The sequence below is a fragment of the Paraburkholderia sp. GV068 genome (assembly GCF_003058125.1).
In the GTDB taxonomy this organism is placed as follows: Bacteria; Pseudomonadota; Gammaproteobacteria; order Burkholderiales; family Burkholderiaceae; genus Paraburkholderia; species Paraburkholderia graminis.
In genome coordinates, this window is the sequence record NZ_QBUB01000009.1 from 170886 (window position 1) to 286228 (window position 115343).

A 115343-nucleotide genomic window follows, 5' to 3' on the forward strand; every position below is an offset into this window, starting at 1 on the left:
GTCATCATACAAATTTTCGATGCGGGCGGCATCCTCGGATACCCTGGGTTTTTCAAGCGCAGGGTGCTTAAGTTGGCGAAACAGAAGGCTTAAGCTATCGTCACGCCTTTGCGCATCCGCATGTTGATCAAGCGTCGATCACGGTCGATCGAGGTCGATTCACTCGACGCCAGCGGTGCCCGAGCCCTTCGAACGCATTCTTCCAGGTCCATGAGCAAAGCCTTGCCGCCGTCCTCCGACGTTTCCGCCAGCGCCGAACCGGCCCCGGACAAACCGGGCGACTCCTACGTGCAGTCGTTCGCGCGCGGCCTCGCGGTGATTCGCGCGTTCGACGCGAAGCGCCCCGAACAGACGCTCACCGACGTCGCCGCCGCGACCGGCCTCACGCGCGCCGGCGCGCGCCGCATTCTGCTGACCTTGCAGACGCTCGGTTATGTCGAAGCCGAAGGGCGCCTGTTCCGTCTCACGCCGAAGATTCTGGACCTCGGCTTCGCGTATCTGACGTCGATGCCGTTCTGGAATCTCGCCGAGCCGGTGATGGAGGAATTGTCCGCGCAGGTTCACGAGAGCTGCTCGGCGGCCGTGCTCGACCGTACCGAGATCGTGTATGTGCTGCGCGTGCCGACGCACAAGATCATGACGATCAATCTGTCGATCGGCAGCCGCTTGCCGGCGTATTGCACGTCGATGGGCCGCGTGCTGCTGTCCGCGCTCGACGACGAAACGCTCGACGCAACGCTGAATTCGTCGCCGCTTTACGCGCACACGCCGCGCACGGTGACGGACAAGGAAGAACTGAAGAAGCTGATCGCGCAGGTGCGCCGCCAGGGCTGGGCCATCGTCGATCAGGAACTCGAAGGCGGTCTGATTTCGCTGTCCGCGCCGATCCGCAATCGGCAGGGACGCGTGATCGCCGCGATGAACATCAGCGGCAATGCGCAGCGCAATTCCGCGAAGCAGATGGTGAAGGCGTTTCTCGAGCCGCTGCAACACGCGGCGCAAAGCGTGTCGGAGATGGTGGCGCGGCGCGGGTGATGGCGCTGGCGCTTGTGCTTGCGCTTCTGCGTGAATAACGTTGAAGCACAAGCGCCGCTGCCTGCGTCCAGGCGTCTAGCGGCTCAGATACCGTTCCACAAGACGCGTCCAGAACGCGGCGCCCACCGGCAGATTGCGGTCGTTGAAGTCGTAGTGCGGGTTGTGCACCATGCAGCCGTCCTCGCCGACTCCGTTGCCGATACGCAAGAACGTGCCCGGCCGCTGTTGCAGCATGAACGCAAAGTCTTCGCTGCCCATGAGCATGTCCGTCTGCGCGACTACCTTGTCGTCGCCCACCAGTTCGCGCGCGACTTCGATTGCGAAATCTGTTTCGTGATCCGAATTAATCACGACCGGATAGCCTTCGATATATTCGACGATGGCCTTGCCGCCATAACTTGCGGCCTGCGTTTCGGCGAGTTCGGTAATGCGCTTTTTCAGCAGCGCGCGCACTTCGGCGCTGAACGAACGCACGCTCAGTTCCAGCTTCGCCGTGCTTGCGATCACGTTGTTCGCCGTGCCCGCATGCATGGAGCCGACCGTCACCACCGCCGGTTGCGACGGATCGACGTTGCGCGCGACGATCGTCTGCAACGCCATTACGATGCTCGCGGCGATCACGACCGGATCCACCGTCAGATGCGGACGCGCCGCATGACCGCCCACGCCTTCGATCGTGATGATCGCCTTGTCGCCGGCCGACATGAACGGCCCCTTGCGAAACAGCAGCACGCCCGGCTCCGCGCCCGGATGATTGTGCACACCGAACACGGCGTCGCACGGAAAGCGCTCGAACAGGCCGTCTTCGATCATTTTCTTCGCGCCGCTGTCGATGCCGCTTTCTTCGGCCGGCTGAAAGTACAGGTGCACCGTGCCCGAAAAATTGCGCGTGACCGCGAGGCGTTGGGCCGCGCCGAGCAGCATCGTGGTGTGACCGTCGTGGCCGCACGCGTGCATCTTGCCGTGCGTGCCGCTCGCATAAGGCAAACCGGTTTCCTCGACGATCGGCAACGCGTCCATGTCCGCGCGAATGCCGATGCTGCGTGTGCCCTCGCCCGCTTTCAACGTACCGACCACGCCGGTTTCACCGACACCGCGCGTCACCTGCCAGCCCCATTCTTCGAGTTTGCCGGCGACGAGCGCGCCCGTCTGCAATTCCTCGTAAGCCAGTTCGGGATGGCGATGGATGTGATGGCGAATATCACGCAGGCTTTCGGCGGCGGGAATCAGATCGGCTAGTTCGGTCAAACGCGCGGTTTCGCTCATTTTTCAAGGGACTCCGTGATGGGTGAAGCTGAATGAAGGCAGATGCAAAGGCGGCCGTAAGCGTGACGCACGCTCACGCGGCTCGATGTCCAGCACTATAGCCGGGCATGGCCCTTGAGGAAGGCGATCAATGCATGACCCGCGTCTTCGAGTTCGCCTGAGTTGTCGATCGACTCGCAGCGCACGCCGTCGGGCAAGCTGAAAGGCGCGTGACGTGCGAGCCGCGCGGCCACCTGTTCCGCGGATTCGCGCGCGCGTGCGCCGAGACGCGCTTCGAGAATATGCGGCGCCGCGTCCACATGCACGACTTCTGTCCGCGGATAGCGCGCGAGCGCATGATTCAGATACTGACGCGAACCGTTGACGACCACCGTGCAACCACGCGCGAGCCACGCATCGAGTTCGATGCCGATGCCATAGTGCAGCGAATGACTCGACCACTCGAGCGCGAAGAGACCGAGCAACGAACGCGCGGCGAACTCCTCGACACTGAGCGCGACATGTTCCTCGCCATTGCCGCTTGGCCGCGTAATGTAACGATGCGCGAAAAGAATCGGCTCGCCCGCGAGATGCTTGCGCGCAAAGCCCAGCAACGCGTCTTTACCCGCGCCGGACGGCCCCATCACATAGACCAGGCGACCTGTCATTGGCCCCTCACCTCATGGCTTTTAAACGGCACACTTTGCCATAAGACGGCGCGTTTCGGGACCTGTCCAGCGCGACGTATTTACGTGGACAGCGGCACGCGCTCGGGTTCGTCCGCTTCGAACCACGCGGGATTGCGCGCGGCGATGGGACCGAGCGACACGAGAATTTCGCGCAGATGACTGCGCATCGCGGCTTCGGCGGCGGCCGGATCGCGGGCGCGCAAGCCGGCCAGAATTTTCGCGTGCTGTTTGATTAGCAGATCGAGTGGCGACACGTCGGGCAGACTCAAGTAACGCACGCGGTCCATCTGCGCCTTGATGTCCTGGATGGTTTCCCACGCGGCCGTGCAATCTATTGCTTGGGCGATCGCGTAATGAAACGCCTCGTCGAGTGCGAGAAACGCGGCCGTGTCGTTCGATTTCGCCGCGAGCTTCTGGTCACGGATGTTGTCGGTAAGCGCCTGCAATTGCTCGTCGGTAATCGACACAGCCGCTTTGCGCACGACGGCTGCTTCGATCGCTTCGCGAATGAAGCGCCCTTCGCGCACCTGACGCGGCGAAATGCGCTTCACGAAAGTGCCGCGTTGCGGCAAGACCTGCAATACGCCCGCCTCGACCAGTTTGATGAACGCCTCGCGCACGGGCTGCCGCGACACCTGAAACATGTCGGAGACGTCCTTCTCCGAAAGCGGTGTGCCGGGCGCCATCTGTCCGATAAAAATGGCCTGCCGCAACGCCCGGAAAATCTGCTTGCCGATGGGTTCGTGCGAATCGAACGACACGTTCGCGGTCAGGTCGGGCAGCGCGACATGCTCGCCTTGCTGCGCACTCGCGCGACGCCGGGCGCGCGGCACGGCGAGCGTTGCATCGGCGGAAATCGAAGGCTTGCTGGCGGAGAAATTCCTGGTCGGCATTTTTGCAAACTACGGAGAGCATCGGGTGGGAAGCCTCAGCGATACGTCGCGAGGCTTCGCACCATACTACCATGCACGTTCGATGGTCAGCGTGCCTGCACGCGGCTCGCGAATCCATACGACCGAGCACACCGCGCCGAGCACCGCAATCCCGCCCGCCAGCACGAATGCGCTGCCGTATGCGCCATGCGTCGCCTGCACGATGAAGCCGGTAACCGCGGGTCCAATCACGCCGGCCAGATTCGCCAGCAGATGCACGAAGCCGCCGACGCCGCCGACATGTTCGCGCGGCACCGTGTCCTGAATCACGGCCCAATACACGGCGCCCGTTACATAGAGGAAGAAGATCGAGACCGACATCAACCCGACCGCGCTTTGCGTGCTGGCCACGCGGCCGGCCAGCGCGACGCACACCGCCGCCGCGCCGAGGCAGGTGCCGAGCACGATCTTGCGCGACAGGAGCGGCCTGCCCGTCAACCGCAGAATCAGGTCGGAGATGAAGCCGCCCGCTGCGAGCCCGATGCTGCCGAGTACCCACGGGATCACCGTGGCGATACTCATGTCATGCAAGCTCAGGTGATGCGCTTCCGTCAGATACGTCGGGAACCACGAGAGAAAGAAGAACAGCACGTAGTTATACGAGAAGAACGCGAAGGCCGTCGCGAGAATGATCGGCTTGCGCAGGAAGTGGCCAAGGCCGAGCTTCTCGCCATCGGCCGAATGGGTGATGGCATGTTCATCCGCCTGACCGGCCAGAATGATTTCCATCTCCGCTTGTGAGACACGCGCGTTCTGCTGCGGATGTTCAGTCGTGGTCGCGGCCCATGCGATCAGCCAAAGCAGCCCCAGCAGCATGATCGCGACGAAGGCCCAGCGCCAGCCGAACTGCACCGCCATGAAGCCCACCACCGGACCCGCAAGCGCGCCGCCAAGCGGCGTGCCGGAACTGATCACGCCGATCGCGCTCGCGACTTCCTTGCGCGGAAACCAGTTGTTGACCATCTTGCTGTTGGACGAGCTGAACGGGCCTTCGCCCATGCCGAACAGCACGCGCAAGACGATGAGCGAACCAATGCCCGTCGCAAGCGCCGTTGCTCCGCAAAACACCGACCATACGCCCATTGCCGTGCCGAACACGCGTTTTGCGCCGACCTTATCCGACAGCACGCCGCCCACGAAATTGAACAACGCGTAGCCGACGAAGAAGCTGCTGAACACCACGCCCATTTGCGCGTGCGAAAAGTTAAGGTCTTTCTGGATCAGCGGCGCGGCGATAGACAGCGCCGAGCGGTCCAGATAATTGATGACGCCTGCGAGAAACAGCAGCGCCACGACAAACCAGCGTTGACTTTTAATCATGCGATGTCTCCTTCGGTTCTCGCCTCTTGACGGGCGTTAATACCGCTTGTGAATGGGATGCGCGCGCCTCTCGGACGTGCGGCTTCAATCGAAATTCAGGTGGACCTTCATCGATTGCGAGCGGTCGAGCGCGACCTCGAACGCCTTGTTGGCGTCGTTCATCGCAAACGCGTGCGTCATGAGCGGGCGCAGGTCCAGCTTGCCGGAGGCGATTTCATCGGCGGCGGTCGCGTATTCGTCGGCGAAACGGAACGAGCCCTGATAGCGCAGCTCTTTCGACATGACGAGGTTGGCGGCAACAGGCGATTGACCCGCCGGCAAATTGCCGACCTGGATCACCGTGCCGCCCGCGCGCGCCGAGCGCAACGCAGTGTCGAGCCCCGCGGGGCTACCCGATGCTTCTATCACGACATCGAATGTGCCGCGTTGCGCGGACCATTGTTCGATCGTCGCGGTATCGGCGGCATTCACGGTCTGGTCCGCGCCGAGCTGTTCCGCGACGCTCAACGCGCGGCTCGACAGATCCACCGCAACGACCCGATGCGCGCCGGCACGCCGCGCGACAGATAGCAGAATGCAGCCGATCGGTCCGCAACCGATCAGCAGCACGCTCGCGCCGATGAGCGAGCCGGCCTGCTTCACCGCGTGCAACGCAACGGCGAGCGGCTCGGCCATCGACGCCTGCGCGAAATCGACGCCGTCCGCCACCGGGAAACATTGCCGCGCGGCCACGACAATGTATTGCCGGAACATGCCCTGCGTGTGCGGGAAGGTCGACGCGCTGCCCATGAAGCGCATGTTCAGACAATGATTAGGCATCCCTATCGTGCAGTACTTGCAGGTGCCGCAGGCGAGGCCGGGATTCACGGCGACGCGCTGACCCGGCGCGAGACGCGTTTCCGTACTCACGCCCGCGCCGAGCGAATCGATTTCGCCGGCCACTTCGTGTCCAAGCACAAAGGGCTCGCGCACCGCAAAATCGCCGCTTTTTCCCTTGAAGTAGTACGACAGATCCGAGCCGCAAATGCCGCCCGCGCGCACGCGCACTCGCACCTGACCGGGGCCGGGCTCCGGCGGTTCCATTTCGTCGATGCGGATCAGCTTGGGTTCGTGAAGGACGGCTGCAAACATGGTGGGCTCCGGTATTTCAATTCGAAAAGAACAATGCTCGGCGATAACGCGGCGTCACCAGTTCCATAGCGTGCCGTCCTCGAGACGCGCAACGGGCAGATAAGCCGGGTCGTACGGGAAACGCGCGGCAGCGGCTTCGTCGATGTCGACGCCGTGACCTGGCGCATCGCCGGGATGCATCATGCCTTTGTCGAAACGCCATGCATGCGGGAATACATCCAGCGCGTCTTGCGGAAAGCCCATGTATTCCTGCACGCCGAAATTCGGCACCCACAGGTCGAAATGCAACGCAGCGCCCATGCAGACCGGCGACAGATCCGACGGTCCGTGGCAGCCGGTGCGTACCTGATACAGCGAAGCAAAATCCGCAATCCGCCGAAGATGCGTGATGCCGCCCGCGTGAGTCAACGTCGCGCGGATATAGTCGATCAGTTGCTCCTCGATCAACTGCTTGCAGTCCCAGATGCTGTTGAACACTTCGCCGACTGCAATCGGCGTGACCGTATGCTCGCGTATCAGGCGGAAGCCGGTCTGGTTTTCGGCGGGCGTCGGGTCTTCCATCCAGAAGAGACGGTACGGTTCGACAGATTTGCCGAGGCGCGCGGCTTCGATAGGCGTCAGCCGATGGTGCACGTCGTGCAGCAGATGCGTGTCGAAACCGAACTTGTCGCGCACGGCTTCGAACAGCTTCGGCACGAAGTCGAGATATTTCTCCGACGACCAGCTTTGCTCTTCCACCGCGCCCTTCGTTGCGGGCTCGTACATGCCGCTGCCCTTCGACACGCCATAGACAGAGCGCATGTTCGGCACGCCGCATTGAATGCGGATGGCCTGATAGCCCGCTTCGATGTGTTCGGCGTACCGTTCGAGCGCTTCGGGAATGTCGCGGCCGGTGGCGTGTCCGTAGACCATCACGCCTTCGCGCGACGCGCCGCCGAGCAGTTTGTACAGGGGCATGCCGGTCACTTTTCCGAGTATGTCCCAGAGCGCCATGTCGACAGCGGCGATTGCCGTCATCGTGACAGGACCGCGGCGCCAGTACGCGCCTTTGTACAGATACTGCCAGGTGTCTTCGATACGGCCAGGATCGCGGCCGATCAGAAGCGGGCACACGTGGTCCTTCAGATACGAGGCAACGGCCAGTTCACGGCCATTGAGCGTCGCATCGCCGATACCGTGCACGCCTTCGTCGGTGACGATTTTCAGCGTGACGAAGTTGCGGCCGGGACATGTGACGATGACGTCGGCACGAACGATCTTCATGTTTTCTTCCTTGCAGAGACGAGGCTTGGGGCGACAACCGCAGCGGCAACGTGTTGCCGAAACCGCGTTTTTCGCAGTGCCCGAAGCGTTGGAACGATGCTACCATACAAGTATATTGAAGCGTCAAATCAGGGTTTTCCCGCTGATTCACTGCGATTCACCGTAATTCACAGCCCGTGACGCAACCCGTGACCTCGTCTGGATTTCAAACATGAGCACGCCAGCATCGTTGCCTCGACTCAATCGTCAAGCGTTGTCCGCCTTGCATGAACATGTGTTATCGCCGCAGGCCGCATGGCGCGAGCCCGGCATCGGCATCGTTCATCTCGGCATCGGCAATTTTCATCGCGCGCATCAGGCGCTTTATACGGAAGAAGCCATGCTCGCCGAAGGTGGCGACTGGGGCATTTGCGGCGTCACGCTGCAAGGCGACGTGGCCAAGCGCGATGCGCTGATGGAACAGCAAGGCTTATACAGCGTCGTTGAACGCGGCCCTGACGGCGCGAAGGTGACGGTCATGCGCGCACTGCGCGAGGTGCTCGCAATGCCGCACGATAGCGACGCGCTGTTTGCCCGCCTCGCCGATCCCGCAGTGCGGATCGTGTCGTTGACCGTCACGGAAAAAGGCTACTACCGCGATGCAAAAACAGGCGACGTCGCGCTCGACGATCCCGCCGTACAACACGATCTTTCGCATCCACACGCGCCGCGCACCGTGCCCGGCATTCTGGTCGCCGCACTGCGCGCACGCCGCGACGCTGCAATAAAGCCGTTCACCGTTCCCTCGTGCGACAACCTCGCGCACAACGGCGCCGCATTACGTCAGGTGGTGTGTTCGTTTGCAAGGCAGTCCGATACGGCACTCGCCGACTGGATTGCCGCGGAAGTGGCCTTCCCGTCGACAATGGTCGACCGTATCGTCCCTGCCACGACCGACGCGGAACACGCGAGCGCAGCCGCGGCGCTCGGATATTGCGACGCCGCGCCCGTGCCTTGCGAGCCTTTCCGGCAATGGGTTATCGAAGACTATTTTCCAGCGGGACGTCCCGCATGGCATGCGGTGGGCGCGCAACTCGTCGACGATGTCACGCCCTACGAACTGGCGAAGCTGCGCATGCTCAACGGCACGCATTCCACGCTTGCCTATCTGTCGATGCTCGGCGGCTTCGCCACGATCGACGAGGCCATCGCCGAGCCCACCGTGCGCAATCTCATTCACGCGATGATGACGCACGAAATCGCGCCGACGCTCGACATGCCCGCTTCGTTCGACGTAGCCGCCTATCGTGACGCACTGCTCGAACGCTATGCGAACCCCGCGCTCAAACACCGCTGCGCGCAGATCGCGATGGACGGTAGTCAAAAGATTCCGCCCCGCCTGCTCGGCACGATCGCGGCAAGAATCGCAGCGAATCAGCCGTTTGCGCGTCTTGCACTGGCGGTCGCGGCATGGATGACGTTCCTGCGCGGTCATGCGGATGACGGCTCGCGTTACGACATCAGCGATCCGCTTGCCGACAGATTGAAGACGCTCGCGGCATCGGCCAATGGCGAGCCGCAAGCGTTAATGGACGCGTTGCTATCGGTGCGCGAAATCTTCCCCGTGGAATTGGCCCAACAGCCCGCGTTCAGGGACGCGCTTCATCATGCGTTGCAGTTGCTGCAAACGCAGGGTGCACGCGCCGCGATAGCCGCATCGCAATAGCGCGCACAAAAAGCAAGGTGCGTATTACGCGGTCGGCTCCGCTTCGCGCCCTTCGGGTGGGCCGTCGCCTGCCGTTGCCTGCACGACTTCGATCGGCTCCGTCTGCTGACGCCGACGCGCTTCGAGTACGTCGTGATAGCGCAAATACGCGCACCGTCCCCCCGATTTCGCCGCATACATCGCCGCGTCCGCATTGAGCAGCAGTTCTTCGGCGGTGCCGCTGTCGTCGGGAAACTGGCTGATGCCGATGCTCGCGCCCACCGTCATGCCCTGGCCGTCCATCACGATTTCTTCGTTCAGCGTGGTCATGATGCGCGACGCGATGCCCGGCGCCGCCTCAGCCGAGCGGGGCCCTTCGATCAGCACAATGAATTCGTCGCCGCCCAGACGCGCGACGACATCGGCGGAATGCAGCACCTGTTTGAGCCGCAGCGCCACCGCCACGAGCACCTTGTCGCCGACCGCATGGCCGAACTGATCGTTGATCTGCTTGAAGCGGTCGAGGTCGACGAACAGCACGGCGAGTCCTTCGCGGCGGCGCGTCGCGTCCTGAATCGCGCGCTCGAGTTTCTCCATGAACAGCATGCGATTCGGCAAACCGGTCAGCACGTCGTGCGTGGCGAGATGCACGAGTTCGCGCTGCTTGACGTGCAGCGCATCCATTTGCGATCGGATTTCACGGCGCAAGCGGTCGAAGCAGCGCGCGAGTACGCCGATCTCGTCGGTGCGCTTGAGCGGCAACGTGCCCATTGCGTGTTCGGCGAACAGATGCGTCGCCGCATACGCGAGGATGTGCAGCGGCTTGGTGAGCGCGCGTGCGAACAGAATGGCGAGCAGCACGGCCAGTGCGCTGAAGACCAACACCATGCGGATGATGCTGCCGCCCAGCAGATGCGCGCCGGACAGCACGTCCTCGAGCGGCTTGCCGAGTCCGAGCACGATAAAGCGATTGCCCTCCGACGCGCCGAACGGTCTGCGCACGAAAGCGAGCACCTGTCCGTCTGCCTCGTGCGGACGCGCAAGACCGTTCGCGAGTACTTCGCTTTCCTTCTGTTCGAAGAGCGGCTTCGTCACGGCGAAGCTGTCCTGCATCAGCACGCGGCGACCGACATCGAAGCCGAACGTCTTGGCCGCATCGGGATGGACGAGAAAGTCGCCCCATTCGTTCGCGAGATAAACCTGATAATCGCTCGGCAAATCGCTTTGCAAACGCTTGAGCAGATTCGAGAGATTCACGTCGATCACCACGACGCCGACCACCGCGCCCTGCGCGTTCGCTACCGGCGTGCCGACCCGCAGCGTCGGTTTGCCCTGCGCCGCGTGCGCGCCGTATTCATGATTGACGGAAATCGGCGACGTATAGAGGCGTCCCGGCGAAAAGGCGAGCGGCTCGAACACATACGGAAACTGGCCTTTTTCCTGCAGACTGCCGCCTTGCACGCGTATCAGTCCGTCGGCGTCGCGGTCGAAACGAATGATTTCCAGCCCATGATTCGCGCGGCTGATCAGGCGGATCTGCAGATATTCGGCATGGTGAATCATGAAGCTCGAGTACACCTGCGCGAGCCGTTCGCGGGGCAAGCTCGAGCTTAAACCGTCGTCGGCCGCGACGACTTCCGCCGACGAAGGCAAGCTCGCGAGCACGAGCGCGTCGGCGCCGACGTCGTCGATGGAGGCGGAAAAGCGCTCGCCGAGCAACTCAGTCGACGTCAGCAAGCTGCGCCCCGCTTCCTTCACGAGCATCGTGCGGTTCGAGTGATACGCGTAATAGCCGGTCGCGCCCGAAGCCAGCACGCCGATGCACGCGAGCAGCACGGAGAGTTTGAACGTGAGGCCTGGGCGGATCATCAGAAGCGCTCCGAGCGATCGCCGGACGCGATTCGGGCCCACAGGTCCTCGCGCTTTTGAATGTTCTCGACCGGCCCGATCCACAGAATGCGGGCGTTGTCGCTATTCGCCGCGGGCGCGGTCAATGTATTCGCGAGCCCCTGCCGTTGCGTCAGCAGGCGGCTCACGTCCGGCTCGAGCATGTAATTGATCCAGGCGAGCGCGAGCTGCGGCTCGGCGGCCACGCGCGTCATGGACCAGCAATCGAGCCACGCGAGCACGCCTTCGTCGGGAATCACGTAACCGACGTCGGCCCCCGCGCGGCGCAGCAATTCCACTTGCTGCGTGCCGTAGTTGCCGAACATCAACGCGACGTTGTGCTGAACAAAGAATGCGGTGGCCTCTTCGGGCAACGTGTAATAGGTCAGTAAATTGCGGCGCAGTTCGACGAGCTTGTGAGCGATCGCGCGCATCTGCGTGTCGTTCAGATTGAACGGATCGCGATAACCCAATGCAAGCGCGGTAAACGAAAAGTTGTGCTGCGCGCTGTTGAAGTCGAGCACCTTGCCGCGGTATCGCGGGTTCCACAGTTCGCGCATCGAGCGCGGTGCAACCGGAATCTGCTTGCGGTCGTAAATGAGGCCCATCGACGAATAGGTAAACGGAATTCCGTAGACCTTGCCGTCTGAGACGATTCCTTCAATCGACGCGCGCGCCTGGAAACGCGGCAATTGTCGCGCGGTGTTGGGCAGGCTTTGCAGATCGAGCGGCGCGAGCAGATGGGCGCGCGAATAGCGCTGTATCTCCGCGGTGTTGGCGGCGAGCACGTCGAAAGGCGGCGCATTTTTCGCGTGCATTTGCGCCCACAACGCTTCGTCGGAATCGACGAGCGTCACTTCCACCTTTACGTCGTAGCGCAATTCGAAAGTCTTCACGACGTCGGCATCGGCGTAACCGGGCCACGCGAGCACATGCAGGACTTTCTTTGCGGCCTCGGCCGATGCACCCGACAGCATCCCGACGCACAGAAACACGCTCAGCGCGACGCGCAGCAAGACGCCGCAATAGCCGCGCGCAGCTAACCGCGCGCGTGGCAAAGCCGCTGAAATTCGCCGCTGGCCACGCCGCTCGTCATGGCGCTTTTCATCTGCCGTCGAAATCATGTGCATACAACACCGTTAAGCAGAAGGCAGTTCCGGCGAGCCTATGCCCGCGTAATCAATCGCGAATTAAACCAGGAGAACATTTCCTCAGACAGGACTGCTCTTTTGGCGCTACATGGCGAGCGAGAGGAGCAACGATGATAGCGCCAAGCAATATCTTTTTGGTTTCCTTACTGCGTAAATGCCGAGAAATAACTCACACTCGGCGGGACACGACGGGCAATCATCCCGTGATAACGGCATATGGCTGACTTTCTTTAATCCTGCGACGAATTAAATTGCCGTGCGATTGACAAATGTCAATTAACGATTCGCATTACCACCGCATTACAGCGACACTACGGCGGTACTACTTCGGCACTCCGCATTCGGCCGCAACGCGGAAATTCCGATGCGGCGTGCATCGTTTTATGATGCAGCGCGGTCCGGAGCGCTTTTATTTTCGGGGCATGCGCGATGCGCTATCCGGTGTTTCACTAACTACCCAATATTTTTGAACTGATAAGCTTGGCGCGCGCTGCTGGCCGCCCCGGCCGGCGGCTTCAACCCAGGCCCGGTCGTAAGTCGCGCCGGGTTTCCCGCGAGCGGCACAACCGCATGCGGGAGTATTTGAACTACACCGAGGAGTTAAACAGTGAAAAAACTGCTAGCGGCATTGACGGTTGCTCTGCTTGCCACCGTCTCGATCGGCGCACACGCTAAAGATTGGACCACCATCCGTTTCGGCGTCGATGCCAGCTATCCCCCGTTCGAGTCCAAGGGCTCCGACGGCAAGCTCGTCGGCTTCGACATCGACCTCGGCAATGAAATCTGCGCGCGCCTGAAGGCCAAGTGCGTGTGGGTCGAAAACGACTTCGACGGCATGATTCCGGCGCTGAAAGCGAAGAAGTTCGACGGCGTGCTGTCGTCGATGTCCATGACGCCGCAACGCGCCGAACAGGTGGCGTTCTCGTCGAAGCTGTTCAACACGCCGACGCGCCTCGTCGCGAAGAAGGGTTCGGGCATCCTGCCGACGGCTGAATCGCTGAAGGGCAAGACGGTCGGCGTCGAACAGGGCACGATCCAGGAAACCTACGCAAAGACGTACTGGGAAGCGAAGGGCACGAAGGTCGTGCCGTATCAGAACCAGGACCAGGTGTACGCCGACTTGCTGTCGGGCCGTCTCGACGCAGCGCTGCAAGATGCCGTGCAAGCTGAAATCGGCTTCCTGAAGACGCCGCGTGGCGCAGGCTTCGACTTCGTCGGCAAGAACCTCGACGATCCGAAGATTCTGGGCAACGGCGCGGGCATCGGCATGCGCAAGGAAGATACGGATCTGAAGGCGAAGGTCGACAAGGCGATTGCCGACATCATCAAGGACGGCACGTACAAGAAGCTCGAGAAGAAGTACTTCGACTTCGACGTGTACGGCAGCTAATACGCGGACTTCCGCGCCGAGGAGCCGCGCCGTGCGCGTTTAGCGGCGCACTCCACGGCTCCGTGAAAACGGGCTCCGCCACACGCGGAGCCCGTTGCGTTTTATGGCGGCAAAACACGCGCGTCGCCGTATCGGCTAAGATCGTGCGATCCGATGCCACCATGCTGGTGCGGCGCGCTTGCCGGATTTGCCGCCAGCAACTGGCTTCATGCAGGCTTCCCCCCTTGTAATCAACGAGATAGCGGTGCGCCGCACTTTCCCCCGCGAATTCGACAACCATGCAAACCCAATCCCATCCGCTGATTGCGCCGACGCTCGGCACCGCCCGCAACCTGACGAGTTTTCATTACGGTCCGAGCGGCGGACAGAAGATCTATATCCAGTCGTCCCTGCATGCCGACGAACTGCCGGGCATGCTCGTCTCCTGGGAATTGCGCCGCAAGCTCGCAGCGCTCGAAGCAGCCGGCAAGTTGCGCGGCGAAGTGGTAATCGTGCCGGTGGCCAATCCCATCGGTCTGAACCAGCACTTCCTCGGCCATCTCACGGGACGCTTCGAAACCAATACCGCGCAGAACTTCAACCGCAATTTCCACGATCTTTCGGCACTCGTGCTGCCGGTCATCGAAGGCCGCCTCAGCGATGACATCGACGCGAATCGCACCGCGATTCGCAGCGCGATGCGCGAGGCGCTCGACGCGCAACAGCCCGCAACCGAACTCGAATCGCAACGTCTCGCGCTGCAAAAGCTCTCTTACGACGCGGACGTGGTGCTCGATCTGCATTGCGACTGGGAAGCCGCGATGCATCTGTACACGAACCCGGACCTGTGGCCCGACGTCGAGCCGCTGGCGCGTTATCTCGGCGCGAAGGCGTCGCTGCTCGCGCTGAACTCGGTCGGCAATCCGTTCGACGAAATTCATAGCTTCTGCTGGTCCGATCTGCGCGGCCGTTTCGGCGAGCGCTTTCCGATTCCGAACGGCTCCATTTCGGTCACGATCGAATTGCGCGGCCAGCGCGAGGTGTCTTACGAGTACGCGGAGCACGACGCGCAGGCGATCATCGAATATCTGACCGCGCGCGGCGTGATCGCAGGCACGGCGGCCGCGCTGCCGCCGCTCGAATTCGCGGCCACGCCGCTCGCGGGTGCCGAGCCAATCGTGGCGCCGATCAGCGGCGTGCTGGTGTATCGCTGCGAGGTAGGCACATGGGTCGACGTGGGCCGTGAAATCGCGGACATCGTCGATCCGTTGACAGACCGCGTCGTCACGCTGAAGAGCGGCGTCGCCGGCGTTCTGTATGCGCGGCATTCGACGCGCTTTGCCACCGCTGGCCTCGAATTCGCGCGCATTGCCGGCGCGACAGCGTTTCGAAGCGGCTCGCTGTTGAGTAATTGATTCGCGCGAGCAAAGGTAAAGCGGAAGGCAAACAAAAAGGCGCCGTGAAGGCGCCTTCGCTCCTGGCTTTCCGCTAGAGAAATTTAGAACGCGGGAATGATCGCGCCTTTGAACTGCGTGTCGATGTACTTGCGCACTTCATCGGACTCATACGCCGCAACCAGTTTCTTCACCCAGGGCTGGTTGCGATCCTGCTCGCGCACGGCGATCAGATTGGCGTAAGGGCCTTTCAGATCTTCGATTGCGATGGCGTCTTTAGTCGGCTGCAGGCCGGCCTTCACGGCATAATCGGTATTGATCGATGCCGCGTCGAGATCGCCCAGTGCGCGCGGCAATTGCGCGGCGTCCAGTTCCACCACTTTGATCTTCTTCGGATTCTCGGCGACGTCGAGCGGCGTTGCATTCACGCCGTTCGTGCCGACGCCCGGCTTCAGTTTGATCACGCCATACTTTTGCAACAGCAGCAACGCGCGATTGCCGTTCGACGGATCGTTCTGAATCCCGACCTTCGCACCTTCCGGCAGATCCTTCAGCGATTTGAGCTTGTTCGAATAGAAGCCCATGGGCGACACATACGTCAGCCCCACGTTGACGATCTTATAGCCGCGCTGCTTGATCTGGCTGTCGAGAAACGGCTGATGCTGAAAACCATTGGCGTCGAGATCGCCGGCATCCAATGCGGCATTCGGCTGCACGTAGTCGTTGAATTCGATCACTTTCACATTCAGCCCCTCGCGCGCCGCTACTTTCGTGACCACCGTCCAGATTTGCGCGTCGGGGCCGCTCATCGTGCCGACCTTGAGTTGCTTGCCGTCGGCGTGCGCAAACGTTGCCGTGAACGAAAGAGCCGCGGCGCTCGCCACAGCAAGCAGATTTTTGATGACGATGCGGCGTTGCATGCAGTTCCCCATAAGCGGTTTGATTGGTAGGCGCGCATCGTCGCATGCGACGGCGGCGGCCTGAAACCAATCGTTTTTCACACGCTTATATCGGCGAACTGGAAAATGCTTATGCCCGCGACGCGTTCCGCCATGCGTCGCTTAATGCTCGACTCTGTCGACTGTGGCGTATGCGCGACAAATTCCAAAATCGATGCACCTGTCACATACCTTACTCAGCGTTCCCTTAAATTTCGGGCCATCGCACGACCTTACCCAAGAAGCAGGGCGTCGCGATCGCTCAATTTTTAATCGGAGAACGTTTTGAACAAAAAACTATTGACCGCCGCTACCCTCGCCGTTTTCGCCAGCGCAGCACACGCACAAAGCAGCGTCACGCTGTATGGCGTGATCGATGCCGGCATCAGCTATGTGAACAACTCGAAGACCGCCACCGGTCACGACAATCTCTTCAAGTACGACGACGGCGTTGCTCAAGGCAGCCGTTGGGGCCTGCGCGGCACCGAAGATCTGGGCAACGGCCTGAAGGCGATCTTCGTGCTCGAAAACGGCTTTAACAGCGGCAACGGCACGCTCGGCCAGGGCGGCGCGATGTTCGGCCGTCAGGCGTATGTCGGTCTGTCGCAGAACAATGTCGGCTCGCTGACGTTCGGTCGCCAGTACTCGTTCTCGACCGATTACCTCGGCGGCAATTACTCGACCGGCGGACAAACGGTTGCAGGCAACTACGCGTATCACATCAACGACGTGGACCAGCTTACGTCGAGCCGTATCAACAACGCGGTCAAGTTCAGCAGCGCGAATTTCGCGGGCCTGACGTTCGGCGCGATGTATGGCTTCTCGAACCAGGCGGGCGCATTCGCAGGCGCGCCGGCAACCGGCACGGCCGCAGCGCCGGTCGCGGGTTCGTCGCGTGCTTACAGCTTCGGCGTGAACTACGCGAACGGTCCGTTCGGCATCGGTGCGGCTTACACGGACATCCGTTATCCGGGCCAGTCGACGCCGTCGTTCTCGACGACGATCGCCAACGTCGCGACCGGCAACGTCCGCGATCTGCGCACGTTCGGCGTGGGCGGCCGTTATTCGATCGGCGCAGCCACGCTGTGGGCGTTGTACACGAACACGCGCTTCGAGCCGATTTCGGGCGGCACGACGACGTTCGCCGCGTATGAGGCAGGCGCGAAGTACGCGTTCACGCCGGCATTGACGGCAGGCGCGGGCTACACGTACATGCACCTGAGCAACGCGAATCGCGGTCACTGGAATCAGGTCGATCTGAGCGTCGACTACGCGCTGAGCAAGCGTACCGACGTGTATGCGCTCGGTATCTATCAGATCGCGGCGGGCCGCAACGGCACGCAGGATCTGCAAGCGCAGATTGGTTCGAGCACGAGCTACTTCAACACGTCGGGCACGGGCGCGGACAACCAGTTGGCGTTCCGCGTGGGCGTTCGCCACAAGTTCTAAAGCGATTTGTACCGTGCGATGAGTTGTTGCTTCGCCGGTGTGAATGTGAAGAAACGCCCCTGTTTTCAGGGGCGTTTCTGTTTGCGACGTGTTTTTCAGCGCACTGAGCGCAGCGTCACACAGCCGGCTCGCGTCTTGCCGAGCGCTGCGGCAACAACACGATACACGCGATGATAAACGCAAGCAGAATGCCGGAGGCGTATAAGCGGCTGATGTGCAATCCGCCTTCCGCAACCGGCTTGTCGAGCAGATCGCCGAGCGTCGCGCCGAGCGGACGCGTGAGGATGAACGCGGCCCAGAAGAGCGCCGTGTGCGATACGCGCGACCAGAAATACAAGGCGGCCACGACGAGCAAGCCCGCGCCGAAGATCATCGCGCCATATTCGTAGCCGACACCGAGACCGCCGCGATCCTCGCCCGCGACCCAGTCGCCGAGAGCCGTGCCGAGTGTCTGCGAGAACAGGATCGTGATCCAGTAGAACCATTCCGCTTTTGCAGTGACGATACTCTGCACGGAGACGGTTCCTTCCGAGCGATACCAGATTGCGAGGCTCGCGGCCAGCAATGCAACGACCAGCGCAACACCGCCTGGATAGCCGATGCCGAGCGACCTGTCCGCGAAATCGGCCATCGTGGTGCCAAGCGTCGTAGTCGCGATGATGGTCGCCCAATAAAGGAACGGACGAAAGTTGCGCGCCTTGATTTGCGCTGAAACGAGCGCGATAAAGAACACCAGAAAAATCGCCGAACCGATCAGGTAGCCGAGCTTCAGCGACATGGACACCCAGTCGCCACCCGTTTCGCCGAGCGTGGTCGCCGCGACCTTGATGATCCAGAAACCCAAGGTCACTTGCGGTACTTTGCTGACAGCCTCTTCGGTAAAGCTGGCGGCGTCGTCTTTCATAACTTGCTCCTTCCTGAGTAGCCTGAACGACCCGCCAATTTAACCTTCGGAGGTTAACGCTTGCTTAAGCGTCGAATAGTGCGTTGCATACATGCCGCATCGGCGCGCTTCAATAAAGCCCCGCGATCACCTTCTCCGGCATTTCCTTGTCGTATTGCGCGCCGTCGAAAGTACCGCCGCTCAAACGCCTATGCATATCTCCCGCGCTCGGCAAACTTGCGCGGTCCACCTGCTTTGCCGGGTCCCAAAGACTCGAGCGCACCAGCGCTTTCGAGCAATGAAAATACGCCGCCTCGACGTGCACGATAATCACTGTGCGCGGCAGTTTCCCGCGAACCTCGAAGCGCGCGAGCAAGTCGGGATCGACGGAAATCTCGGCGCGCCCGTTCACCCGCAACGTTTCGCCGACGCCCGGCACGAGAAACAGCAACGACACGCGCGGGTCGGCCACAATGTTTCTTAGGCTGTCGATGCGGTTATTGCCCGGCCTGTCCGGCAACGCCAATGTGCGCTCGTCGAGTATCTGAACGAATCCGGCGGCGTCGCCTTTCGGCGAGCAGTCCGCTCCGCCCTCACCGACAGAAGACAACACCGCGAACGGAGAAGCGCGCACGAACGCCTGATAGTCGCTATTCAGGCAATCAAGTTCTTTCCACAATGCGCGCTCGTGCGGCGCGCCGTAAATCTGTTCGAGCTGCTCGACGCTTTTAACGGTATGTGTCATGGCGGACGCTCTGCAAGAGAACAATCGGTAGAAATCGGAACATGCAGTATAGGCATTCGGCGCATGTCCGGTAAATCGCTTGCTGCTGTTCCGAGGTCGCGGGAATAAGAAAGCCAGTTCGCCGGTTTAACGATGCAGAGCGCGTCATATCGAACGCAAACCGCTTTCGGACGATCCGCTCGCACATCGAGGAGCAAGCCATGAAAGACCACCATGCACATCGCGCGACAGCCCGCGCGCTATTCGCCATTATTTCCGCCACTGCGCTGGTGGCCACGTCGACATGGGCACGCGCGCAGGCATCGCCCGACGCCGGCCATCCTCTCACGCGCGCCGAAGTCATGCATGAACTCGAAGAACTCGAGGCCGCCGGCTACACGCCGTCGCTCGGCGACGACAGTCAGTATCCATCCGACATTCAGGAAGCCGAAAGAAAAGTGGCCGCGATGCACGCGGCTCAAAAAAGCGCGCAGATGGATCAAGATCCGGCAATGCAAGCCATGCCGATGCAAAAGTAACCACTCACGCTCGACTCATACGCTACGGGAAATTCAACAACCGACGCCTCATTCCCCCAACTCGCGCGCGATGAAATCCACGAACGCGCGAATGCGGTTCGACATCTGATGCCGCTGCGAGTACACGGCGAAGATGTCGGCGTTCGGCGTGTCATAACCGGGCAGCACGACCACGAGCGAGCCATCGGCGAGGTACTGCTTGATGTCCCACTCCGCGCGCATCAGAATGCCGTGCCCCTCGAGCGCCCACTTCACCGCGATCTCGCCGTCGTTCGTGGTCAGCGTGCCCTTGATGCGGACGGCTTCCGTCTTCAGCGACGCGCCCTTGCCCGAACTCAACCGCCACACGCCATACGCTTCGTCGCCCTGACGAATGCCGATGCAGTTATGCCGCGTTAGATCATGCGGCGTCATCGGCATGCCGTGCGACGCGATATACGAGGGCGCCGCGCACAGCAGGCGCCGGTTCGCCGCGAGGCGCCGCGCGATCACGCGCGTATCGGGCGGCTCGCCAAAGCGGATGCAGACGTCGAACGTATCGTCGGTTAGCGGCGGCGGCGTGACCGACAACTGAAGCTGCACCGACACTTGCGGATACTTCGCGACAAAGTGCGAAATTGCGGGCGCGACATGGCTGCGGCCAAACCCAAGCGTCGCATTGACACGCAACAGTCCCTTCGGGCTCTTCTTCGCGGAACCGAGCAACTCGGCGAGCTCGTCAATTTCGTCGAGAATCCTGCGCGCATGCTGCAAGTACAGCTCGCCTTCGGGCGTGAGCATCATCCGGCGCGTGGTGCGGTTGACGAGCGCGACGCCCGCGCGGCTCTCCATCTGCGTGAGCCGCTTGCTGACGGCCGCCGCCGTCAATCCCAGCTCTCGCGCCGCCGCACTCAGGCTGCCCGACGCCGCGAGCGTCGAGAAAAAGCTCAGATCGGCCGGCTGAACGGTATCGCGCATCGCTTCCACTTGTGAATTGAAGTTAAAGATGCTTTGAGTTTAGCACCGGTTTTTTCGTGCAGATGTCGATAGAGTCACTGCAACCAACCCAATCAATCATTCGGAGACGCAGCATGAAGACCTATCGCATCGCGACCATTCCTGGCGACGGCATCGGCAAGGAGGTCGTACCGGCCGGCGCCGAGGTGCTCGAAGCGCTCGCCAGAACCACGCAGTCGTTTGCATTCGAGTTCGAAAATTTCGACTGGGGCGGCGACTATCACCGCAAGCATGGCGTGATGATGCCGGCGGACGGACTCGATGCGATCCGCGACAAGGACGCGATTCTGTTCGGTTCCGCAGGCGACCCGGACATTCCCGACCACGTCACGCTGTGGGGTCTGCGTCTGAAAATCTGCCAGGGCTTCGACCAGTACGCGAACGTTCGCCCCACGCGCATCCTGCCCGGCATCGACGCACCGTTAAAGCGCTGCAAGCCCGAGGACCTCAACTGGGTGATCGTGCGCGAAAACTCGGAAGGCGAATACTCCGGCGTGGGCGGCCGCGTTCATCAGGGTCATCCGATCGAAGCCGCGACGGACGTGTCGATCATGACCCGCGCCGGCGTTGAGCGCATCATGCGCTTCGCGTTCCGCCTCGCGCAGTCGCGTCCGCGCAAGCTGCTGACCGTCATCACGAAGAGCAACGCGCAACGTCACGCGATGGTGATGTGGGACGAAATCGCGCTGCAGGTCTCGAAGGAATTCCCCGATGTCACGTGGGACAAGGAACTGGTGGACGCGTCGACCGCGCGCATGATCAATCGCCCGGCGAGCCTCGACACGATTGTCGCGACGAACCTGCACGCCGACATTCTCAGCGACCTGGCCGCTGCGCTTGCCGGCAGCCTGGGCATTGCGCCGACCGGCAACATCGACCCCGAACGGCGCTTTCCGTCGATGTTCGAACCGATCCACGGTTCCGCGTTCGACATCATGGGCAAGGGTCTCGCGAATCCTGTCGGCACGTTCTGGTCGGTGGTGATGCTGCTCGAACATCTCGGCGAACTCGACGCGGCAAAGCGCGTGATGCAGGCCGTCGAAGCCGTGACCGCGGACAAGTCGCTGCACACGGGCGACCTCGGCGGCACGGCGACGACCGCGCAGGTGACGGCTGCGGTGTGCGCTTTCATCGAACGAGCCGCAAGGCCGGCGGCGAACGCGGCATAAGCCGTGTCAGCCACATAAACCCCCATCGCGCGACAGTTCGCGCCTCGCGACGCGCACCCACGGACAACAGCCGCATTCGACGGCTGCCGCGCGCCTCGCACCCTGCTGCCCTCGCAGCAGGGCACCGCTCAAGCCTCCAAAGGAGGAGACAATGACGACCGACCTCGAAAGCCGGGTGTCCCGCAAGCTGATGCTGCGGATCATCCCGTTCGTAATGCTGCTGTATTTCGTGAGTTTTCTCGACCGCGTCAACGTAGGCTTCGCCGCGCTGACGATGAACAAGGCCATTGGCCTGTCGCCGACCGCGTTCGGATTCGGCGGCGGCCTGTTCTTTATCGGCTATTTTCTGTTCGAAGTTCCGTCGAACCTGATTCTTCACAAGGTCGGCGCGCGCCGCTGGATTGCCCGCGTGATGGTCTCGTGGGGCATCGTCTCGCTGGCCTCCGCGTTCGTCGTCGGGCCGAACAGTTTCTATGCATTGCGCTTTCTGCTCGGCGTGGCGGAAGCGGGCTTCTTTCCCGGCATCATCCTGTATCTGAGCTTGTGGTTTCCGACCCGTCAGCGCGCCGTGGCCGCCGCGTGGTTCATGGCGGCCGCGCCGATTTCCACCGCGATCGGCTCGCCGATTTCCGGCGCGATCATGAAGCTGCCGCCGATCGCCGGTCTCGCCGACTGGCAAATGCTCTACATTCTCGAAGCGCTGCCCGCGGTCGTACTCGGCTTCTTCGTCCTGAAGTATCTGACCGACACACCGTCGAAAGCGCACTGGCTCGCGCCCGAAGAGCGCGAATGGCTGATCGCGAAACTGAAGACGGAAGCCGACGCGCGGCAGTCGCATGCGGGCCACACGGCCGGCGCGTTGAGCGCCCTGCGCGATCCGCGCGTTCTCGCACTGGCGCTGATTTACTTCGGCACGTCCGCGGGCTTGTACACGCTCGGCCTGTGGGCGCCGCTCATCATCAGGCAATACGGCTTCGGCTCGTTTGAGACGGGTCTGCTCGCGGGCATACCGAGCATCGTCGCGGTGATCGCGATGATTCTGTGGGCGAGGCATTCGGATCGCACCGAAGAACGCACGTGGCACGTCGTCATTCCGTGCGCGCTGGCCTGTCTCGGCTTCGTGTTCGCGGGCAACGCGGCGACCGCGCTGATGATCGTGCTGGCGCTCGTGGTCGTGAACGTCGGCATCAGCGCGGCCAAGGCGCCGTTGTGGGCCATGCCGAGCATGTTCCTGTCGGGCGCGGGCGCGGCCGCGGGCATCGCGATGATCAACTCCATCGGCAACCTCGGCGGCTTCGTCGGTCCATTCGCGATCGGCTGGCTCAAGAACGTGACGGGCGGCTATTCGGCGGGGCTGTATGTGGTCGGCGCGACGCTGGCCGTGTCGGCGGTCGTCACGCTGATGCTCAGCCGGCAATCCAGGCAGACGCCGGTCGCAGCGGGCGAGCGGCACGGTCACTGAAGCAACGCGCGTCGCGCATCATCTGGGAACAGGATTCTCCGTCGTGACATCCAACGCCGTATGCAACGCAACGTTGGCTAAACGGGAGAATCCGCATGAAACTGATCCGTCCACAATGGTTAGGCGCGCTCGCGCTCGTGAGTCTCGCTAGCTGGGCGCAAAGCGCCGGGCCGAGCGATCCGCAGATCGCGGCTATCGTCGTCACCGCGAACCAGGTCGATATCGACGCGGGCAAACTCGCCGAGTCGCGCTCGAAGTCGGGCGACGTCAAGGCGTTCGCGAAGCAGATGGTCACCGACCACAGCGCCGTCAATCAATCGGCGAGCGACCTCGTGCACAAACTCAACGTCACGCCCGAGGACAACGCGACGAGCCAAAGCCTCAAGCAAGGCGGCGATGCAAACCTCGCGGCGCTCAAGAAACTGAATGGCGCAGCATTCGACCGTGCGTATATCGATCATGAAGTGACCTACCATGAGAATGTTCTCGACGCGCTCGATAAGACGCTGATTCCGTCAGCGAAGAACGATGAGCTGAAGGCGCTGCTCGTGAAGGTTCGGCCGGCTTTCGTCGCGCATCTCGAACATGCGAAGCATGTGCAGGCGTCGCTGGAGAAAAGCAGTGGTTAAGCGGCGGCATGCGTCGGGCAAGAGCACGCGTGCGTGCGCCGCGCTGGTCTGTGCGATGCTCTTGGCCAGCTTGAGCGCATTACCGGCGAGCGCGGCGGCGCCGACAAGCCATGTCGTCACGATCGAGAACATGCAATTCAATCCGCCCACCTTGACGGTGAAGCGAGGGGACCGCATCGTATGGATCAACAAGGATCTCTTTCCTCATACGGTGACCGGCAACACGCATGCATTCGATTCGCGCAGCATTGCCGCCAACGCGTCATGGTCTTACGCGCCCGCGAAGGCCGGCAGTTATCGGTACGGCTGCACTTTTCATCCGACGATGCACGGCGCGCTAACCGTTCAATGAGAGCCCGCACGCGATGACCGAGACAGCGAAACTGCCGTCCATGTCCGCCGCCGACCACGCCGACAACGCCGACGACGATCATGCGATCGTCCGGCGCATCGTCGCGGGCGATCGTGCAGCGTTCGAGGTGCTGATGCGCCGCCATAACCGGCGCCTCTACCGGCTCGCGCGCGCGACGCTGCGTGACGACGCCGAAGCCGAAGACGCGCTTCAGGACGCGTATCTCCGCGCCTACCGTTCGCTCAGCCAGTTTCGCGGTGACGCGGCTTTGTCGACGTGGCTCTCGCGGCTCGTGCTCAACGAATGCTATGGCCGGCTGCGCCGCCATGCCCGCCGCGAGAACGTTGTGCCGATAGTCAGTTCCAACACCGCCGACATCGATATTGAAGCCATGCACCCGTCCGACTCCGAGCCGCCCGACAGCGCAGTAGCGCGCGCGGAAATGCGCGCGCTGATCGAGCGCAAGCTCGACGAATTGCCGGCATCGTTCCGCACGGTGTTCATTCTGCGATCGGTGGAAGAACTCAGTGTCGAGGAAACCGCGCAATGCCTGGAGATTGCCGAAGCCACCGTGCGTAGCCGGCATTTTCGCGCGAAGAGTCTGCTGCGCGAGTCGCTCGCGCGGGAGATCGACGTCGCCGGAAGCGAACTGTTCGGATTCGCCGGTGCGCGCTGCGACCGCATCGTCGCGAACGTGATGTCGCGAATCGGCAAACGCGACGGGACGGATCGAAGCGATTGAAGCCGTCAAAGCACTGCGCGCAACGACGACAACCAAGGCTACAACAGTCTGACATAACATCATGTCATGGCCGCTCCAACAATTGCGGCGTTGCTCCGGTCAAATTGGCTCACTATATTTCCATTCAAGCCTGTGCTGTTTGCCGCTTCGGCTCCGAGCCGCAGCGGCACATAGCGCCGACCTGGATGATGTCTTTTCGCTTCAACCGTATCGAGGAGAAGTCGTGATCAGCATGCCAAGGTTGCGCCCGTTTGCCATGACTCTGCTGTTGAGCGCCGTGAGCATGGCGCCCGCTCTCGCCGCGGGAAAAATCACTTTCGTGTCGCAAGGCGGCACGTATCAGGAGGCTCAGACCAAAGCCATCCTCGACCCGGCGGCGAAGGAGCTGGGCATCACCATCAACCAGGACAGCATTCCCGATGCGTGGCCGCAGATCAAGGCGCAGGCCGCGACCGGCAAGCCGATCTGGGACGTGGTGGACACGCCGACCTCGAACTGTCTGCGAGGCGGACGCGAAGGGCTGCTGGAAAAGCTAGACTTCGCGAAGCTTCCGAACGCCGCGGCGATGCCGGAAAAGTACCGCACGCCCTACTCGGTCGCGTACGAGTTCTATTCGACCGTGATCGGCTACAACAAGAAGACGCTGAAGAAGACGCCGCAAAGCTGGGCCGACTTCTGGAACGTGAAAGCCTTCCCCGGCACGCGTGCCTTGCGTAACGATCCGCAAACGGTATTGGAAGCCGCGCTGCTCGCCGACGGCGTGTCGCGCGACAAGCTCTATCCGCTCGACGTCGATCGCGCCTTCAAGAAGTTGCAGCAGATCAAGCCCGACATCACGGTGTGGTGGACCTCCGGTGGCCAGTCCGCGCAATTGCTGCATGACGGCGAAGTCGACATGACGATGATCTGGAACGGCCGCGCAAGCGCGGTGCGCAAGGACAACCCCGACGTCGATTTCACTTTCAACGACGGCATTCTGCAAAACACGCAGCTATGCGTGCTGAAGAACGCGCCGAATCTGAACGACGCTATGCGCTTTCTGAACACCGCGGTCTCGCCCGAGTTGCAAGCGAATCTGCCGCTTTACATCGACTACGGTCCGGGCAATCCGGCTGCGTTCAAGACCGGCAAGATCGCGGCGAAGCGCGCGAGCGAGTTGCCGAGCTCGCCCGAGAATGCCGCGAAGCAGGCATTGATGTCCGAAGACTGGTGGGCATCGGATGCTGGCATTCAGGCGAAAGCGCGCTGGCTCAAGTTCATGCAATAACGGGCGGCGTTCGCACTGCCATTCACGCGCCCGCGGGACCACGGTTCATCGCGGGCGTTCTGTTTTCTGGTTTGCGTTGTGCCGCGCGCAGGGCGATGCGGCGCGCGGTCTTCATCCATCCAACGTGATCGACTATCTGATTCTTGGCGGCGGATCGGCCGGCTGTGTACTCGCCGCGCGGCTCTCCGAAGATGCGAGCAACAACGTGTGTCTCGTCGAGGCAGGCCGCGACATCTCGCAGGCGACCATGCCCGCCGACATCCGCAGCCGCTATCCTGGCCGCGCTTATCTCGACACGGCGAACCTCTGGCGGCAACTGAAAGCGCGCATGAGCGCGCCCGCCGCGCTGCGCCGCTATGAACAGGCGCGGCTTCTCGGCGGCGGCTCCGCGATCAATGCGCTAATGGCCAATCGCGGCTCGCCCGCCGATTACGACGAATGGCAAACACTCGGCGCACAAGGCTGGAATTGGCAAGCGTGTCTGCCCTACTTCCGCAAGCTCGAAACCGATTGCGACTTCAACGGCCCGGACGATAGCGGCCTGCATGGCGCGCATGGCCCGCTGCGTATCCAGCGAACCGGACCGCAACGCATCTCGCCATTCGTAAAGGCCGTGCTCAATACGTTGAAGCACGACTATCCGCTGCACGCGGATCAAAATGGTCTGTGGCAAGACGGCACTTTCATCGGCTCGATTGCGGTGAGCGCCCAGGGCGAGCGCATTCCCACATCCGTTTGTTATCTCGACGACGCGGTGCGGGCGCGGCCCAACCTCACGATTCGCACGAACGAGATCGCTGAGCGCATTCTGTTCGACGCAAAGCGCGCAATCGGCGCGCGCGTGATCCGGCCCGACGGCACGCACGATGACTTGCGGGCGCGCTGCGTGATCGTCTGCTCAGGGGCGATCCACTCGCCCGCGCTGCTGCTGAGAAGCGGCATTGGCCCCGCGAATGAACTTGCCGCGCTCGGCATCGACGTGCTCGCGGATCGCCAGGGCGTAGGCCGCAATCTGATGGAGCATCCGTCTATCGCGGTGTCCGCGTTTCTGCCTCGCGCCGCGCGCACGCCGTTTCCCGACGAGCATCACGAGCAGGCCATCGTGCGCTTTTCGTCGGGCCTGGCTGGCACTGTGCCGGGCGACATGCACGGCGCGATACTGTCGCGCTCGGGCTGGCATTCGGTCGGCTATCGTCTCGGCACGATGTTCTTCTGGGTCAACAAATCGTATTCGCGCGGACGTCTCACACTCAAATCCGCTAGCGCATTGGATGAACCGAACGTCGATTTTGCAATGCTCTCCGACGCGCGCGATCTCGAACGGCTTAAGCTCGCGCTGCGCTTCGGCGCGCAGACACTCGCCGCACCGGCGATGGCCGCGCATCGCGGCACGGTGTTTCCGTCGAGCTATTCGCCGCGCGTCGCGGCCGTCGCGGTGCCTGGCGCATGGAACGGGCTGCAGCGCGGTGCGCTCGCCGCGCTGCTGGACATCGCGGGGCCGTTGCGGGCAGCACTGGTGCGCCGCGTCATCACGCAAGGCGCGACACTCGACGAACTGCTCGCCGACGATGCCGCGCTCACGCAGTTCGTCACACGTTCGGTGGGCGGTACGTGGCACCCGTCGGGCACCTGCCGCATGGGCGCCGCCGACGACCCGCTCGCGGTCACCGATGCGCGCGGCGCCGTGTATGGCGTCGAAGGGCTGCATGTGTGCGATGCGTCGTTGATGCCGTCGATTCCATGCGCGAATACGAATGTGCCGACCATCATGATCGCGGAGCGCATTGCGGATCTGCTGCGTGGGCGTTCGAGCGCGGCTTAATCGTGCCCTGATCGCAACCTACTCGCCGTACCCAACGATACCCTTCACTTCGAGAAACGCTTCGAGCCCCCACTCGCCGTATTCGCGTCCGTTGCCGGACTGCTTGTAGCCGCCGAACGGCGAGCCCGCGTCCCACGCCGGATAGTTCAGATACACGCTGCCCGCACGCAAGCGCAATGCAACGCGCCTCGCGCGCGCCTGATCCGCGGACTGAACATACGCGGCCAGTCCGAACGGTGTGTCGTTGGCAATGGCGATGGCGTCTTCTTCGTCGCGATACGGCATGATCGCGAGCACCGGGCCGAAGATTTCTTCGCGAGCGATCGTCATCGACGGAGCGACGTTTGCGAATACCGTGGGCCGCACGTAGTAGCCGCGCGTCAGACCGTCGGGACGTCCTGGCCCGCCCGCCGCGAGCAGCGCGCCTTCCTCGATGCCCATTTCGATCAGCCGTTGCACGCGTGCGTATTGCACGTCGCTAACGACCGGGCCCATCGTCGTTTCGTCGTCGTCAGCGGGACCGATGCGGTGCGCGGCCGCCGCGCGCTGTGCAATCGCGACCGCCTCGTCGTGCCGCGCTGCCGGCACCAGCATGCGTGTCGGCGCATTGCACGACTGCCCGCTGTTGCTGAAGCACGAGTTCACGCCCGACGTGACCGCGGCTTCCAGGTCCGCGTCGTCGAGAAGAATGTTGGCGGATTTCCCGCCCAGTTCCTGATGCACGCGCTTGACGGTCGGCGCGGCCAGCTTTGCGATTTCCACGCCCGCGCGCGTCGATCCGGTGAACGACACCATGTCGACATCCGGATGACTGCATAGCGCGGCGCCGACAGTCGGGCCGTCGCCGTTCAGCAGATTGAACACGCCTGGCGGCACGCCCGCCGCGTCGAGAATTTCAGCGAACAGCACGGCGTTCAGCGGAGACACCTCGCTCGGCTTAAGCACCATCGTGCAGCCGGCGGCAATCGCGGGCGCGACCTTGCAGACAATCTGATTGATCGGCCAGTTCCACGGCGTAATCAGCGCGACCACGCCGACGGGCTCATGATTGACGAGCGTCGTGCCCTTCTTGCGCTGCCACGCGAAGCTCTCGCAGGTACGCAGCAGTTCTTCCAGATGACGCTTGCCGAGCGCGGCCTGCCACGCATGCGAGAGCTTTTTCGGCGCGCCGATCTCACGCGAGATCACAGCGGCCATCTCGTCGTAGCGCGCCATGTAGGCGTCGAGTATGCGGCGGATCAGCGCGATGCGTTCGGCCGGCTGCGTCAGCGAGAACGACGCGAACGCGCGTCTCGCCGCGGCGACCGCGCGCTCGGCATCTTCCGCATTGCCCAGCGCGATCTCGGCGAACGCTTCTTCCGTGCAGGGATCGACCACGGCAAGGCGCGCGTTGCCGGACGGCGCAACCCATGCGCCGTCGATATAAAACTTCAGTGCATTCGACATCCGCTTCCCAGTCAGAGGAAATGAAAAGGCATCACGCGCGCGCGCCGGCCGAACGCCGGCTCACGACGACGATCATCACGAGACACAACGTCAACGCAGTGAGCATGGTGCTGATCGCGGCGATGGTCGGATCGATCTCGTCGCGCAGCGTGACGAACATGCGGCGCGTGAGCGTCTGATTCGCGCCGCCCGATATGAAGAGCGCGACGACGGTTTCATCGAGCGCCTGAATGAACACGAACACCGCGCCGGAAATCACGCTCGCCTTGATCTGCGGCAGCGTCACCGTGAGAAAGCTGCGCAGCCGATTCATGCCGAGACTGCGCGCGACCATTTCCTGCGTGCGGTCGAACGTGCGCAAATCCGCGCCGACGGAAATCAGCACGTACGGCAGCCCGAGCATCGTATCCGCGACGATCAGCCCGCCGAGCGTATTCACGTAACCCGCCTGCGTGAAGACGAAGAACACGCCCACCGCGACGATGATGATCGGCACCATCAGCGGCAACATCAGCAGCGTGCGCAGATAGCGCATCGACCAATGCGTGCCGTGCTGGATCGCGTAGGCCGCGGCAACGCCGAGCGGCGTCGCGACGAGCGCGGCGCAAACGGATGCCGTCAGCGTCACGCGAGCGGCGTCGATCCATGCGGGGTTGTCGAAGAACGCGTGATACCAGCGCAACGAATACGCGGGCGGCGGGAACGTCATGAAGCGCGTGTCGGAGAACGATAGCGGCACGACGATCAGCACCGGCAGCATCAGGAACACGAGGATCAGCACGACGAACGCGCCGAGCACCACTCTGCCTAACGGAATCCTGTTCATTTCGCGCCCAGGGTCTTTTCAAGTGGAATCACGCGGCTCGCGGCATAGAAGATCGCGAACACGCAAACCAGCAGAACGACGCTGACCGCGCTCGCCGCTCCCCAACTGTTGTAGATTTCCACGTTGCGGCTCACCACCATCGACACCATGATCGACTTGCCGCCGCCCATCAGTTCGGGCGTGATGTAAAAACCGAGGCACAGCACGAAGACGAGCGTGACGCCCGCGACGACACCGCTCATCGACAGCGGCAGAAACACGCGCCAGAAAACATGCAGCGGCGAGCCGCCGAGACTCGCGCCGGCCTGCGAGAGGTTCGCTGGAATCTTCTGCATGGCCGAATAAAGCGGCAGCACCATGAACGGCAACAGAATATGCACCATCGCGAGGATCGTGCCGAACTGGTTGTAGGCGAGTTGTATCGGCCGATCCACCAGGCCCATTTCGAGCAGCGCCTTGTTGATGAGCCCGGTGCGCTGCAACAGCACGAGCCATGCGTACGTGCGCACGAGCACGCTGGTCCAGAACGGCAATATGACCATGCCGAGTATCAGCGCGCTCCATCGCGGCGACACGGAGGCCGCGAAATATGCAACGGGATAACCGAGCAGAAGCGTCACACCCGTCACGATCGCGCTGAGCCTGAACGTAAGCAGGAACGTATCCAGATAGGTGCCGGTGAAGATGCGCCGATAGTTGACGAGCGTGAAGCCGCCGTCATGCCAGATGGACTGCCACGAGAGCCACGCGAGCGGCACCACCAGCAGCACAACGACGACCAAAAGCGCGGGCGCGAGCAACAGCAGCATCGCGCGGTCCTCGCGTTGCCGATGGCGCTCCGACGGGTCCATCGCGGTCGTCTGCATCAAGCTGGGTCCCTGAAAAATCCGTTTGGCTGTCGTCATCATGCACCCACGGCGTCAAGAAACTGATACCACGCAGCGACGACGCGAACGCCCGGCGCGCGCAGCGAATGAAACGGCACGGGCCGCAAGCCTTGCTGGCCTAGCAATGCGAGCTCAGGCGTTTCGCCGAGCGCGAGCGCCGCGGCATGCTGGCCGAGCAGGCTCGCCATCGCGACACCTGCTCCGTTATACCCGAGACAAAACGTCGTGACGTCGTCGCTTCGGCCAACATGCGGCAGCGAGTTGAAGGTCATGCCGACATAGCCCGACCATTGGTACTCGATCTGCACGTCCGCGAGATCGGGAAACAGCGCGACCATCGCGCGGCGCAGCGCGTCGAAACCGGTGGACTGCCCTTCCTTGCCGAACGCATCGCGTCCGCCGAACAGCATGCGGCCGTCCACCTTGCGAAACCACTTCATCATGCGGCGCGTTTCCGTATAGCTGCGGCGCTGCACCATCAGGCGCGCGTCGAGTTCCGCGGGCAGACGCTCCGTTGCGATCATCGCGCTGCGAAACGGCACGAGCTCGCGTTGATAGGCGGCGGTCGCAGCCGTGAGGTCGGAATAGGCATTCGTCGCGACGATCACCTGCTTCGCGCGCACCGTGCCGTGAGGCGTGCGCAGCACGGCGCCACCCGAGCCGCGCTCGGCACGCGTCATCTCGACGATCGGCGTTGCTTCGTAAATCGGCACGCCGCGCGCGGTCAGTCCGCGCGCGATACCGTACACATATTCGAGCGGCAGAATCGTGCCGGCGTCCGCGCTCAATACGCCGCCGACAAACTCCGCCGATCCCGTCTCGCGAGTTATTTCCGCGGCCGATTGCACGGTCATCGACGTATCGCCCAGTTGCGTGCGCACCCAGTCCGCTTCCGCGCGAATCGCTTCGAACGCTCGCTCGGTATGCGCGCAACGCAGGCTGCCCGTATGCTCGAAACGCGCGCGCTCGAGCCTGAATTCGTCGACGAACGATTCGACCACGCGCACGCCTTCATGCGCGAGCCGGTGCATGCGCTTGGCGGTATCGAGTCCATGCAGCTTGTCGATCTGCGGAAACGACAAGCGGAATTTCGACGACACCACGCCGCCATTGCGCCCACTCGCGCCCCAACCCACCGGGTTTGCATCGAACACCGCGCAGTCGACGCCGCGTTTTTGCAGCGCATACGCGGCGGCGAGGCCCGAGTAGCCCGCGCCGATCACGGCCACGTCGACGATGAGATCGCGAGCGAGCGGCGCGCCCGTGCTGACGGGCGCCTGCTTTTCGGCAGTGCGCGCCGCCATCGCGCGCCATAACGAATCGGGCTGCGGGCGTTGCGAGGAGTTGTGAATCGCGGGCGCGAGCATGACTTTAAGCGGCGCGTGCTTCGGCTTCGACCGCGTCGGCGAGCGCGCCGAGCGTCGCGAATTTGAAGGTCGGCGTCGTGACGGCTTCCGGAACCGGAGTCGCGCCGAAGCCCTTCATGCCCTGACGGCGCTCGATCCAGCAGGTCGCGTAACCGAGCTTCGTCGCGATGCCGATGTCGTGATACTGGCTCTGCGCGGTGTGCAGGATTTCATCGAACTTGAAGCCGAACGCGGCCTGACGTCCGCGGTTATAGGCGAAGAATTGCGGGTCCGGCTTCGCGACGCCGGTTTCGTCGCAGCACACGGTGTCGTCGAACGGATCGCCGAGGGTGTGCGCGTACGCCGACAACGCGACGCGGTCCGCGTTCGTCATCGCAACGAGCCGGTAGTGTTTGCGCAGGCGCTTCAACGCTTCCACCGAATCTTCGAACGCGGGCCATTCGAGCACGTCGCGCTGGAATGCGGCGGCGGATTGCGCGTCGTCGGGCAGGCCGAGTTCCTTCGCGAGATACAGATAGACGTTCGCCATCTCGTGACTGGAGCGCCCCGGATATTTCGCGCGTCCGCGCATATACGGCTCGAAGATCTGATCGTCGGTGAGGTCTTTCGCCGCCGCGCCGCCCAGGCGCCGCACGGACGCAAGCACGCCCTGTTCGAAGTTGATCAGCGTGCCGACGACATCGAACGTCAGGACCTTGAAATCGGTGAGCTTCATTGCATCATCCTTTGCGGGTTGTGAGGGTTGCGTGAATTGCGCAAGAGGTAAGCCTAGGCGGGCGGCGACAAGAATCAGGCGGGCACGACGATGGTGTCCTGCGGATCGAGCAGCACAGTCATAGGCTCGCCCGGCGATGGAATGCGGCGACGCGCGTCGTGATTGCCGGGTTGGCGCAAGCTGATCGAGGTGCCGTCGGCGAGCGCGGCGAACACGCGCAAACTCTCGCCCTGATACAGCACTTCGGTCACGCGGCACGACAGCCGGTTCGCGCCTTCGGCGGAACCGCCGTCGATCACGAGCTTTTCGGTTTGCACGGCAAGCAGCAGACGCTCGCCGCGCGGCAACGGATGGGCGGTGCGCAGCAGCGCGTCGCCGAGCCGCACGGCGTCGTCGCCGGCGCGGCTCACGTCGAGCAGCGTCGCCTCGCCGATGAAGCTCGCGACGAACGCATCGCAAGGCCGGTCGTACAGACGCTCCGGCGTATCGATCTGCACGAGCTTGCCGTTCTTCAGCACCGCGACGCGGTCGCTCATGGTGAGCGCCTCGCGCTGATCGTGCGTCACGTAGACGATCGTCGCGCCGAGCTTGCGGTGCAAACGCCGCAGCTCGATCTGCATCGTCTCGCGCAATTGCTTGTCGAGCGCGGACAGCGGTTCGTCCATCAGGATGAGTTGCGGCTCGAACACCATCGCTCTGGCGAGCGCGACGCGCTGACGCTGGCCGCCCGAAAGCTGGCTAATGTTGCGCGCCTCGAAGCCGCTCAGTTCGACCATCGCGAGTGCGTCGGCTACTTTTTTCGCCCAGCCCGCTTTCGGCTCGCGGCGCGCGCGCAGCGGGAATGCCACGTTCTCGCCGACCGTCATGTGCGGAAACAGCGCGTAGTTCTGGAACACGATGCCGATATTGCGTTTATGCGGCGGCGCAAATGTAATGTCATTCTCGCCGACCCAGACCGCGCCCGAACTCGGCTGAACAAAGCCGCCGAGGATGCCGAGCAGCGTCGTCTTGCCGGAGCCCGACGGCCCTAGCAGCGACACGAACTCGCCGGGCGCGATGTCGAGCGAAACGTCGTCCAGCGCGACCACCGGACCGTAGCGCTTGCCTGCCGACCGGATCGAGACTCCTGTTTTCGCTCGTGCGTCCATTGCGTTTTTTCTCGCTAAAGGGGCTGCGTTAGGGAAAATATAGGTGGCAAACTTTTTGGCGGCAATTCCCAAATTGTTGGATCGGGCATAACATGAAGTCATGCCGAATCTACGCAAAAAATTGCCGAGCGCGAATGCGCTGTTCGTCTTCGAAGCCGCCGCGCGCTGCGGCAACTTCACGCGCGCCGCGCAGGAACTCTATGTGAGCCAACCCGCCGTTAGCCGCATGCTCGCGCGCATGGAAGACCACATCGGAGTGCGCCTTTTCGAGCGCGTGCGCGGCGGCATCGAGTTGACGGAGAACGGGCGCATCCTGTATCGCAAGATCTCCGAAGGATTCAACGGCATAGAGAGCGCGATACGCGAAATCGAGGCGCGCGCCACGGGCGTGGAGTCGGTCACACTCTCGGTGTCGACCGGCTTTACGACGCATTGGCTGATGCCGCGCATGAGTCGCCTGAACCAGGCGTTTCCGTCGATTGATCTGAGGTTTCAGCTCATTTCGGGGCGCATCGGCGGGCCGCTGGTCGACGTCGATCTCGGCATGCGCTTTCTGCACGCCGACGAAATCGACGACAACAGCGTGCTCGTCATGCCCGAAACGCTGATGCCCGTATGCAACCCGCGCTACCAGGAAACCGCGCAAACGGAGGCTGGCCGCGAGCATGGCGATACGGTCATCGTGATGGACGACGAAGAGCGCGGCTGGCATCACCGCTTTGGCGCGTTCGAGCAGCATGGCCGGCGCGTCGCGGGCATGCTCAGCTTCAACGACTACGCGATCGTCGTGCAGGCCGCGCTGCTCGGCCAGGGCATCGCGCTTGGCTGGTTGAACGTGGTGTCGCACTGGCTATCGCAGCGCGCGCTGGTCCCCGCCGAGGAGCAGATCATCGTGACGAGTCGGCGCTGCTGCCTGGTGTCGCCGGCGAACCGGCCATTGCGGCCGATTGTTGCGGATGTGCGCGACTGGATCGTCGAGGAGATGCGTGCCGATTTGCGCACGTTGGAGAGTGCGTATCCGCAGTTGGGGTTGCGGGGGGCATTGAAGGAGTGCGGCGTGACTATCGGCTGAGGGCCACTCGCTCAAAGTCCCTGTTTCATCGTATTGAGCGTGGAGCCGAAAGACTGATGCGTGTTGACCGCATTGATGATATCCGCGAGGAACCACGGGAGAATCAATTGAGTGCCGGGATCGGTCACGCCGACGCTTAGTACGGGCGGCTTCGGTTTGGACTTAGACGCGTGCTGATCGGTGCGCGCGGTGGGCGTGGTGGAGGTTGCGGCAGTGGGTGGAACCTGTCGCGTGTCTCGTTCAGCGGACGGCGGCCATGTCGATGAACAGCCGGCCGCGAAGATCGCAGTGATAGCCACAGTAGCGCTGACGTAAAACCGCTTCATGATGTGAACTCCCGCTATATTGCTTCGACAGAAACGGCAGGCGCGAAGTTCGTCGGAAGGCGTTGCAGCGCTCTGGGCCGGCCCTTTTCCGAACCAAGCCAGCATCTCGCGCAAGCCCTGCGCACGCGAACTCTGGTACGCTGCGCCCTTTGCAACAGCTTGCATTCGACTCGATGGAAACTCCTTTCAACGATCGCGGCGTGTCGGTCACCCGCAATGCGCTTTCATCCGCCGGCCAGGTTTTCCCGCTGCGCGACATCGTCAGCGTGAAGGTCATCACCGTGCAGAAGAACAAGGTATTGCCCATTACGATTTCGGTCGTGGGGCTCGTCGGCGCGATTGTCGGCGGCGTGCTTCGCGCGCCGGTGGGAATCGTGTGCGGCGTGATGCTGGCGGTCGTCGGCTGGCTCACGTGGGCGACGCAGGATGTCACGCACCGTCTGATGGTGCAAACGGCCAATGGCGAACGCGAGGCGCTGTCGAGCGTCGATCGCGACTTCGTCGAGCGCGTCGGCGCGGCCGTGAACGAAGCCAAGGGCGCAGCCGCTTCGGCTTCCGCCACGCAGAAAGTTTGAGTAAGCCGATGTCAAGCTCGCGCTCGCGGGCTTGTTAAAGCGGCCGACGGCATAGGTAGATGTGCGCGTCGGCGTCACACTAAACGCAAATCGCCGCGGCATCGAGCCGCGCTTCCCTTCACACATCTTTGCAAGTGGTCGCCGGTGCCCGGTTAGAGTCGCCGCTCCTGTTATCGCGCGTTCACTTTCGCAGGCCTCGCGATGCGTCGCTCCCTGTGCGTAGCAGCCGCATGCATCGCCTTCGCAAGGGACCGCCTTTTTGCGAGCGTGTCTCATGTCCCTGCTTACTGTCACTGGTTATGCCGCGCGCCGGCATCTGCACTTGCATCTGCATCTTCGTCTGCATCGTCATTGGCGCCGTTTGACGGCCGCCGCGCTGTTTGCGACCGGCGCGCTCACCGCGCTCAGCGGCTGCTCGACCACTTTCCCGACGCCCACGCCGCCCGCTTCCAGCGTTTCGCTGATCAACGGCGGCAAGGACGGCGTGCTGATTCCGCTGCACGTCGAACGTGCCGATGAAGACCACGCGCGTCTCGGCCTGCCCGTTCAACTCGACGGCAAGCCGGTCTACGTCGCACTCGATACGGGCACGCAAGGCGTGCGTGTGCTGAAGTCGGTGCTGCCCGGTTCGGACTATCCGAGCGCCGCGCCGGCGAGCACACTGCTGCTCGCGAACGGCGCGCAAATTTCGGGCGCCACGGTGAAAGTGCCGATGAGCGTCGCGGGATCGAACGCGGTAAAGGTCGACGCACAGGCCGTGGACGCCGTCAGTTGCCAGGCCAACGCCAAACGCTGCGTCGCGATGGACGGCTACACCGGCGAGTTCGGCTGGGCCTTCTCCGGACTGTTCGGCGTGGGCGCCGCGCAACCGGACGACACCTGTTGCACGCAACCGCTGCGCGCGCTCGTCGGCCACATCGGCGAACGCTATGTGGTGCATGCCAGTTTCGCGAAACCGTACTTGCTGCTGAGCCCGTCGAGCGCGATCACGAAGGACTACACGATGGTGCCGATGACGGTATCGAAAGACGGCGCGTTGCAGTGGCCGCGAGGCTGCGTCAATGTCGGCGACAAGACGACGTTTTGCGCGCCGCTGGTGTTTGCCACGGCAACCACTGGCATGATCCGCGTCGAAACCGATACGGCGCCGAACTGGACCGGCGACGACAGCCCTGGCAAGGTGCTCATTCAAGGCAACTACAACGCGGCGATTGGTTCGGGCAAGTGGGTGCATCGCTACGACGACGCGCAAGTCACCATCGTCAAGGCGCAACCGGGGGCAAACCGCATCGTGATCGGTCTGATGGGTATGCAGAACATCGACGTGCTGTTCGATTTTCCGCACGCTCAGTTGGGGCTTTATGCGCGGGAGACGGTTGAGAAGTTGACGCCTTGAGGGTGGTGTTTTAGGCAAAAGAAAGGCCGTGCGTCGGTGGATGTGGTGGGTTGTTATTCACCGACGTAATGCCGTGCGCTCTTTCCATAGCGTCGTAAAAGTAGCGTCGTACTGGCCGCTCCGGCTACGTACTGATTCGCCATCCTTACTTCTAGGTATTGGGTGCGCTTGGTCATGAAAGACACCCCAACGTCGGATCGGTTTCCGACCTTTGGGGTGCAGTTCCTTTGCCCGAGCTCGGGTTACCCGGATAAACATACCTTCAAATATTTCGCCTCATTGGGCGGAATTTGTCGCAAGTCACGTTAAATGCCTTCGCGTCGTGCCGACGCGGCCTCTGTTTCGCCCATTTCCCCGTTTTCAGACCAGTCCTATATCGCGCTGCGCAAGTACCGCGCGAGCATGGTCAATCAGGGCCAAAACATCGCCCTGTCGTAGCCGGTAGCCGCACGGCCGGCGTCTTCGTTGGTTTCGGATGTATGGGAATGTCGAATCAGGAAGATCGCAAGGGGAACGACGTATGCATTCGCGACGATCGGTGCGCGCACGGAGCGCGGCGGATGCGTTACTAGTGGTTCGGAGGTTTGCATCGACGGCTTTCCGCTAGCGTGCGTTGGCGATGTCGTGACGTATAGCGATGGTAGTCAAGCGGTGATGGACGAGAGAGAGCCAACAACTAGGGCTTGAAGTAGCGCACCGAACAGGAGACAAGCATGTTTGATCGACTTGTAGCAGATGGAGACCGCACCACGACAGGCGGAGAAGTTATTGGCCGTAGTGACTTCTATAACGAACAAGGCAGGATGTACGCGCGCAAGGAAAACCATGCGACGTGCGGAAACTGCAAAGGCGGATGGCCAATCTACGGCACTGCAAGCAACTGGATGGATGACGGCTCCCCATATGTGAAGGACCTGGACCGCGTTCTATGCCCATGCGGTAGGAATTTTGTTCTTGCCGCAGGTTCGTCCAATGCGTTCTATTCCGACAGCAAAGGTGAGGCCCCGGCCGCGCCGACGCTAGCTCCAACGACTTCTATCTATGACCAGCAATACACACTCAGGAATAGCGCCGGTGAACCGTTCGAGAACGTGCCCTATCGCGTCCGTATTGGTTCCGAGGTCATAGCGAGTGGAGTAACGGACTCACGCGGAATGACGCAACGAATCGCCACCGAAGACGCGCGCCGGCTAACACTCGAAATTATCCTGAGCCTCTAACGCGACTTCCGGTCGGTATCCCCGCCCGATTGGGAGCATGCCATATCGGATCGTCGTTGATGGAGACCGCGTCATAGCGGCAACCACGAACCGTAACGGCCAAACGGATCACATAGAAACGCAGAAGATTTCGCCCCGCAATTTCAAGTGGAGAAGCAAGCATGTCCGATGATGCAGAGTGGGTAACGGTCCACGATACAGCAATCGCCAATACGAATCCGGATTCGATGGTTCATGTCACGATCAATACAGTGCCCATATGCTCGAACATGACGAATAAGCAATTCGCCGAAACCGTTATGCGAGCGCGCGATGCAGGGCTCACATTAATCAAGGATCGTATTGCGGCGGTAGCACAATGGGATGCGAACGAGCAGGCCCGCGCTAAAACCTATTTCGGTCGTGCAGACGATGAAATTCGAAGCACCCTGGCCGCCAGACTCCCGCGCTTGCTCGCGGCAATGCAAGAGCTAGTGCCCGAGAAAATTGTCCGCTGGGATGACGCCTCAAACAGAAATCTTACCTGCTCCGTTGTACCTGATAACGGACAGAATCGGGCCGGCGTGTGTAAGCCCGATTCAGAGAAGCGCGTTATTGCGATCTATAGTGCTTTCTGCACGGATTCCAACGGCGAGTTGTGGCACGGTGCGAAGGTCAAGACGCTGATACACGAATGCACGCACTTCACCGACACGTTCAACTCCGACGATATCATGTACGGCAACACTGAAAGCGGGATGCATGCTTTCGCATTGGGGAACCGCGACAAGGCGATACGGAACGCCGATAGTATTGCGGGCTATATTGCGACCTTTGACAAGACAGTAGCGCGATGAAAAAACTAATATCCACATGTTTTATCTCCATTGCAGTGGCTACGACTTTCCTGTCGATGCAAGCACGGGCATGCACGATCAGCGAGTCAATGGAAACACGACTTCCCTTTAACGCCGTCGAGCTAACGAACAGAGATAGATTATCAATTGCCAACATCGTACTGGAAGCAAAAAAATGGCCTGACGTCGACATCCAGGCCGTAATCATTGCGGGTGCATACGTTGGAGAGAAGGATCGCGAAAGATTAAAAAGCGAGCGCGGCGAACTCGTGAAATCTTATTTAGTCCAGTTAGGGATTAATCCACAGAACGTTCTGATTGAGCCAAAGGTCTTTACCAACGAAATGGTAAAAAACGAGGACGGCACTTTGAACCTGCATCAAATCTCAATTGAGCTTGTGCCTTTGTGTAAAGGTGGTTGCGAACGGCTTTGCGACGATCCACGGATCACACCGCATAGCCGATCTATCAAGTAAATGTTGGCCCCGCTTCGGCGGGGCTCTTCACGTGAGCTTCAACCGCGCGTGGTCATGCGTGGTGTCGGTATGCCTTTAGCTGCTCGCTGTGCCTCCTCACGAAAAGCACCCCAAAGCTCAGTTCGCTGTCCAACCTTGGGGGTGCAGTTCAGCCTCGTTCTTTCCCGCACGCGCAACCCACAACCCGCGCCCAACCAACCCCCCCTCACCCCAAACTAAGCGGATTCACCCGCCATATCTCCCGAGCATACTCAGCGATCGTCCGATCCGACGAAAACTGCCCCATGCCCGCGACATTCTCAATCGCGCTTTCCGTCCACGCGCGCTTGTCGACGAAACGCGCGTCCACTTCGTTTTGCGCCTTCGCGAACGCCGCGAAATCGGCGAGCACCATGTAGTGATCGCCCCAATCCACCAGCGTGTGGAAAATATCGGAGAAACGCAGCGGGTCGTCGGGTGAGAAGTAGCCGCCGCGAATCTGGTCGAGCGCCATGCGCAATTCGGCGTTCTGCTCGTACACTTCGCGCGGACGGTAGCCGCTCGCGCGCAGATCGTCCACCTCGTCCGCGGTATGGCCGAAGATGAAAATATTCTCGCGGCCCACCGCGTCGCAGATTTCGATGTTCGCGCCGTCCATCGTGCCGATCGTCAATGCCCCGTTGAGCGCGAGCTTCATGTTGCCGGTGCCCGATGCTTCCGTGCCGGCCATCGAAATCTGCTCGGACAAATCGGCGGCCGGAATGATCAGTTCCGCCACGCTCACGCCGTAGTTCGGCACGAACACCACCTTGAGACGGTCGCCAATCAGCGGATCGTGATTGACCTTCTGACTCACATCGCCGATCAGTTTGATGATCGTCTTCGCCATCCGGTAAGCGGACGCGGCCTTGCCCGCGAACATCACCACGCGCGGCACCCAGTCGCGCTCCGGATTCGCGCGAATCTGGTTGTAGCGCACGATCACATGCAGCACGTTCAGCAATTGCCGCTTGTATTCGTGGATGCGCTTCACCTGCAGATCGAACAGCGCGTCGGGATTGAAATGCAGCTTCGTATGATGCGCGAGCCGCTGCACGAGCCGCAACTTGTTCTGCCGCTTGGCCTCACGAAATGCTTCGATGAACTCACTATCGCTACGCAGTTCGCGCAATTGCGCGAGTTCGAACAGATTGCCGCGCCAATGCGTGCCGATCTTCTGATCGATCAGCGACGACAGCGACGGACTCGCCTGCGATAACCAGCGCCGCGGCGTAATGCCGTTCGTCACATTCGTGAAGCGGTCTGGATAAATGCGCGCGAAGTCGGCGAAGATGTCGCGCGTCATCAGTTGCGAATGCAGCTTCGACACGCCGTTCACCTTGTGGCTCGCGACAATCGCCAGATACGCCATGCGCACGCGCCGCTGTCCGTATTCATCGACAAGAGAAATGCGGCGGATCATCTCCGCGTCGTGACCCGACTGCTCGCTCACATGCTTGAGAAAACCGGCATTGATCTCGAAGATGATCTCGAGATGCCGCGGCAACAAACGCGACAGCATTTCGACGTCCCACGTTTCGAGCGCCTCGGGCATCAGCGTGTGATTCGTGTACGAGAAAATCTGCGTGACGTGTTTCCACGCCTTGTCCCACGGCAGATGATGCACGTCCACGAGCAAGCGCATCAGTTCGGGAATCGCCAGCACTGGGTGCGTATCGTTCAGATGCACCGCGACCTTTTCGGAAAAGCGCCCGAACGTGCTGTGCGTGCGCTGATAGCGGCGAATCAGATCCTGCATGGTCGCCGAAACGAAGAAGTACTCCTGCCGCAAACGCAGTTCGCGGCCGGCCGGCGTGGAGTCGTCCGGATACAGCAGCCGCGATACGTTCTCCGACATGTTCTTCGTGTCCACCGCATTGCGATAGTCGCCGCGGTTGAACGCGCCGAGGTCGAGCTCGTCGGTGGCGCGCGCGGACCACAGGCGCAGCGTGTTGGTGGCGTCGGTCGCGTAGCCTGGAATCACCGTGTCATACGCGGTGGCGTTCACATGCTCGGTGTCGATCCATTCGACCTGATCGCCGCGCTGCACGGTGCGTCCGCCGAAATGCACGGTGTACTTGATCTCGGGTCGCGGAAATTCCCACGGATTGCCGGCGCGCAGCCAGTAATCCGGCGCCTCGACCTGCTCGCCATCGACGATCTCCTGACGGAACATCCCGTATTCATAACGGATGCCGTAACCGAAGCCCGGAATACCGAGCGTGGCCATCGAATCGAGAAAGCATGCGGCCAGCCGGCCGAGGCCGCCGTTGCCGAGCGCGGCGTCGGGCTCGATGTCGGTCAGCGCGTCCATGTCGACGCCGAGACTCGCGAGCGCTTCCTTCATCTGATCGTGGATGCCGAGCGCGAGCAACGCATTCGTGAAGGTCCGGCCGATCAGGAATTCCATCGACAGGTAGTAGACGCGCTTCACGTCCTGTTCGTATTGCAGGCGCGTGGTTTTCATCCAGCGCGCGACGAGCCGGTCGCGCACGGCAAGCGCCGCGGCATGCAGCCAGTCATGCGGATGCGCGGTGACGGCGTCCTTGCCGACGCCGTACATCATGCGATTGGAAATTGAGCGCCGTAGCGCGTCGACGGTACTGTTGAGCTGGTCGAATTCCAGATCGACGGCTGTCATCGAAGCCTCCGGTAAAAGCGCTGCGACATGCGCGAACCGCACAGATGACGGACGGGAGGCGCGTGCCGGTCAGGCGGGTTAAGAATCAGAGTAGGACATTTTACGACTCCCGGATGCCGGCGAGCGCGGGTGCGGGTCACGCACATGCCATGCCCGCCTGCGCGCGCGGCTATCTGTCGGAACGCCCGCTTTGACGCACGGGCGCGGTGCAACGCGCGCGCTGTTGGGCACTGTGCGCGTGCATCGGGCTGTTATCGACGGTGATGTCAAAGTGTGAAGGCGGGCAACGCGAGCGTGACATCATGCGACGTGGATCGCGTGACACTTGCGATTATTTTTTTGGCGCTGGCACGAGGGCGCGAGCACGCGAGGATCCGAAGTGGCAATGTGATCGAATCGCGGCTTCATCTGCCAGGCGATGTGACTGTCAAGCGATCGCGCGCATCAACATTCTTCGCCGTGCGTAACGCGTGAGCGCCGGCGCCCACCGATTCGAAGACGCCCGACGGGGCTGACAGTTAGTTGCGTCTGCACTGGATTTCATACGGCTTACGACCCATGCGCGGCTCTGCACGATTTCCGCGTCTCTGTAACAATCGCTACATTCGCCGCGCGGTGCCTTGTCCTCGTTTGATCGTTCCTCCGGCCGGCCCGCGCTCCTGCTGTTCACCTGGTCTTGCCCCTCGCGCGCCGCATCGCCGATATGCGGCGCGTCGACGTGCCTATCTCCGACGAGCAACCCGTGTCCGATAGACTCAGCGCCGCATCCGCACCGCCCTTTCCCGCGGATGCCCCCATGTCCGCCGCCAACCGCCGCGCGATGGCCGCGATCATGCTCGCGGTCGCGCTCGCCACGCTCGACACCGCGATCGCCAACACAGCGCTGCCCGCGATCGCCGCGGATCTGCACGCGGCGCCCGCGGCATCGGTGTGGATCATCAACGCATACCAGCTCGCGATGGTCGCGACGCTGCTGCCGCTCGCCGCGCTTGGGGACATCGTCGGGCATCGGCGGATTTATATCGGCGGCATTGCGCTGTTCACGCTGGCTTCGCTCGCGTGCTCGCTGGCGCCGACCCTGCCCATGCTCGCCGGCGCGCGCGTGCTGCAAGGCCTCGGCGCGAGCGCGATCATGAGCGTGAACACCGCGCTGATCCGCTTCCTGTATCCGCCGCATCGGCTCGGACGCGGCCTCGGCACCAATGCGCTGATCGTCGGCGTATCGTTCGCGGTCGGGCCGACGGTGGCGTCGCTGATTCTGTCGGTTGCCTCGTGGCCGTGGCTGTTCGCGGTCAACGTGCCGCTCGGCGTGCTCGCGCTGGCTTTCGCGTGGCCCGCGCTGCCGCACACGGAGCGCGGCACGCACGGTTTCGATCCCGTTGCCGCGCTACTGAACGTCATCACGTTCGCCGCCTTGATCTTCGCGCTCGGCGAAGGCGCGCAGCGCGCGTCGACGCAACTCGTGCTGGGCGCCGCGGTGATCGCGCTCATCTTCGGCGCGCTGCTGATTCGCCGCGAAGCCGGCCACCCCGCGCCGATGCTTCCCGTCGATCTGTTCAAGCGGCCAGTGTTCGCGCTGTCGGCGGTGACGGCGGTCTGCTCGTTCGCCGCGCAAGGGCTCGCGTTCGTGTCGCTGCCGTTCTATTTCGAGGATGTGCTGCATCGCAGCCAGGTGGAAACCGGCTTTCTGATGACGCCGTGGCCGGTTGTCGTCGCGTTGGCCGCGCCGCTCGCGGGCAGTCTGTCGGATCGCTATCCGCCCGGCCTGCTGGGCGCGATCGGGCTCGCGGTGATGTCGGCGGGCATGGCGTCGCTCGCGCTGTTGCCGGTGCACCCGCATGTGTTCGATATCGGCATCCGCATGGCGATTTGCGGCGCGGGTTTCGGCTTTTTTCAATCGCCGAATCTGAAAGCGCTGATGGCGAGCGCGCCGCCCGAGCGCAGCGGCGGCGCGAGCGGCATCGTCGCGACCGCGCGGCTGCTCGGGCAGACCACGGGCGCGGCGCTAGTCGCGTTGAGCTTCAGCGTGGCGGGCCGGCATGGCCCGACGCTCGCGCTCGGCGCCGGCGCTTTCTTTGCCGGCGCGGCGAGCCTCGCGAGCGGTTTGCGGCTTCTGGCGCCGTCGCATCGCGCGGGCGTGCATGTGAAAACGTCGGCGAAATAGAAACGGGCGCGCGGCAGGCGTTCAGCCTAAGCGCGCCCCGGCACAATCAACGCGCGGCGAAATAGTCCTTCACCGCCGCGATAAACGTGTCGATGTCGTCGCGCGACACGTCCTTGTGCGTGACGAAGCGCGATGCGTAGAGCATCTGCGTGAGGATGCCGCGCTCCTTGAGCCACGCTTCGAGCGGCGCGCAATGCTGCTGCGGCAACTGCGCGAACACCATGTTGGTCGCCACCGACTGCACCTTCACCTGACCGATCGTTTCGAGCCCCGCTGCCAGATGCGCGGCGTTCGCGTGGTCGTCGGCGAGACGCTCGACGTTGTGATCGAGCGCGTATAGGCAAGCCGCCGCGAGCACGCCGGCCTGACGCATGCCGCCGCCGAGCACCTTGCGCCAGCGGTGCGCGACGTCAATGAGCGCGCGGCTGCCGACCAGCACCGAGCCGACCGGCGCGCCCAGTCCCTTCGAAAAACAGATCGACACCGAATCGAACGGCTCGCACAACGCCGCGACCGGCTTGCCCGACGCAACCGCCGCGTTGAACACGCGCGCGCCGTCGAGATGAGCCGACAAACCATGTTGGCGCGCAAGCTGAACGGCTTGCGCGACGTAGCTCTCCGGCAGCACCTTTCCGCCGATGGTGTTTTCCAGCGCCAGCAACCGCGTACGCGCGAAGTGGTTGTCGATCGGCTTGATCGCGGCCGCGATTTTTTCGAGCGGAATGGAGCCGTCAGGGGCATTTTCGAGCGGCTGCGGCTGGATGCTGCCGAGCACCGCCGCGCCGCCGCCCTCGTATTTGTACGTGTGCGCCAACTGGCCGACGATGTATTCGTCGCCGCGCGCGCAATGCGCCATCAACGCCGCGAGGTTGCTTTGCGTGCCGCTCGGGAAGAACAGGCCCGCTTCCTTGCCAGTGCGTTCGGCGAGTGTGGCTTGCAGACGCAGCACGGTGGGGTCGTCGCCCCAGACGTCGTCGCCTGTTTCGGCGGCCGACATGGCCGCGAGCATCGCCGGAGTCGGACGGGTTACGGTATCGCTGCGCAGATCGATCATTGTGTGTCCCAGTGCGTCTTTCGAGTGAGAAGCCATGACGGGCGGCCGGCGCCGCTCGTATTGCTCATGCTGCTCGCCGTGGCGAGAAGCACGGATCGGGCGCCGGCTTGTGAGCCACACAGTGTATTCAATTTGCACGGCGCTCGCAGAGCCGCGTGAGCGCGAGCGCGCGCCGCCGCAGGTCAGCCCGGCCCGGGCTTGCTCAGCCGCCCGGCTTCGGCAGCCACGCGAGCGGATCGACCGGCTGCCCGTTCTGGCGAACCTCGAACTGGACGGAGCCGACGCCGCGGCCGTCCACACCGACTTCGCCGATGGTCTGCCCTTGCGCGACCGCATCGCCTTCCTTCACGAGCAGCGTGCTGTTCTGCCCATACGCCGTGATCAGCGAGTCGTCATGCTTGATGATGATGAGCGGGCCATACGCCTCGATGCCCGAACCCGCGTAGACCACGCGGCCGGTGGCGGCCGCCTTGACCGGATCGCCGGGACGTCCGCCGATCACGATGCCGTTCGACTTGCCCGGCGCAAACGTCTTTAGAACCGGGCCGCGCAACGGCCATTGCAGCACGCCTTGCTGCGGTCCGGCGGAGGCAGTCGGCGCACCCGGCGCCGTCTGGCCGCCTGGACCCGCACCCGCACCCGCATTCGGCGCGACGCTCGCGGGCGGCGCGACGACGCTGCCGGAGGCCATCGGCGGAGCGACGCGCAGCACCTGTCCGGGCGCGACAGCCGCGTTCACCGGCAGGCCGTTCCAGGTCGCGAGGTCCTGCGGCCTATGCCCGTATGCGGATGCGATGCCGGCGAGCGTATCGCCCTGATTGACGCGGTAGAAACCGGCCGGCACGGGCACCGTGCTGAGCGTGGTCGGTCGCGCCTGGTTGTTGCCGTAGAACGGCGTGCTGTCCCACGGCATGCTCGTGCAGCCGTTGAGTATCACGGCCAGCCCGGCGGCCGCCAGCAGACGGGTCGCGACCGATGAAGTCCCCGTCGATTGCCTTGGTCTCGTCATGTGATTTTCCTCGACATTTTTTGATTCAATCTTGTGATTCGATCGACTTCAATCGATGCCTCTAGCATTCCGCGTGCCGCTGATCCCGCGGCACTCAAACGCTGCCCTCGGCCTCGACCACGAGAATCCGCGCGGCGCCAAGCGGATGCGCGACATGCTCGGTGCCGACCGATGCGTAGAACACATCGCCCGTTTCCAGAATCGCCGCCTGTTCGACGCCATCTTCGCGATAGCGCATCTCGACGCGGCCGTCCAGCACGGCGAACACTTCCTCGCCGTCGTTGACGTGCCACTTGTACGGCTGATCGGTCCAATGCAGACGCGTGGTGATGCCGCCCATATTGGCGATGTCGAGCGCGCCCCAGGCGCGCGTCGCGGTGAAGCTCCTGCTGCGAATGATCTTCATGGTCCCAAGGGCACGGGTTAAAGGACGGCGCGGATTCAGCCGCTGTTGGGCCGCGGTTCGATGTTCGAGCCCGAAGCGGCAGCCGTCCGAGCTGCTGCGAGCCACTGCGAGCGCCGCGATTTCGAACGGCCATTATAAGTCGCGTCGCGCACGCGTCTCGCCGATACCGCGCCCCGTTCGGCGCAATCGTGTGAGCATTGAAACCTTTGGACCCTCATCTATACTCAACTTTGCTGCGCCTGCGTGGCGCAGGCGCAAACGACCGGGTCCCGCAAGGAGTTGAGGATGAACAACGCCACCTTTCTGGCCGTGCAACTCAGCGTCGACGACGTCGCCGCGTCGCCGGGACTGGCCGAGTTGCTGAACATGCATCTGATTTTCGCCGCCGACGTCGCCGAAGCGGCCGACGCGCTCGTACAGCTTGCGAGCATCGCCGGACTCGCGAGCGGCGTCGAGGCGCGCGTCGAGATTCCCGCCGTCGCGATCGAGCGGCTGCGCGAGGCGCTCGACAATCTCAGCGGCTACGACGAATCATGGCTGCTCGCGCTCGAACCGAGCCGCGCGCTATTCGACGACATCGGCCGGCAACGCACGCTGCATTGACGCTGCGCTCGCACGCGAGGTCCGCGTCGACGCGCAGCCCGGCGAGCCCGATGGAACCTGCGTCATCCATCGGCCTACGCCACCGGGCTTCCGCATTTCGCTCACCGCCCAATCCGCCAGTTAGCCGGAACGCTTGATTGCCGGCGTCGTCTGGTCGTTTCGGGCGAGTCAACTGGAGGAACCGCCGTGAAAAGTCTCCTGAACCGCCGTAGCGTGCTGACCGGTCCATCGCATGTCGTGAGGGTCCCGCAGAGCCATCCCGCCGCATCCGATTCGCCCACTGACGCGCACGATGACGCATCGCCGAATCTGGCGTCCGCGGAGTCGTCCCCGGATGACGGTCTTGCGCCGAATCCTGGCGCCGGCGCGGGTTCCAATGCGGCACACGCCGCCGTGGCCCGCAGCGGGCCGCGCCCGGTGCTCGCCTTGCGGCCCGTGCAGACGGTGCCCTCGCAGGTCAGCGCGCGCGGCGTGCAGATGGCCAATACCGCCGAAGTCGAATGGCTCGCCGAAGAAGAAGCGCTCACGCCGTTTCGCGTGTTCCGCAGCTTTGCCTACTCGGTCAGCCTGCTGTTTCACGGGAAGGAACTGGTGTACTACGTCGCGCTGTATCAGGACGGCGCGTTGTGGCGCGCGCTGAAAGCGGCGGATCTGGAAGCCGCCGAAGCCGCGTTCCGTCATTTCGAGGACCAGGCGACCCGGCTGTCCGATTGCGAAACGCGCCGCGCGCAACTCGAGGCGCAGAACGAGCAGTTGGCCCGCATGATCGCGCGCTCGGAAGCCGAAGCGGAACGGCTGCGCAGCGATCTGCAGCGACGCAGCGTGCAGGAACAGGCGGCGTCGAACCGGCAGCATCAGGTGCGCAAGGAAGTGTCGCAACTGGAGGCGCAACGTGTTGCGGCGCAGGCGCATCTGAACAAGGCGCATCGGCAGATGCACCAACTCAACCTGACGAGCAACGAAGCGATTCCGCACTTGCCGACTCGTTGAATCGGCGGATTGGGCGGTTTTGGTCTTGGCGGTTTACCAAGCGCCCACGCGGATCGCGCGCTGAGGAACCGGTAAACGGCAAACGCCGCCAGGCGGAAAACCTGGCGGCGTTTTTTTGCTTAAGCGCCTCTACAGCCGGCGACGCTTCGTCCAACCCGGCAATTAGTTGCCGAAATAAACCGAGTTGCGATCCGTCGTGACTGCGCGGCCTGCTTGCGAGCTGCCGGCGATCGGTGCGCCGTAGCCGCTGTCGGCGACTTGAGCCGAAGCTTGGGCGGTGCCGTTCGCAGCGTTCACACGCGTTTGAGCAGCTTGCAGGTTTGCCGGGTAGTCGACATGATCGCCGACCGGGTTGTAGCCTGCCTTTTCGAGCTGGACCAGTTCGGCGCGGACTTGAGCGCGCGTGACCGGCTGGTTCGATTGAGCAAACGAAGCAACGGGAGCGGCCAGAGCGGCGGCGATAACAGCGGCAGAGATGATCGTCTTCATGATGTAAAACCTCCAGAACTTGTTGTGATGCGCTTCCGGGTTTGTTGTCCCTTGCGCTTGAACAGAAGTTTAGGAGGCCGGTCATCTAGGGGAAACCCCTAAAACGACGAAACTCTATTCCGCAAATTGCAATAGTCCGCGTCTGAAATTGCCGCTGATCTATCCCGTCGATAGCCTGGGGCAACAATAGCGGCACAGCGAATTCAAACGCTGCGCCGCCGCGTGCGCCCTTACAGCACGCGCGCGCGGCGGCGCGTTTCAAGCGATTCAAGCCGTCCGCGCCGTTCCATCGGCCCGCAGGTTCAGCTCCAGTTCGCGTGGAAGCTACCCGGCTTGTCGACGCGCTCGAACGTGTGCGCGCCGAAGAAGTCGCGCTGCGCCTGGACGAGGTTCGCGGGCAGCCGCTCGGAGCGATAAGCGTCGAAATACGCAATCGCCGACGCGAAAGCCGGCACCGGCACGCCCGCATTGATCGCCGCGACCACCACTTCGCGCAACGCCGTCTGGTAGTTGCTCGCGATGTCGCGGAAGTACGGATCGAGCAGCAGATTGGCGATGGCCTTGTCTTTCGTGTAGGCGTCCGTGATCTTCTGCAGGAAGCGGGCGCGGATGATACAGCCGGCGCGGAAAATTTTCGCGATCGTGCCGAAGTCCAGGTCCCACTTGTACTCTTCCGACGCCGCGCGCAGTTGCGCGAAACCTTGCGCGTACGAAATGACCTTGCTCAAGTAGAGCGCACGGCGCACTGACTCGATGAACGCCTCGCGCTCGGCGCCGAGCGGCTTCGCCTTCGGGCCGTCCAGCACCTTGCTCGCGGCCACGCGCTGACTTTTCAGCGACGACAGCACGCGCGCGAACACCGCTTCGGTGATCAGCGGCAGCGGCGCGCCGAGGTCGAGCGCGTTCTGGCTCGTCCACTTGCCGGTGCCCTTCTGCGCCGCGCGATCCAGAATCACGTCGACGAGATCCTTGCCGGTTTCTTCGTCCTTCTTGCTGAAGATCTTCGACGTGATTTCGATCAGATAGCTGTCGAGCTCGCCCTGATTCCATTCGGTATAGACCTTGCCGAGTTCTTCGTTCGACAGGCCGGCCACCTGCTTGAGCACCGCGTAGCTTTCCGCGATCAGCTGCATGTCGCCGTATTCGATGCCGTTGTGCACCATCTTCACGAAATGGCCGGCGCCGTCCGGGCCCATGTAGGCGACGCACGGCTCGCCGTCCGGCGCTTTCGCGGCGATTTCGGTGAGAATCGGTGCGACCAGATCGTAGGCGTCGCGCTGACCGCCCGGCATGATCGACGGGCCTTTCAGCGCGCCTTCCTCGCCGCCCGACACGCCGGTGCCGATGAAATGCAGACCGGCCTTCGCCAGTTCCTGATTGCGGCGAATTGTGTCCGTGAAATGCGTGTTGCCGCCGTCGATCAGAATGTCGCCCTTCTCCAGCAGCGGCTTGAGCGATGCGATGGTGGCGTCGGTCGGCTCGCCTGCCTTCACCATGAGCAGAATGCGGCGCGGCTTTTCGAGCGATTCGACGAACTCTTCGAGCGTGAACGCCGGCACCAGCTTCTTGTCCGGATATTCGGCGATGAGTTCGTCGGTCTTTTCACGGCTACGGTTGTAGACCGACACCGCGTGGCCGCGGCTCTCGATGTTGAGCGCCAGGTTGCGGCCCATGACCGCTAGCCCCACTACGCCGATTGCCTGTTTGCCCATGTGAATTCTCCAGTGTCCAAAAAGTGTCGTGACGCCGCGCCGGAATGAACGTCGGCCGGACGTCGAGGGTGAAAGCATAAAAGAAATGCCGGTTCGCCGCTTGTTATCGGGCAAGCAAAGGCGCGCTTTGGGTTCGCTTTGGCCGCGCTTTTGGCCGCTCCCGCCGCTCTCGCCGCTGTCACGGATCGCGCCGATTGCGCGCAGTCACCGTGTCTGGCCGGCTTGCGCGGCGCGCTTCCTGAATACGAGGCTGAAATTATTGGCCGGCATCGCGATCGGCTCGTCGCATTCAAATCCCGCCGATGCCCCGAGCGCCACCACCGCCTCCATATCGCGCACGCCCCACGAAGGATCGCGGCTTCGCAATTGGCGATCGAAAGCTTCGTTGCTCGGCGCCGTGTGTGCGCCGCCGCGTTTGTATGGGCCGTACAGATACAGTACACCGCCATCCACGAGATAGCGGCTCGCGCCTGCGAATAACGCCTGCGCGGCGCTCCACGGCGAAATGTGGATCATGTTGATGCACACGACGGCGTCCAGCGCGCCGACGTCCCACTCCGGCTGATGCACGTCGAGCGCGCGCGGCGCGCGCAGGTTGGGCGGCGCGTCGTGTGCCATCCATGCGGCAATCGACTCGCGCGCTTCCGCGTCGGCGTCGCTCGGTTGCCAGTCGAGGCCGGGCAGCGCGCGGGCAAAGCAGAGCGCGTGCTGACCGGTGCCGCTCGCGATTTCGAGCACGCGGCCCGTGGCGGGCAGCACCGTGCGCAACACCGCGAGTATCGGTTCGCGGTTGCGTTCGGCGGCCGGCGAATGTTGCCGCATCGACGGAAGAGGTTCGGTCATGAGGATGGCGTTTCCATTGAATGAATGGCGTTGGCTCGATAGCGTAGGCGTTGGCGTGCGCCGCTCAATCTACCGCGAGGCGGCCGGCCAGAGCGGTCAGCATATCGGCGCACGGCGCCGCGATTTTCACCGACAAAAGCGGATCGGCGCGCGTGCGCCCGAGATTGATCGCCGCGATCGGCTTGCGCTGTTTTTGCGCCCATACGCAGAAGCGGTAACCGGAATAGACCATCAGCGACGAGCCGACCACGAGCACCGCGTTCGCGGCATCGAGCGCATGCGACGCCGCTTCCACGCGCTCGCGCGGCACGCTTTCGCCGAAGAACACCACGGCCGGTTTCAGCAAACCGCCGCAATTCGCGCACGCCGGCACGCGAAACGTTTCGAGCGCGTGCCATTCGAGATGCGCGTCGCCATCGGCGGCGGCTTCGGCGGTGACGCTGCGCAGCGCGGGGTTGTCCGCTTCCAGCGTCTGCTGGATCGACGCACGCGAATGCTGCGTTCCGCAATCCAGGCAAATAACGCCGTCGATTCCGCCATGCAACTCGATCACCTGGCGGCTGCCCGCGCGCTGATGCAAACCGTCGACGTTTTGCGTGACGAGCGTCGGCACATGACCGGCGGCTTCGAGACGCGCGAGCGCCGTATGCGCGGCGTTCGGCTGCGCCTGCGCGACGACCGGCCAGCCGACCATGCTGCGCGCCCAGTAGCGCCGGCGCATCGCATCATCGCCGAGGAACTCCTGCAGCGTGATGGGCGGCGAGCGCTTCCATTCGCCGTTGTCGTCGCGATAGCCGGGAATGCCGGAGTCCGTGCTGATGCCCGCGCCGGTCAGCACGAACAGGCGCGGGTAACGTTGCACGAAGTCGTGAAGGTCGTCGAGCGTGTGCGATGCGCTAACGGCTTCGAGCGCTTCAAGCGCTTGGGACGACTCAACAGGCGCGGAACGAAGATCGCTCATGACGCCTTCAACCGCGTCCGACGAACGGCATCTTGCTCGCCATGATCGTCATGAACTGCACGTTCACGGACAGCGGCAACTGCGCCATATGCAGCACGGCGTCGGCGACATGCTGGACGTCCATCAACGGTTCGACCGCAATCTCGCCGTTCGCCTGCGGGATGCCGCGCGCCATGCGCTCGGCCATTTCCGTTGCCGCATTGCCGATGTCGATCTGACCGCAGACGATGTCGTACTTGCGGCCGTCGAGCGACACGGCTTTCGTGAGGCCGGTAATCGCGTGCTTGGTGGCCGTGTAGGCAATGCTGTTGGGCCGCGGCGCATGCGCCGAAATCGAACCGTTATTGACGATGCGCCCGCCGCGCGGGTTCTGCGTTTTCATCAGACCGAACGCAGCGCGCGTGCAGAGAAACACGCCGGTCAGATTCGTGTCGACCACCGAGCGCCATTCGTCGATGGCGAGTTCGTCGATGTCCACCGGCGAGCCGTTGCGGCCCGCGTTGTTGAACAGCACGTCGAGCCGGCCATAGCGCTCGCGGATCGTGTCGAACAAGGCGGCGACGCTGTCCGCGTCGGTCACATCGCAGGGCACGGCCAGCGCTTCGCCGCCGAGCGCGTGCGCCGCTTCGACCACGGCTTCGAGCGCCGCCCGTCGACGACCCGCGAGCACCACGCTATAGCCGTGCTCCGCGAGGCGCAGCGCGCATGCGCGGCCGATGCCGCTGCCCGCGCCCGTTACCAAAGCTACCTTTCTGATTCCCGTCACTGTCACAACATGTCTCCCTGTTTGCCGGCGGCGAGGCGCCACTGCCTCGTACGTTACCGCAGCGCAGGGTCGATCACAAATGCCCGCGACGCGAGCGCATTGCCCTGACGCCGCGCTTTCATTGCCGTTCCTGTCCGCGGTCGCGGCGGCTCGCGCATCAATGGTATCGTTCGACGTTGCGCGCGGCGCCTTCGCGGCGCCTGATCAAGCCGCGCAATTACCGGAAGCACGTTTTATGAATCCACTCTCCACGCCCCACGACACGCCGCATGACGCTCGCGCGGCACGGCTGCGCCGCTGGCCCGAAACCGGCTATCCCGCGATGCTCACCGCGACCGCCGCATGGCACGTGCTGGTGCTGGCCGCGTGGCTCGTCGCGCCGCGCGCATGGCCGTGGTGGCTCGCAGCGATCTTCGCGAATCACGCTGTTTTCACGGTGGCCGGTCTGCTGCCGCGCACGTCGCTGCTCGGTCCGAACTGGACGCGCCTGCCCGCCGGCGCGCGCAACGCGGACGCCATCGCCTTGACCATCGACGATGGCCCCGATCCGGTCGTCACGCCGCAAGTGCTCGATCTGCTCGACGCGTTAGGCGTGCACGCAACCTTCTTTTGCATCGGAGAGAAGGCGCGGCGTTATCCGCAACTCGCACGCGAGATCGTCGCGCGCGGTCATGCGCTGGAAAATCATTCGCAGGTCCACGTGCATACGTTTTCCATCACGCTGCCTGGCGCGCTGTTGCGCGAGATCGACGCCGCGCAACGCACGTTCGAAGAACTCAGCGGCGAGCGTCCGATGTTTTTTCGCGCCCCGGCCGGCTTGCGCAACATCTTTCTCGAACCGGTGCTGCGCAAGCTCGATCTGCGGCTCGCGGCGTGGACGCGGCGCGGCTACGACACGCGCGAACGCGATCCGCAAGTGGTCGCGAGGCGGCTGCTCGACGGCCTCGCGGCACGCGACATTCTGCTGCTGCACGACGGCAACGCCGCGCTCACCGTCGACGGCAAACCGCTGATTCTCGCGGTGCTGCCGCGTGTCGCCGAAGCCGCGCGCAAACAGAAACTGCGCTTCGTCACGCTGCGCGAAGCGCGCATCGACGGTTGATACGCGGCATCACCGCGATCAGCATCACATGCGGAAATCCGCCGCCATGTCTTCGTCCGAACGTGCTTCTAGCGCCCCGCTGCGGCACGCCTTGATGAAAGCGTCGTAGTCGCGCTCAACTTGATCGGCGTATGTCGTTGCATACGTTGTCAGCGCCTCGGCGAACTGATCGCCGCGACCGATATACGCGCTGACCTCGATCGCCTGGCCGCTTGCCTTTGCATGCGCTCGCGCCATCACCCAGCCGCACAGTTGCGCGTAACCGGTCAGCAGGTCGCTATCGAATAGCTCGATGCTCGCCGACAGCTTCATGTCGCGCAATTGACGGAAGTAGTAATGCCGCCCGAGCGGACTCGTCGCCCAGCCGAGAAAGATGTCGCTTGCGGCCTGCAACATGCGCTGCCCTTGCACGACGCGCTCGCCCTGATGCCTGGCCGGCGGCGACTTGAAATAGCGCGCGACGACCGACGGCCTCGCTTCCTTGATCTGCATGAAGAGCGGCTTGCTCATCGGGTCGACGAGCAGCACGGCCGTGCAGCGTGTGCCGACGCTGCCCACGCCCACCACCTTGAACACGATGTCCTGCACGCTGAAATGAGCGAGCAGTTCGCGCCGATCGTGCGACATCGTCTTCAGGTAGTCGCTCCACATGCCGTCCAGCATGTTGCCTCCGCGCGGGCCTTTTAGCTCTTCGGTTTCCTCGGCGGTGAAGAGCGTGTTCGCGCCGAGCACATGAAAGAGCGCGGGCGGCGCATCGCGAATCACCCAGCGCTCGCCGTCATGCCCGGCCATTCTTTCGAACAGACTTTCGTGCGTGCGGCTCGCCGCCTTCTCCATGCCGCGGCGCACGGCGCGACGCCGTTCCGGCGTGAGCGCCGTCTCGGCCATGCGCTCGAATGTGATGCGCTCGTACCAGAGTTCGAGCGCGCCGCACTGTGCGTATTGCGCCATGCGATTGCGATATTCGTTGACCGCCGTCATCACCAGATCTTCCGCCGCGCCGCGGCTCAGGCGCATATGACGCGCCGCGATCACGAGACTCGCGGTGAGGCGTTTCAGATCCCATTCGAATGGGCCGACCGACACTTCGTCGAAATCGTTCAGGTCGAACACAAGCTGCCGCTCGGGCGTCGCGAAGCCGCCGAAGTTCATCAAGTGCCCGTCTCCGCAGATGGGCATCGTCAAGCCCGTGTCGTGAACCTTGCTGAGATCGTGAGCCTGCAACAGCGCGGTGCCGCGAAAGAACGTGAACGGCGATGCGGCCATGCGCCCATGACGCAGCGGCACGAGATTGCGCACGCGGCCTTCGCTGCTCTCCTTCAGCAACTCGATCGGATCGCGGCGCAACTCGCCTACTGTCCGGTGACTCGAGCGCTTCGATTTTTCGCGGGCGGCACGGCCACGCGCCTCACGGTCGGCAATGGTGCTGGCTTTCATGCTCATCTCCGTTCTTCTTGTGAAGGTTCACTTCCGTTCGAGAGACCTGACGCCGGTCGCATTGCATGCTAGCAGAGCAATCGGTAAAAAAGTGAGGGCGCTTTTTACCGATACCGCATACGCGGCTCACGCGCACTTCTATTTTTCCGCTTTGATTCGTTCGAACACTTCAGCAATAGCCTTTCGAGCCGTTTACCAGTACATGCGGAAATTCAGTGACGCACGCAGCGTCCTTGAAAAAGGACGTCTTCCGGTACGACGTGCGGCGCGCAAGATAACGGAGAGAATATGTTTGTCGCAATTGGCTGGTTATTGGTGATCGGCTCCGTCATAGGGAGCTTCATTGGCGTGGGCGGCCATTTGCCGGCGCTGATTCAACCGTTTGAATTGCTGTGCATTTTCGGCGCCGCGATTGGCGCGTTTGTCGTCAGTAATCCGACCTCGACGTTGAAGAAGACGCTCAAGGCGATTCCGTCATGCTTCAAGGGCGGCGGCTATACGAAAGAAAAGTATCTGGAACTGATCGCGCTGCTTTACGAGCTGCTTCAGAAAGCACGCAAGGAAGGCATGATGTCGCTCGAAGCGGACGTCTTCGCTCCCGAAGAAAGCGTGATTTTCCAGAAGTATCCGCATGTGCTCTCCGATCATCATCTGCTCGATTTCATCGTCGACTATTTGCGCATGATGTCGGGCGGCAACGTCAACGTGCTCGAAGTGCAGGACCTGATGGATGAAGAACTGGCCACGCATCACGCGGAAGCGTCGGTGGCCGCGAACGCGATTCAGAAGATGGCCGACGGCCTGCCCGCATTCGGCATCGTCGCCGCGGTGATGGGCGTGGTCCACACGATGGGTTCGGTCGGCGCGCCACCCGCGGTGCTCGGCGAGATGATCGCCGGCGCGCTGGTCGGCACGTTCCTCGGCATTCTTCTCGCGTATGGTTTTATCGGGCCGCTTGCCGATCTGCTGAACGCGAAAGGCCGCGCCGAAGCCAAGCCGTTTCAATGCGTGAAGGCCGTGCTGCTCGCGTCGTTGTCCGGCTATGCGCCGCCCATCGCCGTGGAATTCGGACGCAAGGTGCTGTTCACCGCCGACCGCCCGAGCTTCCAGGAACTCGACGACGCGGTGCGCGCCACCAAGACGCCGAAGCCGGCCGCAAGCGGAGCAGCGTAATGACGCAACGACGTTCACGCGGCTCGGAAGACGAGGCGCCGCCGCCGATCATCGTGCGTCGCTCAAAGAAGAGTGACGACCACGGCGGCCATCACGGCGGCGCATGGAAGATCGCGTATGCCGACTTCGTCACCGCGATGATGGCGTTCTTCCTGCTCATGTGGCTGCTCGGCTCCACGTCGAAGTTCGACAAGCAAGGCATCGAGGATTACTTCAACACGCCGCTCTCGAGCCTGCTCGGCGGCAGTGAAGGCACGGCCGCCGCGCGGCCGAGCGTGGTGCAAGGCGGCGGGCGCGACATCTCCGATACGCGCCCCGGCGACGGCAAGAAGACCCAGATCGAAGCGGCCACGCCTGTCAACGTCGTGCCGACGGTGGCGCCCGCGGACGCGGCACGCTTGCAGCAACTGAAGGAAAAACTTATTTCGCTGATCGAGCAAAGCCCTACATTGAAGGCGTTCAAGGATCAGATCCGCATCTCGATTACGAACGAAGGCTTGCGCATCGAGATCGTCGATTCGCAGAACCGGCCGATGTTCGCGTCCGGCAGTCCGCGTCTGCAAACTTACGCGGTCGCGGTACTCACGCAGATCGGCGCGGCGCTCAACGACGTCGAGAACCGCATTTCAATCGCGGGCCACACGGATGCCGTGCCGTACACCGGCGGCCCCGTCGGCTATTCGAACTGGGAGTTGTCGTCAGAACGCGCGAACGCGGCGCGCCGCGCGCTGGTTTCAGGCGGCATGCATGGCGAAAAGTTATTGCAGGTGCGCGGCCTCGCGGACGTGCTGCCGCTTAACAGCAATGTCGTCGATGAACCGACCAACCGGCGCATCAGCATTCTCGTGATGAACAAGGCCGCGGAGCAGGCGTTTTTCCACGATGGCGGCCGTACGTCGATTGACGAAAGCACGCCGGCCAGTTCGGCGATTCCCGCAGTCGCGGCGCGCACACACCTTGCTCCGGGCGCGACGATAGTTCGCTAGCGCGTTTTGCGCCGCCTGGCGCTCATATCCAGTTCGACCCATGTCGGCGCGTGGTCGCTCGCGTGCGGCTCGCCGCGCACCCAGCGATCCACGCCCGCGTCGCGCAAACGCGGCGCGAGGTCCGGGCTCAGCAAGATGTGATCGATGCGCAAGCCCGAGTTGGTGTCCCAATGACGGCGAAAATAATCCCAGAAGGTATAGACGCGCTCGTCGCCAAAGTGTGTGCGCAACGAATCTGTCCAGCCTTGCGCGAGCAGGCGCCGATAACGTTCGCGGCTTTCCGGCTGCAATAGCGCGTCTTTCAGCCATGAGCGGGGATTGTAGATGTCCTCATCGGTAGGCACGACGTTGAAGTCGCCGGCCAACACGACCGGATGCCCGCTCTTGAGCAGATTCGCCGCGTGGTCGATCAGATGGTCGAACCACTTCAGCTTGTATTCGAACTTGGGACCGGGCTGCGGATTCCCGTTCGGCAGATAGAGACAGCACACGAGCAATCCGTCGACGGCCACTTCGAGATAGCGGCTATGCGTGTCGGCCTCGAAGCCCGGCAAGCCGCGGCGGCTTTCGAGCGGCGCTTCGCCCTTCGACAGAATCGCCACGCCGTTCCACGCGCTCTGGCCATGCCAGATCGCGTGATATCCGGCGTCGCGCACGGCATCGGCGGGGAACGCGCTGTCCGCCGCCTTCAATTCCTGCAAGCACACAATGTCCGGCGCCTCGCGCTCGAGCCATTGCAGCAACGCGGCCTGACGCGAGCGGATTCCATTGATATTGAACGTCGCAATGCGCAGCGTCGCCACAGCATGTCCTCCCTGCACGCAAGTTATTCCGACGAGGCCTCGCTCGACACCTGCGACGCCGCTTCATCGCACCATTCGATCGCCCATGATCGCGCGCACGAGATCGCATCCGCTTCGTTCGAGAAGGCGTCGATGTCGCCGGAATCGTGCGAACGGAAATGCTCGTTTTTCCGCGGGATATGCGTGATTCTGGCGCGCGCGTAGTAGACGCCTTCGTCCGCATGGCGTGCCCGGCAATCGATATGAAAATGCCTGTAGTCGAATTGCATCGGTTGTCCTCTGAACGCTTGATGCCGATCACCCGTAGCATCGCTCGTACCCGCTGCGGATTCAATGCGGCGCTCACACGCGCGACGCGGGGCCGCGCCGCGTCACGCGAGTGAGTGGACCCGCATCAGTTGGGCACGTTCACCGCGCCGTTTGCGACCGTGATCGCATTGCTGCCAGGGCTCGTCGCGATTGCCGGCAAGTTCGCGGTCGTCAATGCAGGCGCGGCGCCCGGCGTGCCGCCGCGCGGCACCGTGTGAACCACTTGCGAAGGCGGCAGCGGCGTGCCGTTCTTCAGGTGGCTCCACATCAGGTTGAGCGCCTGAACGTTGTAGTAATGCAGCGGCACGAAGCGCGTATCGAAACCGGCCACGCCGAGGAACGCGTCGAAGTGCTGACCGTTCGTGATTTCATAGAACGACAGCTTGCTCGCCCCGCCTTCGACCAGCCGGTTCGTCGCCACGTACGGCCGCGAAGCATGGTTGATCGGCACCAATGCATCGGCGCGTCCTTGCACGATGATGGCCGGCTTGCCATGCAGATTCGCATTGACCCTGACTGCTTCGACATTCGTGGTCAACGTGCCGTTGGTCCACAGCGTGCGCAGACACGCAGCGCCGACATAACTTGCATCGACCGTGGCGAGCCGGTGATCGAATGCGCCCAGCGTGCCCGCGTTGTAGACCAGGTTAATGCCGTTGGTGGGCGGCACACCGTTGCCGTTGCCGAACACTGTCAGCATCGGCGAGACGGCGGGCGTGACGCCGGCCGCGCCCGTCGAACTCGTCGTGCCGAAGCTGAAGTTGCACAGGTTGTCGGTCACGCTCGCCTTGGCATAGGCGTTCGCGTAGGTCACCGCGACCGCCGGCACCGCTTGCGAATCCCACATCGGCGCATGCAGCAGATCGGAGTCGGTCTGGTAGCCGTTCTGATGCAGGAGCGCGAGCGCGTTGATCGCCTGCGTCGTGGTGTCGCCTCCCGTGATCACGCCATTGTTCGCGAGCGTCGTGCATCGCGCGGTGCGAATTGCTGTAGTGGTCGCGAGCGGCAGCGCGGTCAGATACGGCGACCCGGTCGCGGCAGGCGCAAGCGCCGCGCACGGTTCGAGCAGATTCGCGAGCGTCATGTAATCGGCAAGCGGCTTGCCGAATGCGCCGACGGGCACGCCGCCTTGCGACACCGACACCTGCGACGGCACGCGTATGTTGATTTGCGGCTCGCCGACCACCACCGCGGTGATGAGGCCCGAAGTGTCCTGCTCCGCCGCCGCCAACGACGCGCCGCCGCCATTGCTCACCGATGCCGCGATCGTCAGAATGCTGCCCGGTTTATAGCGCACGGTGCGGGTCGAGCCGTTCAACGTGCCGTATGAATCGTTGAGCGCCCAATAGGCGAACTGAATCGCCTGCAACGTGTTTTTGCCCCAGTCCTGCTCCGGGTTCTGCTGAGAGTGTGCGTGCTTGAACGCATAGCGGTTCGGGAACTGGGTGTTGTAGGTGCCGAGATCCGTGTTGCCGAGGTTCGCCGTGAAGAGACTCGCCTTGCCCGCGGCGTTCGCGTCCTGCAACGTGCCGTCGATCAGCGTCACGCGATTCGTCGACAGTTCATGTGCGCCGTTGCCCGAGCCCTTGTCGGTGTACGCGACCGCACAGCCGCGCTTAAGTCCCCACTCGCCCGCTGCGGAAATCGCGCCGTACACACCGCGCGAACCCGATGACGTTGCCGTGACAATGCACGGTTGATCCGCATTGAAGCTCGCGGGAATCTGCACGAGCACGCTGACGTTCTGCTTACCGCTGCCGTCGTCGGCGAAAGCCAGATATTCCTTGCCGGCGATCTTGCCTTCGCCGAGCGTGTCGTTGCCGTTCAGATCGACATTGGGCCCCCAGAAGCGTCCATAGCCGCCATTGCTCGTCATATCGACGAGCGCGCGATAGTTCGACCAGATCGCGAGCCGCCGCAGTTCGGCGGCCGTGGGTTGCGCGGCGTTGGCAATCGCGGGCGCCGTGGCTAAAGCAAGGCCAGTTTTACCGAGTCCGGCCGTGAGCAGGTCGTCACTATTGCCGTCATAAGACTGCGTCTTGACCGTGCCGACGATGAAGTTCGGCAACGTGTTCGTTTGCGGTGGCGGCGGCCCGTCGTCGTCGCCCCCGTGGCAAGCGCTCATGGCGAGCGCGACGACGATTGCAATGGGAAGCGTGGACGTGCTTCGAATGGCTGATGTCATCTGTGCTTGTCTCCGTTATTGTGCAATACCGTTTTGCGTAACCGTTGTACACGCAAGCGCGCCGGATTTGCTACGCTGAACTTCTGAGCGCGACGCCTCGGATACCGACGCATCGTCAGCCTGCATTGACCTTTCAGCGGAGTCAATAGACCGTCATGGCAAGAGATAACGAATGTGAACATTCGGGTGACGAAGCCGCCTTGCGTGAGCCCTTGAGTCAACCTTCACGGCGCCGTTTTCTACAATCGGCCGCGGCCGCCGCCACTGTCGGTGCGGCACCGCACCTTCGCGCGCAAACCCAGGCACCCGTCGCCCCGGCCGCAGGGACTGCGCAAACTGTCCCGCCGCGGCCCGTCACCTTGAACGTGAATGGCCGCAGCTATGCGTTGCAACTCGAGCCGTGCGTCACCCTGCTCGATGCCTTGCGCGAGTACGCGGGTCTGATGGGCACGAAGAAAGGCTGCGACCGCGGACAATGCGGCGCGTGCACGGTGATCGCCAACGGACGCCGCATCAACTCGTGTCTGACGCTTGCCGTGATGCACGAAGGCGAGACGATCACCACGGTCGAAGGGCTCGCGAGCAACGGCGCGTTGAGCCCGTTGCAACGCGCGTTCATCGAACACGATGCGTTTCAGTGCGGCTACTGCACGCCCGGACAGTTATGCTCGGCGACTGCGCTGCTCGAAGAGTTTCGCAACGGCACGGCGAGCGTCGTCACCGCGGATATTCGTAGACGTCCTACCAAATTTTCCGACGACGAAATTCGCGAGCGCATGAGCGGCAATATTTGCCGTTGCGGCGCATACGCGAACATCGTGGCCGCGATCCGCGCCGCGCATGACGGCAGCGGCCAGAACGCGAGCGCCGCCGACGTCGACCACGATCACCACGACCACCACGACCACCACGACCACCACGATCACGCGTGAGGCAAGCACGAGCATGGATGCGATCTCCTACGAACGCGCCGCCGATGTCGCCGGCGCAGTGCGAGCGGCGCAGCAACCGGGCGCGGTATTCATCGGCGGCGGCACGAATCTGCTCGATCTGATGAAGGGCGGTGTCGAACGGCCGGTGCGGCTCATCGACATCACGCATATCGGCGGACTCGACGACATCACGACGTTGCCCGGCGGCGGCATTTGCATTGGCGCGCTGGTGCGCAATAGCGATGCCGCGAATCATGCGCTGGTGCGCGAACAATATCCGCTGCTCTCGCAGGCGTTTCTATCGGGCGCATCGGCGCAATTGCGCAATATGGCGACCGTCGGCGGAAATCTGCTGCAACGTACGCGCTGCGGCTACTTTTACGACACTGCGTTTTCACAGTGCAACAAGCGCACGCCGGGCAGCGGCTGTGCCGCGCTCGAAGGCCACAACCGCATGCACGCGATCCTCGGCGCGAGTCCGCAGTGCGTCGCGGTGAATCCGTCGGATATGAGCGTCGCGCTCGCGGCACTCGACGCTGTCGTGCGCGTAAGTGGGCCGACTGGAGAGCGAAGCATTCCGTTCGCGGAATTTCATCGGCTTCCGGGCGACAGGCCCGATGTCGATACCACGCTGCGCCCAGGCGAACTGATCACCGCGGTCGATCTTCCGCCACCGCTTTTCAGCGCGCATTCGCACTATCTGAAAGTGCGTGACCGCGCCAGTTACGCATTTGCATTGGTGTCGGTCGCCGCCGCATTGCAGATGGATGGCGAGCGCGTGCAGACCGCGCGCATCGCACTCGGCGGCGTCGCGCACAAGCCCTGGCGAGCGAGCGCCGCCGAGCAGCTACTAAACGGCCAGCCGCTCACGCAAGCCACGCTGAACCGCGCCGCTGCGGCCGCGTTGAACGATGCCAGGCCGCTGCGCGATAACCGCTTCAAGGTGCACCTCGCGCAACGCGCGATCGTGCGCGCCGTGAACGAAGCAGCGGGCCGGCCGGGAGGTCTTGCATGAATCTGATCGGTCAACCGTTCGACCGTACCGACGGTCTGCTGAAAGTAACCGGCGAAGCGCGCTATGCGGCGGAGTTTCCGGAGGCGCGTCTCGCGCATGCGGTGCTCGTCACGAGCACGATTGCACGCGGCACGATTGCATCGATCGATGCCAGCCGCGCGCAAGCCGTGCCCGGCGTGTTGCTGGTGATGACGCATGAGAACGCGCCACGTCTGCCGAACGGCGGCAAGGCGCAATTGGCGCCGCCCGCGGGGCGTCGGCTGTCGCTGTTGCAGGACAACGAAGTGCATTACAACAACGAGCCGGTTGCGGTGGTCGTCGCGGACACGCTCGAGCATGCGACCGACGCCGCGCGTCAGTTGCGCATCACGTATCGGGCGAGCGCGGCCACGCTCGACTTTGCGCAGGCGAAGGCCAACGCGCATGCGCCCGACAAACCGCAGGGACGTCAAACGGATACGCAGCGCGGCAGTTTCGACGACGGCATGCGAAGCGCCGCCGTGCATATCGACGCGACCTACACGACGCCGATCGAGCATCACAATCCGATGGAGCCGCACGCGACGATGGCGCGTTGGGACGGCCCGCAACTCACGCTCTACGATTCGACGCAAGGCGTGAGCGGCGAAGCGCAAGCCGTGGCGAAGACGCTCGGCATTTCGCCCGGCGACGTGCGCGTGATTTCGCCGTTCGTCGGCGGCGGCTTTGGGTGCAAGGGCTCGTCGTGGTCGCATGTGTCGTTGTGCGCGATGGCGGCGAAACAGACAGGACGTCCGGTGCGGCTCGTGCTCGAGCGGCCGCAGATGTTCGGTCCGGTCGGCGCGCGCCCGCACACGGAACAGCACCTCGTGCTGGCCGCGCGGCGCGACGGCACGCTCACCGCGATACGCCACGACAGCATTTCGAATACGTCGATGATCGAAGACTGGACCGAGACCTGCTGCATGGTCACGCGCATGCTGTATGCGGTGCCCAATCAGGTGACCACGCACCGGCTCGTGCCGCTGAACGTCGGCACGCCGACCTTCATGCGCGCGCCCGGCGAGACGACCGGCTCGTTCGCGCTCGAATCGGCAATGGACGAGTTGGCCGTCGCGCTCAGGATGGACCCGCTCGCTTTGCGCCTGAAGAATTACGCGGAGGCCGATCCGCAGGAAAACAAGCCGTGGTCGGGCAAATCGTTGCGCGAGTGCTATCAGGTCGGCGCGGAAAAATTCGGCTGGTCGCGGCGCAATCCCACGCCTCGTTCGATGCGCGACGGCAACACGCTGATCGGCATGGGCATGGCGACATGCACGTATCCGGCCAATCGCAGCGAAGCCGGCGCGATCGCGCGAATCCTGCCGGACGGCACGGCGATGGTGGCGTCGGGCACGCAGGACATCGGCACAGGCACTTACACGGTGATGACCCAGGTCGCCGCCGATGCGCTCGGCTTCGCGCCGGAGAACATCCATTTCGCGCTCGGCGACTCGTCGTTGCCGAAGGCGCCGGTGTCGGGCGGATCGCAGTCGGCGGCGAGCGTTGCGCCGGCCGTGCGGGACGCCGCCAACGCGGCGCGCGCGCAGTTGATCGCGCTCGCGTTGGCGGACCCGGCGTCGCCGGTGCACGGCATCGCGCCCGACGACATCACCGTGGAAAACGGCTGGGTGACGAGCCGCTCGCAACCGGCGAAGCGCGATCCGGCCGCGGCGATCATCGCGCGTGCGGGCGGCAAGCCGATTGAGGCGACGTCCACTGTCAAACCGGGCGACGAAAAGCAGAAGTACTCGTTTCACTCGTTCGGCGCGGTGTTCGTCGAAGTGCGCGTGGACGCGGACCTCGGCACGATTCGCGTGCCGCGCGTCGTCGCCGTGTATGACGTTGGGCGCGTGCTCAACGAGAAGACGGCGCGCAGCCAGATGCTCGGCGGCATTGTGTGGGGCGTGGGCGCGGCGTTGCAGGAAGAGTCGTCGCTCGACACGCGCTATGGGCGCTTCACGAACGCGAACCTCGCGGAATATCACGTGCCGGTGAACGCGGACATCGGCTCGCTCGACATCACGTTTCTCGACCGGCCGGACCCGTATATCAATTCGCTCGGCGTGCGCGGCATCGGCGAAATCGGGATTACGGGCGTGTGCGCGGCGCTCGCGAACGCGGTGTATCACGCGACCGGTGTGCGCGTGCGCGATCTGCCGGTGACGCTCGATAAGGTGATGCAGCCGACGCGCGTCTGAACGCATGGCGGGCGCTTGCCTCGGGTTGCATTGCGCCGCACAATCGGAGGCACTTTCATTCTCCGGTGCCCGCTCATGGCTTACTCGTCGCTTGCCACTGGCATTTTGCTTGCCGCAGGCGTCGGCTCGCGCTTCGATCCGCAGGGCGTGCAAAACAAGCTGCTCGCGCGACTGCCCGACGGCACGCCGCTCGCCCACGAAGCCGCGCGCCGGCTGTTGCTGGTCGTGCCGACGGTGCTGGCCGTCGTGCGGCCGGGCGCCGAAGCGCTCGCGCGTCTGCTGAACGAGGCCGGCTGCGACGTGGTGTTCGCGGCCGCCGCCGAACGCGGCATGGGCGCGAGCCTCGCCGCGGGCATCGAGGCCAGCGACGACGCCGAAGGCTGGATCGTCGCGCTCGCCGACATGCCGCGCATCCAGCCGTCGACGATTGAAGCCGTTGCGCGCACGCTCGACGGCGGGGCGTCTATCGTCGCGCCGTTTTATGACGGGCAGCGTGGGCACCCGGTGGGGTTTGGCGCGGAGCATCGCGAGGCGCTGATGTCGCTCGATGGAGACAGCGGCGCGCGTTCGTTGCTGATGTCTGGGCGTGTGGTGCGGCTGGATGTCGACGATGCGGGGGTTTTGCGGGATGTGGATACGCCGGGGGATTTGCGGGGGCTGGGGGCGGGTTAGCGGGGCTGAAGTGGTGGTTGGGACCGGTCTCGTTTGGCCGGCAACCACGGGTAGTGTGGAGTCGGCGGGTAGCGTGGAGTCGGCGGTGCGGAGTCGGGCGGTTGTGCGGAGCCGGGCGGTTGACTTCGGAGCTGCGTTGGGCGTTGGGCGTTGGGCTTTGAGCGTGCGACGTACGGCGTTGGGGTTCCGCGTTCGGCAAAGGGCGTTGGCCCCTGCCCGCTGTGCCTTGGCCGTGAGCCTTGGCGTGCAGCAAACCGCAGGCTTGCGTCGACGCCAAGCTTGGGCGCATACTGTATATCCATACAGCATTTTAACGCGCCACTAGCTGCCGCTCGCCGCGTGCCCCCGACCGCAACCCTTCGCATGAACCGCATTTCCATTTACCCGTCTTTCAGCGCCTGGCGCGACGCCGCACGCTTGCTGTTGCGGCATGGCGTGCAGCCGGAGCGGATCGAATGGATTGAGTGCCCGGAGACGGCGCAGGAGCCTGCGAGCACCATCGGTTGCAATGGCGCAGGCGCGGCGCTAAATCAGCCGCTTGCCGATGCGTCGGGTGCATCGGGTGCATCGGGTGCATCGGGTGCATCGGGTGCGTCGGGTGCATCGGGTGCATCGGGTGCATCGGGTGCATCGGGTGCATCGGGTTCGTCGGGTTCGTCGGGTTCGTCGGGTTCGTCGGGTGCGTCGGGTGCGTCGGGTGCGTCGGGCATGTTGCAAGCCTCGCACGCGTCGGCCGCATCGCACCCGTCTCACGCGTCAGCAACCCCGGACGCAGCAAACGGCCTCGCGGCAACAACCGCCATCCCACGCGAGCTACTCGCCTGGCTGAAAGCAGCCGCCTGTTTCCGCGCGCCCGACCGCTGGGCGCTGCTCTATCGAGTCCTCTGGCGCTGGACGCGCGGCGAACGCGACGTTCTCGACCTCGGCGACAGCGACGGCGCATTGCTCGATCAGCGCGTGCGCGCCGTCGAGCATGAAACCGAGGACATGCTGAACCTGACCTTGTTCAGAAGACGCGATCCGTCGATGGGACCGCCGGAATTCGTCGGCTGGTACGAACCGCATCACGATCTGCTCGAGTACGCGGCCGAGCGCTTCGCAGCGCGCATGGGCTACTCCACATGGATGCTGGCCACGCCGCGAGGCGCCGCGCTCTGGAACGGCATGCTGCTGCACATATCGCAGCCGGTGTCTGAGCACAGCGTCGACGTTCCGGCCGAAGACGCAATGACGGGCGAAGCCGTCACCAGCGAGTCCACTGAAGCGCTCTGGCTCGGCTACTACGAGGAAGCCGTCAGCGGCGAGACGCCGCCGGTGCCGCTTCGGTACTGGAGAGCCCCGCCCGAAGGGCCGCCGTTGCCCGCGCAACTCGGGCGCGAGCGCATCTGTCGTCGCGGACAAAACGCTGTCGTGACCGTACCGGCTGCTCCGCCGGCGGAATATTCCGCGCTGACGCCACAGCTGCGCGAGCCCACCGGTCCGCTCGATACCTGCCGGCGTTGCGCGTTATGGCGCAACGCGAAGCAGCCGGTGCCCGGTGCGGGTGCGGGTGCGGGTGCGGGTGCGGGTGCGGGTGCGGGTGCGGGTGCGGGCGGCAGCGTGAGTGCCAACGCCGATGCGCATACAAATTCCACTGCCCCCGCCAGTCCCCCGATCATGGTCGTCGGCGAGCAACCTGGCGAGTATGAAAACCAGCACGGCGTGCCCTTCACCGGACCGGCCGGTCAGTTGCTCGACAGCGTGCTCGCCCGCGCCGGGCTCGAACGCGCGGCGCTCTATCTGACGTATGCGGTCAAGCATTACAAGTGGGAGATCGTCGGGCGGGAGCGCATTCATCGCACACCCGCGCAACGCGAGGTGGAAGCCTGTCAGTACTGGCTCGAAAAAGAACTCGCGCAGCTTGCGCCGCGGGTGGTCGTCGCGTTAGGCCCGACGGCGTTGAGAGCGCTGACAGGCGCGCACGTCAACCTGTCGGAATATGCGGGGCGCACGATCAGTCATGGCGGGCGCATCATCGTGCCGACCTGGCATCCGGCGTATGCGTTGCGAACCGCCGACGCTCGCTTGCGCGACGACATCGTCGCAAGAATCGCGACTGCGTTCAGGTGGGCGGCGGAACTGGCGGGCGACGCTTCCGAGCGTCGGTGACAACCGCCTAAGCCAGGACGTCGCTCGAGCGTGCACAGGCACATGACTTGCGCAAACACTCATAGCTATGCGTGAGCGCCGCAGAACGGCGAACCGACAGTGAACCGACCGCGAATGAACCGCAAACCGACCGCGAATCAACCGCGCAACTCGTTCCAATTCCGCCTAAGCTGATGTGACGCCGCGATTGTCACGCAACGCTACGCCGTCGTTGAAGCAGCGCACGCGTTCGAAACCACCGACTGCCCATGAGCGAAACCAGCCCGCGCCTGTTCATCGTGTCACCGCATTTCGACGACGCCGTCTTCAGTTGCGGCGCATTGCTCGCTGCGCATCCGGACGCCGCGGTCTGCACGGTATTCGCCGCGCCGCCCGAGCATACGATGCACACCGAATGGGATGAAAAGTCGGGTTTCGTCAACGCCCACGAAGCGATCCACGAGCGCACGTTCGAAGACAATCGCGCGCTCGAATTGCTCGACGCGATTCCGCTGCGCATGCCGTTTCGCGAAAGCCAGTATTCCGATTCGCCGTCCATCAGCAAAATGGCGGCCGCGCTCGAGGAAACCATCTATCGAACCACGGCTAACACGTTGCTGATGCCGCTCGGGCTGTATCACGACGATCACGTGCGCGTGTTCGAAGCCTGCTGCGAGATCCTGCCGCGGCTGTCGCATCTCGCCTGGTTCGGTTACGAGGAAGCGATTCACCGGCGCACGCCTGGAGTCGTGCAGGCGCGCCTCGCCGATCTCGCGCAGCGCGGCATCGTGGCGACGCCGGCCAATCCGAGCGCCGGCCACACGATCGACATGCAGCGGCGCGCGCAGATCAAGCGCGAAGCCGTTCACGCATACCAGAGTCAGTTGCGGGCGTTCGGGCCGGGCAATTACGACGACGTGTTCGCCACCGAGCGCTACTGGCAACTGAGCGTGGGCCGTCGCGTGAAAAGGTAGCGGAACGCGTGAAAAACACAGCGGGAAGCGTAGGCAAAAACGCAGGCGAAAGCGCCGACAAAAAGCGCCGCCGCGAAATCCCGCCCGACAGCAAAACCGCCTACCCTTGAAGTGAACCGCACGCGCCGTCGCGCTATCGCACAACTCTCAACCACAGGTGATGCAATGAGCTACGACATGCATACGAGCCCGATCCCCGATCCCAACGCCGACCCGACGCGCGACCCGGAAGGCGATCCGCTGACACCGCCGTCGCCCGGTCATCACAACGACGAACCACAGCGCCCCGAAGGACCGCCCGACAAAGACCCGGTGTGAGCCGCGAAGCGTTAGCAAATCAGCCGCGAACCGACAGCCGCGTGCATAAACCGCACACGACATGCGGGCACGCGACGGCGCCACGGCGGCACACCCGCACCGCAATCAGCTCGTGAGTTCGCTGAAGCCCTGCAACAGCCGGTCGATGTCGGCGGCGTGGATATTGCCCATCGTCGAGATACGGAAGAGTTCCGCCGACAGCCCGCCCCGCCCCGCATAGATCACGAAGCCGCGCGCCTTCAGCGCGTCGTGCAATTGCGGATACGTGACGCCGTTCGGCAGCCGGTACGCGCGCAACACGACCGACGACTCCTGCGGCGCCAGCACGCTATCGATGCCGCGCTCGGCCAGTCCCGCGCGCGCCTGCTCGGCGAGCGCCGCGTAGCGCGCATGACGCGCGCGCCAGCCGCCTTCGTCGGCGATTTCGCGCAGCGCTTCGACCAGCGCGTAGTACGCGTGAACCGACGGCGTGAACGGCGTATTGCGCTGATCCTGCAGGCGCGCGAGCCGTCCGAGGTCGAGGTAGTACGTGCGGCTCGCCGCCTGTGCAAGCGCCGCACGGCGCACCAGCACGAACGACGCACCCGGCACGCCGTGCAGGCACTTGTTGGCGGTCGCGGCGACGGCGTCGAGACTTGTATCGGCGAAGTCGATCGCCTCGGCGCCGAAGCTGCTCACGCCATCAACCAGCAAACGCAGACCGCGCGCGCGGCACAGCGCACCGAGCGCGGCGAGATCGTTCAGCCGCCCGGTCGTCGTTTCATGATGGATCACCGCGACATGCGTGAACGCCTTGTCCGCGTCGAGACGTTCGGCGATTTTCGCGAGGTCTGGCGCCTGCATCCAGTCATGCTTGAGCGCTTCATGTGCAATGCCGTATTGCGCGGCGATCTGCGCGATACGCTCGCCGTACACGCCGTTTTCCACCACCAGCAGCTTGCCGTTTTGCGGCACCAGCGCGGCCGTCATGCTTTCGACGGCGGCCGTGCCCGAGCCCGTCATCAGCACCGCCTGCCATTCGCTCGCGTCGAGGCCGTAAAGATCGACGAGACGCGTGCGCGCCTCTTCCTGCAAATCGAAAAACTCGCTTTCGCGATGGCACAGGTCCGTCTGCAACAGGCTGTTGCGAACGCGTTCGGTGAGCGTCACGGGGCCGGGATTGAGCAGCAGCATGGGCGCGTCTTCCTTTGACTTCAGGCGGCGCCGATGTGACGCATCAAACGCGTTTTCACATCGGGCGGAGTGATGGTGGGACGCGGCAAGCCGTCAGGCGTGCCGCGGCGAATGACGAGGCGCGCAAAGCGCGGACCGTCGAGCGGCGCGGATTCGAACAGCGCGTCGAGCACAGCCGGATCGTCGCTTTCGACCGCCGACGCATAGCCGCACGCCGCCGCGACGCCCGCAAACGAGACCTGCGGCGAGACCGTCGCCTGCCCGCCCGTGGAGTCGTGCGCGCCGTTATCGAGCAGTACGTGCGTGAGATTCGACGGACCGTAAGCGCCGATTGTCGCGAACGCGCCCATGCGCATCAGCGCCGCACCGTCGCCGTCGAGCGCGACCACATGCAGGTCTGGACGCGCGAGCGCGAGACCGAGCGCGAACGGCGTCACGCAGCCCATCGAGCCGACCATGTACAACTGGTTCGGACGATCGTCGATCGCGTAAAGCTCGCGTCCGCAAAAACCGGTCGACGCGAGCACGACCGTCGACTCGAGCGGCGTGTGCGCGATCACCTTCTTCAACGCGTCATGACGCGACGCGAGTTCGCTCGCCGCCACGCCGGTGAATTGCGAACGCGGCGCGACCGGCACACGACGCGCGCCGGCATCGCCCGCCTTCAATTCGTATGGCGCGACGCTGCCCTTTTGCATGACGAGCGCGTAAGGGCGGCCCGTTTCGTCCATATGGGCGATGGCGCGATCGAGCGCGGGGCCGATTGCGTCGGCTTCGGTCGGAAACGTCTCCCACGGAATTTCCATCGTGTCGAGCATCGCGGGCGTGACCGGTCCCATCAACGCGTGCTGCGGTTCGTCGGCGACGCCGGGCTGGCCGCGCCACGTGACGATCAGCAATTGCGGCAAACGGAAGGTCCACGTGAGCGACGTCAACGGACTCACCGCGTTGCCGAGGCCCGAGTTCTGCATCATCGTGATGCCGCGGCGGCCGTTGCGCGCGCCGAGAGTGACGCCGCCGATCAACGCAACCGCATCGCCCTCATTCGCCGCCGACACGTAGTGCAGCGACTCGTCCTGCAACACGTAGTTGATGAACGGCGTCAGGTACGAGCAAGGCACGCCCGCATACCAGTCGAAGCCGCGCTCGCGCGCCGCCTCGACAAACTGTGCTGCTTCGATCATTGCGCCGCTCCGCTCGCTGCGTCAGAGGCCGCACCGCCGACCGATGCCGCGAGCGGCGTCTGTCCGTGCGCGAAGTCGCCGGCGCGGCGGAAGTCTTCGAGATCGTTGACGCCGCGCCAGTGGCCGTGCACGTATTGCACTTCGATCGACTCGCCTGCTTCGATCAGCGCGTTCAGCAACGCGGGCATGTCGAGCGATGCAAAGTCGGCGCGCGCCTGCAATTGCGCCATGACAGTCTGCAGACGCTCGCGGCCTGCGCCACGCACGTTGAGCAAACCGACCCAGCGGCCATGCGGCGTTTGTGCGGCGATCGCCGCCGACGCCTCCTGTCCGCTCGACACATGGCGCAATACGACCTTGTTGCCGAACAGGCCGCGGTCGTCGGAAGCCGAGCACCACGCGAAGTCGCGCACGCTGGCGTTTTCCGCATCGGTCAGCGAAGAATCGACGACCACGCTGAAGGCCGCCTCGCTCTCCACCAGATCGCGCAGGATGTAGCTGCGGAACAGCAGATCGCCGTACGAGATCACGGTGTCACCCGAGAGCTTGTCGAGCGCGCACGCGAGCGACGCGAGTTCGCCGGTCTGCTCGTGCTTGTCATTGACGACGAGCTTGATGCCTGCCGTATCGATTGCATCGGCGCGATAACCGCCGACCACCGTGATGTCGTTGACGCCCTGCTTCTTGAACGCGTCGACGAGCCAGCGCAACAGCGGCTTGCCCGCAACCGGCAGCATGACTTTCGGACGGTCTTCGGTGACGGCCTCGAGGCCCTTGCCGCGGCTCGCCGCGAGCACGACCGCGGCGCCCGCCGCGCGGCCGCTCGACAGATAGCGGTCTTCCGCTTCCGAATACTCGTCGGCGTCCTGCAAACGGAAAATTTCGTTGACCGCGGCGATGCGGTCTTCCACGTTGACGAGCGTTTGGCTCGTGTGGATTTCTTGTGCGACCGCCTGCATCGCCGACGTGGCCGCGCGAATCAGATGGTTCGCCCAGATCACGGTGCTGATGCCGGCTTCGCGGAACACTTCGGTCGGCGTGCTGTAGTACTTGGTCGGCACGATCACGAGCGGCCCGCGGCCCGCCCACTCGCGCGCGAACTCGAGAATTTCGTCGGGGCGCGAGAGCTTGCTGTGAATCAGGATCGCGTCGGCGCCGGCGCGGCGGTAGGCTTCCGCGCGGCGCAGCGCTTCTTCCATGCCCCAGCCGGCAATCAGCGCTTCCACGCGCGCGACGATCGAAAAATTCTCGTCCGATTGCGAGTCCTTGCCGGCCTTGATCTTGCCGCAGAATTCGTCGATGTCGGCAAGCGGCTGCGCCTCGCCGTTGATGAAGCTATTGGTCTTCGGGAACTGCTTGTCTTCGATGCACACGCCGGCGATGCCGCGTTGTTCGAGCTTGCGCACAAGGCGGCGCACGTTGTTGAAGTTGCCGTAGCCGGTGTCGCCGTCGAGCAGGATCGGCAGATCGCTTGCGTCGGCCATGAATTCCAGGTTGTCGACGACCTGGGTCCAGCTTGCCTCGTTGTTGTCGCGCACGCCGAATTGCGCGGAGATGGCGAGGCCCGAGCCCCAGATCGCCTTGAAGCCGGCTTCGCGGACGATGCGCGCGGAGAGGCCGTTATGCGCCTCCATCATGAATTCGAGTTCGCTGCTGACAAGCATCTGGCGCAGACGTGCGCTGCGTGAAGAAGAGACGAAGGCGGGTTCGCGGGCGTTCATATTCTGTACTCCTGGTGGCGGGCTTATTGGCGGGGCCTGCTTGCGGGTTTATCGGCGCTCTTTTTGCCCGGCTGGCGACTGGAAAATGGCGACTATAGCGGAATTTTCATTTAGTCGTCATTTAGACGGCTGTGCTTTTGCTGTATTGCTTTTAAGTGGAGAAATGTGTCGATTTTTGCAGCGCAGGCGTGCTGGCAAGCGCTTTGGAATTGAGTGGCGTTTTGTGGTTTATTGATGCGAAGGCTTGCCGGGTTGGGTTGGTGCGCGTCATCGCGGAATTAATTCCATTTCTCGGCACCGGCATTTTATTAATCAGAGAATCGTCGCTGCGGATAATGCTTTCTTATTAACTCCGCCGAATTAAATAATCGCTTTGCACGGCCTGCATTACCTCCGCCCACATCCTTTAATCAGACGAAAGGCGCATGGCAAAGGGTTTCCCCTGCCCTCATGAGCAAAGTGAAACCTGCCGTAAACAGAGTCAGCGAGAAGCACACAGCCCAATCCGATCGACCCTTTGCCAAGCACCACTCTTTGCTATGACTCTGAACAAAAAATTAGCCTCAATGATCGCCGTCCTGTGGTTCGGCCTGATTCTGATCGGCGGCTTCGGCGCATGGCAAAACCGTGCGTCGATGGTTAGCGACCGGCGCGACCAGCTCACGTCGCTGATCGATCAGGCGAACCACGTGGTCGCCCGTTACTACGCAATGGCGCAACAGCACGCCATCACCGAAGACGAAGCGAAGAAGCAGGCGCTCGCCACGCTCGAATCGATGCGCTACGGCAAGGATGGCTACATCTCCGTGAACGACTCGCAGCCCGTCATGCTGATGCATCCGTTCAAGAAAGAGATGGTCGGCAAGAACCTCGCGCAGTTCGCGGATCCGGCGGGCAACCATCTGTTCGTGGATATCGTGAACGCGGGCAATCACGAAGGCGGCGGCTTTGTCGACTACCTGTGGGCGAAGCCGGGCAGCGAGAAACCCGTGGCGAAGACCAGCTATTCGCAGCACTTCCAGCCGTGGGACTGGTATGTCGTCACCGGTATGTACATGGACGACGTGCAGCGCGCGTTTTACGCGAGCCTGTTGCGCTGGCTCGCGATCACGGTTGCGCTCGGCGGCATCGCCACGGGCATCATGCTGCTCGTGTTGCGCAGCGTGCGCCGCTCGCTCGGCGGCGATCTGGAAGTGGCCGTCGAACATGCGCAACTGATGGCGGGCGGCAATCTCGCCGTGCGCGTGCCGGTCAAGGACAACGACGCCGGCAGCTTGCTGCATGCGTTGCAAACCATGCAGGCCGGTCTTGTCGATACCGTTTCGCGGGTGCGCGCCGGTACGGAAAACATCAACGTCGGCGCGAGCGAAATTGCCGCCGGCAACACCGATCTGTCGCAACGCACGGAGGAACAAGCCGCGGCGCTGGTGCAGACGGCGTCGAGCATGGATCAGATGACGGTCAACGTGAAGCAGAACGCGGACAGCGCGCAACAGGCGGCAGAACTGGCGGGCCAAGCCGCCGACGTCGCCACGCGCGGAAGCCGCGTCGTCGACGACGTGGTTCGCACGATGGGCGAGATCACGACCAGCTCGCGGCAGATCGGCGACATCATCGGCGTGATCGACGGCATTGCGTTTCAGACCAACATTCTCGCGTTGAACGCGGCGGTCGAAGCGGCTCGCGCGGGCGAACAGGGACGCGGCTTCGCCGTCGTCGCCGCCGAAGTGCGCAGCCTCGCGCAACGCTCGGCCACGGCCGCGAAGGAAATCAAGGCGCTGATCGAAACGTCGACGACCACGGTGGAAGCCGGCGCGTCGCTGGTTGCCAACGCGGGCTCGACGATGGGCGAGATCGTGCAGTCGGTGCGTCGCGTGAACGAGATTCTCGAGGAAATCAGCAATGCGTCGCGCGAGCAGAGCGCGGGCATCGAGCAGGTGAATCGCGCGGTCGGCGAAATGGATCAGGTCACGCAGCAGAACGCGGCGCTGGTCGAGGAAGCCGCCGCGGCCGCGCATTCGCTGAAGGATCAGGTGGGCGTGTTGCGCGAGGCGATCTCGAGCTTCGCGTTGCCCGCGTGAAGGCGCACGCACGAAGGAGCGCATGAAACCACGCGTGAAAAAGAAGGCGCTCGACAGGCAGCGAGCGCCTCTTTAACACGCCGCGTCGAAATCGACGCATCAATCGAACGAAATGAGCCGCGCGGATTTTCAAGTCCGCGCGGCTTTTTTTACGTCTGTCGCGCGTGTTGGCTTGCGGTAATCTCGCATACAGATTACGTTCTCATTACAATGAGCGCTGCCGCAAGTTAATCCGCTGTCAGTCGGACCGCCATGATCCCGAAGAAAAAATCCCCGTCGCGCGATTCTTATGCGCCCGTCGCGAAGAACCAGTTGCTGGTTGCGCGTCTGCCGATGTGGCGCTCGAAGTTCATCGTCGTGCTGGTGTTCGCCGCGTTTGCCGCGCTCGCGGGCCGCGCGTTCTGGGTGCAGGTGGTGAACCGCGACTTCTATGTCGATCAGGGGCAAAAGCGCTATCAACGCACGATCGAACTCGACGCGACGCGTGGGCGCATTGTCGACCGCAATGGCTCGATGCTCGCCGTCAGTCTCGCGACTTACGAGATCTGGGCAACGCCGAAGCTGCTCGACGAAGCCGCGCTGCCGCCGCTTTCGAAACTGCTCGATCTGCCGCTCGCGGAACTGCGCCGCCGCTTGAACGGCGACAAGACGTTCGTGCTGCTCAAACGCCAGGTGGACGCGGACACGGCCGGGCATCTGTCGAAGCTCGGACTCGCGGGCATCACGCAGATCGCGGATTCAAAGCGTTTCTATCCGGAAGGCGAATCGGCGGCTCACGTGGTCGGCTTTACGGACATCGAGGACAACGGCCAGGAAGGCGTCGAGCTTGCCGCCAACGAACAGTTGCTCGGCGTGCCGGGCCATCGCGAAGTGATTCGCGACCGCCTTGGCCGCGTGGTGTCGGAAACGCGGCCGCTCGTGCCCGCGCAGAACGGCGACACGATTCATTTGACAATCGATCGGCGCATCCAGCAGCTCGCGTATGCACAGTTAAAGGACGCCATCGCGAAGCATCGCGCGGAAGCCGGCAGCGTGGTCGTGCTCGACGCGCGCAACGGCGAGATTCTCGCGCTTGCCAACTATCCGAGCTTCGATCCAAACGATCGCGCGCGCCTCACAGGCCGGCAGTTGCGCAATCGCGCGGTGGTGGACACGTTCGAGCCTGGCTCGACGATCAAGCCGGTGGTCGTCGCGTTGTCCATCGACGAGGGCAAGGTGCGGCCGCAAAGTGTGATCGACACGGCGCCGGGCTGGTACAAGATCGGTCCCGCGGTGATCCACGACACGTCGAATCACGGCGCGATGACCGTCGCCGAAGCGGTGCAGAAATCGAGCAACATCGCGCTCGCCAAACTCGCGCTCAATCTGCCCGCCGAAAAAATCTGGGCCAAATATCAGGAGTACGGACTCGGCATGCGGCCCGAGCTGACCTTTCCGGGCGTGGCGTCGGGCAAGGTGCGGCCGTACAAACGCTGGCGTCCTATCGAGCAGGCGACGATGGCGTATGGCTATGGGCTCTCGGCGTCGCTGCTGCAGATCGCGCAGATCTACACCGCCTATGCCGGCGACGGCACCATGCATCCGGTGCGCCTAGTGCGCGAGAACATCGATGCCGCGGCCGCCGCTTCGCAAACGGGCCACGCGGTCACGACGCCGGCCACCGCGCGCGCGATCCGTTCGATGCTCGAAATGGCCACGGGCGACGGCGGCACGGGGCGCGCTGCAACCGTCGAAGGCTATCGCATCGGCGGCAAGACCGGCACTGCGCGCAAGCAGGTCGGCGCGTCTTACGCGAAGAACCGTTATCGCGCGCTCTTCGTCGGCATGGCGCCGATGAGCGACCCGCGCCTGATCGTCGCGGTGATGATCGACGATCCGGCCGGCAAGGCGTTTTATGGCGGCACTGTCGCAGGCCCCGTGTTCAGCGCGGTAACGGGCGGCTCACTGCAACTGCTCGGCGTGCCGCCGGATGCGCGAGGCGTCGACGGACAAAACGCCGCACACGCATTTGCGCCGTCTTAAGTCTCGCTTAATTCTTTGCTGCAACCATGCGGCTCAACATCCCCTGTTGAGCCGCCAGATCATCGGCGGCGTTTTTTTCAGCGATGTTGCCGACGCGCAAAAGAAAGACTCCATGCCTGCGAAAAAGAAGGAGGACGAACCATGGTTGAGGACGCGGTGTTCGAGCATCTGCGCGCCATGCCTGGCAACGAATGGGTCGGGCAGATTCACTCATGCAAGGTCTCCGACCCGCTGCAGCCGCCCTGGGGACGTTCATACCGGCTTGTCGAATGGACGATGAAGCACACGCCCGAAGCGAGCCGCCGCGTAGTGCCCGCCGAGAGCACGCCGCTCGAGATCGCCCAGGCTGTCGTCTCGCATGTGCCGGGGCGGCGCTTCTGTCAGCACGGCGACGAATAGCAGAAGTCCAACGCGTCTTCGAGCCGGTCGTTGCCCCAGAACATTTCATCGCCGGCAAAGAACGTGGGCGCGCCGAAAATGCCTTTGGCCGCGGCCGCTTCTGTCTGTTCACGCAGACGCAGCTTGTTCGCGTCGCTTTGCGCTTCCGCGATGATCTGCTGCGCGGGCAAGCCGAGTTTGACGAGCGCTTCGCTCACGACTTCGACGGAACCGATATCGCGGTCATGCACGAAGTTCTGCTGCATGATCTCGCGGCAATAAGCAGCGATCCATTCGCGCTCGGCGCCGAGTAGCGCGACGCGCATCGCCAGCAGCGCGGCGCGCGGAAAAACGCTCGGACGTGTCAGCGCGATACCGTACTTGCGGCACTGCCGTTCCATATCCTTCCAGACGTAGGCGCCCTTCTCCTTCTGCAAGACGAACGGGGAATTGTCAAAACCCAGCGCGCGAAAAATCGGCCCGAGCAGAAACGGCCGCCAATGAATACGCACGCCTCGCGCAGCAGCCTCAGCCTCGATACGCATCACGCTCAGGTAGCTGTAGTTGCTGCCGAAGTCGAACCAGAATTCGATGTCGCGCGCGGGCGCTGTGGAAGCAGTGGTGGGGTTCATCTCTTCCCTCTTGCAATGTCTGACAGTCGAGCGGCACAAGCGTGCCTATGATGACAGTCTTCGCGTTTCTCAACCGATGGTGAAAGCATGATGCGTTACCCGCTCGATCTGTGTGTCGCCATGCTTCTTGCCGTCGTCGTGATGGGCGCGTCGGTCATGCTGGCGCTGAATTGAAGCTCCGGGCAACCGCTACGCGCGCCCGCGAAAAGTCGCGATATACTGTACGTATATACAGTACTTTTCGTATGAGCAATGCGTCTTCCTCCCTTCGAGCCTCCCACGCTTGCCGAGCTGCGCGCCTTCTGGCGCGCGCGTGACGAGCGCGCGGTGCAGCGGCTCATCCTCGAAATCCAGCGGCAGCGGCTTACGCTGCTCGAACTGCGCAATCTCATCGACTGCGGCGTGCAGCAGGCGCGCGCCGCGGACCGCACGCTCGTCGAACGCGGCGAACCGCTCATGACGCTGCGTATCCGCCTCGCGCAGGAAGTACTGCGCGTCGGCGAAATCGACGATACGCGGCAAATCAGCCGCGCAGAGCAGGAAAGGCTCGCGGTGCGAACTCAGGAACAGATCGAATACGCGCGCGAAGGGCGTTTGCGAAGACAGCGCCGCAACATCTAGCCGTCGCGGCGCGCGGCCGCCCGCTTAGCGCGTTTGCGTCGCTACGCGCAGGCCGAGCGATATGAACAGCACGCCGATAATCTTGTTCTGCCAGCGGCGCAGCCACGTCAGGCGCCCAACGAGTCTGCCGAGCGGGCGAATCGTCAACACGATCAGCGTCGTGTAAAGCGCGCTCATGCCGACGAAAATCAGGCCCAACGTGGTGAACTGCAAGAACGTCGAACCGTGCTCGGGATGCACGAACTGCGGCAGAAACGCGAGAAAGAAGAGCGCGGTTTTCGGATTGAGCACTTCGGCGGGAATGGCCTGAAAGAACGCTTTCGACGCCGACACGGGTGCGCTCGCAGGCATCTCGCCGCTTGCCGGTTTTTCGCGCAAGGCCCGAATGCCGAGATAGACGAGATAAAGCGCGCCGATCCACTTGACGGCGTTGAAGGCGAGCGCCGACGTCATCAGCAACGCTGACAGACCGACTGCCGCGCCGAGCGTATGAACGAAGTCGCCCACCGCAATGCCGAGGCCGGTGAAGATGCCGGCCTTGCGTCCTCCGTGAACCGTGCGTGTCAGAACCAGCAGGACCGCGGGCCCCGGAATCAGAAAAAGACCGAGTACGACGGCGACGAAGGTCCCTAACGTGGACAACTCGAGCATGCTGTTCATTCTGTCTCCTGGCGGTTTCCTGCTGATTGGCGGTTCCGTTCAATTCGTGCTCCGCAAAGTGTACCGCGCTTGCGCTTGTGCCTGCTTGTGCCTGCTTGTGCCTGCTTGTGCCTGCTTGTGCCTGCTTGTGCCTGCTTGTGCCTGCTTGTGCCTGCTTGTGCCTGCTTGCGCCTGCTTGCGCTTGCGTTCGCGCTTGCACGACAGCCCGCATCGCAAAGTCGCTATGATTCGAGTCTGGGCCGAAAGCCGGCTCCGACGTTTTTTATCGCAGGCTATTGAGCGGAATTTCCAGGTGACTTACACGTTGTCGGCGCGGCACATCCACGAACTCGAGATTCGCAAGAGCCGGTTTATTGCGTATGCGATACCCGTCGAGGATCGCGACGCCGCGATGGACGAACTGCGCCGTCTGCGCGACGAGCATGCGGCCGCGACGCATGTGTGCTGGGCGTTGCTGGCAGGCGGCCAATCAGGCATGTCCGATGACGGCGAGCCGTCCGGCACCGCGGGCCGGCCGATTCTCGAAGTGTTGCGGCATCACGATCTGGACGGCGTGCTGGCCGCCGTCGTCCGCTATTACGGCGGCGTGAAGCTCGGCGCGGGCGGCCTCGTGCGCGCCTATACGGACGCGATCGCCTCCGCGCTGCTGGACGCGCCGCGCGTCGAACGGATTGCTCAAGGATCGCTGATCGTCGAAGTCGGTTACGCCGACGAAGCCAAGGTGCGTCGCTGGATCGAAGCGGAAAGCTACGCGCTCGCCGATACCGCGCACGCAATGCTCGTGAAAATGACGATCCGTTTGCCGGTGAATAAAATCGACGACGCGCGCCGCACGTTGGTCGATATGACGCAAGGCAAGGCCGGCTTCCTCTGATAGCGGCGCGTTCGAGTTTTATTTAGATGGCTTGCGAGTGGCCGCTGTTACCATGCTGTTCTCGAACGGCGTATGAATGTATCGCCAGCACGTGCCACCACTTAAAGGGCCACTCCTCTGATCTCGACCGCCGCTTGTCCCCACGCAGCGCCCGAATCGGCGCGGCATCGTTCGCTTGTGCCGCATCTTGCGCGCCCGTCAGCGTCTATACGAATCACAATGCTCAAGGGCTGCGGCGCCGTCGCGCTGCCTTTGATGCTGTCGGCCTGCTCATGGTCGTGGTTCGGTCTCAACAGTCATAGTGCGCCGCGCGCCGCCGCTTCGTCCACGGGTTGGCTCAGCGTCGCGCCCGCGCGCGACTTCGCCTACATGCCGGCTGTCGATGGCCGCGTGTCGCCGAACCGCATCGAAAATACGGCGATGACCGTGGTCGTGCTGAAGAACGACATCAGCGAGACCGTGCGCGAGAGTGTGGCGAGCCGCCTGAAGGTGGTGGGCTTCCATCTCGACGACAGGCGCAAACTGCTGAGCGGCAGCATCGAAAAATTCAGCGTCGACGACGTTCGCACGCCGGCGCTCTGGACTCTGCAGATGCGCTATGTCGTGACCGACGCCGTCACGCACAAAGTCGTGTTCTCGACCACCAAAACCGTCAAACGGAAGTCGCCGAAATTCACCAGCAACACCGTTGCGATCGAGGACACGGTCAAGCTCAGCGTCGACGCATTGGTGAAGGACGCCGGGTTCATCAACGCAGTGAACTAGTGGGCGCGACGTAGACGTGTACGTTTTACTGTGCAACGCACGGTAGCGGAGATACCAGGAGAGGCGCGCCGCCTGTTTCGCTACAATCGGAAGCAGCGCATGCCGCTGCTTTTTGCTGTGCTCTTGTGCGTGCCGGCCAACCGCGCCGGCGCCCATGAGCACTCACTCCGCGAGGCTCCATGTCCACTACCGCCTGGCTCTTTTTTCTTCCCGCCTGCTTCGCGATCAATCTCGCGCCTGGGCCGAACAATCTCCTATCGATCAACGTCGCCGCGCGGCACGGCTTCATGACGGCGTTCCTCGGCGGCGCGGGACGGCTCGTCGCGTTCGCGGCGATGATCGTGCTGGCCGCGACCGGCCTCGCGGTCGTGCTGCATGCGTCGGCGTGGTTCTTTCTCGCGATCAAACTGGCCGGCGCCGCGTACCTGATCTGGCTCGCCATTCAACTCTGGCGCAGCGACGCGCCGGCCATCGACACCACGCAGGAGCAGTGCGCATCGCTCGCGACCGTCGCGCGGCGCGAGTTTCTCGTGGCCGCCGGCAATCCGAAGGCGATCCTCGTGTTCACCGCATTTTTGCCGCAATTCGTCGACATCGCGAAGCCGATGCTGCCGCAATTCGCCGTGCTCGGCGCGAGTTTTCTCGTGCTCGAATGCGTGGCGATCGCGCTCTATTCGTGGGCCGGCATGTATCTCGGCAAGTGGCTGGTGCGCGCACGGGTGAGGCGGTGGTTTAACCGATGCTGTGGCGGGTTTCTGGCTGCGATGGGGGTGGGGTTTTTGATGGTTAGGCGGGGTTAGGGCGACGTTGAGGTGCGGGTCGGAGGAAACACGGCCAACGGCGACCGTGTTCCGACATAACTACATTCCGGATCGAATTGCCGGATCACGGCAGCCGGATGCGCCTAGCCTATCCCACGACCTCGTCGGAAAGCGGCAACCGCGCGTGTCCGCCATTGCCGACGTCTGCGATGAAATCAGTGAACCGGTCGCGATACCACTCGGCGTCGCCATAGCGCGCTTTTGTCGTCTCTCGCGTAAGAAGCCGGGCGACATGATCGACGCAGACGTCCTCGACCGGCAGCGGCTCATGCGGACCCGGTAATGCATTGTCGCGCAGGAATTCCGCACACTTTGGCTGGTAGCAGAACAGCATTGTTGGAACGTCATACACAAAGCTGACGATCGCGCCGTGCAGTTTCGAAGTAACGACACAGGCCGCTGCGGCGAGTAGATCCACGACCGCTGTGATCGAGTCCCCGTATCGAAAACGCTCCACCGAAACGTTCGACGGAGAGAACAGGCGAGCGATGTCTCCTGTCACCGCAACACTTTCTTCGTCCAGCGAGACAAATAGCACTTCATCGACAAGCCGCTGGCTGTCGACGTACGCAAGTATCGCAAGCACCGCGTCAGTATATTGGCGCAGGTGAATGGACACGATCAGCGTTCGTCTATCAGACGGTCTGCGCTTTGGCGTGTAGATCGCAGGCAACGCAAAAGCAAGATCCCTGAGATTGACGGGCGCCGATCCTGTCACTTCGGCGACGAGGCGAACCGACGCTTCATCGCGCACGGCCACGTATGGTATGTCGCGAAGGACAGCCTCGAATGCGCTTCGCCGCTCTGCCGATGCAAACGGTCCGACCGAAACGCCAAGCGCTGCGACCGGCTTGCTGAGCCGCCGGCCCAAACGAACGATCAGCTTCGCAAAGGACAGCGAAGCGTTAGCACCAAATAGCGAGCCTCCACCGAAAATGGCCGCCCGCGCAGACAACATCGCTGCAACATAAGTGACCGAGCGTACCGCGGCACCGACTCCGCCTCTTCGCATCCAGAGCCCCCGTGCCCCCGGCAGATGGAACGAGTGCGTCAACTCTTGCGCCGGTGAAGCGCCCACGATCAACGGCTCGATGCCTCGTGCCCGAAGCGATATGGACTGCAACAGATATCCGAACAGGTCGTCGCCGAAGTTGCGCCTTCCATAGAATCCGAAGAAAGCAATGCGGGTCGTGCGGCTACCCGATGTGCGAGCTGTGCTGCGGCCAGGTCCGCCCTTATTGCACCCATTCGATGGCGCGGCGGCCGGCGCCGCTACGTCGAACTCGTTCATTTCAAGACCTCTGTTGAAAGTGCGCGAGTCAGGGCCGGCGAATGATGAGCATGCACTGGCGACAGCAGACGCCGGTAAATGCCGACGTAGGAGCGAAACAATCGGGCGTCGCCGAACCGGGCAAGCGCGTGCTTCGCCGCCGCCGTGCCCATTCGTTCGCGCAATTGCGGGTCGTCGATCAATCGACGTGTGTAATGCTCGAGCTCCGCATCGTTGCTTGCTAGGAAGCCGGTCACGCCGTGGACGATGACATCCCGATTGCCGACGATGCGACTGGCGACCGCCGGCAACCCCGCCGCCTGCGCCTCTATCAGCGCAATCGGCATGCCCTCCCATAGCGAAGGCAAAACGAAGATGTCGCATTGCTGAAGCGCTCGCCTCAATTCCGGCGCGGCAATCCATCCACTCAACTCAACAACCTCGCGATCGATCCAGCGATCAATCGCTTCCGCTTCGCCATCGCCATACCACACAGCACGGACGTTGGATGTTCGCGCGAGACGTTGGGCAAGCTGCGTGAATCGCCACGGCGCCTTCTGATAGGTAACGCGCGCCGACGTGCATACGACGACCTGCTCGCGAGTTTGTCTCGTGGTGTCGGCCCCGAAGTCATCGAGCTTCACCGCGTTCTCGACAAGGCTCGTGCGTTGCGGATTCGAAAGCAACATTCGCGCGTAACGCCATTCGCTTTTTGAGCATGCAACGATGTGCCCGCCCATTGCATGCAGCGTCCGTTCGATTAACAGGAACAGCTTTGCCTTTAACGCAGACGTGTCCTCTTTCAGAAACGCAAACCCGTGCGGCGAATAGATCGTGCACCCGCTTAGTCCGAGCAACCGCGTGGCGATGCGGCCTAGCGCCGCCGCCTTCGACGAGTGGAGATGAACAATGTCGGGCCGCTCCCGAAACAGCTCGACGAAAAGCCTGCACAGACTCGAGAGGTCGCGAACTCCTATGGCAGTTTGCATTTCCACGACCCGGCGACGCACGCGCGGATCGAACAACTTATCCAGCGTTGCGTTAAGCGGCGTGTCTTTGCGCACGGAATGGAGCACAACGACGTCATCGCCCGCAGCGGCCTGACGATTAGCTAGAAGAACCACGCAATGCAGCACGCCGCCACCCAGCGCTTCTGTTACGTGTACGATTTTTTGCCGCAAGATCACTACTCCATATTCCGCAATTCTGGCGCTGCGCGATAAGGCAGGAATGGCGATGCGCCACGACCTTCTTCATCGCTCATGTTGTGGATTCGTCCCGCGAGTGCGATGAGACCGATGGCGAACAGCCACGCCGCCAACCTTGTGTTCATCCGCCCCGTCGGCGGAGCAAACTGACGCCAAAGCACAACCAGCATCAGATAGACGAGAATCAGCTGGAAGCGGATGCCCGCATACGTGACCTGTGTCATGCCGTAAAGCGCCGCTGCCAGCACGGCAAAAATCATCCAGCCGACGGGTGGAATCGCGAACTGCCGCCGATGCATGACCATGACGCCCAGCATGAGCAACTGGATCAACAGGAACAGCAATCCAGACGTTGCATTGGGCGCTTCGATGCCGGTGTAAAGACTCGTCTTGTCGGCGAGGTAGCCTGGGACCAGCAACGACCCGCCGGCGACAGCTAACGCCGCACCGACGAACGTGATCGTGTGCCCGCGCCGCGTGGTCGCGACAAAGAGCAGGAACAGCAATGCCGATGAGAAATGCACACACGTCCCGACCACCGCGAAGATGAAATACCGAAGCGGCTTTCGCTGCGGCGAGAAGCGCGTGGCCAGCAGAAAGATCGAAGCCGCAAGGCCGAATCGCATCACGTTCATGGTCAGTTCATAGAACATGCCGGGCACGAGCACGAGGCCGCCGAACCAGATGCCATGACGACTGCGTGAAATGGACCAGAGCAACAGCAGCGCGGTTGTCATCGACACGCTGTTGACGACGAAGCGCGGGTCGGGCTCGATAGCCCAGAGAAGCCTCGCATACGCATTGAACAGCGGCTCGCCGCCATAGCCGTTCCCCTGGCCCAGATCGGCGAACGCCTGGTAGTAGGCGGCCGTGTCGGTGCCGCAATGGCCGCGCAAGGCCGCGAGCGCGACCATCGGCAACGCACACGTCACAATGACAGCGGTGCTGGTTCCACCGTACGCAACGCACAGCGCGACGCCGAGATAGAAGAACAGCAACGGCACGAGGTAGTACGTCATGAGCCGCACCACCCCGCTTGTCGTGTTGCGGTAATCGCCCCTATGCGTCTCACGCAAGCCTCCGTGACAGCAGGCAGCGCCGCAGATATTTCGCGCCGCTCAACGCAGAAAAGCACAGCCATTCACCAGGACCGATCACTCGTCGACGGCGCAAGCGCAGGTAGTTGTCCTGCTCGCCTTTCTGGATTTTCAGGAGCTGGGCGCTCAGTCCGGTTTGCGCGCCGAACTGCGCCTTGTAAATGTACGAAAGCGCGAAAGGGAACAGATAGGCCTCGCCTCCCTCCACGAGCACCACTTCCAGCAACATGAAATAGTCTTCGGCGTGGCGCTTGTTTTCATGGAAACGTGCGCCGACGTCCGCGCGCATCAAAATGCTCGAGGGCGTGAAGCGGTTCGAGAACAGAACGCGTCGCCGCGATACGCAGCGCGGCGCGATAAGAGCCGGCCACGGTTGAGACGCCGGCTGATCGCTGGCTTCGAGTTGCGCCACAGGATGCCCTGTTATCGCCACCTCGGGATGCGCGCGCATCCACTTGTATTGCGTCGCCATTTTCGCCGGATGCCAGCTGTCATCCGAGTCGAGGAACGCGATGTACGGCAGCGTCGTCGCGGACCATCCGGCGTTACGCGCCGCACCCGGCCCCGCGTTGCGCGGCTGCAGAAGTACGCGAAGCCAATTGCGCGGATAAATCTGCGCCAATTCGCGAAGCAATGCGCGCGTGCCATCCGTGCTGCAATCGTCGACCAGAATCAACTGCTGCGGACGGCATGTCTGCTCGAAGACGGATTGAACCGCACGCCCGATCGTGTCGAGGCAGTTAAAGCACGGAATGATCACGCACACCGGAATCTGTTCCGGAGGCATTGGCGACATGCTGCGGGCATCTGGCCGCGCGTCGATGCCGGATATCGGCTGCTGCCGTTCGCGGAACAGGAAGTGGCGAGCGCACAGCACGGACAGCACCGCCCACACCACTTCGCCCATCACCGAAGCGGCGGCTGCGCCGACAGTGCCCGCGACGAGCACGCCGATGAGTCCAGCGACCACGCTGAATAGCAGTGCGGCGGCGGCGCACCAGTTGCGCACGCGGACCAGGTTGCGGGTCGTCATCACGGACGACGCACAGACCGTTAAAAATCTGAACGGTGTGCTCAGTGCCATGATGACGACCACTTGCACCGCTTGCCCGTATTGCCTGCCAAACACCAGCGGGATGGCGACCGGCGCGAGCAGCGCCGCAATCGCGCCCAACGCGAGACCTGAGACGAACATCCATCTGCCGCCTTCCCGATACATCCGCTCGAGACGTTCGTCGCCCGATGCGGCCCATCGATGAAGACGCGGCATGAGCAGTTTCTGGAACAGAACCGTCGGCAACAGATAAAGCGCGCTAACAATCGTCAACGCGACGCTGTATGCGCCGACGTCCTGAGGTTCGCCCAGGTGCGAGACGATAACCAGGCCGCTTTGGCCGTACGCATAAAACAGCAGGCCGGATACACCGAAGGGCAGCGCGTTGCGCCACAGTTCCATGACGGGCGGCGTCGGCAGTCCTTCGCGCGAAAATCGTTCCGCGAGTTTTGGTCCATGCCCGATCAGGTGCACCGCGCCGCTTCGCAGCGCCGAGACGGACTGCCATGCGCCGAGCGTCACGATGACGGCAATACAGCCAAAGCCGGCCGCGACAATCAGGCTGCTTGCGCCCAACCGCCAGCACACCAGAAGCAACATGAGACGTCCGGCATGCTGTAGTCCTTGCCACATTGCAACCCGGCCGAATTTTTCCTCCAGTTGCAACTTCACCGAGGCGATCTCGATTGCGCCTTGCGTCAGCACCGCCGGCAGCATGAATAACAGCAGTGCACCCGTCTGCGCATCCGGAGTGCCTAGCCATGCCCACAAGGCGGCAGCGAGAAGACACACCAGCGCGCTGCGGGTGACGAAACGCACGGATGCTTCCATCCATCGACTCGCGGACCAACCCTCGCTGCCGTACGCTTTGAGCCAGAACGACGGCACGCCGAACCCGACCGCCGGCGCAACGATAGTCACGACAGCGAGCGCAGCAGCGAACCGCCCGTAGTCCGCCGGCGACAGAGACCGCGCAAGCACTGCCTGCACGGCGAACGCCAGGCCCGCCGACATCGACGCGCTGACCAGCAGCACCGACGCAGCGCGAGCGTCACGGATGCGCGAATTCATTCTTGCGCTCCGTCCATCATCGGACGCGCATCTTCACCTCGTGAGCGCCCGTAGCGGTACGTGCCATAGGTGGTGCCATTGCGGAAGCGCCCTGCATGACGATCGATTCCGTTGAGCACAACGCCCTTCACCGCAACGCCCACATGCTGCAAGCGGCGCATGCACTCTTCCATTTCCGCAGCCTTCGTGACCGAGGCGCGAGCGACCAGGAAGATGTTGCCGTTTGAATATGGCGCGAGAATCGCCGCATCGGGCACCGGCAACAGCGGCGCGGTGTCGACGACCACGAGGTCGTAGCGCGCGGACAACGCCTTGAAAAGATCGCCTGTGCGTTCACTACCGAGGTGGTCGGCCGCATTCGGCGGCATCGCGCCAGCCGGCAGGAAGTCGAGCGTCGAGCGCTCCAGCTTGCGGATCGACGCGTCCAGTTTGCCCATGTCGGCGATCACGTCGGACAGTCCGACTGCCGAAATGCAGCCGTATGCGCGAGTGAGTCCGCAGCGTCTCAGGTCGCCGTCGACCAACAGGACACGTTTGCCAGTGCGGGCCACGACCGCGGCGACGTTGGACGCGATAAACGATTTGCCCACATTCGGCGACGGCCCGGTGAACATCACGACGTTACCGCCGCCATCGGACAATGAAAAGTGCAGCGCAGTGCGCAGACTGCGCAAACTTTCGATTGCCGGATCTGCTGGGTCGATAAAAGCAAGCGGACGCCGCGGACGCGTTTCCCGACCGAAGTATCCAGACCAATGGAATCCGCCCCTGCGTGCCACCGGCACCACGGAGAGCACATCGAGACCTGTGCGCTCCGCCAGTTCGCGGGAATCCGAAATCCCATGGAACAGAAGGTCGCGAATAAACGCGGCGCCGACCGCTGCAAGTAACGCGACGGCGATGACCGCGAGGCACAGCAGAAAACGCCAGAAGCGAACCGGGCGGTCGGGCAACAACGCCTCGTCGAGAACGCGGACGTTGCCGACCCGTCCCACTTGCAGAATCTGCAGTTGTTCGATGTTGTTCAGCAAGCCCACGTATAGATCGTTGCTGATCTTGACGTCGCGCTCCGCTTTCACCACCTGGCGCTGCATCTCCGGCAGGCCGTCGATCTGTTGATTGAGTCCACTCGACTGCGATTGCAGAACTGCTAGCTGTCTATCGAGAGCCATCACGGTCGGGTTGGTCGGCGCGAAACGCGTCAACGCTTCGGCTTTCTTCTGCTGCAGCGTGGCGACCTGTATCTCATTGTCGGCCGCTAGTTGCAGTACTTTTTTGGCTTCGCCTTCAAGGTCCACCGATCCAAACTTGCTGCGGATTACCGCATAGGCTTTTTCTGCGCTGTCCAGTCTGTCGCGCAAGCCAGGCACCTGGCCGCGCAGGAACGCAAGCGACCGCGCCGCCTGCTCGGCTTTGCGCGCCTCGTTCTGCTCCAGGTAATGTTGTGCGAGATGGTTGAGCACCTCGGTGATCCGTACCGGATCGGCGCCGCGCAACTTCACGCGCAGCACGTTGGAATCCTTTCCTTGTTCGCTGATCGAGAGGCTGTCCTGCAGCTTGCCGATCGTCTCGAGGCGCGATTGCCGCGTGAGCTTGAAGCGGGCACCAACCGCAGCATGCAACGCGCCGACGCACAACGTCAGCGGACCGTCATCGGTCATGAAGGTTTCGGTTGCGCCGAGCCGGCCGACCACATCCTGCTTCAACCCAGGTCCGGAGAGCCGGTACGCGCCCGCGTCAGCAACGGTCAACGAGTACGCCGATCCGATCAGTGCGCTGGGCGTGTCGAAGCGTTCGACGTCCGCGCGCTCTTCACCCCACGTATAGCCGCCCATGCCCAGCAAACCGGGGCGCGATAATCCCTTGCTGGCGCGTGCGATCGCCCGGCCGACGAGTGGGAAGCGAACTGGCTCGGCTTCGATGTACAGGCCCAACTCGTCGACGACCGCAGCCACGACGAGCCGCGACCGCAGCACCTGCATCTCCGTATCGGCGGAAGACTTGACCTCGAGCATCGACGAAAGGTCCTGACCCAGCAGCGACGACGCAGTACTCGCACTGCTGCTCTCATCGACCTGAGTCACCATGTCCGCCTCGTACTGCGGATCGGAAAGCAGCACCGCGGCAAGGCCGAGAACACACAGCGTGCCGAAAATCCACAGCATCATGTGCCGGTAAAGCAGGAACACATCGAGAATCGCCGCGAGATCGAAATCCTTATCCGCGTTGGCGGGTTCGTGCCAAGCGTGGGACTGGTTCACTGTGCCACTCCCTTGACGTGGGCCGCGTCATCGCGATGACGATCAGCGGACCGCACGTTGAATTTCCCTAGCCGCTCTACCCAGTAGTCGATACCCACCGTCAAGCTCTCCCTGCACTGGCGAAACGCCGATAGGGACAAGCCCACGGGGTCGTCGATATCCATGTGGTCGAAGCCGCGCACGGAGAATATGCGGCCGCACATCACGGGAAAAAGCGACTCAATAGTTTGCTTCTGCCGCGCGGTCATCGTAAGAATCAGATCTGCCCGGCTTGCCAGTTGCCAGGTCAACTGCCTTGCGCGGTGTTCCCGCATATCGACGCCGACTTCTGAAAGCACCGCGACGGCGTTGCTCGCCGCCGGTTGCCCGACCATCGCCGCAAGTCCGCAGGAATGTACGTGCACGCCCTCGATCTTCTGCTGTAAAAGAGCCGCAGCCATAGGGCTGCGGCATACGTTGCCTTGGCAAACGGTCAAAACGTTGGAGATCATCTGTCTTTGGTTCTGTATTGCGGTGTGCCGAGGAATTCGACTTCGCACACCGGCGTCATGACGAGCGCCATACCGCCAGTTCATCTATTTGCAACTGCCCCGTCCATCCAATGAAAGCGGCAGTGACCATCGCCTGCGTTGCGCCCGCTGGAACGGTTGCTTGCGCGGTCGGCAGTTCATGCGCGGCGCTTTGCGATTCGCTTGTGCTCAATGGAACGCCCGGCGCGACATCGAAGTGGAACGCGAATTTCACGCGGCCCGTTACACCTGTCGTCGCTGCGCTGCAGGCCACGTTGAGGACGTCGCCCGGTACAACCGGGAAAGCGGCTTGCGTCGCCACGGAGAACCGCGCGTTGCCTGCATCAGGCAAGCTCACGTGGAGAGCCTGCTTTCGTTTCGCCGATGCGCTGCTCTGCGTAGCCGCAGTGGCGTCCGCAGCCGGACCCGCAACCACAATGCTTCCTGCGAGTTCGGCACCTGCGGTCACCGATGCGCTCCAATGGGTGAGCGCGCCTACCGGTGTGCCGGGAGTGTCCAGTTCGAAAAGACTGTCGGCATTGATCACGCTTCCTCGCCAGGGCAGCGCGTGGACTTGCTGAAAGCTCATCGCCGACACTGACTCGACGGGCACTTCGTCACCGATCAAAGCCGTCAGGCTGCCTTGAGCGGGAGATTCGAATCGCCACTCGACGCCGGAAGCGGAAAACTTCGCTTTGCCCGCCACCAGTTGACGCGGTGTGTTGCTCAAGTCCTTACGCTTCCAGTGCCTCGGCAGCACGATCGAATCGCGGAATACTGTGCGAAGATGCTTGCCCGCCTGCGTGGCATCGACCAGCAAGCCGTCGATACTTTCTATGTGGCAGTGATTGAAAGCGACCGTACCGAAACTCGCATGGGGCCCGAAATGCACGACGTCGCCGTTGAAGTCGAACGAACACGCGTCGAAAACGAAATCCATGCTGTCGGCGTCGATTGCAATGGCTCGCGCGGAACCGGAAAACGTGCAATCGGCGAAGGTCATCCGCTCACCGCTGTTGACGCTCTTTCCATCGGCGGATGCGACGCAAATACCATGTTCGCGGTTCTGCTCGAACCGGCACGAATGCCATGCACTCAGATAGGTATTGATGGGATCGATCGCGAGCGCTCCGCGCCAACCGGTGATCACAACGTTGCGGCCACCCGCGTCTCGTACCTCACCCGAAAACGAGGGCTGCCGATTGCCCATCACGACGCCCCGCCCTTCCGCGCGTGCCACGCCGGGGCCGAGGATCGAAATCGTGCCTCCCGCTCCATCGAGGAATGGCGAACGGTTGCCGGGGAAGCGCAATTCGGTCGACGGAAGCATCGTTTCGTTTCTGCACGTCAGGCCGTCGCGACCCACCGGCATCGTCGAGAAGTCGAGCAGAACGCCGCCCACTGAACGCAGCTTGATCCACGGCAAGGTATCGATCGTGTCGGTCAGAACATATCGGCCGGCGGGGATCAGCAGGCTCGGCAAGCAGGAGGTGTCTTTCGTGCGTAGGCCGAGATCGCGCACAAAGTCGATCGCGCGCTGCAGCGTGCCCGTATCGTCGCTCGCACCCGCGCCCTTCCGCGCAAAATCATGCAGCCAGCGAAAGCCACCGGCAGAGTCGTTCCGCTGCGGCTCGCCCCATCCAGGCGAGACCGCGGATGCGCCGAGCACTGCCATCCCGGCCGAGAGTCCGATCGCGGAGCGGCGGTTCATCGTGCCGCTTCCCGCACGCATCCAGCCAGCACAAAGCGCAGTCTCAGGATCACTTCGCCACCAGCCCCGCGGTGAGCCCCGCGTTGATGGCCGGCAACAGCAGACTCAGCACGCGGCTAAAGCGAACGAGTCCGTTGCCGTCGACATAAACGATGTCTTTCGGTTCGAGTTCGAAGCGGTTGGCGAGGACCATCGAGACCGGCGAAGCGGCATCGAGATGAAAAATGCGCGCGTCCGCGCCGCGTCCGCGAATGACATAGAGATTCCCGGCATCCGCGGTCGCGGAACTGATGCTGCCCGCCTGCGAGAGTGCGTCGCTCAGCGTCATGCGACCGTTGCGCAGCGGCACTGCCGTGACCGGCTTCGCGACTTCACCCATCACGAACACGCCGCTTTCATCCCTCGCGGGCACGCGAACCAGGTCGCCTGCACGCAGCATCAGCCTCGAAGGACTCACACCACGCTGCAACATGCGGACGAAGTTTATGTCGTACGACTTGCCGTCGCGAGTCAGCGTGATGCGGCTCTGATCCGCAGCAGGGCTGAAGCCGCCGGCATGGCTGATGGCGTCGTACAGCGTCGTCGGAATATCGTTGACCGCTTGCGCGCCGGCCTGCCGGACCTCGCCATCCACGTAGACCTGCTTCGCGCGGAACGACGCCATGCGAACCGTCACTTGAGGATCGCGAAACGACTTGCCGAGTTCCACGGCAAGCTTGCGTTGAACTTCTGCGACAGTCATGCCCTGGACGTGGATATTGCCGGCAAACGGGAATCGCAGGCTGCCGGTATCGTCGATGATGAATCCGGGCGGCGGATCGAACGCGCGCGCCGCCGCAGGCGAAGGTGAGCCGGATGCGGCCGCTAATTCCGGATGGTCCCAGACAGTGATTTGCAGCACATCGCCAGCGCCGACCGTATAGGCCGTCGCGTGCCCGAGAAGCGCTTCGACGCTTGCGTCGCTACGATGCTCGACCTCGCCTTCCATTTGATCGAGCGAAGCCAGGGTCACTTCGGTGACTGGCACGGGCAACTGCTCGCCCGGCGTCTGGTCGCTGCCGCTGGTCATGGGCAATGCGGCCGATTCCTCCATCCGCATACCGGGCGCCACCGCGCATCCGGTGGTCAGCAACGCGACCACGGTCATCAAGGCTCCGAGCCGATACATCGGCTGGGACAAAACTGCAACTGACATCGTACTCAACCTGTTCAAGCGGGCGCGCCGCAGCGCCGCCCTTGTCGACTGCATCGCGGCAGTCATGATTCGTGTGCGTTGGGCTGCACCCTTCCATCGAAATGCCGTTTAATAAGCATTCCGATTCACCAACCCCCTCACCACCGTCGCCGCAACAATCCGCATATCCAGCGCGAACGACCAGTTGCGCAGGTAATAAAGGTCGTGTTCGACGCGCGCCTGCATCTTCTCGACGCGATCCGTCTCGCCGCGAAAGCCGTTCACCTGCGCCCACCCGGTAATACCCGGCTTGATCCGGTAACGATGGATATAGCCATCGACGATCGTCCGGTACTGGTCGTCGTGCTCGATCGCGTGAGGGCGCGGACCGACCACCGACATCTGCCCGCGCAGCACGTTGAAAAACTGCGGCAGTTCATCGAGACTCGTGCGGCGCAGGAACGCGCCGACGCGCGTGATGCGCGGGTCCAGCCGGGTCGCCTGATGAACCACGCCGTCCTGCTGCGCATGAACGCGCATCGAGCGAAACTTGTAGATGCGAAACACGTTGCCGTCGGCGCCCATGCGGCGCTGCGAGAACAGCACCGGGCCTCGCGACGTCAGCTTGATCGCGGCCGCGACGAGCAACATCACCGGCGACAGCGCAAGCAAAGCCGCCGCGGCAAATACGCGGTCGAACAGCGCCTTTTGCATCAGTGCATGAGGCGTCATCGGCGACGCCATCAGGTTGATCGCGGGCAGCCCCACCAGCTCGACCACGTTGCGATCGAACATGGCGAGAGCGCGCACATCGGGAATGAAGCGCAGGTTCACGAGGTCGCCGCTGAATTCCTCGACGATGCGCAGCACCGCGTGCTCTTGCGACATCGGCATCGCAAGCCACACTTCTTCGGTTCGCTCACGGCGCACCCAGTTTGCGAAGTCGCGCAACTCCGAAAACGATGACAGGCCCGCGTCGGCAACCGCTTCGCCGTGCAGCGGATCGAACGTCGCAACGGCGCGAAAACCGGAATCGGTCGAAGCCGCGATGCTCGCGAGCACGCCATCGCGATGCGCGCCGCTGCCGACCACCGCCACCATCCGCAGATTGCGTCCGGCTCGTCTGATGCGGCCAAGCATCGCGTGGATCAACAGACGCGAGGCGACGAGCAGCACCGCGGTGATGAGGGTCCATCGCACGCACCAGATTCTGGACAGCAGCCCCGCGCGATGAAGCAGAAACATCATCGCGAGCCCGCACAGTTGCACCACGATCCAGCCGGCGACGACGTTCAGCGTCAGATGCAGTTTCGAACGCCCGCGCCACGATTCATACACGCCGAACCACGGCAGCAGCATCATGGCGAGCGCCATGTCCAGCGCAACGAATGCGCCCTCGAGGATCGGATGCCCCTCTCCAGCCGGCAACAGGCGCGCAAGCGCCGCCGCCATCGCGATCATGAGCACATCCAGCAGGCGCGCGAGAGCGCTTTCCATATCGACGGATTCGCGGCCCATCGGTTGACGAAACACCGTACGCATGACTGTGCCTAACGGCCGGCGCGACGACATCGCGAAACCGCGCAGTCGCCATCACCGGACATACCAGTACGTCTGGGCACAAATACGGACACCATGGGGTTAGTCTCAACAAGAGCTATCTGGAAATGGACGGACGCGTCACTTCTTGAGTGAGGGCGCATTCTGCCCTTACGCTGAATGCTCAGGGACCAGAAATTTCCTAAGCCTGGCGGCTATTTGTCAGCTAGATAGACGTCGCACGAGCCAAGGCGGCGGAGAGACGTGAAGATGGGATGGCCGCGCCTCGCATGCTGCGGCTATAAGCGATCGCTTATGCAAAGCGCGAGAAACTTTAACTATCTGTATTGACGCCGCGCCCCTATGCTCAATCAGTGACCCTCCGTCGTGTCCGGCGACGCGCGGCATGGGCAAGCGACTTCTCATAGTCACAGGAGCGGCATCATGAAGATCTGCATCTTCGGAGCGGGAGCGATAGGCGGCTTGATGGGCGTGCAGCTTGCACGCGCCGGCGCCGACGTCAGTTTCATCGCGCGCGGCGCGCATCTCGCGGCAATGCGCGAGCACGGCGCGCGTCTGATCATGGACGGCGAGACGGTGAGCGCGCCGGTCCGCTGCACGTCCGATCCGCGCGAGCTAGGCGTCCAGGACGTCGTCATCATCACGTTGAAGGCGCACTCGCTGCCCGGCGTGGTCGACTCGATGCAGCCGCTGCTCGGCAAGCACACGGCCATCGTGACCGGCGTGAACGGCATTCCGTATTGGTACTTCTATCAGCACGGCGGCAAGTTCGCGGGCACGCGCCTCGCGAGCGTCGATCCGGACGGCAGTCAATGGACGAAGCTCGGCCCCGAACGCGCGATCGGCTGCGTGCTCTACCCGGCCGCGGAGATCGTCGAGCCTGGCGTCATCAAGCATGTGTACGGCAAGAAGTTTCCGATCGGCGAGCCGAGCGGCGAGCGCACGCCGCGCATTCAGCAATTCCACGAGATCATGCAGGCCGCGGGTTTCGAGGCGCCGATTCGCGACAACATCCGCGACGAAATCTGGCTGAAACTGTGGGGCAATCTGTGCTTCAACCCGATCAGCGCACTGACGCACGCGACGCTCGACGTGCTCACGAGCGACCCCGGCACACGCGCCGTCTCGCGCACGATGATGCTCGAAGCGAAGCGCATCGCGGATCAGTTCGGCGTGCACTTTCGCGTGGATGTCGAAAAACGGATTGACGGCGCGGGCGCGGTCGGCGCGCATAAAACGTCGACGCTCGTCGATCTGGAAAACCGGCGGCCGATGGAAATCGATCCGCTGCTGACCGTCGTGCAGGAAATGGGGCGGCTCGTCAACGAACCGACGCCGACCATCGACGTCGTGCTCGCGCTCGTCAAGCTGCGCGAGCGCATGGCCTTGCAGGGCGCGTGAGCGAGATCGCGTTTATCGCGTTGGCCGTCGTGGTTTGATGATGGTAGGTGCAAAAGGATCGGACGTCGTCCGATCCTTTTTTATTGCGCCGTTATTACCGCTATCGCTACGGCTCGCTACTGGTCGATCGCGAGCCAGACCGCCTTCGGCTCGGTGAAGTTTTCAATCGCGACGTCGCCGTGTTCGCGGCCGAAACCCGAATCGCCGGAACCGCCCCACGGCAGACGCACGTCGGTGTAGCCATACGTGTTGATCCAGACGGTGCCTGCCCGCAGGTCTCTCGCCACGCGATGCACGCGGCCAATGTCCGCGCTCCACACGCCGGCCGCGAGGCTATACAACGTGCCGTTGGCGATACGGATCGCGTCGGCTTCGTCCTCGAAACGAATCACGCTTGCCACCGGTCCGAAGATCTCTTCCTGCGAGATTCGCATTTCGTGTTCGACGTTGGCGAATACCGTCGGCTCCACAAAGAAGCCGCGTTCGCCGACCCGCGCCCCGCCCGTCACGAGCGACGCGCCTTCCGATCGCCCTGCATCGACATAACCGAGCACGGTCTTCATTTGCGCGGCGGAGATGAGCGGGCCCATCGACGTTTCGCGCAGCGACGGATCGCCGACCTTGATCGACTTCGCTCGCGCGGCGAGCCGGTCGACTACTTCGTCATAGACATCGCGATGCGCGAGAATGCGCGAGCCCGCCGAGCACACCTGGCCCGTGTTGAAGAAGATGCCCGACGCCGCGGCTCGCACTGCGTTGTCGAGATTCGCATCGGCAAAAATCAGGTTCGCCGATTTGCCGCCGAGTTCGAGCGTCACGCGCTTGAAGTTGCTCGCCGCGCCTTGCAGAATGCCGCGCCCGACCGAAGGCGAGCCGGTGAACGTGACCTTGTCCACGCCCGGATGCGCGACGAGCGCGTCGCCCACCACACGTCCCTTGCCGGTGACGATATTCAGGACTCCCGGCGGTAGGCCCGCTTCGAGCGCGAGTTCACCGATACGCAACGCGCTGAGCGGCGTGATCTCCGCGGGCTTGACGATCAGCGTGCAACCGCACGCGAGCGCGGGCGCGATTTTCCACATGCCGATCATCAACGGGAAATTCCACGGCACGATGGCCGCGACCACGCCGACCGGTTCGCGGATCGTATAGGTCAACGCGTCCGGGCGAACCGGCACGACCTGGCCGTTGATCTTGTCGCACCAGCCGGCGTAGTACTCGAGCGTGTCGATCGCGGCCGGAACGTCCTGGCGCATCACGGCGGCAATCGGCTTGCCGGCGTCGAGGCTTTCGAGCGCGGCGAGTTCGTCGAGATTCGCGCGCATCAGGCCCGCGAGGCGGCCGAGAATGCGGCCGCGCTCCGCCGCCTTGATGCCGTTCCACACTTTCAAAGCGGCGCGCGCTGCGATAACCGCTGTGTCGACGTCGGCCGCGCTGCCTTGGGCCACGTGCGCGATCGGCTCTTCGGTGGCCGGATTGATATCGACGGAATATTCGCCTGTGCCCGGCGGCAACCGCTTGCCGTCGATCAGCAGATCATGGCGCCTGAGGTCGGTGTCAGTGTCCATCGTAAAGCTCCTTGCATTGAGATGTTGCGTGGCTGAGTGCTGCAAACCGGTCCGGGGATGACCGGTGCGCGCAAGGACCAGGCGGCGCTACGGCTCGTGAAGCGCCGCGCCGCTGCGCGCGGCGACGGGCCATGAAGAATCGGAGACTGTGTGAGAAGCCGGACTTGTGTTTGCCTCCGGGTTTGCCTCGCGGTTCGCCTCGACGCTCGCGCTGCTCGACAACGCCCCGCCCTGCTCGGCAAACTGAGCCCACGCAGCCGCGGCATTCGGCCTGAGCGAGCGGTTGCGGCGATGCACGAGCAGCGTCGTCAATGTCGCCTCGGGCGCGAGAGGCCGGCTCACGAGCGACTCGCCCACGGCGGGCCAATGCGAGTCGACGGGCAGCACGCCGACACCGAGCCCGAGTTCGACCATGCGCAGCACAGCCGCGACGTGCCCGAATTCCTGCACCGGACGCCGCTTCAAACCGTTTGCATTGAACGCGCGATCGAGCGCCGCGCGCGCGCCGGCGTCGGCGTTCAGCGTGACGAGCGCCCAGTCGTGCAACGCATCCCAGGCGACGCTCGCGTGTCGGGCAAGCGGATGAGTTGGCGGCATCACCGCATGCAGCGGCGTCGTGAAAACGACTTGCGCATGCAATTGATCGCTGACGAGCGGCTCGGCCAGCGAGACCACGCCGAAATCCACCTCGCCGTGCTCGACGCTCGCAAGCACACCGCTTTGCGCCTGGTCTTCGACGGTAACGAGCAGTTCGGGGAATGCGGACGCGCAGCGCGCGAGTCCCTGTGCGACCCAACTGGACGACAACACCGGATTGCTCGCCAGCGCGACCACACCGCGATGGCCTTCGTAAGCACCGCGTTCTTCGCGCAACGTCAGATCGATTTCATCGAGCAGGCGGCCGATTCTTCTTTCGAGGCTCGCGCCTGCATGCGTCAGTTGAACCTGGCGCGTCGTGCGGTCGAACAGTTTCAGATCGACCGCGTCTTCCAGTTCACGCACGCAACGGCTCACTGCGGACTGCGTCAGATCGAGTTCGCGCGCCGCGCGCGTGAAGCTGCGTTCACGCGCGACGGCGACAAACACCTTGAGTTGCTGCAACGAAACGTTCATGACGTAGTGGCCGGCGCGCGGCTTGCCGGCCTGTTCCTATTGTTCCTATTCGCCGGTTTGCTCGGGCCAGTGGCTAAGACGCGAGGCCTTGCCGTTACCGTTACCGGCGACGGCCAGCACGCCTGGCGACGGCTCGTCCTGCGAGTGGATCCAGCGCGAGCGCATCGGCGCGAGGATGAACTTCGCGGACACGCCCGCGGCAATCGTGATCACTGCGGACACCGTGAACACGAGGCTCCATCCGCCGGTTGCCGACAGCACCGATGCAATCGGCACCAGCAGCGAGGCCGTGCCTTTCGCGGTGTACAACGTGCCCGCGTTCGCCGCCGCATACTTGCTGCCGAAGGTGTCGGCGCAGATCGCCGGGAAGATCGAGAAGATTTCGCCCCAGAACAGGAAGATCAACGCGGCGAACGTCATGAACGCATACGGGTTCGTGCCGTACTCCATCATGCCGAGCAACGCGAGTCCTTCTCCAATGAAGATCATGAACATCGTGTTTTCACGGCCGATCTTGTCGGAGATGAAACCGCACAGCGGACGCGTGAAGCCGTTGCAGACGTTGTCGATGGAAAGCGTGGCTGTGAGAAGCGGCAGCGTGACGCCGAAGATCGTCATCGGAATGCGCGCGAGGCCCCAGTCTTTCGCGATTGGGCCGATCTGCGCAGTCGCCATCAAGCCGCCGGCTGCCACCGCGACGAACGACACGTAGATCACCCAGAACACCGGCGTCTTGATCATCTGGCCGGGCGTGAGATCGACCTTCGACACGGAGAACTTTCTCTTCGCCGGCGTGTGCTTACTCAACACCGGTTTCACCAGCAGCATCGCGAGCAGCAGAATCGCGACGCCCTGCAAGATACCGAAGAAGAAGAACGTGTGCTCATAGCCCGAGCGCGTGATCATGTTCGCAATCGGAATCACGGTGACTGCCGCGCCCGCGCCGAAGCCCGCTGCCGTGAGACCCGCAGCCAGACCGCGCCGGTCGGGAAACCATTTCAACGCGTTGCCGACGCATGTTCCATACACGCCACCCGCGCCGATGCCCGCGATCACCGCGGACGTATAGAGCATGGGCAAGGTGGTCGCATACGAATTCATCACCCACGCGAGGCCCGCGCATACTGCGCCGCCTGCCACCACCGGCCGTGGACCGAACTTGTCGACGAGCCAGCCCTCGAGCGGCACGAGCCACGTTTCAGTGAGAATGAAGATGGCAAACGCCAGTTGAATCGAGGCCTGGCCCCAGTGATGCCGCGCGTCCATCGGTGCGACGAAGAGCGTCCATGCGTACTGCAAATTCGCCACCAACGCCATGCACACCATGCCGATGACGAGTTGCCACCAACGGTTCGCCCAGAATACGCGGGCCGCGGTCTGTTGAGTGATGTCGTCCATGTGCCTTGTCTCCGCAATTATTTAGTGCAGCCGGCCAAAGCGCCGTGCTGTATGTGTCCCACCTTATCGTTATGACCCGGAAAGCCTTGCAATCCGGGAATGTTTAATATTTGAGTCTTTAAAGTGCTTCCTTTAAAAAGCGCTTTATTCATCGCCTTTTGGAAGTTCTTAATTCCGACTAATCCGTTTTGTTGTTTTCCGCCAATCTGCCGCCTGGTCCCGCCACGCCTGAAATCCAAGCGTTAACCCGAGTGTTCCGTGGCAGCTTCGCCTTGTTTACAAACCCATGCTAGGGTCATTGCTGAATTACTAATAATTAAAGTTTGTTATTATGTTGATTCACATTTGCTTATACATCGGTCATGACGATGCGCAATGCCACGCTGCGTCAATTGAAGGTGTTCGAGACCGTGGCGCGCCACTTGAGCTTTTCGCGCGCCGCCGAGGAACTGCATCTCACACAGCCTGCCGTCTCCACGCAGGTTCGTCAGTTGGAGGAGCATGCGGGGCTGCCGCTCTTCGAACAGCTCGGCAAAAAGATCTACCTCACGCCGGCCGGCACTGAAATGCTGCACTACAGCCGCGCGATCATTCAGCAGTTCCACGAAGTCGACGAAGCGATGAGCCAGTTGAAGGGCGTCTCCGGCGGCAAGCTGAATGTGGCGGTGATCAGCGCAGGCGACTACTTTTTTCCGCGGCTGCTCGCCGAATTCACGCGGCGCTATGCGGGCGTCGTGCTGAACCTCGCTGTCCACAATCGCGAGGAGTTGTTGCATCAGCTCGCGACCAATCAGACGGACCTCGCGGTAATGGTGCGCCCGCCGCACGAGATGGACGCCACTAACGAGCCGTTCGCGCCTCATCCGTATGTCATCGTGGCCGCTCCCACGCATCCGCTCGCGCACAAGCGCAACATCAAGATCAGCCAGTTGGCGAACGAGGCGTTCATCGTGCGCGAGCGCGGCTCGGACACGTGGAATTCGATGGAAGAAGGTTTTGCGGGCCGACTGTCGAATCTGAAGATTGCGATGGAGATCAAAAGCACCGAGACGATCAAACAGGCGGTGATTGCCGGCATGGGCATCGCGTTTTTGTCTGCGCATACGATCAGCCTCGAGTTGCAACTGGGGCATCTCGTGGTGCTCGACGTCGAGAGCTTTCCTGTGATGCTCAACTGGTATGTGGTTCATCGCAAGAACAAGCGCCTGCCGCCGGTTGCGGTGGCATTCAAGCGCTTCCTGATGGAGGAAGGCGCGAACCTCATCGAGAAGATCACTCGTGTGAAGGAATTGAGCGTCTATAAGCAATAGGCTATGGAGATCCAATAAAACTTTAACTATTGCAAATCGTTCGGTACTTCTATGCTGCAAGCTAGTTTCATCACTTGACAGCCCAGGAGGCCGATCATGAACCACGCTTCGGTTGCGACTCATGCCAGCGCACGCACCACTGCGCGCGCTTCCGCCGATCATTCCAACGACCCGCATCTGAGCGCCTATAACGCGGCGTTCAGCGACCTCGGGCTGCGCTTTCGCTGGGACCACGCCACGCTCGACGTGCTGAGCGAATTCAATAGCGAGGCCGCGCGGATTACCGCATACATCGAGCGGTTTCATGGGCATCTGCATCGCGCCTATGATCCGGACTTTCTCGCGCAATTGATCCTGCAGAAGAAGGCGCAGTACTTTAGTGAATTCGCGGCTTTGGGCGAGTGAGCGGATGGGCGGGAATACGTTCCCGCCTTTTATCGCGGCAGTTGCCTGATTGATCGGGTTCGCGTTCATGGATGCCGGCTTACCGTGGATCGGTTGGACAGGCGCCGTGCCGCGCATGCCTGAATGTTCCGTTGCCTGCTGCCGTTGCTGTCGCTGTTATGCCAGCGTCGGCCGTGACGGTATGCTGCCGCGCGCACCATGACGTGCATTGGGCTGACTTCTTCTGCGTCTTCTCGCCACTTCATTGGCATGTCGGCGCGAGCGCCATACGCGTGCGTTTTCGCATGCTTCTTCGAATACTCGCGGCTCATCATCACATGCACACCGATCGACGAAGCCAGCGCGCTCATCGCGAGCAACGCGGTGAGCCCGAACGGCTGCGCCGCTTCGGTGACGAAGCCATAGCCGAGCCATCCGCATAACAGCAGTGCGACCGCATTGACGATGTCGTGCCCGCGACGCGCCGTCACGCGAAGCGGCAACAGGCCGCGCAGTTTGCAGAATGCGATCGCCGATGCCGCGAAGATCAACGCGCCGGCGAACACCGCCGCATAGAGTTCGATCCGCTCGGGAATCGCGAGATTGGCCTGGTTTCCTGGCGACAGATAACGCGCGACGCCGACGGATACGACGGATAAACCCATGCCGCTCGCGAGCAACGCGGCGAGCGCGGGTCGTCGTGTGAGATTGCGACGGCGCACGACGGATGCACCGGCGAGCATCGAGCCGAGCGCGCAGGCAAGCAATGCAGCACACGCAGCCGTCAGCGAGACGACCATTCCAAGCCACACGGTACTATCCGACGCTTGCGGCACGCGCGCTCCTTCCGTGTTGTTGCAACCCGCGGACTTGTGGCCCGCGGATCGACCGATCGTTCTTCAAACGAGTCCCGCCGTAACGCCTGTTGCAGTAACGCCCGGCCCCGGCGCTTCGCGTACCGCGGCTTGCAACGTATTGCGCAGCGTGCCGATTCCATCGATAGAAATAGACACCGTCGCGCCATCCTTGATCGACCCGACTCCCACCGACGTACCGCACGCAATCACATCACCCGGCTCCAGCGTGAGATCCTGCGAAATGAGGCTCACCTGCTCGGCCGGCGAAAACACCATGTCGGACAGCGGATAGTTTTGCCGCTCGACGTCGTCGAGCATCGTCACGAGATGCGCGTTTTGCCAGTCGAAACCGGAGACGATTGCCGGTCCGATACAACAGAACGTATCGAAGCCTTTCGCGCGGCACCATTGCGGAAAATGCGGATTTTCGTTCAGCAGATCGGCCGCGGTCACGTCGTTGACGAGCGTGTACCCGAAGATCGCTTGAGCAGCCTCTTCGACGTTCGCATCGCGGCAGCGCCGGCCAATCACAATGCCGAGTTCGCCTTCATAGACGATCTTGCCCGCGTAGCTCACGGGCCGCCGGATCGGCTCGCCCGAACCGATCACCGAGCCCGCCGGCTTCAGCAGAAAAAGCGGATGCGCGGGCACCGGCTTGTCGAGCTTCGCGGCAAGCGCGTGAAAGTTATTCCACAGTGCGACGATCTTGCCAGGCGCGCAAGGCGCGAGCGGCGTCAGCGCGCGCGTCGACAACACGGCGCCGGTCGGCACCGGTTGATCGAGACTTTCGTACTCGTGCAGATAAGCACCTTCGACGCGGCCGAACACCACACCGCCGTCGCTGGACATGAAACGCATCCACGTATCCATTACGCCGCTCCTTGAGCGCTTCGGCACGATCTTCTTCGCGAGTTGCAAACGACAATCGACTGTCGCGAAGAAAACCGTGCCGCCTTCCGTTTGACGCGTCAGATCAGGCCGGCGCCGCGTGCCCACTGATACTTTGCACCGAGCACCGCGACGGGAATTTCCGTCGAATAGGCGTACGCGGGAACACCATGCGCGTACAGATATTCGGCGGCTTCCTCCACCTGAACGTCGCCCGCGAGCGAGGCCACGATCGGCTTCTCGATGCCGCGCGCTTTCATCTCCTCTTTCACCTCGACGACGAGTCGCGCGAACACCATCGGCGGCGTGATGATGGTGTGCCAGTAGCCGAGGATGATCGCGTGAATGCGCGGGTCTTCGAGGCCGAGCCGGATCGTGTTCTGATACGTGGACGGCGGCTCGCCACCCGTGATGTCGACAGGATTGCCCGCCGCGCCGAACGGCGGAATGAACTTGCGGAACGCAGCGTCGAGATCGGCGGGCATGGTCATCAGCGACAGACGGTTGTCCACGCAAGCATCGGACAACAGCACGCCCGAGCCGCCCGCGCCCGTGATGATCACCACGTTCTCGCCCTTCGGCGTCGGCAGCTTCGGAATGCCGCGCGCGAACTCGAGCAGGTCGCGCAGCGAGCGAGCGCGGATCACGCCGCATTGCTTGAACACGTCTTCGTAGATGCGGTCGTTACCCGCAAGCGCGCCCGTGTGCGAGCTCGCCGCTCGCGCGCCCAGACTCGTGCGGCCCGCCTTGAGCACCACGACCGGCTTTTTCTTCGACACGCGCGCCGCCGTTTCCGCAAACGCGCGGCCGTCTTTCAGGTCTTCGCAATGCTGCGCGATGATGTCGGTGTTCTCGTCCTGTTCGAAGAACGTGAGCAGATCGTCTTCGTCGATATCGGACTTGTTGCCGAGCCCGACAATCGCCGACACGCCCATCTTCGCCGAACGCGAGAAGCCGATGATTGCCATGCCGATACCGCCCGATTGCGACGACAACGCCGCCTTGCCTTGCACATCGTACGGTGTGCAAAACGTTGCACACAGATTCTTCGGCGTGTAGTAGAAGCCGTAAATATTCGGCCCCATCAGGCGAATATCGTATTCGCGCGCAATCGCCACGATTTCCTGCTGGCCTTCCACGTTGCCGGTTTCCGCAAAGCCGGACGGAATCAGCACCGCGCCCGGAATGTGCTTCTTGCCGACTTCCGTCAACGCGCCGGCGACGAACTTCGCGGGAATCGCAAACACAGCGACGTCGATATTGCCCGGCACGTCCAGCACACTCTTGTAGGCCTTGTGGCCCATGATCTCGTCGGCCTTCGGGTGGATCGGATAGATCTCGCCCTTGTAGCCACCGTTGATCAGGTTCTTCATCACCGAGTTGCCGATCTTGCCGTCTTCCGCCGATGCACCGATCACCGCGACCGAATCCGGCTTCATGATGCGGTTCATTTGCCGCACAATGTCTTCCTGACTCGGCCGATAGCGCTCTACCGGCGGCGCGAAATCGAGCACGATGCGCACGTCGGCGGCAATCGCACCGCGCTTGCTCGCGAACACCGGGTTCAGATCCAGCTCGGAGATTTCGGGGAAGTCCGACACGAGCCGCGAGACGTTTTCGATCAACCCGGCGAGCGCCTCGCGGTCGACCGGTTCGCCGCCGCGCACGCCCTTGAGCATGTCGGCAGCCGCGATGCCGTCGAGCATCGAGCGAGCGTCGTCGCGCGTGGCCGGCGCGAGGCGGAACGTGATGTCCTTCAGCACTTCGACCAGCACGCCGCCAAGACCGAACGCGACCAGCTTGCCGAACGACGGATCGGTCACCGCGCCGACGATCACTTCCTGCCCGCCGCCGATCATCTGCTGCACCTGCACGCCAAGCAGATTCGCGTTGGCGTTATAGCGCTTCGCGTTCTCCATGATCGTGGTGAATCCTTGCACCACGTCCGCAGCGTTCTTCACGCCGACGAGCACGCCGCCCGCTTCGGTCTTGTGCAGAATTTCCGGCGAGACGATCTTTAGTACCACTGGAAAACCGATGTCCGCCGCGAATTGCGCGGCTTCGTCCGCGGTCGTCGCAAGCGCTTCCTTCGGCACCGAAATGCCGTAGACGTCGCACACGAGTTTGCCTTCCGGCGCGGTCAGCGAGTTGCGGCCTTCGGCTTTCGCGTGATCGAGAATGTGCCGCACGACGTCCTTGTTGGCGACCTGCGCGCGGTCGTCCGGCGTGTGTGCGGTACCGCGTTCTTTCAGTGAGAGCGTGTCTTCGTATGCCATGTCCTGCCGTCTCCAATGCGGGTTCGAAAGGCGCCGCCCGGCACCGCGCTCGCCTGGATGGCGAGCGGCGGGCGGCCTGCACTACGGGTTTTTCTATGCGCTAGATGGCGCCGGCGGTGCGCAGTGCGCTGATCTGCTCGGGCGAGTAGCCCAGTTCCGCCATGACTTCGTCGGTATGTTCGCCAAGCAGCGGCGAGCGCTTCACCTCGGTCGGGCTATCGGACAGTTTGATAGGATTGCCAACGGTCAGATATTTGCCGCGCGTCGGATGATCGACTTCGACAATCGTGCCGGTCTTGCGCAGCGAGGGCTCCTCGGCGATCTCCTTCATCGACAGAATCGGCCCGCATGGAATGTCGTACTTGTTGAGGATCTGCATCGCCTCGAACTTGGTCTTGGTCATCGTCCAGCGTTCGATTTCCGCGAAAATGTCCTTCAGACGCGGCAGGCGTGCGGCGGGCGTCGCGTAATCGGGGTCCGTGGCCCACTCTTCCTTGCCAATCACGTTGCAGATCTTGGCCCACACCGGCGCCTGCGTGATGAAGTAGATGTACGCGTTCGGATCGGTCTCCCAGCCCTTGCATTTCAGAATCCAGCCCGGCTGGCCGCCGCCCGACGCATTGCCCGCGCGCGGCACCGCTTCGCCGAACTTGCCGTTCGGATATTGCGGATACTCCTTCATCACGCCGGTGCGTTCGAGCCGCTGCTGATCGCGCAGCTTCACGCGGCACAGATTGAGCACGCCGTCCTGCATCGCAGCGAGCACGCGCTGGCCGCGGCCCGTCTGCGTGCGCTGATAAAGCGCGGTGACAATGCCGAGCGCGAGATGCAAGCCCGTGCCGCTATCGCCGATCTGCGCGCCGCTGACGACCGGCGGGCCGTCGTCGAAACCCGTGGTGGACGCCGCGCCGCCCGCGCATTGCGCGACGTTCTCGTAGACCTTGCAGTCTTCGTACGGACCTGGGCCAAAGCCTTTCACCGACGCGACGATCATTCGCGGATTCAGTTCCTGGATGCGCTCCCACGTAAAGCCCATGCGATCCAGTGCGCCCGGCGCGAAGTTCTCCACCAGCACGTCGCATTTCTGGATCAGCGCCTCCAGAACCTGCTTGCCTTCCGGGTTCTTCGTATCGATCGTGACCGAGCGCTTGTTGTGATTGAGCATCGTGAAGTACAAGCTGTCCACGTCGGGAATATCACGCAATTGCTCGCGCGTGATGTCGCCGGCGCCGGCCCGCTCCACCTTGATCACGTCCGCGCCGAACCACGCCAGCAATTGCGTGCAGGTCGGGCCCGATTGCACATGCGTAAAATCGAGAATGCGCACGCCGTCGAGTGCTTTGCCCATGTCGTGTCTCCTAAGGTGTCCGTATTACTTGTACATGGTCTGATTCTTGGTGCCCGGCGCATACTCGCGCGGATCGACCCAGATGTTGACGACTGCGGAGCGGCCGGTGCGATGAATCGACTCGCGTGCACGCTGCAATGCGCTTGCGATCTGCGCGGGATCGCGCACTTCCTCGCCGTAGCCGCCGAGCATTTCGGCGAACTTGCTGAACGGCACATCGCTCAGCAGATTGCCGACGTTGCCGCGCTCGTCGCCGTATTTGGCGAGCTGGCCGTAGCGGATCTGGTTCATCGCCGAGTTATTGCCGATCACCGCGAGGTACGGCACGCCGAAGCGGTTGGCCGTTTCCATGTCGAACGCGGTCATGCCGAACGAGCCGTCGCCGTAGTAGCAGAGGACTTCCTTGTTCGGATGCGCGATCCCCGCTGCGAGCGCAAAGCCGGTGCCGACGCCGAGCGAGCCGAGTGCGCCTGGGTCCATCCATTGACCGGGACGGCGCGGGCGAACCGCTTGCGCGGAAATCGTCACGACGTCGCCGCCGTCGCCGATATAGATCGTGTCGTCCGAAAGAAACTCGTTGAGTTCGTAAGCGACGCGGTACGGATGAATCGGCGTGCTGTTCGACTTGAACAGCGGCATCAGTTTTTCGGTCGCGGTTGCTTCGGCATCCTGAAGTTGCGCCATCCACTTGCGGCGTGCCTGGCGCTTGTCGTCCTTGAGGCGACCGCTCGCGGCTTGCAGCACCGCAGCGAGAATCGCGCCCGGATCGCCGACCAGACCAAGGTCGATGTCGCGATTCTTGCCGACCGTCCGGTAGTCCATGTCGATCTGCACCAGCGTCAGTTCCTTGCTGATGCGCTTGCCGTAGCCCATGCGGAAATCGAACGGCGTGCCGACGACGATCAGCACGTCCGCATTCGCAAACGCCTGCGAACGCGTGCGATCGAAGTGATGCGGATCGCCCGGCGGCAGCAAGCCGCGGCTCGCGCCGTTGAAATAACCAGGAACGTCGAGACCGCGCAGCAATGCAATCGCTTCCTCGTGACCGCGCGCGGTCCACACCTGCTGTCCGTATAGAATCGCGGGGCGCTCCGAATTGACGAGGATGTCGGCCAGTTTCTCGATGTCGCGCGGATCGCCAATCGATTTCGTCGACGCGCGATAGTGACCCGGCTGCGGCACGACGGCGCGCGTGAGTTCGACTTCACGGTCGAGCACATCGCGCGGAATTTCCAGGTAAGCCGGGCCGGGCGCGCCGTTGAAGCACTCGCGCGCGGCCATCGAGATCATGTCCGCGACGCGCTCCGTGCTCGACACGCTGGCGGCGAACTTCGTGATCGGCGACATCATGTCGACGTGCGGCAGGTCTTGCAGCGAGCCCATCTTGTGCTGCGTCAGCGCGCCTTGCCCGCCGATATGCAGCACCGGGCTCTCGGAGCGAAATGCCGTCGCGATGCCGGTCACCGCGTTCGTGCAGCCGGGGCCGGCCGTCGTGACCACGCAGCCGAGCTTGCCGGTCTGGCGCGCGTAGCCGTCTGCTGCGTGCGCCGCGACCTGCTCGTGGCGCACGTCGATGATGCGAATCCCTTCGTCCACACAACCATCGTAAATGTCGATGATGTGGCCGCCGCACAGCGTGAAGATCGTATCGACCCCTTCGTTTTTCAGCGCCTTCGCGACCAGATGGCCGCCCGAAACGACGCCCGCGTTGCGCGTCTTTTGCTTGAGCGTGTCTTCGGCCGTGGTGCTGCTCGTGGCGGAGTTCAGGGATGAAACAACTGCAGACATGGTCGTCTCCTGTGTGTCGACCGGCTTGGCGCGTCAGTGCTTGCGCCGGTCCCGTGCTTTGCATCGGCCGGTGTTGCGCATTAGCGCTTGCGCCGGCCCCATGAAAGACTGCTGCTTATCGGTTGTGCAACGCTTCTCAGAACATGCCGCCCTGCTTGCCCACATACGGTATGTGATATATCAGATTCAGGCAAGGACGATTTCATGCTCTGGGTCCGCTCTGCGTTTCTGCTGCAATCCCTGCTCGGCATGGGAAAGCGGCTGTTTCGAGATCCGCTTTTCGGCCTTCCGCAAGGGAAAACACTGAGCGCCTAGTAATATCGCTCACTGTTGATATATCACATACCACATTTCACCAGACGTCAAGCGCGGTGTTTCCCTACGAAGCGCGGACAAACGAAAAAAGCCCGCGGTGCGTGAACACCGCGGGCTTCAATGCCTGCGTGACTTGGTTGCTACAGTGACGGGCGCGGGCAGGCCCGGCGAAACTCCGCGCCGAACGCCAGACGTGCTTAACGTACCTAACGCCGCACGCTACGCCTATTCAGCCGTCAATCGAGAAAATCGCAGTTCTTCTCCACGAAGGCCGCCAGATCGAGCGAATGCTGGCGCGTGAGACGCTCGGCCAGTTCGGTATCGCGCTTCTCGAGCGCCTCGATAATGCGCAGATGATCGACGATGGACCGCGACGCGCGATCGCTCTGCGAGATGGTCATGCGCCGGATAGCGCGCACGTGGATAAAAATATTCTTGATGGTGTCGAGAATGATCTGCGACTTCGACAACTCGACGATCGACTGGTGAAACGCGATGTTCGCGTCCGAATACTCGGCGATGTGCTCGGCCGGCGTGGCGTCGCGGAAATTGTCGAACATGTGCCGCAGGCGAGCGATTTCCTCGTCTGTGGCGCGCTGGGTCGCCAGACGTGCGGCCATGCTTTCCAGCGCGGCCCACATGTGAATCATCTCGACGATCTCGCGCTTGCTTTTGCGGACGATGTAAATGCCGCGCCGCGGCACCATGCGCAGAAAGCCTTCCTGCTCAAGCAGCGTCATCGCCTCGCGCACTGGCGTTCGGCTGACGCCGAGCGTCTCGCTCAACACCCGTTCGTCCAGACGGATTTCGTCGCGCGTCTGGTAGATGTCCGCATCGGCAATCGCCTGGCGCAGCATCGCATAAGCCTGATCGCGCAAGCTCGCGCTTGCGCCGATAGGCTGCAACGACAACGTCAAAGGTGTTGCCACCGCTTCAGTTTGAAGTTCCGACGACATTCATCGCCTCTGGTTGAACATGCATACGATAAGGCGCCACCGCTGCCCCACGTTGCTCGCTCAATCCGACGAAACGGCCATGTTGCGCTGCAAGTTGCGCGACAGGCTGCGGAATCCAGCGAGCGATAAGAACCGTGGCGGCACTGCCCAAGCCAACAACAGCGACGGCCAGCAGCGAAAGAGGAACAAATTCCATTTGTAGCTCCAACTGATTGAGTGATCGAATGACTCAATCATATGCTGCATCGCCGCAAAAATCAATATTGTGTATGTAGTATATCAGTGACTGTTGTTTTTCGATCAATGACTACGGTAGCATGCGCCGCGTTCTCCCGCCTGCCGCTTGTTGCGGGCGCGCCGCGGCTCCGTGTATACGCCAGGAACGCGCGCTATTCGCGCAGACGCGTTCGACTATCGCGCAATCCACGTCGAGTGCCGATTGTGCGGCAAGCGCAGCGTCATTAATCTTCCGCACAACCTGCAAGCGATCGGCGGCCCGCAGAAGGCGCCGACGCCGCGCCGCCAGCACGCGGCCGGTCATGCAGTAGTCCAAGAATCTCACGGAGACCCCGTCATGAGCACCACTCTCTCGCCGGCCGCAACAGCCGACAACCGCATCGCCCGCAGCCGGGCACGCAAAGCCGCGCTGGGCAGCTTCGTCGGCGCAGTCGTCGACTGGTACGACTTTCTGCTGTACGGGATTGTCGCGGCACTCGTCTTCAACGCGGAGTTCTTTCCGAAAGTGAGCCCGGCAATGGGCACGCTTGCGGCCTTCGCGACATTCGGCGTCGGCTTTCTGTTCCGGCCGCTCGGCGGCTTCGTGTTCGGCCATTTCGGCGACCGGCTCGGCCGCAAGCGCATGCTGGTGCTCACCGTGATGATGATGGGTCTCTCCACCGCGGCCATCGGCCTGCTGCCGTCGTTCGCGACTATCGGCTGGCTCGCGCCGGTGCTGCTCGTCACGCTGCGCGCCATCCAGGGCTTCGCGGTCGGCGGCGAATGGGGCGGTGCGGCGTTGATGGCGGTCGAAAGCGCGCCCGAGAAAAAGAAGGCGTTCTACAGCAGCGGCGTCCAGGTCGGCTACGGCGTGGGCCTCGTGCTGGCGACGGGGCTGGTCGCGCTGATCAGCCGTTCGATGGATAACGCGTCGTTCATGAGCTGGGGCTGGCGCCTGCCGTTCCTCTTCAGCGTAGTGCTGGTGCTGATCGCGATGTGGATCCGCTCGAGTATGGAAGAGTCGCAGGAATTCGTCGAAAAAGTCGGCGCGCACGGCGAGCGCCGCGTGCGGCTGCCGATCGTCGAAGCGCTGCTGCGTCACCCGAAAGCGTTCCTGCTGATCATCGCGCTGCGCCTCGCCGAACTGTTCACGATGTATATCGTGACCGCCTTCGCGCTCAATTACTCGACGGCGAACCTGCACATGCCGCGTGAGTTCTTCCTGACCATCGGTCTGCTGGTCGGCGCGGTGAGTTGCGTGACGATTCCGCTTTTCGCGATGCTCGCCGACCGCTTCGGCCGCCGCCGCGTGTACATGATCGGCGCGCTCGTCGGCATGTTCAGCGCCGTGCCGTTCTTCCTGGCCCTCGAAGCACGCTCGACGGTATGGATCGTGGTTTTCGCCGTGATGCTCGCGAACATCGCGCACGACATGGTGGTCAGCGTGCAGCAGCCGATGTTCACCGAACTCTTCGGCACCGAGTACCGCTACAGCGGCGCGGGCGTCGGCTATCAGGTGGCGAGCGTGGTAGGCGGCGGCTTTACGCCGTTCATCGCCGTTGCGCTCGTGAGCTTTGCCGGCGGTTCGTGGCATCCCGTGGCCGGCTATCTGGCGATCGGCTGCCTGATCTCTGTGCTCGTGGCCGCAAAAATGAAGACCGGGCGCACCGTTTGAACGGTTGATCGCACTTCGAAGAGGCCGGCGTGGCGTTGCAGCCACCGCCGGCCTTTTTTGCTTTGAAGGCGCGGTACGGGCTGCACGCCAAGTTGCGCCAGACCCGACATCTGGACCCACTGCCGCGATCCGGCAGATGCGCGTCGCATTTCCTCGGGCAATGCCTTATGCATTTCTATCTCATATTGCCAACCTAGGTCCGCCGCCCTATCGTTCGACCAGGCAAGCTCCATCCGGGACTTGCGCACGTTCATATGAAGCCCAGCCGCATATATGAGCGCCCCATCGAGTAGCAATTCTCACGCCGAAGCACTAAAGGATTCGGTCTGATGCGCCGATAACAAAGACTTCGCTTTCCGGGAGACCGACCATGAGCAGCATGACCGAGCCACAGCACAATTCAGGCTCCGCACGATTTTTTTCGAAAGAAGCCACCATCGCGAAACCGGGGTTCTCGCGCTGGATGGTTCCTCCCGCGGCACTCGCCGTCCATCTCTGTATCGGCCAGGCGTACGCGTTCTCCGTGTTCAACGGCCCGTTGACCAAGGTGATCGGCATCACGCAATCCGCGCCCGATGACTGGTCGCTGACTTCCCTTGGCTGGATTTTCTCGCTGGCGATCGTGTTCCTCGGTTTGTCGGCGGCGTTCGCCGGCAAGTGGCTCGAGCACGTCGGCCCGCGCCGCACCATGTTCACCGCGGCCTGCTGCTTCGGCGGCGGCTTCCTGATTTCCGCGCTGGGCGTGTACTTCCACCAGATCGCGTTGCTGTATCTCGGCTACGGCGTGATCGGCGGAATCGGGCTCGGCCTCGGCTATGTGTCGCCGGTATCGACGCTGATCCGCTGGTTTCCGGACCGCCGCGGCATGGCGACCGGCATGGCGATCATGGGCTTCGGCGGCGGCGCGATGATTGCCGCGCCGCTGTCCGTCGCGCTGATGAACCACTTCAAGAGCGCGACCAGCATCGGCGTGGCCGAGACGTTCATCGTGCTCGGCATCGTGTATTTCATCTCGATGTCGATCGGCGCGTTGGCCATTCGCGTGCCGCCGACGGACTGGAAACCGGCAGGCTGGACGCCGCCCGCGACCTCGCAGCAAAAGATGATCACGCGTAACCACGTGCACATCGACCAGGCGCTGAAGACGCCGCAGTTCTATCTGATCTGGCTCGTGCTGTTCCTGAACGTGACGGCCGGCATCGGCATTCTCGGCCAGGCTTCGGTGATGATCCAGGAGAGCTTCAAGGGCACCGTGACGGCTGCCGCCGCTGCCGGTTTCGTCGGCCTGCTGTCGCTGTTCAACATGGGCGGGCGCTTCGTGTGGGCATCGGCGTCGGACTGGATCGGCCGTAAGAACACCTACTTCATCTTCTTCGCGCTTGGCGCCGTGCTGTATTTCCTCGTGCCGAGCTTTGCCGCGTCCGGCCAGATGGCACTCTTCGTGCTGGCGTACTGCATCATCCTCACGATGTACGGCGGCGGCTTTGCGACGGTGCCCGCGTATCTCGCGGACATGTTCGGCACGGCGTTTGTCGGCGGCATTCATGGACGCCTGCTGACCGCATGGGCCGCGGCCGGCGTGGCGGGTCCGGTGCTCGTGAACTACATCCGCGCGTACGAAGTCGCGCACGGCGTGGCGAAGGCCGACGCCTACACGATGACGGTTCACATCATGGCCGTGCTGCTGGTGGTCGGCTTCATCTGCAATCTGTTGGTCAAGCGTGTGGACGACA

The 115343-nt window shown here is 63.0% G+C and carries 101 protein-coding genes (1 of these 101 only partly in view); 45 read left to right on the top strand and 56 right to left on the bottom strand.

The genetic code is table 11. The features are described from left to right. Positions 1–210: 210 nt before the first annotated feature. Positions 211–1035, top strand: coding sequence for an IclR family transcriptional regulator (locus C8K18_RS19585; RefSeq protein ID WP_006049264.1), 825 nt, complete (start codon positions 211–213; stop codon positions 1033–1035). A gap of 75 nt (positions 1036–1110) precedes the next feature. Here C8K18_RS19585 and C8K18_RS19590 read toward each other — a convergent pair whose 3' ends face one another. The 6 genes from C8K18_RS19590 to manD all read right to left on the bottom strand — a co-directional run bounded on the left by C8K18_RS19590 (position 1111) and on the right by manD (position 7615). Beyond that, positions 1111–2301: a M20 aminoacylase family protein gene (locus C8K18_RS19590; protein ID WP_107708949.1), complete on the bottom strand. Its 1191-nt coding sequence runs from the start codon at positions 2299–2301 to the stop codon at positions 1111–1113. Between the two features lie 95 nt (positions 2302–2396). Further along, positions 2397–2948: a phosphonate metabolism protein/1,5-bisphosphokinase (PRPP-forming) PhnN gene (phnN, locus tag C8K18_RS19595; protein WP_006049262.1), complete on the bottom strand. Its 552-nt coding sequence runs from the start codon at positions 2946–2948 to the stop codon at positions 2397–2399. 80 nt (positions 2949–3028) lie between these two features. Continuing rightward, positions 3029–3862 (bottom strand): GntR family transcriptional regulator, encoded by an 834-nt coding sequence (locus C8K18_RS19600; protein WP_107708951.1) that lies wholly within the window; start codon positions 3860–3862, stop codon positions 3029–3031. 66 nt (positions 3863–3928) lie between these two features. Further along, positions 3929–5221 carry an MFS transporter gene (locus tag C8K18_RS19605; RefSeq protein WP_107708954.1) on the bottom strand — a complete coding sequence of 431 codons (1293 nt, stop codon included), beginning with the start codon at positions 5219–5221 and terminating at the stop codon, positions 3929–3931. Between the two features lie 84 nt (positions 5222–5305). Further along, positions 5306–6352, bottom strand: a complete 1047-nt coding sequence (locus C8K18_RS19610; RefSeq protein ID WP_006049259.1) for an L-idonate 5-dehydrogenase — start codon at positions 6350–6352, stop codon at positions 5306–5308. 54 nt (positions 6353–6406) lie between these two features. After that, positions 6407–7615 (bottom strand): D-mannonate dehydratase ManD, encoded by a 1209-nt coding sequence (gene manD / locus C8K18_RS19615; protein WP_107708956.1) that lies wholly within the window; start codon positions 7613–7615, stop codon positions 6407–6409. A gap of 211 nt (positions 7616–7826) precedes the next feature. On the opposite strand from manD, the gene C8K18_RS19620 reads away from it, so the two are divergent. Further along, on the top strand, positions 7827–9320 hold the full coding sequence (locus tag C8K18_RS19620) for a mannitol dehydrogenase family protein (RefSeq protein ID WP_107708958.1): 1494 nt from the start codon (positions 7827–7829) through the stop codon (positions 9318–9320). Positions 9321–9344: 24 nt separating this feature from the next. Here C8K18_RS19620 and C8K18_RS19625 read toward each other — a convergent pair whose 3' ends face one another. Together C8K18_RS19625 and C8K18_RS19630 are read right to left on the bottom strand one after the other, a co-directional pair. Further along, a complete protein-coding gene (locus C8K18_RS19625) occupies positions 9345–11168 on the bottom strand; it encodes a diguanylate cyclase domain-containing protein (RefSeq protein ID WP_006049255.1) in 1824 nt (607 codons plus the stop codon). Continuing rightward, positions 11168–12316, bottom strand: a complete 1149-nt coding sequence (locus C8K18_RS19630) for an extracellular solute-binding protein (RefSeq protein ID WP_053859527.1) — start codon at positions 12314–12316, stop codon at positions 11168–11170. Before C8K18_RS19630 ends, C8K18_RS19625 begins: the two co-directional genes overlap by 1 nt. Positions 12317–12944: 628 nt before the next feature. Between C8K18_RS19630 and C8K18_RS19635 the strand changes: the two genes are divergently transcribed. Together C8K18_RS19635 and C8K18_RS19640 are read left to right on the top strand one after the other, a co-directional pair. Further along, positions 12945–13727 carry an ABC transporter substrate-binding protein gene (locus tag C8K18_RS19635; RefSeq protein WP_006049253.1) on the top strand — a complete coding sequence of 261 codons (783 nt, stop codon included), beginning with the start codon at positions 12945–12947 and terminating at the stop codon, positions 13725–13727. 278 nt (positions 13728–14005) lie between these two features. Further along, positions 14006–15121, top strand: coding sequence for a succinylglutamate desuccinylase/aspartoacylase family protein (locus C8K18_RS19640; RefSeq protein ID WP_107708959.1), 1116 nt, complete (start codon positions 14006–14008; stop codon positions 15119–15121). An 83-nt stretch (positions 15122–15204) separates the two neighbouring features. Here C8K18_RS19640 and C8K18_RS19645 read toward each other — a convergent pair whose 3' ends face one another. Further along, positions 15205–16020 (bottom strand): MetQ/NlpA family ABC transporter substrate-binding protein, encoded by an 816-nt coding sequence (locus tag C8K18_RS19645; protein WP_165919828.1) that lies wholly within the window; start codon positions 16018–16020, stop codon positions 15205–15207. A 303-nt stretch (positions 16021–16323) separates the two neighbouring features. On the opposite strand from C8K18_RS19645, the gene C8K18_RS19650 reads away from it, so the two are divergent. After that, entirely contained in the window at positions 16324–17487 is a 1164-nt protein-coding gene (locus tag C8K18_RS19650; RefSeq protein ID WP_006049250.1) for a porin, read from the top strand. A 115-nt stretch (positions 17488–17602) separates the two neighbouring features. Here C8K18_RS19650 and C8K18_RS19655 read toward each other — a convergent pair whose 3' ends face one another. Then, on the bottom strand, positions 17603–18391 hold the full coding sequence (locus C8K18_RS19655) for a membrane protein (RefSeq protein WP_006049249.1): 789 nt from the start codon (positions 18389–18391) through the stop codon (positions 17603–17605). A gap of 109 nt (positions 18392–18500) precedes the next feature. Further along, positions 18501–19115: a pyridoxamine 5'-phosphate oxidase family protein gene (locus C8K18_RS19660; RefSeq protein WP_053859529.1), complete on the bottom strand. Its 615-nt coding sequence runs from the start codon at positions 19113–19115 to the stop codon at positions 18501–18503. Between the two features lie 200 nt (positions 19116–19315). Here C8K18_RS19660 and C8K18_RS19665 point away from each other — a divergent pair, with 200 nt between their 5' ends. Beyond that, the gene (locus C8K18_RS19665) at positions 19316–19633 is read left to right on the top strand and encodes a DUF4148 domain-containing protein (RefSeq protein WP_053859530.1); all 318 of its coding nucleotides are present in this window, start codon (positions 19316–19318) and stop codon (positions 19631–19633) included. Positions 19634–19681: 48 nt separating this feature from the next. On the opposite strand, the gene C8K18_RS19670 is transcribed toward C8K18_RS19665, so the two are convergent. Then, positions 19682–20590, bottom strand: a complete 909-nt coding sequence (locus C8K18_RS19670) for a LysR substrate-binding domain-containing protein (protein WP_029966408.1) — start codon at positions 20588–20590, stop codon at positions 19682–19684. A gap of 113 nt (positions 20591–20703) precedes the next feature. Between C8K18_RS19670 and C8K18_RS19675 the strand changes: the two genes are divergently transcribed. The 7 genes from C8K18_RS19675 (at position 20704) to C8K18_RS19705 (ending at position 28072) form a co-directional block, all read left to right on the top strand. After that, on the top strand, positions 20704–21798 hold the full coding sequence (locus C8K18_RS19675) for a tartrate dehydrogenase (RefSeq protein ID WP_107708961.1): 1095 nt from the start codon (positions 20704–20706) through the stop codon (positions 21796–21798). 151 nt (positions 21799–21949) lie between these two features. Further along, a complete protein-coding gene (locus tag C8K18_RS19680; RefSeq protein WP_006049244.1) occupies positions 21950–23260 on the top strand; it encodes an MFS transporter in 1311 nt (436 codons plus the stop codon). Between the two features lie 95 nt (positions 23261–23355). Beyond that, positions 23356–23889 (top strand): DUF4142 domain-containing protein, encoded by a 534-nt coding sequence (locus C8K18_RS19685; RefSeq protein WP_006049243.1) that lies wholly within the window; start codon positions 23356–23358, stop codon positions 23887–23889. A 55-nt stretch (positions 23890–23944) separates the two neighbouring features. Further along, positions 23945–24241, top strand: coding sequence for a cupredoxin family copper-binding protein (locus tag C8K18_RS19690; protein WP_107709087.1), 297 nt, complete (start codon positions 23945–23947; stop codon positions 24239–24241). A gap of 13 nt (positions 24242–24254) precedes the next feature. Further along, on the top strand, positions 24255–24983 hold the full coding sequence (locus C8K18_RS19695) for an RNA polymerase sigma factor (protein ID WP_006049241.1): 729 nt from the start codon (positions 24255–24257) through the stop codon (positions 24981–24983). A gap of 256 nt (positions 24984–25239) precedes the next feature. Beyond that, a complete protein-coding gene (locus tag C8K18_RS19700; RefSeq protein WP_044021052.1) occupies positions 25240–26250 on the top strand; it encodes an ABC transporter substrate-binding protein in 1011 nt (336 codons plus the stop codon). Between the two features lie 124 nt (positions 26251–26374). Continuing rightward, positions 26375–28072 carry a GMC family oxidoreductase gene (locus C8K18_RS19705; RefSeq protein WP_107709089.1) on the top strand — a complete coding sequence of 566 codons (1698 nt, stop codon included), beginning with the start codon at positions 26375–26377 and terminating at the stop codon, positions 28070–28072. Positions 28073–28090: 18 nt separating this feature from the next. Here the strand turns inward: C8K18_RS19705 and C8K18_RS19710 are convergent, their stop codons facing one another. The 6 genes from C8K18_RS19710 to C8K18_RS19735 form a co-directional block, all read right to left on the bottom strand. Continuing rightward, positions 28091–29518 (bottom strand): aldehyde dehydrogenase family protein, encoded by a 1428-nt coding sequence (locus tag C8K18_RS19710; protein ID WP_107708964.1) that lies wholly within the window; start codon positions 29516–29518, stop codon positions 28091–28093. A gap of 31 nt (positions 29519–29549) precedes the next feature. Further along, complete coding sequence (locus C8K18_RS19715) at positions 29550–30344, bottom strand: ABC transporter permease (RefSeq protein WP_006049237.1); 795 nt, start codon at positions 30342–30344, stop codon at positions 29550–29552. Beyond that, positions 30341–31252 (bottom strand): ABC transporter permease, encoded by a 912-nt coding sequence (locus tag C8K18_RS19720; protein WP_035569473.1) that lies wholly within the window; start codon positions 31250–31252, stop codon positions 30341–30343. The genes C8K18_RS19715 and C8K18_RS19720 overlap by 4 nt, the downstream gene beginning before the upstream one ends. Continuing rightward, positions 31249–32598 (bottom strand): FAD-binding oxidoreductase, encoded by a 1350-nt coding sequence (locus C8K18_RS19725; protein WP_107708966.1) that lies wholly within the window; start codon positions 32596–32598, stop codon positions 31249–31251. The genes C8K18_RS19720 and C8K18_RS19725 overlap by 4 nt, the downstream gene beginning before the upstream one ends. Positions 32599–32602: 4 nt before the next feature. After that, the gene (locus C8K18_RS19730; RefSeq protein WP_006049234.1) at positions 32603–33313 is read right to left on the bottom strand and encodes an HAD-IA family hydrolase; all 711 of its coding nucleotides are present in this window, start codon (positions 33311–33313) and stop codon (positions 32603–32605) included. Positions 33314–33387: 74 nt separating this feature from the next. After that, a complete protein-coding gene (locus C8K18_RS19735) occupies positions 33388–34461 on the bottom strand; it encodes an ABC transporter ATP-binding protein (protein WP_029966427.1) in 1074 nt (357 codons plus the stop codon). A 100-nt stretch (positions 34462–34561) separates the two neighbouring features. On the opposite strand from C8K18_RS19735, the gene C8K18_RS19740 reads away from it, so the two are divergent. Next, positions 34562–35533 (top strand): LysR family transcriptional regulator, encoded by a 972-nt coding sequence (locus C8K18_RS19740; RefSeq protein ID WP_029966428.1) that lies wholly within the window; start codon positions 34562–34564, stop codon positions 35531–35533. Between the two features lie 11 nt (positions 35534–35544). Here the strand turns inward: C8K18_RS19740 and C8K18_RS19745 are convergent, their stop codons facing one another. Next, a complete protein-coding gene (locus C8K18_RS19745) occupies positions 35545–36024 on the bottom strand; it encodes a hypothetical protein (protein ID WP_258230480.1) in 480 nt (159 codons plus the stop codon). A gap of 8 nt (positions 36025–36032) precedes the next feature. Here C8K18_RS19745 and C8K18_RS19750 point away from each other — a divergent pair, with 8 nt between their 5' ends. The 5 genes from C8K18_RS19750 (at position 36033) to C8K18_RS19765 (ending at position 40362) form a co-directional block, all read left to right on the top strand. Beyond that, complete coding sequence (locus tag C8K18_RS19750) at positions 36033–36434, top strand: DUF6232 family protein (protein ID WP_107708968.1); 402 nt, start codon at positions 36033–36035, stop codon at positions 36432–36434. Positions 36435–36708: 274 nt separating this feature from the next. Further along, entirely contained in the window at positions 36709–37830 is a 1122-nt protein-coding gene (locus tag C8K18_RS19755) for a hypothetical protein (RefSeq protein ID WP_107708970.1), read from the top strand. Positions 37831–38543: 713 nt separating this feature from the next. After that, entirely contained in the window at positions 38544–39050 is a 507-nt protein-coding gene (locus C8K18_RS33115; protein ID WP_132384586.1) for a PAAR domain-containing protein, read from the top strand. 161 nt (positions 39051–39211) lie between these two features. Next, positions 39212–39886: a M35 family metallo-endopeptidase gene (locus C8K18_RS19760; protein ID WP_107708972.1), complete on the top strand. Its 675-nt coding sequence runs from the start codon at positions 39212–39214 to the stop codon at positions 39884–39886. 89 nt (positions 39887–39975) lie between these two features. Beyond that, on the top strand, positions 39976–40362 hold the full coding sequence (locus C8K18_RS19765; RefSeq protein ID WP_146239974.1) for a hypothetical protein: 387 nt from the start codon (positions 39976–39978) through the stop codon (positions 40360–40362). Between the two features lie 205 nt (positions 40363–40567). Here C8K18_RS19765 and C8K18_RS19770 read toward each other — a convergent pair whose 3' ends face one another. Beyond that, positions 40568–43021: a glycogen/starch/alpha-glucan phosphorylase gene (locus tag C8K18_RS19770; RefSeq protein WP_029966441.1), complete on the bottom strand. Its 2454-nt coding sequence runs from the start codon at positions 43019–43021 to the stop codon at positions 40568–40570. 796 nt (positions 43022–43817) lie between these two features. Between C8K18_RS19770 and C8K18_RS19775 the strand changes: the two genes are divergently transcribed. Further along, positions 43818–45185, top strand: a complete 1368-nt coding sequence (locus C8K18_RS19775) for an MFS transporter (RefSeq protein ID WP_006049221.1) — start codon at positions 43818–43820, stop codon at positions 45183–45185. A 46-nt stretch (positions 45186–45231) separates the two neighbouring features. Here C8K18_RS19775 and ltaE read toward each other — a convergent pair whose 3' ends face one another. From ltaE to C8K18_RS19790, 3 genes are all read right to left on the bottom strand, one after another. Next, positions 45232–46239 carry a low-specificity L-threonine aldolase gene (gene ltaE / locus C8K18_RS19780; protein WP_107708974.1) on the bottom strand — a complete coding sequence of 336 codons (1008 nt, stop codon included), beginning with the start codon at positions 46237–46239 and terminating at the stop codon, positions 45232–45234. 202 nt (positions 46240–46441) lie between these two features. After that, the gene (locus tag C8K18_RS19785) at positions 46442–47248 is read right to left on the bottom strand and encodes a peptidoglycan DD-metalloendopeptidase family protein (protein ID WP_107708976.1); all 807 of its coding nucleotides are present in this window, start codon (positions 47246–47248) and stop codon (positions 46442–46444) included. Between the two features lie 94 nt (positions 47249–47342). Next, on the bottom strand, positions 47343–47654 hold the full coding sequence (locus C8K18_RS19790) for a cupin domain-containing protein (protein ID WP_053859540.1): 312 nt from the start codon (positions 47652–47654) through the stop codon (positions 47343–47345). 285 nt (positions 47655–47939) lie between these two features. Here C8K18_RS19790 and C8K18_RS19795 point away from each other — a divergent pair, with 285 nt between their 5' ends. Continuing rightward, positions 47940–48257, top strand: coding sequence for a hypothetical protein (locus C8K18_RS19795; protein WP_029966453.1), 318 nt, complete (start codon positions 47940–47942; stop codon positions 48255–48257). A gap of 186 nt (positions 48258–48443) precedes the next feature. Next, positions 48444–49247: a DUF2968 domain-containing protein gene (locus C8K18_RS19800; protein WP_107708978.1), complete on the top strand. Its 804-nt coding sequence runs from the start codon at positions 48444–48446 to the stop codon at positions 49245–49247. 162 nt (positions 49248–49409) lie between these two features. On the opposite strand, the gene C8K18_RS19805 is transcribed toward C8K18_RS19800, so the two are convergent. The 5 genes from C8K18_RS19805 to C8K18_RS19825 form a co-directional block, all read right to left on the bottom strand. Continuing rightward, the gene (locus C8K18_RS19805; RefSeq protein ID WP_107708980.1) at positions 49410–49736 is read right to left on the bottom strand and encodes a DUF4148 domain-containing protein; all 327 of its coding nucleotides are present in this window, start codon (positions 49734–49736) and stop codon (positions 49410–49412) included. Positions 49737–50038: 302 nt separating this feature from the next. Further along, the gene (gene gndA, locus C8K18_RS19810; RefSeq protein WP_107708983.1) at positions 50039–51448 is read right to left on the bottom strand and encodes an NADP-dependent phosphogluconate dehydrogenase; all 1410 of its coding nucleotides are present in this window, start codon (positions 51446–51448) and stop codon (positions 50039–50041) included. A 204-nt stretch (positions 51449–51652) separates the two neighbouring features. Further along, positions 51653–52291, bottom strand: a complete 639-nt coding sequence (locus tag C8K18_RS19815; protein WP_107708984.1) for a DUF938 domain-containing protein — start codon at positions 52289–52291, stop codon at positions 51653–51655. Positions 52292–52355: 64 nt separating this feature from the next. Next, the gene (locus C8K18_RS19820; RefSeq protein ID WP_107708986.1) at positions 52356–53252 is read right to left on the bottom strand and encodes an NAD-dependent protein deacetylase; all 897 of its coding nucleotides are present in this window, start codon (positions 53250–53252) and stop codon (positions 52356–52358) included. A gap of 7 nt (positions 53253–53259) precedes the next feature. Beyond that, a complete protein-coding gene (locus C8K18_RS19825) occupies positions 53260–54024 on the bottom strand; it encodes an SDR family oxidoreductase (protein WP_006049211.1) in 765 nt (254 codons plus the stop codon). A 229-nt stretch (positions 54025–54253) separates the two neighbouring features. On the opposite strand from C8K18_RS19825, the gene C8K18_RS19830 reads away from it, so the two are divergent. Further along, positions 54254–55120, top strand: coding sequence for a polysaccharide deacetylase family protein (locus tag C8K18_RS19830; RefSeq protein WP_107709093.1), 867 nt, complete (start codon positions 54254–54256; stop codon positions 55118–55120). Between the two features lie 24 nt (positions 55121–55144). On the opposite strand, the gene C8K18_RS19835 is transcribed toward C8K18_RS19830, so the two are convergent. Next, a complete protein-coding gene (locus C8K18_RS19835) occupies positions 55145–56557 on the bottom strand; it encodes a DUF2252 domain-containing protein (protein WP_107708988.1) in 1413 nt (470 codons plus the stop codon). A gap of 288 nt (positions 56558–56845) precedes the next feature. Here C8K18_RS19835 and motA point away from each other — a divergent pair, with 288 nt between their 5' ends. Further along, entirely contained in the window at positions 56846–57730 is an 885-nt protein-coding gene (motA, locus tag C8K18_RS19840) for a flagellar motor stator protein MotA (protein ID WP_029966464.1), read from the top strand. Next, positions 57730–58716 (top strand): flagellar motor protein MotB, encoded by a 987-nt coding sequence (gene motB, locus C8K18_RS19845; protein ID WP_107708990.1) that lies wholly within the window; start codon positions 57730–57732, stop codon positions 58714–58716. Before motA ends, motB begins: the two co-directional genes overlap by 1 nt. Here the strand turns inward: motB and C8K18_RS19850 are convergent. From C8K18_RS19850 to C8K18_RS19860, 3 genes are all read right to left on the bottom strand, one after another. Further along, positions 58713–59519 carry an exodeoxyribonuclease III gene (locus C8K18_RS19850; RefSeq protein ID WP_029966467.1) on the bottom strand — a complete coding sequence of 269 codons (807 nt, stop codon included), beginning with the start codon at positions 59517–59519 and terminating at the stop codon, positions 58713–58715. The genes motB and C8K18_RS19850 overlap by 4 nt on opposite strands. 23 nt (positions 59520–59542) lie before the next feature. Beyond that, positions 59543–59788 (bottom strand): hypothetical protein, encoded by a 246-nt coding sequence (locus C8K18_RS19855; RefSeq protein WP_006049205.1) that lies wholly within the window; start codon positions 59786–59788, stop codon positions 59543–59545. 125 nt (positions 59789–59913) lie between these two features. After that, positions 59914–62013 carry a D-(-)-3-hydroxybutyrate oligomer hydrolase gene (locus C8K18_RS19860; protein ID WP_107708991.1) on the bottom strand — a complete coding sequence of 700 codons (2100 nt, stop codon included), beginning with the start codon at positions 62011–62013 and terminating at the stop codon, positions 59914–59916. Between the two features lie 155 nt (positions 62014–62168). Here C8K18_RS19860 and C8K18_RS19865 point away from each other — a divergent pair, with 155 nt between their 5' ends. The 7 genes from C8K18_RS19865 to C8K18_RS33350 all read left to right on the top strand — a co-directional run bounded on the left by C8K18_RS19865 (position 62169) and on the right by C8K18_RS33350 (position 70270). Beyond that, positions 62169–62945 carry a 2Fe-2S iron-sulfur cluster-binding protein gene (locus C8K18_RS19865; protein WP_107708993.1) on the top strand — a complete coding sequence of 259 codons (777 nt, stop codon included), beginning with the start codon at positions 62169–62171 and terminating at the stop codon, positions 62943–62945. A 13-nt stretch (positions 62946–62958) separates the two neighbouring features. After that, positions 62959–63960, top strand: coding sequence for a xanthine dehydrogenase family protein subunit M (locus C8K18_RS19870; protein WP_053859548.1), 1002 nt, complete (start codon positions 62959–62961; stop codon positions 63958–63960). Further along, complete coding sequence (locus C8K18_RS19875) at positions 63957–66179, top strand: xanthine dehydrogenase family protein molybdopterin-binding subunit (protein WP_029966472.1); 2223 nt, start codon at positions 63957–63959, stop codon at positions 66177–66179. The genes C8K18_RS19870 and C8K18_RS19875 overlap by 4 nt, the downstream gene beginning before the upstream one ends. Positions 66180–66254: 75 nt before the next feature. After that, positions 66255–66851: an NTP transferase domain-containing protein gene (locus C8K18_RS19880; RefSeq protein WP_107708995.1), complete on the top strand. Its 597-nt coding sequence runs from the start codon at positions 66255–66257 to the stop codon at positions 66849–66851. Between the two features lie 363 nt (positions 66852–67214). Then, complete coding sequence (locus C8K18_RS19885) at positions 67215–68999, top strand: DUF4130 domain-containing protein (RefSeq protein ID WP_107708997.1); 1785 nt, start codon at positions 67215–67217, stop codon at positions 68997–68999. A gap of 248 nt (positions 69000–69247) precedes the next feature. Beyond that, complete coding sequence (locus C8K18_RS19890) at positions 69248–69952, top strand: PIG-L family deacetylase (RefSeq protein WP_006049198.1); 705 nt, start codon at positions 69248–69250, stop codon at positions 69950–69952. Between the two features lie 165 nt (positions 69953–70117). After that, positions 70118–70270 (top strand): hypothetical protein, encoded by a 153-nt coding sequence (locus C8K18_RS33350; RefSeq protein WP_006049197.1) that lies wholly within the window; start codon positions 70118–70120, stop codon positions 70268–70270. Positions 70271–70375: 105 nt separating this feature from the next. Here the strand turns inward: C8K18_RS33350 and C8K18_RS19895 are convergent, their stop codons facing one another. From C8K18_RS19895 to aepX, 3 genes are read right to left on the bottom strand one after another with little or no spacing between them, the layout of a single operon-like run. Then, entirely contained in the window at positions 70376–71443 is a 1068-nt protein-coding gene (locus C8K18_RS19895; protein ID WP_107708999.1) for a 2-aminoethylphosphonate aminotransferase, read from the bottom strand. A gap of 20 nt (positions 71444–71463) precedes the next feature. Beyond that, positions 71464–72627, bottom strand: a complete 1164-nt coding sequence (gene aepY / locus C8K18_RS19900) for a phosphonopyruvate decarboxylase (RefSeq protein ID WP_107709001.1) — start codon at positions 72625–72627, stop codon at positions 71464–71466. Beyond that, positions 72624–74348 (bottom strand): phosphoenolpyruvate mutase, encoded by a 1725-nt coding sequence (aepX, locus tag C8K18_RS19905; protein WP_107709003.1) that lies wholly within the window; start codon positions 74346–74348, stop codon positions 72624–72626. Before aepX ends, aepY begins: the two co-directional genes overlap by 4 nt. A gap of 539 nt (positions 74349–74887) precedes the next feature. On the opposite strand from aepX, the gene C8K18_RS19910 reads away from it, so the two are divergent. The 3 genes from C8K18_RS19910 (at position 74888) to C8K18_RS19920 (ending at position 78850) form a co-directional block, all read left to right on the top strand. Beyond that, complete coding sequence (locus tag C8K18_RS19910) at positions 74888–76429, top strand: methyl-accepting chemotaxis protein (protein WP_029966482.1); 1542 nt, start codon at positions 74888–74890, stop codon at positions 76427–76429. 252 nt (positions 76430–76681) lie between these two features. Next, a complete protein-coding gene (locus C8K18_RS19915) occupies positions 76682–78451 on the top strand; it encodes a penicillin-binding protein 2 (RefSeq protein WP_029966484.1) in 1770 nt (589 codons plus the stop codon). A 141-nt stretch (positions 78452–78592) separates the two neighbouring features. Continuing rightward, positions 78593–78850 (top strand): DUF2866 domain-containing protein, encoded by a 258-nt coding sequence (locus tag C8K18_RS19920; protein ID WP_029966485.1) that lies wholly within the window; start codon positions 78593–78595, stop codon positions 78848–78850. Here the strand turns inward: C8K18_RS19920 and C8K18_RS19925 are convergent. Further along, entirely contained in the window at positions 78832–79461 is a 630-nt protein-coding gene (locus C8K18_RS19925) for a 2-hydroxychromene-2-carboxylate isomerase (RefSeq protein WP_107709005.1), read from the bottom strand. The two genes, C8K18_RS19920 and C8K18_RS19925, sit on opposite strands and share 19 nt — an antisense overlap. Positions 79462–79713: 252 nt before the next feature. On the opposite strand from C8K18_RS19925, the gene C8K18_RS19930 reads away from it, so the two are divergent. Beyond that, positions 79714–80082, top strand: a complete 369-nt coding sequence (locus C8K18_RS19930; protein WP_006049189.1) for a hypothetical protein — start codon at positions 79714–79716, stop codon at positions 80080–80082. A gap of 24 nt (positions 80083–80106) precedes the next feature. On the opposite strand, the gene C8K18_RS19935 is transcribed toward C8K18_RS19930, so the two are convergent. Next, entirely contained in the window at positions 80107–80733 is a 627-nt protein-coding gene (locus C8K18_RS19935; RefSeq protein WP_029966487.1) for a LysE family translocator, read from the bottom strand. A 301-nt stretch (positions 80734–81034) separates the two neighbouring features. On the opposite strand from C8K18_RS19935, the gene C8K18_RS19940 reads away from it, so the two are divergent. From C8K18_RS19940 to C8K18_RS19950, 3 genes are all read left to right on the top strand, one after another. Then, a complete protein-coding gene (locus tag C8K18_RS19940; protein WP_107709007.1) occupies positions 81035–81616 on the top strand; it encodes a YigZ family protein in 582 nt (193 codons plus the stop codon). Positions 81617–81835: 219 nt separating this feature from the next. After that, positions 81836–82381 carry a hypothetical protein gene (locus C8K18_RS19945; RefSeq protein WP_006049186.1) on the top strand — a complete coding sequence of 182 codons (546 nt, stop codon included), beginning with the start codon at positions 81836–81838 and terminating at the stop codon, positions 82379–82381. Positions 82382–82560: 179 nt separating this feature from the next. Then, entirely contained in the window at positions 82561–83181 is a 621-nt protein-coding gene (locus tag C8K18_RS19950) for a LysE family translocator (protein ID WP_029966490.1), read from the top strand. A gap of 109 nt (positions 83182–83290) precedes the next feature. Here the strand turns inward: C8K18_RS19950 and C8K18_RS19955 are convergent, their stop codons facing one another. From C8K18_RS19955 to C8K18_RS19990, 8 genes are read right to left on the bottom strand one after another with little or no spacing between them, the layout of a single operon-like run. Beyond that, positions 83291–84493 (bottom strand): polysaccharide pyruvyl transferase family protein, encoded by a 1203-nt coding sequence (locus C8K18_RS19955; protein WP_107709009.1) that lies wholly within the window; start codon positions 84491–84493, stop codon positions 83291–83293. Then, positions 84490–85608: a glycosyltransferase gene (locus C8K18_RS19960; protein ID WP_146239975.1), complete on the bottom strand. Its 1119-nt coding sequence runs from the start codon at positions 85606–85608 to the stop codon at positions 84490–84492. The genes C8K18_RS19955 and C8K18_RS19960 overlap by 4 nt, the downstream gene beginning before the upstream one ends. Before the next feature lie 50 nt (positions 85609–85658). After that, positions 85659–86699, bottom strand: coding sequence for an EpsG family protein (locus C8K18_RS19965; RefSeq protein WP_107709013.1), 1041 nt, complete (start codon positions 86697–86699; stop codon positions 85659–85661). A 49-nt stretch (positions 86700–86748) separates the two neighbouring features. Next, positions 86749–88902, bottom strand: coding sequence for a glycosyltransferase (locus tag C8K18_RS19970; protein ID WP_107709015.1), 2154 nt, complete (start codon positions 88900–88902; stop codon positions 86749–86751). Beyond that, complete coding sequence (locus tag C8K18_RS19975) at positions 88899–91163, bottom strand: polysaccharide biosynthesis tyrosine autokinase (RefSeq protein ID WP_107709017.1); 2265 nt, start codon at positions 91161–91163, stop codon at positions 88899–88901. The genes C8K18_RS19970 and C8K18_RS19975 overlap by 4 nt, the downstream gene beginning before the upstream one ends. Next, positions 91160–91654 carry a low molecular weight phosphotyrosine protein phosphatase gene (locus tag C8K18_RS19980; protein WP_165919829.1) on the bottom strand — a complete coding sequence of 165 codons (495 nt, stop codon included), beginning with the start codon at positions 91652–91654 and terminating at the stop codon, positions 91160–91162. Before C8K18_RS19980 ends, C8K18_RS19975 begins: the two co-directional genes overlap by 4 nt. 55 nt (positions 91655–91709) lie before the next feature. Continuing rightward, positions 91710–93383 (bottom strand): hypothetical protein, encoded by a 1674-nt coding sequence (locus tag C8K18_RS19985; protein WP_132384589.1) that lies wholly within the window; start codon positions 93381–93383, stop codon positions 91710–91712. A gap of 49 nt (positions 93384–93432) precedes the next feature. Next, a complete protein-coding gene (locus C8K18_RS19990; RefSeq protein ID WP_375135816.1) occupies positions 93433–94551 on the bottom strand; it encodes a polysaccharide biosynthesis/export family protein in 1119 nt (372 codons plus the stop codon). On the opposite strand from C8K18_RS19990, the gene C8K18_RS33745 reads away from it, so the two are divergent. Next, the gene (locus C8K18_RS33745) at positions 94451–94690 is read left to right on the top strand and encodes a hypothetical protein (protein WP_244231101.1); all 240 of its coding nucleotides are present in this window, start codon (positions 94451–94453) and stop codon (positions 94688–94690) included. The two genes, C8K18_RS19990 and C8K18_RS33745, sit on opposite strands and share 101 nt — an antisense overlap. Here C8K18_RS33745 and C8K18_RS19995 read toward each other — a convergent pair. Then, the gene (locus C8K18_RS19995) at positions 94687–96099 is read right to left on the bottom strand and encodes an undecaprenyl-phosphate glucose phosphotransferase (protein ID WP_107709023.1); all 1413 of its coding nucleotides are present in this window, start codon (positions 96097–96099) and stop codon (positions 94687–94689) included. The two genes, C8K18_RS33745 and C8K18_RS19995, sit on opposite strands and share 4 nt — an antisense overlap. A gap of 441 nt (positions 96100–96540) precedes the next feature. Here C8K18_RS19995 and C8K18_RS20000 point away from each other — a divergent pair, with 441 nt between their 5' ends. Then, positions 96541–97518 (top strand): 2-dehydropantoate 2-reductase, encoded by a 978-nt coding sequence (locus C8K18_RS20000; protein WP_006049175.1) that lies wholly within the window; start codon positions 96541–96543, stop codon positions 97516–97518. Between the two features lie 116 nt (positions 97519–97634). On the opposite strand, the gene C8K18_RS20005 is transcribed toward C8K18_RS20000, so the two are convergent. The 3 genes from C8K18_RS20005 to oxlT form a co-directional block, all read right to left on the bottom strand. Beyond that, positions 97635–99086: an aldehyde dehydrogenase family protein gene (locus C8K18_RS20005; protein ID WP_107709025.1), complete on the bottom strand. Its 1452-nt coding sequence runs from the start codon at positions 99084–99086 to the stop codon at positions 97635–97637. An 87-nt stretch (positions 99087–99173) separates the two neighbouring features. Continuing rightward, entirely contained in the window at positions 99174–100199 is a 1026-nt protein-coding gene (locus C8K18_RS20010) for a LysR family transcriptional regulator (protein WP_107709027.1), read from the bottom strand. A 45-nt stretch (positions 100200–100244) separates the two neighbouring features. After that, a complete protein-coding gene (oxlT, locus tag C8K18_RS20015) occupies positions 100245–101597 on the bottom strand; it encodes an oxalate/formate MFS antiporter (protein ID WP_006049172.1) in 1353 nt (450 codons plus the stop codon). A 362-nt stretch (positions 101598–101959) separates the two neighbouring features. Between oxlT and C8K18_RS20020 the strand changes: the two genes are divergently transcribed. Both C8K18_RS20020 and C8K18_RS20025 read left to right on the top strand, forming a co-directional pair. After that, positions 101960–102907 carry a LysR family transcriptional regulator gene (locus C8K18_RS20020; protein ID WP_006049171.1) on the top strand — a complete coding sequence of 316 codons (948 nt, stop codon included), beginning with the start codon at positions 101960–101962 and terminating at the stop codon, positions 102905–102907. A 96-nt stretch (positions 102908–103003) separates the two neighbouring features. Then, positions 103004–103312 (top strand): hypothetical protein, encoded by a 309-nt coding sequence (locus tag C8K18_RS20025; protein WP_107709029.1) that lies wholly within the window; start codon positions 103004–103006, stop codon positions 103310–103312. 65 nt (positions 103313–103377) lie between these two features. On the opposite strand, the gene C8K18_RS20030 is transcribed toward C8K18_RS20025, so the two are convergent. The 7 genes from C8K18_RS20030 to C8K18_RS20060 form a co-directional block, all read right to left on the bottom strand. Beyond that, on the bottom strand, positions 103378–104127 hold the full coding sequence (locus tag C8K18_RS20030) for an NAD(P)(+) transhydrogenase (Re/Si-specific) subunit beta (protein WP_107709031.1): 750 nt from the start codon (positions 104125–104127) through the stop codon (positions 103378–103380). 63 nt (positions 104128–104190) lie between these two features. Continuing rightward, positions 104191–105018: a fumarylacetoacetate hydrolase family protein gene (locus C8K18_RS20035; RefSeq protein ID WP_107709097.1), complete on the bottom strand. Its 828-nt coding sequence runs from the start codon at positions 105016–105018 to the stop codon at positions 104191–104193. A 98-nt stretch (positions 105019–105116) separates the two neighbouring features. Next, positions 105117–107312, bottom strand: coding sequence for an acetate--CoA ligase family protein (locus C8K18_RS20040; RefSeq protein ID WP_029966516.1), 2196 nt, complete (start codon positions 107310–107312; stop codon positions 105117–105119). A gap of 100 nt (positions 107313–107412) precedes the next feature. After that, positions 107413–108660 (bottom strand): formyl-CoA transferase, encoded by a 1248-nt coding sequence (gene frc, locus C8K18_RS20045; protein WP_006049166.1) that lies wholly within the window; start codon positions 108658–108660, stop codon positions 107413–107415. A 24-nt stretch (positions 108661–108684) separates the two neighbouring features. Then, positions 108685–110448, bottom strand: coding sequence for a thiamine pyrophosphate-binding protein (locus tag C8K18_RS20050; protein WP_006049165.1), 1764 nt, complete (start codon positions 110446–110448; stop codon positions 108685–108687). Positions 110449–110999: 551 nt separating this feature from the next. Further along, positions 111000–111719, bottom strand: coding sequence for a GntR family transcriptional regulator (locus tag C8K18_RS20055; protein ID WP_006049164.1), 720 nt, complete (start codon positions 111717–111719; stop codon positions 111000–111002). Then, complete coding sequence (locus tag C8K18_RS20060; RefSeq protein ID WP_006049163.1) at positions 111697–111915, bottom strand: hypothetical protein; 219 nt, start codon at positions 111913–111915, stop codon at positions 111697–111699. The genes C8K18_RS20055 and C8K18_RS20060 overlap by 23 nt, the downstream gene beginning before the upstream one ends. 378 nt (positions 111916–112293) lie before the next feature. Here C8K18_RS20060 and shiA point away from each other — a divergent pair, with 378 nt between their 5' ends. Together shiA and C8K18_RS20070 are read left to right on the top strand one after the other, a co-directional pair. Beyond that, positions 112294–113610, top strand: a complete 1317-nt coding sequence (gene shiA / locus C8K18_RS20065; protein ID WP_006049162.1) for a shikimate transporter — start codon at positions 112294–112296, stop codon at positions 113608–113610. A gap of 370 nt (positions 113611–113980) precedes the next feature. Then, positions 113981–115343, top strand: the 5' portion of a protein-coding gene (locus C8K18_RS20070) for an OFA family MFS transporter (RefSeq protein WP_107709035.1). Its footprint extends 41 nt past the window's final position; 1363 of the gene's 1404 nt are visible here — the first part of the coding sequence; it begins with the start codon at positions 113981–113983; the stop codon falls past the right edge of the window.

Excerpts from the sequence above, each read along its gene's own strand:
- C8K18_RS19875 (WP_029966472.1), top strand. The coding sequence starts at position 63,957 with ATGAATCTGATCGGTCAACCGTTCGACCGTACCGACGGTCTGCTGAAA.
- C8K18_RS19815 (WP_107708984.1), bottom strand. The coding sequence starts at position 52,291 with ATGACCGAACCTCTTCCGTCGATGCGGCAACATTCGCCGGCCGCCGAA.
- C8K18_RS19830 (WP_107709093.1), top strand. The coding sequence starts at position 54,254 with ATGAATCCACTCTCCACGCCCCACGACACGCCGCATGACGCTCGCGCG.
- C8K18_RS19795 (WP_029966453.1), top strand. The coding sequence starts at position 47,940 with ATGAACAACGCCACCTTTCTGGCCGTGCAACTCAGCGTCGACGACGTC.
- C8K18_RS19690 (WP_107709087.1), top strand. The coding sequence starts at position 23,945 with ATGCTCTTGGCCAGCTTGAGCGCATTACCGGCGAGCGCGGCGGCGCCG.
- C8K18_RS19930 (WP_006049189.1), top strand. The coding sequence starts at position 79,714 with ATGCGTCTTCCTCCCTTCGAGCCTCCCACGCTTGCCGAGCTGCGCGCC.
- C8K18_RS19865 (WP_107708993.1), top strand. The coding sequence starts at position 62,169 with ATGGCAAGAGATAACGAATGTGAACATTCGGGTGACGAAGCCGCCTTG.
- C8K18_RS20005 (WP_107709025.1), bottom strand. The coding sequence starts at position 99,086 with ATGGACACTGACACCGACCTCAGGCGCCATGATCTGCTGATCGACGGC.
- C8K18_RS20000 (WP_006049175.1), top strand. The coding sequence starts at position 96,541 with ATGAAGATCTGCATCTTCGGAGCGGGAGCGATAGGCGGCTTGATGGGC.
- C8K18_RS19790 (WP_053859540.1), bottom strand. The coding sequence starts at position 47,654 with ATGAAGATCATTCGCAGCAGGAGCTTCACCGCGACGCGCGCCTGGGGC.
- C8K18_RS19660 (WP_053859529.1), bottom strand. The coding sequence starts at position 19,115 with ATGACACATACCGTTAAAAGCGTCGAGCAGCTCGAACAGATTTACGGC.
- C8K18_RS20025 (WP_107709029.1), top strand. The coding sequence starts at position 103,004 with ATGAACCACGCTTCGGTTGCGACTCATGCCAGCGCACGCACCACTGCG.
- C8K18_RS20035 (WP_107709097.1), bottom strand. The coding sequence starts at position 105,018 with ATGGATACGTGGATGCGTTTCATGTCCAGCGACGGCGGTGTGGTGTTC.
- C8K18_RS19970 (WP_107709015.1), bottom strand. The coding sequence starts at position 88,902 with ATGAATTCGCGCATCCGTGACGCTCGCGCTGCGTCGGTGCTGCTGGTC.
- C8K18_RS19755 (WP_107708970.1), top strand. The coding sequence starts at position 36,709 with ATGTCCCTGCTTACTGTCACTGGTTATGCCGCGCGCCGGCATCTGCAC.
- gndA (WP_107708983.1), bottom strand. The coding sequence starts at position 51,448 with ATGGGCAAACAGGCAATCGGCGTAGTGGGGCTAGCGGTCATGGGCCGC.
- C8K18_RS19805 (WP_107708980.1), bottom strand. The coding sequence starts at position 49,736 with ATGAAGACGATCATCTCTGCCGCTGTTATCGCCGCCGCTCTGGCCGCT.
- C8K18_RS20050 (WP_006049165.1), bottom strand. The coding sequence starts at position 110,448 with ATGTCTGCAGTTGTTTCATCCCTGAACTCCGCCACGAGCAGCACCACG.
- C8K18_RS19715 (WP_006049237.1), bottom strand. The coding sequence starts at position 30,344 with ATGAACAGGATTCCGTTAGGCAGAGTGGTGCTCGGCGCGTTCGTCGTG.
- C8K18_RS19685 (WP_006049243.1), top strand. The coding sequence starts at position 23,356 with ATGAAACTGATCCGTCCACAATGGTTAGGCGCGCTCGCGCTCGTGAGT.
- C8K18_RS19700 (WP_044021052.1), top strand. The coding sequence starts at position 25,240 with ATGACTCTGCTGTTGAGCGCCGTGAGCATGGCGCCCGCTCTCGCCGCG.
- C8K18_RS19680 (WP_006049244.1), top strand. The coding sequence starts at position 21,950 with ATGACGACCGACCTCGAAAGCCGGGTGTCCCGCAAGCTGATGCTGCGG.
- C8K18_RS19880 (WP_107708995.1), top strand. The coding sequence starts at position 66,255 with ATGGCTTACTCGTCGCTTGCCACTGGCATTTTGCTTGCCGCAGGCGTC.
- C8K18_RS19770 (WP_029966441.1), bottom strand. The coding sequence starts at position 43,021 with ATGACAGCCGTCGATCTGGAATTCGACCAGCTCAACAGTACCGTCGAC.
- C8K18_RS19995 (WP_107709023.1), bottom strand. The coding sequence starts at position 96,099 with ATGCGTACGGTGTTTCGTCAACCGATGGGCCGCGAATCCGTCGATATG.
- C8K18_RS19665 (WP_053859530.1), top strand. The coding sequence starts at position 19,316 with ATGAAAGACCACCATGCACATCGCGCGACAGCCCGCGCGCTATTCGCC.
- C8K18_RS19935 (WP_029966487.1), bottom strand. The coding sequence starts at position 80,733 with ATGCTCGAGTTGTCCACGTTAGGGACCTTCGTCGCCGTCGTACTCGGT.
- C8K18_RS19600 (WP_107708951.1), bottom strand. The coding sequence starts at position 3,862 with ATGCCGACCAGGAATTTCTCCGCCAGCAAGCCTTCGATTTCCGCCGAT.
- C8K18_RS19745 (WP_258230480.1), bottom strand. The coding sequence starts at position 36,024 with ATGCAAGCTGTTGCAAAGGGCGCAGCGTACCAGAGTTCGCGTGCGCAG.
- C8K18_RS19585 (WP_006049264.1), top strand. The coding sequence starts at position 211 with ATGAGCAAAGCCTTGCCGCCGTCCTCCGACGTTTCCGCCAGCGCCGAA.
- C8K18_RS20060 (WP_006049163.1), bottom strand. The coding sequence starts at position 111,915 with ATGGAATTTGTTCCTCTTTCGCTGCTGGCCGTCGCTGTTGTTGGCTTG.
- oxlT (WP_006049172.1), bottom strand. The coding sequence starts at position 101,597 with ATGGACGACATCACTCAACAGACCGCGGCCCGCGTATTCTGGGCGAAC.
- C8K18_RS19870 (WP_053859548.1), top strand. The coding sequence starts at position 62,959 with ATGGATGCGATCTCCTACGAACGCGCCGCCGATGTCGCCGGCGCAGTG.
- C8K18_RS19895 (WP_107708999.1), bottom strand. The coding sequence starts at position 71,443 with ATGCTGCTGCTCAATCCCGGCCCCGTGACGCTCACCGAACGCGTTCGC.
- C8K18_RS19945 (WP_006049186.1), top strand. The coding sequence starts at position 81,836 with ATGCTCAAGGGCTGCGGCGCCGTCGCGCTGCCTTTGATGCTGTCGGCC.
- C8K18_RS20020 (WP_006049171.1), top strand. The coding sequence starts at position 101,960 with ATGACGATGCGCAATGCCACGCTGCGTCAATTGAAGGTGTTCGAGACC.
- C8K18_RS20055 (WP_006049164.1), bottom strand. The coding sequence starts at position 111,719 with ATGTCGTCGGAACTTCAAACTGAAGCGGTGGCAACACCTTTGACGTTG.
- C8K18_RS20010 (WP_107709027.1), bottom strand. The coding sequence starts at position 100,199 with ATGAACGTTTCGTTGCAGCAACTCAAGGTGTTTGTCGCCGTCGCGCGT.
- C8K18_RS19750 (WP_107708968.1), top strand. The coding sequence starts at position 36,033 with ATGGAAACTCCTTTCAACGATCGCGGCGTGTCGGTCACCCGCAATGCG.
- shiA (WP_006049162.1), top strand. The coding sequence starts at position 112,294 with ATGAGCACCACTCTCTCGCCGGCCGCAACAGCCGACAACCGCATCGCC.
- C8K18_RS19740 (WP_029966428.1), top strand. The coding sequence starts at position 34,562 with ATGCCGAATCTACGCAAAAAATTGCCGAGCGCGAATGCGCTGTTCGTC.
- C8K18_RS19950 (WP_029966490.1), top strand. The coding sequence starts at position 82,561 with ATGTCCACTACCGCCTGGCTCTTTTTTCTTCCCGCCTGCTTCGCGATC.
- C8K18_RS19735 (WP_029966427.1), bottom strand. The coding sequence starts at position 34,461 with ATGGACGCACGAGCGAAAACAGGAGTCTCGATCCGGTCGGCAGGCAAG.
- C8K18_RS19730 (WP_006049234.1), bottom strand. The coding sequence starts at position 33,313 with ATGAAGCTCACCGATTTCAAGGTCCTGACGTTCGATGTCGTCGGCACG.
- C8K18_RS19855 (WP_006049205.1), bottom strand. The coding sequence starts at position 59,788 with ATGCAATTCGACTACAGGCATTTTCATATCGATTGCCGGGCACGCCAT.
- C8K18_RS19610 (WP_006049259.1), bottom strand. The coding sequence starts at position 6,352 with ATGTTTGCAGCCGTCCTTCACGAACCCAAGCTGATCCGCATCGACGAA.
- C8K18_RS19890 (WP_006049198.1), top strand. The coding sequence starts at position 69,248 with ATGAGCGAAACCAGCCCGCGCCTGTTCATCGTGTCACCGCATTTCGAC.
- C8K18_RS19605 (WP_107708954.1), bottom strand. The coding sequence starts at position 5,221 with ATGATTAAAAGTCAACGCTGGTTTGTCGTGGCGCTGCTGTTTCTCGCA.
- C8K18_RS19925 (WP_107709005.1), bottom strand. The coding sequence starts at position 79,461 with ATGAACCCCACCACTGCTTCCACAGCGCCCGCGCGCGACATCGAATTC.
- C8K18_RS33115 (WP_132384586.1), top strand. The coding sequence starts at position 38,544 with ATGTTTGATCGACTTGTAGCAGATGGAGACCGCACCACGACAGGCGGA.
- frc (WP_006049166.1), bottom strand. The coding sequence starts at position 108,660 with ATGGGCAAAGCACTCGACGGCGTGCGCATTCTCGATTTTACGCATGTG.
- C8K18_RS19710 (WP_107708964.1), bottom strand. The coding sequence starts at position 29,518 with ATGTCGAATGCACTGAAGTTTTATATCGACGGCGCATGGGTTGCGCCG.
- aepX (WP_107709003.1), bottom strand. The coding sequence starts at position 74,348 with ATGAACGCCCGCGAACCCGCCTTCGTCTCTTCTTCACGCAGCGCACGT.
- C8K18_RS19675 (WP_107708961.1), top strand. The coding sequence starts at position 20,704 with ATGAAGACCTATCGCATCGCGACCATTCCTGGCGACGGCATCGGCAAG.
- C8K18_RS19835 (WP_107708988.1), bottom strand. The coding sequence starts at position 56,557 with ATGAAAGCCAGCACCATTGCCGACCGTGAGGCGCGTGGCCGTGCCGCC.
- C8K18_RS19915 (WP_029966484.1), top strand. The coding sequence starts at position 76,682 with ATGATCCCGAAGAAAAAATCCCCGTCGCGCGATTCTTATGCGCCCGTC.
- C8K18_RS33350 (WP_006049197.1), top strand. The coding sequence starts at position 70,118 with ATGAGCTACGACATGCATACGAGCCCGATCCCCGATCCCAACGCCGAC.
- C8K18_RS19765 (WP_146239974.1), top strand. The coding sequence starts at position 39,976 with ATGGAAACACGACTTCCCTTTAACGCCGTCGAGCTAACGAACAGAGAT.
- C8K18_RS20040 (WP_029966516.1), bottom strand. The coding sequence starts at position 107,312 with ATGGCATACGAAGACACGCTCTCACTGAAAGAACGCGGTACCGCACAC.
- C8K18_RS19645 (WP_165919828.1), bottom strand. The coding sequence starts at position 16,020 with ATGCAACGCCGCATCGTCATCAAAAATCTGCTTGCTGTGGCGAGCGCC.
- C8K18_RS19785 (WP_107708976.1), bottom strand. The coding sequence starts at position 47,248 with ATGACGAGACCAAGGCAATCGACGGGGACTTCATCGGTCGCGACCCGT.
- C8K18_RS19820 (WP_107708986.1), bottom strand. The coding sequence starts at position 53,252 with ATGAGCGATCTTCGTTCCGCGCCTGTTGAGTCGTCCCAAGCGCTTGAA.
- C8K18_RS19590 (WP_107708949.1), bottom strand. The coding sequence starts at position 2,301 with ATGAGCGAAACCGCGCGTTTGACCGAACTAGCCGATCTGATTCCCGCC.
- aepY (WP_107709001.1), bottom strand. The coding sequence starts at position 72,627 with ATGATCGAAGCAGCACAGTTTGTCGAGGCGGCGCGCGAGCGCGGCTTC.
- C8K18_RS33745 (WP_244231101.1), top strand. The coding sequence starts at position 94,451 with ATGGGCAATGCGGCCGATTCCTCCATCCGCATACCGGGCGCCACCGCG.
- C8K18_RS19910 (WP_029966482.1), top strand. The coding sequence starts at position 74,888 with ATGACTCTGAACAAAAAATTAGCCTCAATGATCGCCGTCCTGTGGTTC.
- manD (WP_107708956.1), bottom strand. The coding sequence starts at position 7,615 with ATGAAGATCGTTCGTGCCGACGTCATCGTCACATGTCCCGGCCGCAAC.
- motB (WP_107708990.1), top strand. The coding sequence starts at position 57,730 with ATGACGCAACGACGTTCACGCGGCTCGGAAGACGAGGCGCCGCCGCCG.
- C8K18_RS19630 (WP_053859527.1), bottom strand. The coding sequence starts at position 12,316 with ATGCACATGATTTCGACGGCAGATGAAAAGCGCCATGACGAGCGGCGT.
- C8K18_RS19725 (WP_107708966.1), bottom strand. The coding sequence starts at position 32,598 with ATGCTCGCGCCCGCGATTCACAACTCCTCGCAACGCCCGCAGCCCGAT.
- C8K18_RS19920 (WP_029966485.1), top strand. The coding sequence starts at position 78,593 with ATGGTTGAGGACGCGGTGTTCGAGCATCTGCGCGCCATGCCTGGCAAC.
- C8K18_RS19980 (WP_165919829.1), bottom strand. The coding sequence starts at position 91,654 with ATGATCTCCAACGTTTTGACCGTTTGCCAAGGCAACGTATGCCGCAGC.
- C8K18_RS19655 (WP_006049249.1), bottom strand. The coding sequence starts at position 18,391 with ATGAAAGACGACGCCGCCAGCTTTACCGAAGAGGCTGTCAGCAAAGTA.
- C8K18_RS19990 (WP_375135816.1), bottom strand. The coding sequence starts at position 94,551 with ATGTATCGGCTCGGAGCCTTGATGACCGTGGTCGCGTTGCTGACCACC.
- C8K18_RS19640 (WP_107708959.1), top strand. The coding sequence starts at position 14,006 with ATGCAAACCCAATCCCATCCGCTGATTGCGCCGACGCTCGGCACCGCC.
- C8K18_RS19670 (WP_029966408.1), bottom strand. The coding sequence starts at position 20,590 with ATGCGCGATACCGTTCAGCCGGCCGATCTGAGCTTTTTCTCGACGCTC.
- C8K18_RS19965 (WP_107709013.1), bottom strand. The coding sequence starts at position 86,699 with ATGACGTACTACCTCGTGCCGTTGCTGTTCTTCTATCTCGGCGTCGCG.
- C8K18_RS19885 (WP_107708997.1), top strand. The coding sequence starts at position 67,215 with ATGAACCGCATTTCCATTTACCCGTCTTTCAGCGCCTGGCGCGACGCC.
- C8K18_RS19860 (WP_107708991.1), bottom strand. The coding sequence starts at position 62,013 with ATGACATCAGCCATTCGAAGCACGTCCACGCTTCCCATTGCAATCGTC.
- C8K18_RS19985 (WP_132384589.1), bottom strand. The coding sequence starts at position 93,383 with ATGAACCGCCGCTCCGCGATCGGACTCTCGGCCGGGATGGCAGTGCTC.
- motA (WP_029966464.1), top strand. The coding sequence starts at position 56,846 with ATGTTTGTCGCAATTGGCTGGTTATTGGTGATCGGCTCCGTCATAGGG.
- ltaE (WP_107708974.1), bottom strand. The coding sequence starts at position 46,239 with ATGATCGATCTGCGCAGCGATACCGTAACCCGTCCGACTCCGGCGATG.
- C8K18_RS19775 (WP_006049221.1), top strand. The coding sequence starts at position 43,818 with ATGTCCGCCGCCAACCGCCGCGCGATGGCCGCGATCATGCTCGCGGTC.
- phnN (WP_006049262.1), bottom strand. The coding sequence starts at position 2,948 with ATGACAGGTCGCCTGGTCTATGTGATGGGGCCGTCCGGCGCGGGTAAA.
- C8K18_RS19720 (WP_035569473.1), bottom strand. The coding sequence starts at position 31,252 with ATGATGACGACAGCCAAACGGATTTTTCAGGGACCCAGCTTGATGCAG.
- C8K18_RS19955 (WP_107709009.1), bottom strand. The coding sequence starts at position 84,493 with ATGAACGAGTTCGACGTAGCGGCGCCGGCCGCCGCGCCATCGAATGGG.
- C8K18_RS19760 (WP_107708972.1), top strand. The coding sequence starts at position 39,212 with ATGTCCGATGATGCAGAGTGGGTAACGGTCCACGATACAGCAATCGCC.
- C8K18_RS19625 (WP_006049255.1), bottom strand. The coding sequence starts at position 11,168 with ATGATCCGCCCAGGCCTCACGTTCAAACTCTCCGTGCTGCTCGCGTGC.
- C8K18_RS19695 (WP_006049241.1), top strand. The coding sequence starts at position 24,255 with ATGACCGAGACAGCGAAACTGCCGTCCATGTCCGCCGCCGACCACGCC.
- C8K18_RS19620 (WP_107708958.1), top strand. The coding sequence starts at position 7,827 with ATGAGCACGCCAGCATCGTTGCCTCGACTCAATCGTCAAGCGTTGTCC.